At 70.9% G+C, this 100,268-nt stretch carries 93 protein-coding genes, 5 tRNA genes and 1 pseudogene (1 of these 99 only partly in view); 61 read left to right on the forward strand and 38 right to left on the reverse strand.

All coding sequences use genetic code 11. The annotated features are described in order from the left end of the window. Window positions 1-3,835, forward strand: the 3' portion of a protein-coding gene (eccCa, locus tag ASE87_RS09620; RefSeq protein WP_082452536.1) for a type VII secretion protein EccCa. It extends 143 nt beyond the left edge of the window; only the last 3,835 of its 3,978 coding nucleotides appear in the window; its start codon lies off the left edge, out of view; it ends in the stop codon at window positions 3,833-3,835. Next, window positions 3,832-4,413: a hypothetical protein gene (locus tag ASE87_RS09625; RefSeq protein WP_056044171.1), complete on the forward strand. Its 582-nt coding sequence runs from the start codon at window positions 3,832-3,834 to the stop codon at window positions 4,411-4,413. Before eccCa ends, ASE87_RS09625 begins: the two co-directional genes overlap by 4 nt. A 57-nt stretch (window positions 4,414-4,470) precedes the next feature. Here ASE87_RS09625 and ASE87_RS09630 read toward each other — a convergent pair whose 3' ends face one another. After that, entirely contained in the window at window positions 4,471-5,154 is a 684-nt protein-coding gene (locus tag ASE87_RS09630; RefSeq protein ID WP_056228061.1) for an SOS response-associated peptidase, read from the reverse strand. A 94-nt stretch (window positions 5,155-5,248) separates the two neighbouring features. Between ASE87_RS09630 and ASE87_RS09635 the strand changes: the two genes are divergently transcribed. The 3 genes from ASE87_RS09635 to crcB are packed head-to-tail and all read left to right on the forward strand — an operon-like array spanning window position 5,249 to window position 6,592. Further along, window positions 5,249-5,767, forward strand: coding sequence for a universal stress protein (locus ASE87_RS09635; protein WP_056229464.1), 519 nt, complete (start codon window positions 5,249-5,251; stop codon window positions 5,765-5,767). 13 nt (window positions 5,768-5,780) lie between these two features. After that, the gene (locus ASE87_RS09640; RefSeq protein WP_056228064.1) at window positions 5,781-6,218 is read left to right on the forward strand and encodes a CrcB family protein; all 438 of its coding nucleotides are present in this window, start codon (window positions 5,781-5,783) and stop codon (window positions 6,216-6,218) included. Beyond that, a complete protein-coding gene (crcB, locus tag ASE87_RS09645) occupies window positions 6,215-6,592 on the forward strand; it encodes a fluoride efflux transporter CrcB (protein ID WP_056228066.1) in 378 nt (125 codons plus the stop codon). The genes ASE87_RS09640 and crcB overlap by 4 nt, the downstream gene beginning before the upstream one ends. A gap of 125 nt (window positions 6,593-6,717) precedes the next feature. Here crcB and ASE87_RS09650 read toward each other — a convergent pair whose 3' ends face one another. Continuing rightward, complete coding sequence (locus ASE87_RS09650; protein ID WP_043595247.1) at window positions 6,718-7,632, reverse strand: cation diffusion facilitator family transporter; 915 nt, start codon at window positions 7,630-7,632, stop codon at window positions 6,718-6,720. 263 nt (window positions 7,633-7,895) lie between these two features. Here ASE87_RS09650 and ASE87_RS09655 point away from each other — a divergent pair, with 263 nt between their 5' ends. Then, window positions 7,896-8,804, forward strand: a complete 909-nt coding sequence (locus tag ASE87_RS09655; protein WP_056228069.1) for an SDR family oxidoreductase — start codon at window positions 7,896-7,898, stop codon at window positions 8,802-8,804. Between the two features lie 38 nt (window positions 8,805-8,842). Here the strand turns inward: ASE87_RS09655 and ASE87_RS09660 are convergent, their stop codons facing one another. The 4 genes from ASE87_RS09660 to nucS all read right to left on the reverse strand — a co-directional run bounded on the left by ASE87_RS09660 (window position 8,843) and on the right by nucS (window position 11,795). Beyond that, the gene (locus ASE87_RS09660; protein WP_056228072.1) at window positions 8,843-10,144 is read right to left on the reverse strand and encodes a CynX/NimT family MFS transporter; all 1,302 of its coding nucleotides are present in this window, start codon (window positions 10,142-10,144) and stop codon (window positions 8,843-8,845) included. Then, complete coding sequence (locus tag ASE87_RS09665) at window positions 10,141-10,818, reverse strand: HAD hydrolase-like protein (RefSeq protein WP_043595241.1); 678 nt, start codon at window positions 10,816-10,818, stop codon at window positions 10,141-10,143. Before ASE87_RS09665 ends, ASE87_RS09660 begins: the two co-directional genes overlap by 4 nt. A gap of 24 nt (window positions 10,819-10,842) precedes the next feature. Continuing rightward, window positions 10,843-11,019: a hypothetical protein gene (locus ASE87_RS16100; RefSeq protein ID WP_156155552.1), complete on the reverse strand. Its 177-nt coding sequence runs from the start codon at window positions 11,017-11,019 to the stop codon at window positions 10,843-10,845. A gap of 80 nt (window positions 11,020-11,099) precedes the next feature. Beyond that, the gene (nucS, locus tag ASE87_RS09670) at window positions 11,100-11,795 is read right to left on the reverse strand and encodes an endonuclease NucS (protein ID WP_043595239.1); all 696 of its coding nucleotides are present in this window, start codon (window positions 11,793-11,795) and stop codon (window positions 11,100-11,102) included. A 134-nt stretch (window positions 11,796-11,929) separates the two neighbouring features. On the opposite strand from nucS, the gene ASE87_RS09675 reads away from it, so the two are divergent. Both ASE87_RS09675 and ASE87_RS09680 read left to right on the forward strand, forming a co-directional pair. After that, the gene (locus ASE87_RS09675) at window positions 11,930-12,592 is read left to right on the forward strand and encodes a hypothetical protein (RefSeq protein ID WP_056228074.1); all 663 of its coding nucleotides are present in this window, start codon (window positions 11,930-11,932) and stop codon (window positions 12,590-12,592) included. A 64-nt stretch (window positions 12,593-12,656) separates the two neighbouring features. Next, window positions 12,657-13,736 (forward strand): LacI family DNA-binding transcriptional regulator, encoded by a 1,080-nt coding sequence (locus ASE87_RS09680; protein WP_043595236.1) that lies wholly within the window; start codon window positions 12,657-12,659, stop codon window positions 13,734-13,736. A gap of 36 nt (window positions 13,737-13,772) precedes the next feature. Here ASE87_RS09680 and ASE87_RS09685 read toward each other — a convergent pair whose 3' ends face one another. Together ASE87_RS09685 and ASE87_RS09690 are read right to left on the reverse strand one after the other, a co-directional pair. Continuing rightward, window positions 13,773-15,104, reverse strand: a complete 1,332-nt coding sequence (locus ASE87_RS09685; protein ID WP_056229467.1) for an MATE family efflux transporter — start codon at window positions 15,102-15,104, stop codon at window positions 13,773-13,775. Beyond that, entirely contained in the window at window positions 15,101-16,366 is a 1,266-nt protein-coding gene (locus tag ASE87_RS09690) for a uracil-xanthine permease family protein (protein ID WP_056228077.1), read from the reverse strand. Before ASE87_RS09690 ends, ASE87_RS09685 begins: the two co-directional genes overlap by 4 nt. 118 nt (window positions 16,367-16,484) lie before the next feature. Here ASE87_RS09690 and ASE87_RS09695 point away from each other — a divergent pair, with 118 nt between their 5' ends. Both ASE87_RS09695 and ASE87_RS09700 read left to right on the forward strand, forming a co-directional pair. Further along, window positions 16,485-18,449: a M13 family metallopeptidase gene (locus ASE87_RS09695; RefSeq protein WP_056228079.1), complete on the forward strand. Its 1,965-nt coding sequence runs from the start codon at window positions 16,485-16,487 to the stop codon at window positions 18,447-18,449. Continuing rightward, on the forward strand, window positions 18,443-19,360 hold the full coding sequence (locus ASE87_RS09700) for a serine hydrolase (RefSeq protein ID WP_082452537.1): 918 nt from the start codon (window positions 18,443-18,445) through the stop codon (window positions 19,358-19,360). Before ASE87_RS09695 ends, ASE87_RS09700 begins: the two co-directional genes overlap by 7 nt. Before the next feature lie 25 nt (window positions 19,361-19,385). On the opposite strand, the gene ASE87_RS09705 is transcribed toward ASE87_RS09700, so the two are convergent. Together ASE87_RS09705 and ASE87_RS09710 are read right to left on the reverse strand one after the other, a co-directional pair. After that, window positions 19,386-19,793 (reverse strand): NUDIX domain-containing protein, encoded by a 408-nt coding sequence (locus tag ASE87_RS09705; RefSeq protein WP_056228082.1) that lies wholly within the window; start codon window positions 19,791-19,793, stop codon window positions 19,386-19,388. A gap of 47 nt (window positions 19,794-19,840) precedes the next feature. After that, on the reverse strand, window positions 19,841-21,127 hold the full coding sequence (locus ASE87_RS09710; protein WP_056228084.1) for a glutamyl-tRNA reductase: 1,287 nt from the start codon (window positions 21,125-21,127) through the stop codon (window positions 19,841-19,843). A 153-nt stretch (window positions 21,128-21,280) separates the two neighbouring features. Here ASE87_RS09710 and ASE87_RS09715 point away from each other — a divergent pair, with 153 nt between their 5' ends. The 12 genes from ASE87_RS09715 to hemL all read left to right on the forward strand — a co-directional run bounded on the left by ASE87_RS09715 (window position 21,281) and on the right by hemL (window position 32,147). Continuing rightward, window positions 21,281-22,294, forward strand: coding sequence for an NADP-dependent oxidoreductase (locus tag ASE87_RS09715; RefSeq protein ID WP_043595229.1), 1,014 nt, complete (start codon window positions 21,281-21,283; stop codon window positions 22,292-22,294). 121 nt (window positions 22,295-22,415) lie between these two features. Further along, window positions 22,416-23,483 (forward strand): uroporphyrinogen decarboxylase, encoded by a 1,068-nt coding sequence (gene hemE, locus ASE87_RS09720; protein WP_056228088.1) that lies wholly within the window; start codon window positions 22,416-22,418, stop codon window positions 23,481-23,483. Continuing rightward, complete coding sequence (locus ASE87_RS09725; RefSeq protein WP_235472264.1) at window positions 23,480-24,844, forward strand: NAD(P)/FAD-dependent oxidoreductase; 1,365 nt, start codon at window positions 23,480-23,482, stop codon at window positions 24,842-24,844. Before hemE ends, ASE87_RS09725 begins: the two co-directional genes overlap by 4 nt. Before the next feature lie 117 nt (window positions 24,845-24,961). Further along, window positions 24,962-25,210 carry a hypothetical protein gene (locus ASE87_RS09730; RefSeq protein WP_043595360.1) on the forward strand — a complete coding sequence of 83 codons (249 nt, stop codon included), beginning with the start codon at window positions 24,962-24,964 and terminating at the stop codon, window positions 25,208-25,210. After that, entirely contained in the window at window positions 25,207-25,656 is a 450-nt protein-coding gene (locus ASE87_RS09735; RefSeq protein ID WP_056228091.1) for a phage holin family protein, read from the forward strand. Before ASE87_RS09730 ends, ASE87_RS09735 begins: the two co-directional genes overlap by 4 nt. A 47-nt stretch (window positions 25,657-25,703) precedes the next feature. Next, complete coding sequence (locus ASE87_RS09740; protein ID WP_043595223.1) at window positions 25,704-25,931, forward strand: DUF3618 domain-containing protein; 228 nt, start codon at window positions 25,704-25,706, stop codon at window positions 25,929-25,931. A 111-nt stretch (window positions 25,932-26,042) separates the two neighbouring features. Next, on the forward strand, window positions 26,043-26,816 hold the full coding sequence (gene hemQ, locus ASE87_RS09745) for a hydrogen peroxide-dependent heme synthase (protein WP_082059998.1): 774 nt from the start codon (window positions 26,043-26,045) through the stop codon (window positions 26,814-26,816). Further along, window positions 26,813-28,036 carry a ferrochelatase gene (locus tag ASE87_RS09750; protein ID WP_082059997.1) on the forward strand — a complete coding sequence of 408 codons (1,224 nt, stop codon included), beginning with the start codon at window positions 26,813-26,815 and terminating at the stop codon, window positions 28,034-28,036. Before hemQ ends, ASE87_RS09750 begins: the two co-directional genes overlap by 4 nt. 4 nt (window positions 28,037-28,040) lie before the next feature. Further along, complete coding sequence (gene hemC / locus ASE87_RS09755) at window positions 28,041-29,027, forward strand: hydroxymethylbilane synthase (protein ID WP_056228093.1); 987 nt, start codon at window positions 28,041-28,043, stop codon at window positions 29,025-29,027. Beyond that, entirely contained in the window at window positions 29,024-29,815 is a 792-nt protein-coding gene (locus ASE87_RS09760) for a uroporphyrinogen-III synthase (protein WP_056228095.1), read from the forward strand. Before hemC ends, ASE87_RS09760 begins: the two co-directional genes overlap by 4 nt. After that, window positions 29,815-30,804, forward strand: a complete 990-nt coding sequence (gene hemB / locus ASE87_RS09765) for a porphobilinogen synthase (protein ID WP_056228098.1) — start codon at window positions 29,815-29,817, stop codon at window positions 30,802-30,804. Before ASE87_RS09760 ends, hemB begins: the two co-directional genes overlap by 1 nt. Beyond that, on the forward strand, window positions 30,804-32,147 hold the full coding sequence (gene hemL, locus ASE87_RS09770) for a glutamate-1-semialdehyde 2,1-aminomutase (RefSeq protein ID WP_056228101.1): 1,344 nt from the start codon (window positions 30,804-30,806) through the stop codon (window positions 32,145-32,147). The genes hemB and hemL overlap by 1 nt, the downstream gene beginning before the upstream one ends. A 280-nt stretch (window positions 32,148-32,427) precedes the next feature. Here hemL and ASE87_RS09775 read toward each other — a convergent pair whose 3' ends face one another. The 6 genes from ASE87_RS09775 to ASE87_RS09800 all read right to left on the reverse strand — a co-directional run bounded on the left by ASE87_RS09775 (window position 32,428) and on the right by ASE87_RS09800 (window position 38,195). Next, entirely contained in the window at window positions 32,428-33,243 is an 816-nt protein-coding gene (locus ASE87_RS09775; RefSeq protein ID WP_200925466.1) for an ABC transporter ATP-binding protein, read from the reverse strand. Next, window positions 33,240-33,929: a GntR family transcriptional regulator gene (locus ASE87_RS16500; protein ID WP_052505395.1), complete on the reverse strand. Its 690-nt coding sequence runs from the start codon at window positions 33,927-33,929 to the stop codon at window positions 33,240-33,242. The genes ASE87_RS09775 and ASE87_RS16500 overlap by 4 nt, the downstream gene beginning before the upstream one ends. 150 nt (window positions 33,930-34,079) lie before the next feature. Continuing rightward, window positions 34,080-35,060, reverse strand: coding sequence for an MDR family oxidoreductase (locus ASE87_RS09785; protein ID WP_056228104.1), 981 nt, complete (start codon window positions 35,058-35,060; stop codon window positions 34,080-34,082). Between the two features lie 44 nt (window positions 35,061-35,104). Then, window positions 35,105-36,502, reverse strand: a complete 1,398-nt coding sequence (locus ASE87_RS09790; RefSeq protein WP_056228108.1) for an SPFH domain-containing protein — start codon at window positions 36,500-36,502, stop codon at window positions 35,105-35,107. Between the two features lie 11 nt (window positions 36,503-36,513). Then, window positions 36,514-37,023: an NfeD family protein gene (locus tag ASE87_RS09795; protein ID WP_056228112.1), complete on the reverse strand. Its 510-nt coding sequence runs from the start codon at window positions 37,021-37,023 to the stop codon at window positions 36,514-36,516. A gap of 146 nt (window positions 37,024-37,169) precedes the next feature. Continuing rightward, window positions 37,170-38,195, reverse strand: coding sequence for a 6-phosphofructokinase (locus ASE87_RS09800; RefSeq protein WP_043596536.1), 1,026 nt, complete (start codon window positions 38,193-38,195; stop codon window positions 37,170-37,172). Between the two features lie 143 nt (window positions 38,196-38,338). On the opposite strand from ASE87_RS09800, the gene ASE87_RS09805 reads away from it, so the two are divergent. Next, the gene (locus ASE87_RS09805) at window positions 38,339-39,043 is read left to right on the forward strand and encodes a hypothetical protein (RefSeq protein ID WP_157489804.1); all 705 of its coding nucleotides are present in this window, start codon (window positions 38,339-38,341) and stop codon (window positions 39,041-39,043) included. A 132-nt stretch (window positions 39,044-39,175) separates the two neighbouring features. On the opposite strand, the gene ASE87_RS09810 is transcribed toward ASE87_RS09805, so the two are convergent. Together ASE87_RS09810 and ASE87_RS09815 are read right to left on the reverse strand one after the other, a co-directional pair. Then, window positions 39,176-39,661: a pyridoxamine 5'-phosphate oxidase family protein gene (locus ASE87_RS09810; RefSeq protein ID WP_056228118.1), complete on the reverse strand. Its 486-nt coding sequence runs from the start codon at window positions 39,659-39,661 to the stop codon at window positions 39,176-39,178. 59 nt (window positions 39,662-39,720) lie between these two features. Beyond that, window positions 39,721-40,629: a rhodanese-related sulfurtransferase gene (locus ASE87_RS09815; RefSeq protein WP_056228121.1), complete on the reverse strand. Its 909-nt coding sequence runs from the start codon at window positions 40,627-40,629 to the stop codon at window positions 39,721-39,723. Window positions 40,630-40,731: 102 nt separating this feature from the next. Here ASE87_RS09815 and ASE87_RS16115 point away from each other — a divergent pair, with 102 nt between their 5' ends. Further along, complete coding sequence (locus ASE87_RS16115; RefSeq protein WP_056228124.1) at window positions 40,732-42,141, forward strand: GntR family transcriptional regulator; 1,410 nt, start codon at window positions 40,732-40,734, stop codon at window positions 42,139-42,141. On the opposite strand, the gene ASE87_RS09825 is transcribed toward ASE87_RS16115, so the two are convergent. Beyond that, on the reverse strand, window positions 42,135-42,872 hold the full coding sequence (locus ASE87_RS09825; protein WP_235472265.1) for a sugar transferase: 738 nt from the start codon (window positions 42,870-42,872) through the stop codon (window positions 42,135-42,137). The genes ASE87_RS16115 and ASE87_RS09825 overlap by 7 nt on opposite strands. A gap of 115 nt (window positions 42,873-42,987) precedes the next feature. On the opposite strand from ASE87_RS09825, the gene ASE87_RS09830 reads away from it, so the two are divergent. After that, window positions 42,988-43,935 (forward strand): DNA-3-methyladenine glycosylase, encoded by a 948-nt coding sequence (locus ASE87_RS09830; RefSeq protein WP_056228127.1) that lies wholly within the window; start codon window positions 42,988-42,990, stop codon window positions 43,933-43,935. A 57-nt stretch (window positions 43,936-43,992) separates the two neighbouring features. Here ASE87_RS09830 and ASE87_RS09835 read toward each other — a convergent pair whose 3' ends face one another. Continuing rightward, window positions 43,993-44,463 carry a MarR family winged helix-turn-helix transcriptional regulator gene (locus ASE87_RS09835; protein WP_043593230.1) on the reverse strand — a complete coding sequence of 157 codons (471 nt, stop codon included), beginning with the start codon at window positions 44,461-44,463 and terminating at the stop codon, window positions 43,993-43,995. A gap of 41 nt (window positions 44,464-44,504) precedes the next feature. On the opposite strand from ASE87_RS09835, the gene ASE87_RS09840 reads away from it, so the two are divergent. Further along, a complete protein-coding gene (locus ASE87_RS09840; protein ID WP_056228130.1) occupies window positions 44,505-48,155 on the forward strand; it encodes a proline dehydrogenase family protein in 3,651 nt (1,216 codons plus the stop codon). Window positions 48,156-48,204: 49 nt separating this feature from the next. Here ASE87_RS09840 and ASE87_RS09845 read toward each other — a convergent pair whose 3' ends face one another. Beyond that, complete coding sequence (locus tag ASE87_RS09845; protein ID WP_043593232.1) at window positions 48,205-48,642, reverse strand: Lrp/AsnC family transcriptional regulator; 438 nt, start codon at window positions 48,640-48,642, stop codon at window positions 48,205-48,207. Window positions 48,643-48,744: 102 nt separating this feature from the next. Between ASE87_RS09845 and ddaH the strand changes: the two genes are divergently transcribed. Beyond that, window positions 48,745-49,623: a dimethylargininase gene (gene ddaH / locus ASE87_RS09850; RefSeq protein ID WP_369814004.1), complete on the forward strand. Its 879-nt coding sequence runs from the start codon at window positions 48,745-48,747 to the stop codon at window positions 49,621-49,623. Between the two features lie 3 nt (window positions 49,624-49,626). Here ddaH and ASE87_RS09855 read toward each other — a convergent pair whose 3' ends face one another. The 4 genes from ASE87_RS09855 to ASE87_RS09870 form a co-directional block, all read right to left on the reverse strand. After that, window positions 49,627-51,144, reverse strand: a complete 1,518-nt coding sequence (locus ASE87_RS09855) for a glycosyltransferase family 39 protein (RefSeq protein ID WP_056228132.1) — start codon at window positions 51,142-51,144, stop codon at window positions 49,627-49,629. 52 nt (window positions 51,145-51,196) lie between these two features. Further along, a tRNA-Phe gene (locus ASE87_RS09860) sits at window positions 51,197-51,269 on the reverse strand. A 36-nt stretch (window positions 51,270-51,305) separates the two neighbouring features. Next, a tRNA-Asp gene (locus tag ASE87_RS09865) sits at window positions 51,306-51,382 on the reverse strand. 75 nt (window positions 51,383-51,457) lie between these two features. Continuing rightward, window positions 51,458-51,533 (reverse strand) — tRNA-Glu (locus ASE87_RS09870). Window positions 51,534-51,864: 331 nt separating this feature from the next. On the opposite strand from ASE87_RS09870, the gene ASE87_RS09875 reads away from it, so the two are divergent. Continuing rightward, entirely contained in the window at window positions 51,865-53,151 is a 1,287-nt protein-coding gene (locus ASE87_RS09875) for a M23 family metallopeptidase (protein WP_056228134.1), read from the forward strand. Between the two features lie 81 nt (window positions 53,152-53,232). Here the strand turns inward: ASE87_RS09875 and ppa are convergent, their stop codons facing one another. Then, on the reverse strand, window positions 53,233-53,724 hold the full coding sequence (gene ppa / locus ASE87_RS09880; RefSeq protein ID WP_043593233.1) for an inorganic diphosphatase: 492 nt from the start codon (window positions 53,722-53,724) through the stop codon (window positions 53,233-53,235). A 71-nt stretch (window positions 53,725-53,795) separates the two neighbouring features. Here ppa and tilS point away from each other — a divergent pair, with 71 nt between their 5' ends. From tilS to ASE87_RS09955, 15 genes are all read left to right on the forward strand, one after another. Further along, complete coding sequence (gene tilS / locus ASE87_RS09885; RefSeq protein WP_056228138.1) at window positions 53,796-54,788, forward strand: tRNA lysidine(34) synthetase TilS; 993 nt, start codon at window positions 53,796-53,798, stop codon at window positions 54,786-54,788. Window positions 54,789-54,831: 43 nt separating this feature from the next. After that, window positions 54,832-55,383: a hypoxanthine phosphoribosyltransferase gene (gene hpt / locus ASE87_RS09890; RefSeq protein ID WP_043593236.1), complete on the forward strand. Its 552-nt coding sequence runs from the start codon at window positions 54,832-54,834 to the stop codon at window positions 55,381-55,383. 125 nt (window positions 55,384-55,508) lie between these two features. Beyond that, the gene (gene ftsH, locus ASE87_RS09895; RefSeq protein WP_043593237.1) at window positions 55,509-57,500 is read left to right on the forward strand and encodes an ATP-dependent zinc metalloprotease FtsH; all 1,992 of its coding nucleotides are present in this window, start codon (window positions 55,509-55,511) and stop codon (window positions 57,498-57,500) included. An 88-nt stretch (window positions 57,501-57,588) separates the two neighbouring features. Beyond that, a complete protein-coding gene (gene folP, locus ASE87_RS16910) occupies window positions 57,589-59,085 on the forward strand; it encodes a dihydropteroate synthase (RefSeq protein ID WP_369814005.1) in 1,497 nt (498 codons plus the stop codon). After that, window positions 59,082-59,543 (forward strand): dihydroneopterin aldolase, encoded by a 462-nt coding sequence (gene folB, locus ASE87_RS09905; protein ID WP_235472266.1) that lies wholly within the window; start codon window positions 59,082-59,084, stop codon window positions 59,541-59,543. Before folP ends, folB begins: the two co-directional genes overlap by 4 nt. Further along, window positions 59,540-60,166, forward strand: a complete 627-nt coding sequence (gene folK, locus ASE87_RS09910; RefSeq protein WP_082452539.1) for a 2-amino-4-hydroxy-6-hydroxymethyldihydropteridine diphosphokinase — start codon at window positions 59,540-59,542, stop codon at window positions 60,164-60,166. The genes folB and folK overlap by 4 nt, the downstream gene beginning before the upstream one ends. Continuing rightward, window positions 60,163-60,639: a DUF3180 family protein gene (locus ASE87_RS16350; RefSeq protein ID WP_056228141.1), complete on the forward strand. Its 477-nt coding sequence runs from the start codon at window positions 60,163-60,165 to the stop codon at window positions 60,637-60,639. Before folK ends, ASE87_RS16350 begins: the two co-directional genes overlap by 4 nt. Window positions 60,640-60,713: 74 nt before the next feature. Continuing rightward, window positions 60,714-61,193 carry a PH domain-containing protein gene (locus ASE87_RS09920; RefSeq protein ID WP_043595810.1) on the forward strand — a complete coding sequence of 160 codons (480 nt, stop codon included), beginning with the start codon at window positions 60,714-60,716 and terminating at the stop codon, window positions 61,191-61,193. After that, window positions 61,190-63,085, forward strand: a complete 1,896-nt coding sequence (locus ASE87_RS09925; RefSeq protein ID WP_056228144.1) for a PH domain-containing protein — start codon at window positions 61,190-61,192, stop codon at window positions 63,083-63,085. The genes ASE87_RS09920 and ASE87_RS09925 overlap by 4 nt, the downstream gene beginning before the upstream one ends. A gap of 83 nt (window positions 63,086-63,168) precedes the next feature. Further along, window positions 63,169-63,900, forward strand: a complete 732-nt coding sequence (locus ASE87_RS09930; RefSeq protein ID WP_056229490.1) for a Rossmann-like and DUF2520 domain-containing protein — start codon at window positions 63,169-63,171, stop codon at window positions 63,898-63,900. Between the two features lie 49 nt (window positions 63,901-63,949). Then, window positions 63,950-65,470 carry a lysine--tRNA ligase gene (gene lysS, locus ASE87_RS09935; protein ID WP_043596857.1) on the forward strand — a complete coding sequence of 507 codons (1,521 nt, stop codon included), beginning with the start codon at window positions 63,950-63,952 and terminating at the stop codon, window positions 65,468-65,470. Window positions 65,471-65,690: 220 nt separating this feature from the next. After that, a complete protein-coding gene (locus ASE87_RS15805) occupies window positions 65,691-65,954 on the forward strand; it encodes a hypothetical protein (RefSeq protein ID WP_082452541.1) in 264 nt (87 codons plus the stop codon). A 372-nt stretch (window positions 65,955-66,326) separates the two neighbouring features. Continuing rightward, complete coding sequence (locus ASE87_RS09945; RefSeq protein WP_056044073.1) at window positions 66,327-67,349, forward strand: sigma-70 family RNA polymerase sigma factor; 1,023 nt, start codon at window positions 66,327-66,329, stop codon at window positions 67,347-67,349. 407 nt (window positions 67,350-67,756) lie between these two features. After that, a complete protein-coding gene (locus ASE87_RS09950; RefSeq protein ID WP_056228147.1) occupies window positions 67,757-68,746 on the forward strand; it encodes a hypothetical protein in 990 nt (329 codons plus the stop codon). A gap of 312 nt (window positions 68,747-69,058) precedes the next feature. Next, window positions 69,059-69,904 carry a serine protein kinase RIO gene (locus tag ASE87_RS09955; protein ID WP_082452542.1) on the forward strand — a complete coding sequence of 282 codons (846 nt, stop codon included), beginning with the start codon at window positions 69,059-69,061 and terminating at the stop codon, window positions 69,902-69,904. Window positions 69,905-70,291: 387 nt separating this feature from the next. Here ASE87_RS09955 and ASE87_RS09960 read toward each other — a convergent pair whose 3' ends face one another. Further along, entirely contained in the window at window positions 70,292-71,290 is a 999-nt protein-coding gene (locus ASE87_RS09960) for an NAD(+)/NADH kinase (protein ID WP_056228151.1), read from the reverse strand. 195 nt (window positions 71,291-71,485) lie between these two features. Here ASE87_RS09960 and ASE87_RS09965 point away from each other — a divergent pair, with 195 nt between their 5' ends. Beyond that, on the forward strand, window positions 71,486-73,975 hold the full coding sequence (locus ASE87_RS09965; RefSeq protein WP_043594568.1) for an ATP-dependent Clp protease ATP-binding subunit: 2,490 nt from the start codon (window positions 71,486-71,488) through the stop codon (window positions 73,973-73,975). 180 nt (window positions 73,976-74,155) lie between these two features. After that, window positions 74,156-74,743, forward strand: a complete 588-nt coding sequence (locus ASE87_RS09970) for an amino-acid N-acetyltransferase (RefSeq protein ID WP_082452543.1) — start codon at window positions 74,156-74,158, stop codon at window positions 74,741-74,743. A 135-nt stretch (window positions 74,744-74,878) separates the two neighbouring features. On the opposite strand, the gene ASE87_RS09975 is transcribed toward ASE87_RS09970, so the two are convergent. The 4 genes from ASE87_RS09975 to ASE87_RS09990 form a co-directional block, all read right to left on the reverse strand. Then, a complete protein-coding gene (locus ASE87_RS09975; protein ID WP_056228154.1) occupies window positions 74,879-75,376 on the reverse strand; it encodes a hypothetical protein in 498 nt (165 codons plus the stop codon). A 13-nt stretch (window positions 75,377-75,389) separates the two neighbouring features. Continuing rightward, window positions 75,390-76,070, reverse strand: coding sequence for a hypothetical protein (locus tag ASE87_RS09980; RefSeq protein ID WP_056228155.1), 681 nt, complete (start codon window positions 76,068-76,070; stop codon window positions 75,390-75,392). A 616-nt stretch (window positions 76,071-76,686) separates the two neighbouring features. Further along, on the reverse strand, window positions 76,687-78,051 hold the full coding sequence (gene radA, locus ASE87_RS09985; protein WP_055975569.1) for a DNA repair protein RadA: 1,365 nt from the start codon (window positions 78,049-78,051) through the stop codon (window positions 76,687-76,689). 9 nt (window positions 78,052-78,060) lie between these two features. Next, window positions 78,061-78,918 (reverse strand): SGNH/GDSL hydrolase family protein, encoded by an 858-nt coding sequence (locus ASE87_RS09990; protein WP_082452544.1) that lies wholly within the window; start codon window positions 78,916-78,918, stop codon window positions 78,061-78,063. A gap of 137 nt (window positions 78,919-79,055) precedes the next feature. Here ASE87_RS09990 and ASE87_RS09995 point away from each other — a divergent pair. The 3 genes and pseudogenes from ASE87_RS09995 (at window position 79,056) to ASE87_RS10005 (ending at window position 82,353) form a co-directional block, all read left to right on the forward strand. Further along, window positions 79,056-79,146, forward strand: a tRNA-Ser gene (locus ASE87_RS09995). A 506-nt stretch (window positions 79,147-79,652) separates the two neighbouring features. Next, entirely contained in the window at window positions 79,653-80,801 is a 1,149-nt protein-coding gene (locus ASE87_RS16125) for a hypothetical protein (RefSeq protein ID WP_157489807.1), read from the forward strand. Between the two features lie 1,001 nt (window positions 80,802-81,802). Beyond that, a pseudogene (locus ASE87_RS10005) lies at window positions 81,803-82,353 on the forward strand (recombinase family protein). Between the two features lie 56 nt (window positions 82,354-82,409). Here ASE87_RS10005 and ASE87_RS15810 read toward each other — a convergent pair. After that, window positions 82,410-84,893: a helicase C-terminal domain-containing protein gene (locus ASE87_RS15810; protein ID WP_082452545.1), complete on the reverse strand. Its 2,484-nt coding sequence runs from the start codon at window positions 84,891-84,893 to the stop codon at window positions 82,410-82,412. 169 nt (window positions 84,894-85,062) lie between these two features. Between ASE87_RS15810 and ASE87_RS10015 the strand changes: the two genes are divergently transcribed. The 5 genes from ASE87_RS10015 to ASE87_RS16730 all read left to right on the forward strand — a co-directional run bounded on the left by ASE87_RS10015 (window position 85,063) and on the right by ASE87_RS16730 (window position 88,711). Then, window positions 85,063-86,085 (forward strand): ComEC/Rec2 family competence protein, encoded by a 1,023-nt coding sequence (locus tag ASE87_RS10015; RefSeq protein ID WP_056228164.1) that lies wholly within the window; start codon window positions 85,063-85,065, stop codon window positions 86,083-86,085. 5 nt (window positions 86,086-86,090) lie between these two features. Continuing rightward, complete coding sequence (locus ASE87_RS16130; protein WP_157489808.1) at window positions 86,091-86,810, forward strand: hypothetical protein; 720 nt, start codon at window positions 86,091-86,093, stop codon at window positions 86,808-86,810. A 184-nt stretch (window positions 86,811-86,994) separates the two neighbouring features. Next, window positions 86,995-87,083: transfer RNA gene (locus ASE87_RS16135), tRNA-Ile, on the forward strand. A 427-nt stretch (window positions 87,084-87,510) separates the two neighbouring features. Continuing rightward, entirely contained in the window at window positions 87,511-87,744 is a 234-nt protein-coding gene (locus tag ASE87_RS16725) for a DUF1016 N-terminal domain-containing protein (protein WP_235472334.1), read from the forward strand. Window positions 87,745-88,291: 547 nt separating this feature from the next. Then, window positions 88,292-88,711, forward strand: coding sequence for a helix-turn-helix domain-containing protein (locus ASE87_RS16730; RefSeq protein WP_082452546.1), 420 nt, complete (start codon window positions 88,292-88,294; stop codon window positions 88,709-88,711). Here the strand turns inward: ASE87_RS16730 and ASE87_RS10025 are convergent. Then, window positions 88,702-89,802: a DUF3039 domain-containing protein gene (locus ASE87_RS10025; RefSeq protein ID WP_082452547.1), complete on the reverse strand. Its 1,101-nt coding sequence runs from the start codon at window positions 89,800-89,802 to the stop codon at window positions 88,702-88,704. The genes ASE87_RS16730 and ASE87_RS10025 overlap by 10 nt on opposite strands. A gap of 447 nt (window positions 89,803-90,249) precedes the next feature. On the opposite strand from ASE87_RS10025, the gene ASE87_RS10030 reads away from it, so the two are divergent. After that, window positions 90,250-90,519, forward strand: coding sequence for a hypothetical protein (locus ASE87_RS10030; RefSeq protein WP_056228173.1), 270 nt, complete (start codon window positions 90,250-90,252; stop codon window positions 90,517-90,519). A 708-nt stretch (window positions 90,520-91,227) separates the two neighbouring features. After that, window positions 91,228-91,722, forward strand: coding sequence for a hypothetical protein (locus ASE87_RS10035; RefSeq protein ID WP_056228175.1), 495 nt, complete (start codon window positions 91,228-91,230; stop codon window positions 91,720-91,722). A 92-nt stretch (window positions 91,723-91,814) separates the two neighbouring features. On the opposite strand, the gene ASE87_RS10040 is transcribed toward ASE87_RS10035, so the two are convergent. Continuing rightward, entirely contained in the window at window positions 91,815-92,240 is a 426-nt protein-coding gene (locus ASE87_RS10040) for a hypothetical protein (RefSeq protein WP_056228179.1), read from the reverse strand. A 157-nt stretch (window positions 92,241-92,397) separates the two neighbouring features. Here ASE87_RS10040 and ASE87_RS10045 point away from each other — a divergent pair, with 157 nt between their 5' ends. From ASE87_RS10045 to ASE87_RS10065, 5 genes are all read left to right on the forward strand, one after another. Next, window positions 92,398-93,285, forward strand: a complete 888-nt coding sequence (locus tag ASE87_RS10045) for a helix-turn-helix transcriptional regulator (RefSeq protein ID WP_056228181.1) — start codon at window positions 92,398-92,400, stop codon at window positions 93,283-93,285. Window positions 93,286-93,362: 77 nt separating this feature from the next. Continuing rightward, on the forward strand, window positions 93,363-94,574 hold the full coding sequence (locus ASE87_RS10050; RefSeq protein WP_056229495.1) for an MFS transporter: 1,212 nt from the start codon (window positions 93,363-93,365) through the stop codon (window positions 94,572-94,574). Between the two features lie 149 nt (window positions 94,575-94,723). Next, window positions 94,724-95,488, forward strand: a complete 765-nt coding sequence (locus tag ASE87_RS10055; RefSeq protein ID WP_157489809.1) for a hypothetical protein — start codon at window positions 94,724-94,726, stop codon at window positions 95,486-95,488. Window positions 95,489-95,521: 33 nt separating this feature from the next. Then, window positions 95,522-95,743 carry a PLDc N-terminal domain-containing protein gene (locus tag ASE87_RS10060; RefSeq protein ID WP_056228185.1) on the forward strand — a complete coding sequence of 74 codons (222 nt, stop codon included), beginning with the start codon at window positions 95,522-95,524 and terminating at the stop codon, window positions 95,741-95,743. A gap of 116 nt (window positions 95,744-95,859) precedes the next feature. Continuing rightward, complete coding sequence (locus ASE87_RS10065) at window positions 95,860-96,051, forward strand: hypothetical protein (RefSeq protein WP_056228188.1); 192 nt, start codon at window positions 95,860-95,862, stop codon at window positions 96,049-96,051. 111 nt (window positions 96,052-96,162) lie between these two features. Here the strand turns inward: ASE87_RS10065 and ASE87_RS10070 are convergent, their stop codons facing one another. The 4 genes from ASE87_RS10070 to ASE87_RS10085 all read right to left on the reverse strand — a co-directional run bounded on the left by ASE87_RS10070 (window position 96,163) and on the right by ASE87_RS10085 (window position 99,154). Beyond that, entirely contained in the window at window positions 96,163-96,534 is a 372-nt protein-coding gene (locus tag ASE87_RS10070; protein ID WP_056228190.1) for a DUF2255 family protein, read from the reverse strand. A 107-nt stretch (window positions 96,535-96,641) separates the two neighbouring features. Then, window positions 96,642-97,676, reverse strand: coding sequence for an alcohol dehydrogenase catalytic domain-containing protein (locus ASE87_RS10075; protein WP_082452548.1), 1,035 nt, complete (start codon window positions 97,674-97,676; stop codon window positions 96,642-96,644). A gap of 138 nt (window positions 97,677-97,814) precedes the next feature. Beyond that, entirely contained in the window at window positions 97,815-98,153 is a 339-nt protein-coding gene (locus tag ASE87_RS10080) for a hypothetical protein (RefSeq protein WP_056228196.1), read from the reverse strand. Window positions 98,154-98,206: 53 nt separating this feature from the next. Continuing rightward, a complete protein-coding gene (locus ASE87_RS10085) occupies window positions 98,207-99,154 on the reverse strand; it encodes an NADP-dependent oxidoreductase (RefSeq protein WP_056228201.1) in 948 nt (315 codons plus the stop codon). Between the two features lie 164 nt (window positions 99,155-99,318). Between ASE87_RS10085 and ASE87_RS10090 the strand changes: the two genes are divergently transcribed. Continuing rightward, the gene (locus tag ASE87_RS10090) at window positions 99,319-100,164 is read left to right on the forward strand and encodes a helix-turn-helix domain-containing protein (protein ID WP_056229498.1); all 846 of its coding nucleotides are present in this window, start codon (window positions 99,319-99,321) and stop codon (window positions 100,162-100,164) included. Window positions 100,165-100,268 lie beyond the last annotated feature (104 nt).

Raw genomic sequence — 100,268 nt, forward strand, 5'->3', positions numbered from 1 at the left:
CGCCCTCTCGAGCGTCGTGATGATCGTCGTCTACCGCGGCAGCTCGAACCCGCTCTTCCTGCTGGTCGGCGCGGTGCTGCTGATCGTCGCCCTCGTCGGCGGCCTCGCGGTCACCCTCAGCCAGCGGGGCAACGCCGCGCGGCAGCGACGACTGCAGCGCGAGCGCTACCTCGACTTCCTCGAACGACTGCGGTCGCGCATGCGCACCAAGGCCCGGACCGTCCGGGCGACGGCGGCCGTGCTCGACCCCGAACCCGCCGCCCTGCTCGAGTTGGTGCGAGACCCCGCGCGACTCTGGGAGCGCCGTCGCCAGCACGACGACTTCCTCTCGGTGCGGATCGGCGAGGGCGACCTGACCTGGTTCCCGATGTCGGTCCCCGAGGACCCGAACCCCGTGCAGCCGTTCGACCCGATCATGGCCAGCGAGGCCGAGTCCGTGGTCGAGCACCTCTCGACCGTCCGGGGCATGCCCATCACGGTCGACCTCGACCGCGCCGGATCGGTCGCCGTGCTGGGCGACCGCGAGTCCGCGCTGCGGGTCGCCCGCTCGATGATCCTGCAGCTCGCCGCCCTGCACTCGCCCGACGACGTGCACCTGGCCGCGGCGTTCCCCGAGAGCGCGGCCGCCGACTGGCGCGGCTTCGACCTCGTCCCGCACGCCGTGGACGACTCGTTGTACGACGGACCGGTGCCGGCGCGACGGGTCGCGACCAGCGCCTCCTCGTTGCTCTCGGTGATCGGCGGCGAACTGGGCGACCGGGCGCAGGAGGCCGCCACGACGAAGCGCTCGATCGGCACGACGGCGCGCACCGAGGGATCGCGCCTCGTCGTCTTCGTCGACGACTGGGGGCACGTCGCCTCGAGCATCCCGGTGCCCGACGCCGATCTCTCGCTGACCGACCTCGGCGTCACGACCGTCCACCTGCTGAGCGACCGCCTGCACGAGCCGTCGGACGTGACCCTGCGCATCACCGTCGAGGGCGACGAGGCGGTCGTGACCGACGCCCGCGTCGAGGACGACGGCCAGGTCCGCGTGCAGACGGCGACGATCGACGCCACGACCCCGCAGCTGTTCGAGGCCGTCGCCCGCACGCTCACCCCCCTGCGCCTCAGCCTCAGCCGGCAGGACGAGGTCGACTCGGCCCAGGCCGTCGAGATCACCGACCTGCTGGGCATCGACGACGTGACGACGCTGACGCCGGCAACCGCGTGGACGCCGCGCTCGCCGCGGGACTTCCTGCGCGTGCCGATCGGCATCGACGACTTCGGGGCGCCGGTCCTGCTCGACCTCAAGGAGTCCGCGCAGCTCGGCATGGGCCCGCACGGCATCTGCATCGGTGCGACCGGCTCGGGCAAGAGCGAGCTGCTGCGCACGCTCGTCCTCGGCCTGGCCCTGTCGCACTCGCCCGACGACCTCAGCATGGTCCTCGTCGACTACAAAGGAGGCGCGGCGTTCGCTCCGTTCGCGGGGTTGCCCCACGTCGCCGGGCTGATCGACAACCTGGCCGACGACGCGCAGCTCACCGAACGCGCGCGGGTCAGCATCCAGGGCGAGGTCGTCCGACGTCAGGAGCAGTTGCGCGACGCGGGTGGCGCGTCGTCCATCAGCCACTACCGCGAGCTGCGCGTCGGCCGCCCCGAGCTTCCGCCGATGCCGCACCTGTTCGTCGTCATCGACGAGTTCGGCGAGCTGCTCACGGCGGAGCCCGAGTTCGTCGACCTGCTGCTCACCATCGGGCGCATCGGACGGTCGATCGGCGTGCACCTGCTGCTCTCGAGCCAACGCATCGAGGCGGGCAAGTTGCGCGGCCTCGACACCTACCTCTCGTATCGGATCGGCCTGCGGACCTTCTCCGAGGCCGAGAGCTCGATCGTGCTCGACCGGCCGGACGCGTTCCACCTGCCCGCGGTCCCGGGGTTCGGCTTCCTCAAGGTCGACACCTCGGTGTACCGCAGGTTCCGCGCGGGCTACGTGTCGGGCCCCCTGCCGACCGAGGCCGCCCGCTCGCTCGCCGGCGACGACGCACGGCCGACCGCCCTGCTGCTGCCGACCTTCAACGGCATCGCGGGGGGTGACGACGAGGGCGGCGAGGAAGAACTCTCGCGCCCCGACGTCGGTCGTGCCGTCATCGACGAGGCCGTCGACCGCCTGATGGGCGGCGGCACCGACGTCGACCCCGTCTGGCTGCCGCCCCTGCCCGACCGGCTCGCGCTCTCGCGGGTGGTCGGGGCGGACCAGGCCGGCGGCCTGCGGGTGCCGATGGGACTGCTCGACGACCCGGCGCGCCAACGGCAGGACCCGTGGCTGCTCGACCTGGCCCGGGCCGGCGGACACGTGGCCGTGATCGGGGCGCCTCAGACGGGTCGCAGCACGTTCCTGCGCACGCTCGTCGCCTCGCTGGCCCTGACGCACACGCCCCAGGAGGTCGGCATCTACGGCATGGACCTCACGGGTGGTGGACTCGGCCGGATCGAGGGGTTCCCGCACGTCGGCGGTGTGGCGACGCGAGCGAGCAAGGACCGCCTCCTGCGCCTGCTCGAAGAACTGGCGGCCATGCTGACGACCCGGGAACGCGTGTTCCGCGACCACGGCATCGACTCGCTCGCCATGCTGCGGCGACTGCACGCGGCGGGCGAGGTGCCCGAACTGATCTCGGCCGACGTGGTGCTCGTCGTCGACGGCACCGGCCAGCTGCGCGGGGACTTCGTCGAGCTCGAGACGGCGTTCGGCGACCTGCTGCTGCGCGGCGGCAGCTACGGCCTGCACGTCGTGCTCGGCATGACGCGGTGGAACGAACTGCGGATGGCGCAGCAACCACTGGTCGGCACCCGGGTCGAGTTGCACCTGAACGATCCGGCGGACTCGGTGATCGGTCGCAAGCTGGCCCAGACCATCCGGGCCGACCAGGCCGGCCGGGCCCTGACCGACGAGAACCTGTTCGCCCAGGTGGCGTTGCCGGTGCTGGACGACACGGACGACGACGAGGTCGGCGACGCGCTCGAGGCCCTCGCCCGCCGGTCCGCGGCGAGCTGGAACGGCCCCGCGGCCGCGCCGATCCGCTTGCTGCCCACCGAGCTGTCGCCGGACGAGCTGCCCGACGCGTTGGACGAGCCCGAGGCCATCCCGTTCGGCCTCCGGCAGGACACCATGCAGCCGGTCGCCCTCGACCCGGGCGCCGACCAGCACCTGCTCGTCTTCGGCGACTCCAAGGCCGGCAAGTCGACCCTGCTGCGCGGACTCGTCCGCGGCTTCGTCGACCGGGCGACACCGGACGAGCTCGTCGTGGCCCTCATGGACCTCCGTGGCGACCTCGTCGCCGAGGTGCCCGACGACTACCTGGGCGGGCACGCCTCGACGAGCACGGACGCCCGCGCCCTCGCGGTCGCCGTCGCCGACGAGCTCGCCAAGCGCCAGGCCGGCGACCGCGACGCCGGGCCGCGCATCGTGGTGGTGATCGACGACTACGACATCGTCGCCTCGGGGGGCACCGAACCGCTCAAGCCACTGCTGCCGTTCCTGCCGTCGGCGCGCGACCTCCGGCTGCACGTGTTGATCAGCCGGCCGGTCGCCGGCTCGGCACGGGCGCTCTACGACCCGGCGCTGCAGACGCTGCGCGACACGGGCGGGTCGTCGTTCATCATGTCGGGCGAGCGCAGCGAGGGACCGATCGTGCCGCAGGTCTACGCCGAGCAGATGACCGCCGGTCGTGGTCGGCTGGTCCGTCGCGGCCAGGCGCCGCGCATCGTCCAGGTGGCCCGGTTCGAGGCCGACGTGCGAGCCGACGCCGAGCGAGCCGACACCGAGCCGTCCGACGCCGCCGGAGCGGGCTCGTGACGGGCCGGACGGTCGTCGTGGCGGGCGTCGCCGGCGGCGTCGGGACGACGACGGTCACGGCCCTGCTCTTCACCCAGCTCTCGGGGGAGTCGGTGCCCCGGTTGATCGACCACTCGGGCGGGGACCTCGGGACCCGGCTGACCGGGGGCGACGACGCGCCGCGGGTCGACCACGAGCTGACGCTGCACGACCTCGGCGCCCACGCCGACGGCGCCCTCCTCGACCTGCTCGACGACGCGAGCGTCTTCGGGGTCGTCGTGGCCCCGACGACCCCGGTCGGCTTCGCCGACGCCCAACGGGTCCTCGCCCGCATCCGCGAGCGGCACGGGGTCGGCGGCCTGCGTCGGGTGATGCTCGTGGTCGTCGGCGTCTTCGGCGAGCACCGGACCACGCGCTCGAGCGAGGCACTGCAGAACGAGTTCGGCCGTCGCTCGCTCGTCGTCGTCCCGCGCGACCCCGCCCTCGCGGCGGGCGGTCGCGTGCCGCTCAACCGGCTGACCCGGGAGTCCCGACGGGCCCAGGGCGAACTCGTGTCGTACCTGCGCGAACGCCTGGCGAGCCACCGCGACGCGCGCTGAGGCGCCGGTCCGCGCCTCCGGCCGGGACGCGAGCCGCGCCTCCTCGTCCGACGGGCGTCAGCGCAGGGGCTCGATGAGGTGCGGGCCGTTGTTGCGGACGTTGTTCGCGTCGCGGCTCACCTCGTGCTGCACGAGGTCGTGGGCGACCTCGAACGAGTCCCGGTCGAGCAGCGAGAGCAGCTCGTCGGCGTCGAGGCCGTCGCCCAACCAGTCGTCGTACGAGTCGGGGGTGAGGCAGGCCGGCATCCGGTCGTGCACCTCGCCCGGTGCCACGTGGGCGTCGCGCGTGATGATCGTCGTCGAGAGCACCCAGCGGTCGGGGTCGTCCTCGCCCTTCGAGGGGTCGGGCCACGCGGTGACGAGGCCGGCCATGGCGAGCCCGGCGTCGGGCTGGTGCACGTAGTGCGGCTGCTTGCCGGTCTCGGTCACGACCCACTCGTAGTACCCCTGCGCGGGCACGATGCACCGGCTGGTCGCGAACGCCCGGCGGAACATGCCGCTCGTCGCCACGGTCTCGATGCGTGCGTTGATCGGCTGCGGACGCTTCTTCAGGTCGGGGTACCACGACGGCACGAATCCCCAGCGGGCGCCGGGTAGCTGCCTCTCGCCGTGCCGCTCACGGACGACCGGCACGACGGTCGTCGGAGCGACGTTGAAGTCGTCGGGCAGGGGCCCCAGGCCGTCGAGCAGGCTCGGCAGCAGATCGGACGTGGCCCGGGCAACGACGTAGCGACCGCACATGCCGACAGTCTGCTCTTCCGCGGAGGGGTGTGACGGTGGTTCACTGTGGCCGTGGCGCCGCGTGGGACGGCGACACGGTGAGAGGGTGGTGACCATGTCCGACGAGCAGAACCCCGCGCGCGGCTTCGTCGTCGCGGGCGTCGTGCCGAACTCTGGCGAGGCCGTCGTGGCGACCGCGGCCGACCTGGCGGCGCGCTACGGCACCGGTCTGCTCTGCGTCTCGGTCGAGCCCGACCGGCTCGCCTTCGCCGAGGGCATCGACGGCACCGTCCTGTCGTACCCCCTCGACCCCGACGACTACACCGAGACCCTGTCCTTCGACGCCGACCTGGAGGCGCGGCTGCGGCCGGTCGCCTCGGCTCGCGGCGTCGAGCTGCGCACCTCGATCGTCGCCGGCGACCCCGCCCGGTGCCTGTCGCACCTGGCCGAGCAGCTCGACGCCCCGCTGATCGTCGTCGGCAGTCGCGAGGCCGGCCTGCGGGGCAGCGTCCGTGAGTTCTTCGCGGGCTCGGTCGCCCTGCACCTCAGCCACCGTCAGCACCGGCCGGTCGTCGTCGTGCCGCTCGCCCCCGTCCCCCGCAGCCAGACGCTGCCGTGGGAGGACGAACTGTGACGCGAGGCCGCCGGTGACGGGTGCCGCGCGCCCTCGCGCCCCGCACCTCCGTCCGTCCCTGATCGCCCTCGTCGCCCTGGGCGGCGCCCTCGGGACGGCCGCACGGGTCGGGGTGACGCTCGTGGTGCCGTCGTGGGGGGCGTTCGACACGGCGATCTTCGCGATCAACGTGGTCGGGGCGTTCGTGCTCGGCGTCCTGCTCGAGCGGTTGCTGCGCTCCGGGCCCGACGAGGGCGGGCGTCGCCGGCTCCGACTCCTCGTGGGGACGGGCGTCCTCGGCGGGTTCACGACCTACAGCTCGCTCGCGACCGAGACCGCGGCGCTCGCCGGGGCGGGTGGGGGCGACCTCGCCGTCGCCGCGCTCTACGGACTGCTGAGCCTGGTGCTGGGGGTGCTCGCTGCGGCGGCCGGCATCCGGGCCGGGGCACGTCTGGCGGGGCGCGCCTCGTGAGCCCGCTGCTCCTCGTCGCCGTCGCGGCGGCCGGCGGGATCGGTGCCGCCGCGCGCTTCGTCGTCGACGGCCTCGTCAAGGACCGCCTCGGCTCCGCCTACCCGTGGGGCACGACCGTCATCAACGTGTCGGGCTCGTTCGCGCTGGGGCTGGTGACCGGCCTCGCCCTGCAGGCGGTCGTCGCGCCCGAGTGGAAGGCCGTCCTCGGCACCGGCCTGCTCGGTGGGTACACGACGTTCAGCACCGCGAGCGTCGAGACGGTGCGGCTGCTGGCGGCCGGGCGACGTGGGGCCGCGGTCGCGAACGGCCTGGGCATGCTCGTCGCGTGCGTGGGCGTCGCATCGCTCGGGCTGTGGCTCGGCTCGCTCGCCTGACGAGCTCGCCGGCCTGACGGGCCGGAACGCCGAGTGGGCAGGAACTGTCCTTCGGTGGCTGGTGAAGGACCTTTTCTGCCCACTCGACCCGCGCCTCCGGGGGATGGCGACGAGGAAATCCCCGGTCAGGCGTGCGTCTCGCGCTCGTGCCCCGCGTGGTCGGCCGGCTCGAGCTGGAACGTCGCGTGCTCGACCGAGAAGTGGGCGGCGAGGCACCGGTCGAGGGCGTCCAGGGTCTCGTCGACCTTCATGTCGCAGAACACCTCGCGCTCGACGACGACGTGCGCCGAGAAGACGGTCGCCCCGCTGGTGATCTGCCAGGCGTGGACGTCGTGTGCCGAGACGACGCCCGGGGTGTCGCCGATGTGCGTGCGGACCGACTCGAGGTCGATGTCGCCGGGAGCCGAGCCGAACAGGACCCGGATCGCCTCGCGCAGCAGCGACCAGGCCCGTGGCACGATCATCGCCGCGATGATCAGCGACCCGACCGAGTCGGCCTGAGTGAAGCCCGTGGTCAGAACGACGACGGCGGCCACGACGACGGCGGCCGAGCCGAGCAGGTCGCCGAGCACCTCGAGGTAGGCCCCGCGCATGTTGATCGAGTGCGTCGCCCCGCCCCGCAGCACGAGCAGTGCCGCGACGTTCGTCGCTCCGCCGACCAGGCCGACGACCAGCATCGGCAGCCCGAGCACCTCGTGCCCGCCGACCGCCACGAGACGGGAGACGGCGGCGACGGCGACCGAGAGCGACACGGCGAGCAGCACGAGGCCGTTGACGAAGGCGGCGAACACCTCGGCCCGCCGGTAGCCGTAGGTCTGTCGGCCGCTCGCGGGTCGGGCGGCGACGATCGTGGCCACGAGGGCGATGACCAATCCGGCCAGGTCGGAGAGCATGTGCCCCGAGTCGGCCAACAGCGCGAGGGAGCCCGAGAGCCAGGCGCCGACCAGCTGGGCGACGAGCCCGAGGGCGATGATCGCGATCGCGAGGCGGAGCCGTCGTCCGTCGGCGGCGACGTGTCCGTGTCCGTGGTCGTGGCCCATGGGCGCCTCTCGTCGGGATGAGGGTCGGGGGTGGCGGATCGGGGTGGGTATCCGTCCGGCGGATCGGCCCGCCGGATCGGTCCGCCGGCGTTCCGGGCCGGCGTCGAATCTACCGGCGCCCGACGGCGACGGCCACCGATCCGGGCAGTCGATAACGAGTCTCGATCCCTGCAACGACGCCGATCGGGGCGCGGCGGGCGGACGAGGAGGTGCGGGTCGGCCCCGCCTGGGAGCCGCCCCCACCGCGCATGGTTCAGTGAGGCATGACCGACTCGACCGAGACCTCCTCCGCCTCCCTCGGGGAACCCGCCCGCGCCTCCTCGTCCCTCGTCGCCGTGACGGGTGCGACGGGTGCCGTGGGCGGCATCGTGGCCGCGCACCTGTCCGAGCGGGGCGTGCCGCTGCGGCTCGTCGTGCGCGACGCCGCCCGCGCGCCCCGGCTCGACGGGGCCGAGGCCGAGGTCGCCGTCGCGACCTACGGCGACCGGGCGGCCTCCGTCGAGGCGCTTCGCGGGGTCGAGACCCTGTTCATGGTGTCGGCGGCCGAGGCCCCCGACCGCGTCGACCAGCACCGCTCGTTCGTCGACGCCGCCGTCGAGGCGGGCGTGCGGCACGTGGTCTACACGTCGTTCGCCGGTGCGTCGGCCGAGTCGGTGTTCACGCTCGGGCGGGACCACTTCGCGACCGAGCAGCACATCCGCGAGTCGGGGCTGGCCTTCACGTTCCTGCGGGACAACTTCTACCTGGACTTCATCCCGCTGTTCGCGGACGAGCAGGGCGTCATCCGCGGCCCGGCCGGCGACGGGCGCGTGGCGGCGGTGGCCCGGGCCGACGTCGCTGCGGTGGCGGCCGTCGTGCTGCTCGACCACGAGTCGCACACCGGGGCGACCTACGACCTCACCGGGTCCGAGGCGTTCACCCTGACCGAGGCGGCTGCCCGCCTCACCGCCCTCGGCGGGCGGTCGTTCACGTTCGTGGACGAGACGGTCGACGAGGCCTACGAGTCCCGCCGCGTCTTCGAGCCGGAGCCCTTCCAGGCGGACGCCTGGGTCAGCACCTACACGTCGATGGCCTCGGGCGAGGTGGCGCAGGTGACGTCGTCCGTGCGCGACCTGACCGGACGCGACCCGTTGACGCTCGAGGTGCTCTTCGCCGGCGGCGTGCCGCGCTGACCCTGCCCGCCGGGCCCCGGGCCGTCCGTCCGGGCGGCTCAGGGCACGCGTCGCGACGACAGCACGCCGCTGACGCCGAGCACGACGACCGCCGCGGCGACGCCGATCATCGGGATCTGCCAGTTGCCGCTGGCGTCGTGCAGCCCGCCGATCGCGAGCGGGCCGAGCGCCGCGATCGCGTAGCCGCCGCCCTGCACGAGGGCCGACAGGCGCCGCGCCTCGACGTCGGTCGACGCCATGCGAACGATGACGATGAAGATGATCGTGATCCCGCCGCCCTGCGCGGCTCCGCCGAAGATCGACCAGAGCAGCCAGTGCTCGGGAGCGAAGAGCAGGCCCAGCGGCATGGCCGACCAGAACACCGCGATCAGCCCGATGACGACCGCGGGTCGCACCCGCAGGGCGAGGAACGGCACCCCGAGCGCACCCACGACCGCGAGGATCTGGAACACCGACGAACTCGCGCCGGCCGCCTCGCGGGTGAGACCGACCTCGTCGCGCAGCAGCGTCGGCATCCAGGCCGTGAGCCCGTAGTAGCCGAAGGCCTGACCCGAGAACGCCAGCGTCAGGCCCCAGGTGGTCCACCGACGCAGCAGCGGGGTGGCGCTGCGTCGGCGCTCGCGTGCGTCGGCCTCGGCCTCGCCGGGCTCGACGACGTCGATGCCCCCGGTGAAGACGTCGGTCGCCGAGGAGGCGCGGTGCCGGTCGTCGACGTCGGCCTGCGACCCCGGCACCACGGCCACGCTGCCGCCCCGCACCGCCACGCGGGGGCCCACGGCGATCGACCAGACGACGGCGGCCAGGACGGCGAGCAGTCCCCAGGTGACGAGGGCCAGGGGCCAGCCGACGACCGAGGCGATCGGGGCCGTGGCCAACGACGTGATCATCGATCCGACGTTGAGGGCCGAGGTGTAGATGCCCGTGACGAAGCCGGCCCGCTCGGGGCTGAAGTCGCGGCGGATGACGACGGGCAGCACGACGTTGCCGATCGTGATGGCGACGCCGATCACGATCGTGCCGACGTAGAGCCAGACCGTGCCACCGGCCGTGCGCAACAGGGTGCCGAGCAGGACGCCCGCGAGCCCCAGCGTGACGGCCCGCTCGGCGCCGATGCGGCCGATCAAGGCCGAGGCGAACGGGCTGGCCACGGCGAAGCAGAGCACGGGGATGCTGGTGAGCAGTCCGGCCACGACCGCCGTGAGGCCGAGGTCGGCGCTCATCTGGTCGAGCACGGGAGCCGGGGCCACGATCGGCCCACGCATGTTGAGGGCGATCAGCACGATCGCGAGGGTGAGCAGCCAGGCGGCGGGCGACCGCACGACGGCCGCGGCGCGGGTCACGCGGCGCCGCGCAGCAGGGAGACGCCCAGCAGGTCGGCCACCTCGTCGACGTCCGCCGCAACGGCGACCGCGCCGACGTGCTCGTCGGGCTCGCCGTAGCCCCAGCCGACCAGGATCGTGGGCACGCCGTGCACGGCCGCGCCCTCGACGTCGTGGCGGCGGTCGCCGAGCAGGACGGGCCGCGAGAGGTCGGCGCCGCGCGCCCGCAGTCGCTTCAAGGCCTCTTCGACGACGTCGGCCTTGGTGTTGCGCACCTCGTCGTCGGAGGCACCGGTGATGACGTCGAGGTAGCGGTCGAGTCCGTGCGCCCGCAGGATCGCCGTGGCCGGGGTCTCGGGCTTCGAGGTCGCGGTCGACGTGGGGATGCCGGCGGCGTGCACGGCCGCCATGAGGTCGGGCACGCCCGGGAAGACCTCGCCCTCGAGGGCGCCGTGGGCGAGGTAGTGCGCACGGTAGAGCCGCATGGCGTCGACGAGGCGCTCGCCGTCGAGGCCGAGGCGCACCTCGAAGCTCTGCGGCAGGGGCGGGCCGACCCAGGCCATCAGGTCGGCGGCGGAGGGCACCGGCAGGCCGAGTGCGCCGATCGTGTGGGCGAGGCTGGCGGTGATCGCGGGCGCCGAGTCGGCGATGGTGCCGTCGAGGTCGTAGAGGACGGCCGTGTAGGGGAGAGTCATCGCCCCCAGCTTAGGGATCGGGGGTCAGCGCGGGACGGCCCGCAGTGGCCAGGTCGCCACGGCCGGGACCGCGGCCCGGGCCGACGGAGGCGTGACGGTCTCGAACGACCACATCGGGTCGTCGAGGCCCCGGGCCAGGGACTCGAAGAGCGGGGTCGCCTCGCGTTCGGCGGTCAGGGTGTCGAAGATCGGTGAGGTCACGGGTTGCTCCTGCGGTCGATGAAGCTCGTAGCAGGAATATAACCCTGAAATGTGAGTATCACAAGGCTCTTGGCGTGTCGTCAGAAGAGGCGGGAGTGCGAGTCGTCCAGGCCGCGCATCGCGTCGTAGTCGAGCAGCAGCGTGCGGATGCCCCGGTCGTGCGCCAGCGTGCGGGCCTGCGGTTTGATCTCTTGTGCGGCGAAGACGCCCGTCACGGGGGCGAGGTGCGGGTCGCGGTTCATCAGTTCGAGGTATCTGGTGAGCTGCTCGACCCCGTCGATGTCGCCTCGACGCTTGAGTTCGACGGCCACGGCCGCACCCTTCGCGTCGCGGGCCAGGATGTCGACCGGCCCGATGGCGGTCATGTACTCGCGCCGGACGAGGGTGTGGCCCTCGCCGAGCAGGTCGATCTGTTCGGCCAGCAGCTTCTGCAGGTCGGCCTCGACGCCGTCCTTGGTCAGGCCCGGGTCCACGCCCATCTCGTGCGAGGAGTCGTGCAGCACCTCGTGGATCGAGACCACGAGGATGTCGGCCGTCTTCGCCTGGGTGACCTTCCACAGCTCGACGACGCCGGCCTCGCGTTGGTCGTCGTCGGGTTCGACCGTGCGGATCGTGCAGGGCGGGCTCATCCAGTTGAGGGGCTTGTAGCTGCCGCCGTCGGAGTGGACGAGCAGGCTGCCGTCGCTCTTCACCATCAGGAGGCGCGTGGCCAGGGGCAGGTGGGCGGACAGTCGACCGGCGTAGTCGACCGAACAGCGGGCAATGACGAGGCGCACCCGACGATCCTACGGGGCGACGAGAACGGCCTCTGATCGCCATGTTGACAGGCATTCATATGTGAAATACATTCATGACAGATGGTCGGCAGGAGACCACCGAGACGCTTCCAGGAGGAACGATGCCCCACCCGATGCCCGCCACGACCCGGCCGCTGCGGCCGTCGACCCACGACACGGCCGAGCTGCTGCTGGTCGACCTGGCCATGGCGCGCTACGCACCCGGCGACTCCCTCGACGTGGACACCGTCGTGCGGGAGCACCGGGTCACCCGCGGCGAGGTGCACCTCGCCCTCTTCGAGCTGAGGCGCATGAAGGTCGTGGTGCGGGCTCCGTTCAGCGGTGCGCACGTCGTCGTCTGGCACCGGCGGTTCAACGAGGTGCTGCTGCGCGACCTCGTCCGCATGATCTCCGTGGCGTCGACGAAGGCCACCTCGCTCGAGGACGTCCCCGAGCCCGGTGTGCGCCGACCGGCCTGCACCGCTCACGGGCTGGCCCTGCCGGCGGACGTCGCACACTTCCTCGATCTGACCCGGGCGATCGCGCAGGTGCTCTCGCCGTCGGCCCGCCAGCACGTGCTGGACGACCTGTTGCTGCCGCTCGAGATCCTCTGCAGCGCGAGGGCCGTCGCGGTGCACGACATGCGGCCCGCCCTCGGCGAGACCGTCCGCGGTGCGATCGTCGACCTCATGGAGGCCGCCGCGCACTACGGCGACTGGGCACAGCTGCCCGGCCTCGCGTCCGACTACGTCACGGCCCTGGGCGTCGACGAACCGCCCGTGCGACCCGTCGACTGACACCCCGCCGACCGTCACCGGCCACCCGGAGGCCGTCCGGCCCCGTCGGCTAGGCTGCGGCAGCATGAGCCGGGCAGAGGGCGACGTCGCCGCCAGGCCGACCCTCGCGTCGGTCGCGCGTGTCGCCGGGGTGAGCGCGAGCACCGCCTCCTTGGCCTTCAGCGGCACCGGACCCGTGTCGGACGAGACCCGCGCGCGGGTGCTCGCCGCCGCCGACGAACTCGGCTACGCCGGGCCCGACCCGCGGGCGAGGTCGTTGCGTCGCGGGCGCTCCGGCATCGTCGGGGCCGTCCTCGAGTCCACGCTCAGCACGGCCTTCCGCGACCCGATCAACGTCGCGATGCTCGACGGCATCGCCGACGTGACCGGGCCCGCCGACAACTCGCTGCTGCTGCTCACCGAGAGCGCGGGCGAGCGTTCCCGCCTGCTCGACGCCCCGGTCGACGCGGTCGTGTTGTTCGGCTGCAGCACCCGCCTCGACGAGTCCGTGTCGATCATGCGGCGGCGCGGCATCCCCGTCGTCTCGATCGAGGCCCCGCCGACCGAGGGCGTGCTCGACATCGCCGAGGACAACGTCGGCTCGTCCCGCCTGCTGGCGCAGCACCTGCACGACCTCGGCCACCGGCGGGTCGCCGTCGTCGCCCTCGAACTCGGCCCCGGGCGCTCGACCGGCGGGCAGGACGACGAACTGACCGACGAGCGGGTGGCCCGCGGCACCTCGTGGCCGACCCTCGAGCGCCTGCGCGGCACCCGTGAGGTCTTCCCCGGCGTGGGCGGCCTGGCCACGCGCGGCAGCTGGACGAGCGAGGGGCACCGCGCCGGCCTGCGGCTGCTCGACGTGCCCGAGGCCGAGCGGCCGACGGCGATCGTCGCGCAGAGCGACCTGCTCGCGTCGGGCGTCATCGCGGCGGCGGACGACCTGGGCCTCTCGGTGCCGGGCGACCTGAGCGTCGTCGGCTACGACGGCGTGCGGCTCGACGACCCGCGAGCCGCCGACCTCACGACGGTCGTCCAACCCGCGGTCGAGAAGGGCCGCGCGGCCGGTCGCGCGGTGCTCGCGCTGCTGGCCGGCGACCCGGTCGAGGGCACGACCTTCACGAGCGTCTTCCGCCCCGGGTCGACGACAGGGCCGCCCGCACGCTGACTCCGCGCCGGGGGCGTGTGCCGGGCGGCGTGACGCTCAGCGCGCGCCGACCACCATCCACCGGTCGGTGCGGGCCCGCAGCCCGAGCGTGACCGCCCGCGCCCCGATGTACCCGAGGCCGAACGCGAGCCAGAGCGCGACGGCACCCGACGTCGTGGCGCCGACCCGCGCCTCCACCGGGAACAGCACGGCGAGGTAGGCGAGCACGCTGACGACCGACGCGATCGCGAGGTAGCGGGCGTCGCCCGCGCCGAGCAGCACGCCGTCGAGCACGAACACGAAGCCGGCGAGCGGGATGCCGACCGCCATCGCGACGACCACCGACGGCAGCAGCGCCTGCACGCCCGGGTCGGGGCTGAAGACGGGCGCCAGCACCGGCGCGAGCAGGGCCAAGACGGCGCCCAGCACCACGCCGCCACCCACGCCGAGCAACATCAGCCGTCGCGTGATCGCCCGCACCCGCTCACGGTCACCCTGCCCGAGGGCGTGACCGACCATCGCCTGTCCCGCGATCGCGAGGGCGTCGAGGGCGAAGGCCAGCGTGCTGAAGAGGGTGAGCGCGATCTGGATGGTCGCGAGGCCCGTCACCCCGGCGGAGGCGGCGGCCGCGACGGTCGCGAGGAGCGCGGCCCGCAGACCCGCGTTCCGCACGAGCAGCCAGCCGCCCGCCTGTGCGGTGCGGCCGACCCCGGCGAGCCCCGGGCGGAGGTCGGCGCCGACGGCCCGGGCCGCCCGCACCGCGATCACGACGTAGACGGCGGCCATGCCCCACTGGGCGACGACCGTGCCGGCCGCGGAGCCGGCGATGCCCCAGCCGAAGCCGTAGAGGAACAGCGCGTTGAGGCCGGCGTTCGCGGCGAAGCCGACGGTGGCGACGACCAGCGGCGTCCGGGTGTCCTGCAGGCCGCGCAGTAGGCCCGTCGCGGCGATCACGAGCAGCATGCCGGGCAGGCCGAGCAGCGAGACGGAGAGGTACGTCGTGGCGGCCGCGGCGACCTCGTCGGCCACGCCGAAGAGGCCCACGAGCGGCTCGGCGACCACCGCGCCGGCCCCCGCGACGACGATGCCGACGAGCAGGGCGAACCACATGCCGTCGACCCCGGCGCGGATCGCGCCCCGCTGGTCGCCGGCCCCCAGCCGCCGAGCGACCGTCGGGGTGGTCGCGTAGGCGAGGAAGATCAGCAGCCCCAGGGCCGTCTGCAGGATGACGCTCGCCACCCCGAGCCCCGCGAGCGGCACCGAGCCGAGGTGGCCGACGAGGGCGGTGTCGGTGAGCAGGAAGAGCGGCTCGGCCACGAGCGCCCCCAGCGCCGGCACGGCCAGGCGGAGGATCTCGCGGTCGAGGGGCGAGCGGAGGCGCACGCTCAGTCGGTGCCCCGGAGCCGACCCAGCACGCTCATCACGTGGAACACCACGATGGCCGCGACCGTGCCGAGGATGATGCCGCCGAAGCTCGCGCCTCCGAGGGCCAGGGTGAAGTCGGCGATGCCCATGATGAGCGCGACGCCGGCCGTCAGCTGGTTCTTCGGGCGGCTGAAGTCGACCTTGTTCTCGACCCAGATGCGGATGCCGATCACGCCGATCAGGCCGTAGAGCGCGGTCGTCACGCCGCCGAGCACCCCCGGCGGGATGGTGAAGATGACGGCGCCGATCTTGGGCGACAGCCCGAGCAGGATCGCCACGACGCCGGCGACCCAGTACGCGGCCGTCGAGAAGATGCGGGTGGCGCTCATCACGCCGATGTTCTCGCCGTAGGTGGTCGTCGCCGAGCCGCCGCCGAGGCCGGCGAGCACCGTGCTGAGGCCGTCGGCGAAGAGGGCGCGGCCGGTCAGCGGGTCGAGGTTGCGCTTCGTGAGCTGGCCGACGCCCTTGACGTGGCCGACGTTCTCGGCGATCAGGGCGAGCACGACGGGCAGGAAGCCGAGGTAGATCGGCAGCTGCCCGAGGTCGAACGCGGGGGCCGTGAAGGTCGGGAGTCCCACCCACGGCGCGGCCGCGACGGCACTGTAGTCGACGGCGCCCGCGATCACGGCGGCCACGTAGCCGACGACGACCCCGACGAAGATCGACAGACGGCCGAGCAGGCCCTTGAACAGCACGGCGCTCAGCACGACCGCGGCGAGCGTGATGAGGGCGATGCCCGGTGAGAGCGCGAAGTTGTCGCGGGCGGCCGGGGCGAGGTTGAAGCCGATGAGGGCGACGATCGAGCCGCTGACCACCGGGGGCAGCAGGGCGTCGATCCAGCGGGTGCCCGCGAGGTTCACGACCACGCCGATCACCGCGAGCAGGGCGCCGACGACGATGATGCCGCTGAGTGCGAGGGGGATGCCGCCCACGTCGGTGGCGGCCGCGATCGGGGCGAGGAAGGCGAAGGACGAGCCCAGGTAGCTGGGCAGCCGGTTCTTCGTGATGATCAGGAAGAGCAGGGTGCCGATGCCGGAGAAGAACAGCGTCGTGCTCGGCGGGAAACCGGTGATGATCGGCACGAGGAAGGTGGCGCCGAACATGGCGACGACGTGTTGGCCGCCGAGGCCGATGGTGCGCGGCCAGCTGAGCCGTTCCTCCGGGGCCACGATCTCGGTCGGGTCGACCGTCTTGCCGTCACCGTGCAGTGCCCAGGGGAGTGCCATGCCGAGAACTGTACTGGGGGTGCCGTTTCCTCCGTGTTTCCTGAGACGGCCTCGTCAGCTTGGGCCGCAGAGGGTTCGGCCCGGCCCGCCGTCGGGGGCCTCACCTAGGCTGACGAGCATGACCAGCGACGCACTGAGCAGCGGAATCCAGACCGACGAACTCGACCCGGCGGTCCGCCCGCAGGACGACCTCTTCCGGCACGTCAACGGCGCGTGGATCGACCGCACCGAGATCCCCGACGACAAGGCGCGTTACGGCTCCTTCTACCTGCTCGCCGAAGAGGCCGAGAAGGCCGTCCGCGAGATCGTGGTCGAGTCGCAGTCCGCCGAGCCCGGCACCGAGGCCCGCAAGGTCGGTGACCTCTTCACCAGCTTCACCGACGAGGAGCGCATCGAGGCGCTCGGCGCCGCACCCCTCGAACCGCTCCTGGCCGAGGTCGAGACGGTCACCGACGTGACCTCGTTCACGCGCCTCCTGGGCTCGCTCGAGAAGCAGGGCATGCCGAGCTTCGTGCAGCTCTTCGTCGACAACGACCCGGGCGACCCCGAGCGCTACGTCGTCTTCGTCGAACAAGGCGGCCTCGGCCTGCCCGACGAGTCGTACTACCGCGACGAGAAGTTCGAGTCCGTGCGGACCGCCTACCGGGCGTTCGTCGAGCAGATGCTCGGGCTCGCCGGCCTCGACGACGCCTCGTCCCGCGCCGACCGGGTGATCGAGCTCGAGACCGCCCTCGCCTCGCACCACTGGAGCAACGTCGCCACCCGCGACAGCGACAAGACCTACAACCTGCTGCCCTGGGCCGAGTTCGACGCGCTCGCCGACGGGGTCGACCTGACGGCCTGGCGTGACGCCGTCGGCGGCCCGGCCGGCGTCTTCGACGAGCTCGTCGTGCGCGAGCCGTCGTTCGTGACCGGGCTGGCCACGTTGCTGACCGACGACCGCTTCGACGCCTGGCGCGACTGGCTGCGCTGGCAGATCGTCCGCTCGACGGCCGCCTACCTGTCGACGCCGTTCGTCGAGGCGAACTTCGGCTTCTACGGTCGCACCCTCACGGGCACCCCCGTGCAGCGCGCCCGCTGGAAGCGCGGCGTCTCGCTCGTCGAGGGCGCCCTCGGCGAGGCCGTCGGCCGCATCTACGTCGAGCGGCACTTCGCACCCGAGGCCAAGACGGCGATGGACGTCCTCGTCGCCCACCTCGTCGAGGCCTACCGTCAGAGCATCACGGGCCTCGAGTGGATGACCGACGAGACCCGTGCCCGGGCCCTCGACAAACTCGAGAAGTTCACGCCCAAGATCGGTTTCCCCTCGACATGGCGCGACTACTCGGCCCTGTCGATCGACCCCGCCGACCTGGTCGGCAACGTGCGCGCCACCGCCGCCTTCGGGTTCGACCGCGAGCTGGGCAAGATCGGCAAGCCGCTCGACCGCGACGAGTGGTTCATGACGCCGCAGACCATCAACGCGTACTACAACCCGGGCATGAACGAGATCGTCTTCCCCGCGGCGATCCTGCAGTTCCCGTTCTTCGACGAGAACCGCGACGCCGCCGCCAACTACGGGGCCATCGGCGCCGTCATCGGCCACGAGATCGGCCACGGCTTCGACGACCAGGGCTCGAAGTACGACGGCGACGGCAAGCTGACCGACTGGTGGACCCCCGCCGACCGTGAGGCCTTCGAGAAGCTCACCTCGTCGCTCATCGCGCAGTACGACGCGCTGGCCCCGAAGCAGGTGCCCGACCACCACGTCAACGGTGCCCTGACGATCGGTGAGAACATCGGCGACCTCGGCGGGCTCTCGATCGCGTGGAAGGCCTACCTCATCTCGCTCGACGGCGCTGAGCCGCCCGTGATCGACGGGCTGACCGGTGCCGAGCGGTTCTTCCTCAGCTGGGCGCAGGCCTGGCAGATCAAGCTGCGCGACGAAGAGGCGATCCGCCTCGTCTCGATCGACCCGCACTCGCCGAACGAGTTCCGTTGCAACCAGATCGTGCGCAACATCGACGAGTTCTACACGACCTTCGGCGTCACCGAGAGCGACGCCCTGTGGCTGCCGGTCGAGGAGCGCGTCACGATTTGGTAGGTCCGGGGCCCGGGCGCCGCGCCCGCCGCGAGAACGCCGACGGCGCCGACCACGAGCCGCGTCACGGCGGCGGTCGCGCGCTCGAGTCGTTCTCGTCGTCGTTCGCGGCCCTGGGCGACCTGGCGCTCGCGGGTGGTCAGGTCTCGGCCTCGGTCAGCGACCTCGACTCGGGCGTGGACCTGCTGGGCGTCGACGAGCACCTGGCGCTGCCGGTCGGGCAGCTCGGGGCCGTCCTGCTGCTGATCGAGGTGTCGGCCCGCATCGAGGACGGCACGCTGCGCCCGCTCGACGAACTCGACCGACCGGGCGATCCCGGCGACCAGGGGCCCGGCGGTCTCTGGCCCTACCTCCGCCGGACGAGCCTTCCGGTGACCGACGCGGCGACGCTCGTCGGGGCCTTCCGCGACGCGGCCGCGATCGACGCGCTCATCGGGCGGGTCGGCTTGGCCGCGGTGCGGGCACGGGGCGAGTCGCTCGGTCTCACGAAGACCGCCCTCCTCGACGTCACGCGGTCGTCGCGCGGCCCCGACGACGCGCCCGCGCTCGCCGTCGGCTCGGCCCACGAGTTGGCCGGCCTGATGGTGTCCCTGGCCCGAGGCGAGGTCGTCGACCGGGCCGTGTCGAACCGCGTGCTCGGCTGGCTGTCGCTGGGTGCCGACACGTCGCTCGTCGCCGCACCGTTCGGACTCGATCCGCTCGGGCACCGACGTCTCGACCACGACCTCCAGATCGTCCACGCGACGGGTGGCGACCCGGGGGTGCGCTCCGAGCTCGGGGTGCTGCGCGGTCCTCACCGCAGCGTCGCGTACTGCGTGATCGTCACCTTCGACGACCTGACGCTCGCCCACCGTCTCCGCGCGCTCGACGCCCTGCGGGTTGTGGGCACCGACGTGCTCGAGTACGTGCACTGAGCGACCGCGTGCGCCGTGCGTCGGTTCAGTCGACCAGGTCGAGCCGCTTCAGGCGATCGAGCGTCGCGACCCCGGCCGGCGGGCACCGGTCGGCGTCGGCCGAGGTCACCCAGTGCACCGCGCCGACCTCGGCGGCGGGAGCCGGTTCGGGGCTCGTCGCCGCGAGCTCGGCGGCGAAGACCGTCATGGCGACCTGTCGGCCCTCGGGTTCGCCGTGTGCCTGCGTCACGACCGTGAAGAGTTCGGTCACGGTCACCGGGTCGAGTTCGACGCCGACCTCCTCGCGCGATTCTCGCACCAGCGCCTCGGCCGCGGACTCGCCGGCCTCCAGCTTGCCGCCCGGCAGGTAGAGCACGTCACGACCCCGCGCCGTGACCATCAGCATCCGCCGGTCGCGGACGAGGGCGAGCGCGCTGACGACGATGGTGTCCATCAGGCCATCTTCGGGCACGACCGGGGGACGTCGTGTCGCGACGGCGGTCAGCCCGCCGAGGCCTGACGCTCGTCGTCGATCGCGCGCAGCGGCGAGGACGAGGAGGCGCGGCGCCCGTCGGTCACGCCGAACAGCGCCTCGAGACCGTCGCGGAACTCGTCGCCCCGGCCCTCGCGGGCCAGTTCGCGTGCCCGGACGGAGGGGGTGTGCAGCAGGACGCCGGCGAGGTGCCGCAGGGCCGACTCGGTGCGCTCGGACGAGTCGCCGCGCGACCGTGCCCGTTCGATCTCGGCGTCGAGCAGGTCGAAGACGTGCTTGCGCAGCGCGACGACCGACGGGGTGAGCGACTGCTCGGCGGCGACGGCCTGGAACTCGGCGGCCGCCGACGAGACGAGGGCGCGGGCGTCGTCGGCCGCGCTGAGCTGGGGCAACGGGGCGTGCAGGCTGATGGTCTCGAGGTCGAGCAGCTCGACGCCTTCGACGCCCGAGACGAGCGGGTCGACGTTGCGGGGCAGGCCGAGGTCGATCACGAGGCGGCGACCGCCGGGCTGCACGACGTCGCGGGTGACGACCGGCTCGGTGGTCGAGGTGCAGGTGATGAGCACGTCGCTCCAGGCGACGGCGGTGGCGAGGTCGTCGTAGGGCGTCGCGGCGTGCTTGAGGCCGAACCACTCGGCGCGGCCCGAACCCGAGTAGACGGCGAGCTGGTCGGCGCCGCGGTCGCGGAGGGCGGCCACGGTGGTGGCGGCGTACTGGCCGGTGCCCACGATGAGGACGCGCGCTTCGGACCAGTCGGTGACCCGTGAGGACGCCAGTTCGAGGGCGAGGCGCACGAGTGAGCGACCCGCGCCTCCGACGTTCGTCTGGTTCTTGATGCCGCGCGAGGTCTGGGACGCCTTCTGGAAGAGGCGCTCGAGGTCGCGGGAGGTGGTGCCGTCGTGGCGGGCGCGTTCGAGCGAACGCCGCACCTGGCCCGAGATCTCGTCCTCGCCGACGACGACCGACTCGAGGCCCGAGCTGACGGCGAAGAGGTGCTCGACGACCTCGTCGCCCGTGATGACCCGCACGCTGTCGCGCAGGTCGTCGGGCTCGACGCCGCTGGCGGTGCTCATGGTCTCGATCGTGGCCTCGACGGCGAGGGCGCTGCCGGCCGTGAGGGGCTCGTCGACGTCGAGATAGGCCTCGAACCTGTTGCAGGTCGCGAGCACGACCGCTCCGCTGACGAAGTCGCTGCCGTCGACCAGGGTGCCCGCCGCCGAGGGTGCGCCGATGCTCAGCCTCTCGAGGAGGTCGAAGCTGGCGTTCTGGTGGGACGCCGTGAGGCAGATGAGCACTGAGTGATCCTAACTCTGATCGGCGTTTTCGGCTGGGCGTTGACTCGACGTCGAGTGGCCGGGAATGCCACACCACGGTTGCAGCTTGCAACAACGGAGCCCGGGGCCGCATTCCGGCCACCGGCCCGCACCGCATCGAACCAAGGAGACACCATGACCTCGACCACCAGCACCCAGTGGCAGCTCGTCGCCCGCCCGCACGGCGAGCCCACCCCCGACGACGTCGCCCGCGTCGAGGTGACCCTGCCCGAGCTGGGCGACGGCGAGGTCCGCGTGCAGAACGAGTTCCTGTCGGTCGACCCCTACATGCGCGGTCGCATGAACGACGTGAAGTCGTACGTCCCGCCCTTCGCCCTCGGCGAGACCATGACCGGCGGTGCCGTCGGCCGCGTCGTCGAGTCGCGGTCGGACGACCTGCCGGTCGGCACCGTCGTGCTCCACGAGCAGGGCTGGCGGGACGTGGCCCAGGGAGGCGCGTCCACATTCCGTGCCGTGCAGCCCGTCGACGGCGTGCCCCTGTCGGCGTACCTGGGCGTGCTCGGCCTCACGGGCCTCACGGCGTACGTCGGCCTCACCGAGATCGCCGGCATCCGCGAGGGCGACGTCGTCTTCGTCTCGGGCGCCGCCGGGGCCGTCGGCACCATGGTCGGCCAGATCGCGCGCCTCAAGGGAGCCTCGCGCGTGATCGGCAGCGCCGGCTCGGCCGAGAAGGTCGAGCTGCTGACCTCGAAGTACGGCTTCGACGCCGCGTTCAACTACAAGGACGGCGACGTCTCCGAGTTGCTCGCCGAGGCCGCGCCCGACGGCATCGACCTCTACTTCGACAACGTCGGCGGCGACCACCTGTCGGCCGCCCTCGCCTCGTTCCGCACCGGCGGCCGCGCCGCGCTCTGCGGCTCGATCGCGAACTACAACTCGACCGGTGCCCCGGTCGGCATCACGGGGATGACGAACATGGTCACCCGCGGTCTGACGATGAAGGGCTTCACGCTGGGCGACTACCGCCACCTCGCACCCGCGTTCCAGGCCGAGATGGGCCCCTGGCTCTCCGCCGGCGACGTCGTGTACGACGAGACCGTCGTCGAGGGCATCGACAACGCGTTCGACGCCTTCACCGGGCTCATGCGCGGCGACAACGTCGGGAAGATGGTCGTCGCGGTCTCCTGACCCGCGCCTCCTCGTCCGCTCACGCGTTCGAGGCGACCCGGCCGAGACGGTCCCGCCGTGGCGGGGCCGGCGGTGGGTCGCCTCGACGCGACGTCCAGCGGGCGATGGGACAATCGACCACGTGACCCAGACCTCCGCCCTGCCCGAGCAGCACCCGCTGGCCGCCGGCCTCACGACGCGTTCGCCTCTGGTCCGCGCGTTGCGCGGCGACCGGCCCGAGACGCTGCCGGTGTGGTTCATGCGCCAGGCGGGGCGCTCGCTGCCCGAGTACCGCGAGCTGCGCGTCGGCACCAAGATGCTCGACGCCTGCCTCACACCCGACCTGGCGAGCGAGATCACGCTGCAGCCGGTCCGCCGTCACGGTGTCGACGCCGGCATCTTCTTCAGCGACATCGTCGTGCCGATCAAGCTGGCCGGCGTCGCGGTCGACATCGTCCCGGGTCGCGGGCCGGTGCTCGAGACGCCGATCCGCACGGCGGCCGACGTCGCGGCCCTGCGGCCCCTCGATCCGGAGGCGCTGGCCCCGATCGCCGCGGGCGTCGCCCAGACCGTCGCGCAGCTCGGCAGCACGCCGCTGATCGGGTTCGCCGGTGCACCGTTCACCCTCGCCGCCTACCTCGTCGAGGGCGGGCCGTCGAAGGACCACATCCGCGCCCGCGCCCTGATGCACAGCGACCCCGAGACCTGGGACGCCCTGCTCACCTGGGCCGCCGACGTGACCGGCGCCTTCCTGCGGGCGCAGGTCCTGGCGGGTGCGAGCGCCGCCCAGTTGTTCGACTCGTGGGTCGGGTCGCTCTCGCTGGCCGACTACACCGCGCACGTCGCCCGCCACTCGGCCCGGGCGCTGTCGCACGTCGCCGACCTCGACGTTCCGCGCATCCACTTCGGCGTGGGCAGCGGCGAGGTGCTGACCGCCATGCGCGACGTCGGCACCGACGCCGTCGGCGTCGACTGGCGCATCCCGCTCGACGAGGCCTCGCGTCGCCTCGGCGGCTCGACCCCGGTGCAGGGCAACATCGACCCGGCCATGCTGCAGGCGCCGTGGGCCGTGCTCGAGGCGCACGTCCGCGACGTGGTCGAGCGTGGTCGGGCGGCCCCGGCGCACGTCCTCAACCTCGGCCACGGCGTCAGCCCCGACACCGACCCCGACGTGCTCACCCGCATCGTCGAGCTCGCCCACACGCTGTGACCCCGCCCGTCGTCACCCCGGGCGCCGTCGTCGACGTCGCCGTGGTGGGCGGCGGCATGGGCGGCATCGTGCTCGCCCGCGACCTGGCCGCCGCCGGGCTGAGCGTCGTCCTGTTCGAGGCGTCCGACCGTCTCGGCGGCGAGGTCTCGCGACACGTCGTCGCCGGCATCGCGCTCGACGCCGGCGCCGAGAGCTTCGCGACCCGTGGCGGCACGGTCGCCGGCTTCGCCACCGAACTCGGTCTCGGCGACGACATCGTCCTGCCGGACCCCCGCGGCGCCTGGTTGCACGAAGCCGACGGTGAGTCGTTCCCGATCCCGCGCACGGGGTTGCTCGGCATCCCCGGCGATCCGTCCGCCGCCGACGTCCGGGCCGTCGTCGGCGAGGACGGGGTGAGGCGCGCACTCGCCGACGCCGACCTGCCGGCCGAGGTCGGGACCGAAGAAACCACCCTGGGGGGTCTCGTCCGCGCCCGCATGGGTGAGGCGGTCGTCGACCGGCTCGTCAGCCCCATCGTCTCGGGCGTCCACTCGCTCCACCCCGACCTCCTCGCCGTCGACCGCGTCGCCCCCGGGCTGCGCTCGGCCCTGCAGCGCGAGGGCAGCCTCGCCGCCGCCGTGCTCGGGCTGCGGGCCCTGGCCCCGGCCGGTTCGGCGGTGGCGGGCATCCGCGGCGGCCTCGCGCGTCTGGTCGACCCGATCGTCGCCGACCTCGAGCGGCACGGCGTCGACGTCCGTCTCGGCACCCGCGTCCGCTCGATCGACGAGACGAGCGTCGAGACCGCCGGCGGTGAGCACGTCCGGGCGAGACGGGTCGTGCTGGCCGTGGGAGACCACGACGCGGTGGCCCTGACGACCCGCGCCTCCTCGGTGCCGCCCGGAGCGATCACCCTCGCGACCCTCGTCGTCGACCGGCCCGAGCTCGACGCGGCGCCCCGGGGCACGGGCGTGCTCGTCGCCCCCGGCTCGACCGGACTGCGCGCCAAGGCCCTCACCCACGCGACCGTCAAGTGGAGCTGGCTGGCCGAGCTCGCCGGGGGACGCCACGTCCTGCGGCTCAGCTTCGACTCACCCGTCGTCGACCGCGGCACGCCCGACGTCGAGGTGCGCGACGCGGCGCTCGCCGACGCGTCGACCCTGCTCGGCGTCGACCTCGCCGAGCGTCACCTGGTCGGCTTCGGCCGGGCCACCTGGGACGCCCCGCGCCGGGCCGAGGCGGCGGCCGTCACCGAGCCCGTGGTCGAGGTCGTCCAGGCCGGAGGCGCGGTGGCGGGCCGCGGGCTCGCCGCGATCGTCGCCCACTCGCGTCGTCAGGCCGCCACCCTGGGGGCGGCGCTCTCGTCGCGCCCGTCCCGCGACTGAGGCCTCGGGGTCGGACCGCTTCGGTCCGGCGCGGGCGTCGGCCGCCCGCCTCGGGCTACATTGGAGGGACGTGTGCGGCACATGCCGTCGCGCGTACGACCACGAATGGAGTCCCCCGTGCGAGGCAAACTGATCTTCGTCGCCGGAGCCGCTGTCGGATTCGTGCTGGGCGCCCGCGCCGGCCACGACCGGTACGAGCAGATCACCGAGAGGGCGTCCAAGGTCTGGAACAGCCGGGCCGTGCAGCGCCAGGTCGCCAAGGGCCAGGACTTCGCCGGTGCCAAGACGGCCGACGGCGTCGACGCCGTCGTCACGGGCATCACCCGCGGCATCTCCAAGGCCTTCGGCGGCGGCCGCAAGAAATGACCGACTCGACGCGCAGCGACAAGGTGCGGCACAAGACCAGGCCGCGATCGCTCTTCGCCCTGGTGCAGGACGTCCCCACGCTGGTCACCGACCTGGTCAAGGGCGAGCTGGCCCTGCTCAAGTACGAGGTCATCGGCACGCTCAAGGCCTTCGGCATCGGTGCCGGCTTCCTGGTCGGGGCCCTGGTCTTCGTCTTCGCGATGCTCGGCGTCCTGCTGACCGGCATCGTCCTCTTGCTCGCCATCTGGCTTCCCGGCTGGGCCTCGGCCCTCATCGTCGCCGGCGTGCTGTTGCTCGTCGCGGCCCTGCTCGCGTTCCTCGGGTACAAGGCCATCAAGAAGGGGCTCCCCGCGGTTCCCGAGAAGACCATCGCGAGCCTCAAGGTCGACCTCAAGGCCGTCAAGGGCGTGGGGTCGATCCCCGGCGCCCGCCTCGACGAGCGCTGACGCGCCTCCTCGACACCCCCACCCTTCCCGTTCCCGACAGGAGCACCGTGAGCGACAGCAGCGACATCCAGGCCCACATCGACCGCACGCGCGCCGAGCTCGCCGCGACCCTAAACGAGCTCGAGGACAAACTGAACGTGCCCAAGCAGTTGGGCATCGCCGGGCACCGCGCCAAGGCGTCGTTCGACCGCGACAAGACCCCGTGGCTCGCCGCCGCCGGGGCGGGCGCCCTGGCCGTCGCGGGCGTCGTCGTCGCGGTCGTCAAGCGCCGCTGACCGGTCGCCGGGCTCGCCCGACGGCTCGTCCCCGACGAGCACCCGGACCCGTTCGCTCGACCGGGAGCAACCTGGTTGGGCTCCCAGCGTGCCGAGAGGGAGAATGACTGCATGAGTTCCAGCGCCGATGCGGCAGCGCCCGATCTGCCGACGTCCGATTCACCCGCAGCACCCGTCCAGACCGAGTCCGGTGACGAGGCGGCGAGCACCCCGCCGCCCGTCGAACGCCTCGGCTACACGCTCTGGGCGGTCCTGCGTCGCGACCCGCAGAACCCCTACGCCCCCGAGCTCGACGACGTCCCGCAGCTCGACGCCGTCGTCGACGCCCTCGCCGGGCTCGGCGTCACCGTGCGCGGCTTCTACGACGTCAGCGCCCTGCGGGCCGACGCCGACATCATGATCTGGCTGCACGGCGAGGTGCCCGAGGCCGTCCAGTCGGCCTACCGGCAACTGCTGCGCACCGACGTGCTGGGCGGCCTGCTGCCCACCTGGAACGCCATGGGCATGCACCGCGAGGCCGAGTTCTCGCGCAACCACAGCCCGGCCTTCATGCGGGGCAAGGCGCCCGAGACCTGGCTGACCGTGTACCCGTTCGTCCGCAGCTACGAGTGGTACCTGCTGCCCGAGGCCGAGCGCCGCCAGATGCTCGCCGAGCACGGCAAGCAGGGCTCCGAGCACCGCGCGGTCCTGACGAACACGGTCGCCAGCTTCTCGCTCGGCGACTACGAGTGGATCCTCGCCCTCGAGGCTCCCGAGCTCGTCCAACTGGTCGACCTCATGCGCGACCTGCGCTACACCGAGGCCCGCCGCCACGTCCGCGAAGAGATCCCGTTCTTCACGGGCCGACGCATCCCCACCACCGACATCATCGAGGTCTTGTCGTGACCGACACCAGCAACATCACCAACGGGCAGCTCGTCCGCAACGCCACCCCCGCCGCGGCCTCCGGCCCGGAGCACGTCTCCGAGCCGACCGACTACGACGCCATCCTGCTGGCCGGCTTCGGCGGGCCCGAGGGGCAGGACGACGTCATCCCGTTCCTGCGCAACGTCACGCGCGGTCGGGGCATCCCCGAAGAACGGCTCGAAGAGGTCGCGACCCACTACCGCCACTTCGGCGGCGTCAGCCCGATCAACGAGCACAACCGCGAGCTCAAGGCGGCCCTCGAGGCCGAACTCGAGCGACGCGGCATCGATCTGCCCGTCATCTGGGGCAACCGCAACTGGCAGCCCTACATGGCCGACGCCGTGCGTGAGGCCGACGAGCGCGGGTTCCGCAAGCTCATCGCGGTCGCGACCAGCGCCTACTCGTCCTACAGCTCGTGCCGCCAGTACCGCGAGGACTTCGCCATGGCGCTCGACGCCACCGGGCTCGAGGGCACCATGCAGATCGACAAGGTGCGCCAGTTCTTCGACCACCCCGGGTTCGTGCAGCCGTTCATCGACGGCGTGCGCGACGCGCTGGTCGAGGCTCGCGCCGAGAACGAGGGCCTCGACCTGTCGACCGAGGTCCAGGTGCTGTTCGCGACGCACTCGATCCCGTCGACCGACGCGGCCAAGAGCGGCCCCGAGGCGCGCGGCTTCGACGCCGACGGCGCCTACGCCGCCCAGCACAAGGCCGTCGCCGAGGTCGTCATGGCCGCGGCCGAGGCCGCACTCGACCTCGACCTGCCCGAGGGTGGCGGCACGACCGTCCCCTGGCAGCTCGTCTACCAGTCGCGCAGCGGCCCGCCCTCGATGCCGTGGCTCGAGCCCGACATCAACGACGCCATCGACGACCTGGCCGGCGGCCCGACCCGTGCCGTGGTCATCGTGCCTCTCGGGTTCGTCAGCGACCACATGGAGGTCATGTGGGACCTCGACAACGAGGCGATGGAGACCAGCGAGAAGAACGGTTTCTGGGCGACGCGCACCCCGACGCCGGGCATCGACCCGAACTACGTCACCGGGCTGGTCGACCTCGTGCTCGAGCGTCGTGACGGCGTGCCGGCCGAAGACCGCCCCCACGTGACCGATCTCGGGCCGTGGTACGACGTGTGTCGTCCCGGCTGCTGCGAGAACGTGCGACTCGGCTTCAAGCCCGCCCTGTCCGGGCTGGTGCCCTGACCCCGTGGCGACCATCCGCATCGGAACCCGGGGCAGCGCCCTGGCCGTCGCCCAGTCGACCACCGTCGCCGACCGCATCGCCGCCGCGACCGGCCACGACGTCGAGCTCGTCCGCATCAAGACCGAGGGGGACAGGTCGCAGGGCACCGGCGAGTCGCTCGCGTCGCTCGGGGGCACCGGCGTGTTCGCCAGCGCCCTGCGTGAGGCGCTCCTGGCGGACGAGTGCGACGCGCTCGTGCACTCGCTCAAAGACCTGCCCACCGCCACGCACCCCGGTCTCGTCATCGGCGCGACGCCCGGACGCGCGGACGCCCGCGACGCCCTCTGCGCCCGTGACGGACTGACCCTCGAGGGACTGCCCCAGGGGGCTCGCGTCGGCACGGGGTCACCGCGTCGTGCCGCCCAGCTGCTCTCGCGACGCCCCGACCTCGAGGTCGTCGACATCCGCGGCAACGTCGACACGCGGCTCGGTCGCGTCGGCGTCGACCTCGACGCCGTGCTGCTCAGCGCGGCAGGTCTCGGCCGACTGGGCCGCCTCGACGCCGCGACCGAACTGCTGGGGCTCGGCTTCTGGCCCAGCGCGCCCGGCCAGGGGTCGTTGGCCGTCGAGGTCCGCGAAGGCGACGCCGACGAGGCACTCGCCCGCGGTCTGGCCGCCATCGAGGACGAAGAGACCCGTCTCGTGGTGACGGCCGAGCGGGCCGTGTTGGCCGGCCTCGAGGCCGGTTGCGCGGCACCCGTCGGTGCCAGTGCGGTCGTCGACGCCGGGTTGCTGCTGCTCAGCGCGACCGTCTACAGCCCCGACGGCAGCCGACGCCTCAGCTCGTCGCATGCCGTCTCCCTCGACGACGGCCCGCTCGTCGCACGTCTCGCCGACGTCCACGAGGTCGCCGGCCGTGTCGTCGACGAGTTGCTCGACTCCGGTGCGGCCGAGTTCGCCCCGCTGGGTGGCGGACCGGCCGGCGGTGACCCCCTGGGCAGCGCCTCGTGACCGCCGACAAGCCGCTCAAGGGCGTGCGCGTCCTGGTGCCGCGCGGTGGCAAGTGGGGCGACGGGGTCGCGGCCTCGCTCCGGTCGCGCGGTGCCGCGCCGGTGATCGCCCCCCTCATCAACTTCGCCCCGGCCGAGACGCCCGAGCTGCTCGCCGCCGCCCTGGCCCGCCTCGAGTCCGGCGTCTACGAGTGGCTCGTCGTCACGAGCGCCACGACGGTCGACGTCCTGGTCGGCAACGGCATCCGGCCCCCGGCGTCGACCCGCGTCGCCGCGGTCGGCGAGACCACCGCGGCCGCTCTGAGCCTGGCGGGCATCCGCGTCGACTTCGTCCCCGAGGGCGACAACTCGGCCCGCGGACTCGTGAAGGAGTGGCCGGCCGAGGAGGTCACCGGTCGCGTGCTCGTGCCGCAGTCCGACCTGGCCGAGCCGACCCTCGTCGCCGGGCTGTCGGCCCGCGGGTTCGACGCCGAGTTCGTCTCGGCGTACCGCACGGTGGGGGTGCCCGTCTCGGCCGAGGTGCGCGACGGCGTCGCCGACGGCTCGATCGGCGTCCTCCTCGTGACCTCGGGCAGCGTGGCCCGTCAGATCGCCGCCCAGCTGGCGCCCCTGCCCCCGCAGACCCTCGTCGCGTGCATCGGCCCGCGCACCGCCTTCGACGCCCGTGCCGCGGGGCTGCCCGTGCACCTGATCGCCGAGACCCGATCGGCGGCCGCCCTCGTCGAGGCCGTGGTGGACCACGCCCTCGACGGCCCGTCCGCCGGAACGCCCCCCACCGAGAAGGACTGATGTCCGATTTCCCCCGAGTGCGGCCCCGCCGCCTCCGCGCCACCCCCGCCCTGCGCCGCCTGACGGCCGAGACGCGCCTGCACCCCGCCGATCTCGTCCTGCCGATGTTCGTCCGCGAAGGCATCGACGAACCCACCCCGATCTCGTCCATGCCGGGCGTCGTCCACCACAGCCTGTCGAGCCTGCCCCGGGCCGTCGAGCAGGCCGCCGAGGCCGGTGTCGGCGGGGTCATGCTCTTCGGCGTACCCCTCGAGAAGGACGCCGTCGGATCGGGCGCGACCGACCCCGAGGGCATCCTCAACGTGGCCACCCGCGTGGCCGTCGACGCCGCACAGGGCGCGCTGGTCGTGCAGACCGACCTCTGCCTCGACGAGTTCACCGACCACGGCCACTGCGGCGTCCTCGCCGACGACGGCTCGGTCGACAACGATGCCACCCTGGTCCGCTACGACGAGATGGCGGTCGTCCAGGCCGAGGCCGGCTCGCAGCTGATCGGCATGAGCGGCATGATGGACGGCCAGATCGGCTCGGCCCGCGACGCGCTCGACGAGGCCGGCTTCGGCGGCACGGCACTTCTCGCCTACGCGGCCAAGTACGCCTCCGCCTTCTACGGCCCCTTCCGCGAGGCCGTCCAGTCGACCCTGGTCGGTGACCGCCGCACCTACCAGATGGACGCCGCCAACGGGCGCGAGGGCCTCCGCGAGGTCGACCTCGACATCGCCGAGGGTGCCGACGTCGTCATGGTCAAGCCGGCCATGAGCTACCTCGACGTCCTCGCCGAGACCGCCGCGACCAGCACCGTGCCCGTCTGGGCGTACCAGATCAGCGGTGAGTACGCGATGATCCACGCGGCCGCCGCGAACGGCTGGATCGACCTCGACGCCGCGTCGTACGAGAGCGTCCTGTCGATCAAACGGGCGGGGGCGGACGCGATCCTGACGTACTGGGCCACCGAACTGGCCACGCGCCTCCAGAAAGAGCGGTTCTGATGACCGAGCAGAGAAACGACACCTACTTCACCCGGGCCAAGCGGTCCATCCCGGGCGGCGTGAACTCGCCCGTCCGCGCCTACGGCTCCGTCGGCGGGACGCCCCGGTTCCTCGTGGGCGCCCAGGGTGCGTACGTCACCGACGCCGAGGGGCGCGACTACGTCGACCTCGTCGCCTCGTGGGGCCCCGCGATCCTCGGGCACACCCACCCCGAGGTGCTCGAGGCCGTGCAGCAGGCGGCCGCGCGCGGCCTGTCGTTCGGGGCGTCGACCCCGGCCGAGACCGAACTCGCCGAACTGGTCCGCGAACGCGTCGCCGTCGGCGACCAGCGTCCGATCGGCAAGCTGCGCATGGTGTCCACCGGCACCGAGGCGACCATGACGGCCATCCGTCTCGCCCGCGGCTACACCGGTCGCGACCTGCTCGTGAAGTTCGCCGGGCACTACCACGGGCACTCCGACTCGCTGCTGGCCGAGGCCGGCTCGGGCGTCGCCACCCTGTCGATGCCCGGCTCGGCCGGCATCACGGCCGAGACCGCGGCCCAGACGCTCGTCCTGCCCTACAACGACCTCGACGCCGTGCGCGCGGCCTTCGACGAGCACGGCCCGCGCATCGCGGCCGTCATCGTCGAGGCGGCTGCCGCGAACATGGGCGTCCTCGCGCCGCAGCGTGGCTTCAACCGCAGCCTGTCCGAGATCACGAGACGACACGGCTCGCTGCTGATCGTCGACGAGGTGCTCACCGGCTTCCGTGTGGGCCGCGCGGGTTGGTGGGGTCTCGAGGCCGCCCAGGTCGTCCCGGACGGCGCCGGGTGGGAGCCCGACCTCGTCACGTTCGGCAAGGTCATCGGCGGGGGCATGCCCCTGGCGGCCCTGGGTGGACGTGCCGAGGTGATGGACTTCCTCGCCCCGCTCGGGCCGGTGTACCAGGCGGGCACGCTCAGCGGCAACCCGGTGGCCGTCGCCGCGGGCATCGCCACGCTCAGGCTCGCGACGCCCGAGGTCTACGCCCGGCTCGACACCGTTGCCGACCAGCTGTCGGCCGGTGTCTCGGCCGCCCTGTCGGCCGAGGGTGTCGAGCACAGCGTCCAGCGCGCCGGGTCCCTCTTCTCGTTCGCCTTCACGCCGACGGCACCGAACGACTACGACGACGTCCGCGCCCAGCAGACCTGGCGCTACCCGCCGTTCTTCCACGCCATGCTCGACGCCGGGGTCAACCTGCCGCCGTCGGTGTTCGAGGCGTGGTTCGTCACGGCGGCCCACGACGACGACGTGCTGTCGCGCATCCTCGACGCCGTGCCCGCCGCGGCCAAGGCCGCCGCGGCCGCGCAGGCGCCGCACTAGCCCGCCCGAGCGCGCGCCGCGCCTCCGTTCCGGCTCGCCGGGGGCTCGGCCGGCTCTGCGCGCCCGGCTCGCCTGCCCGTCACTCGGGGCCATGCCTGCTCCGCCGCATCCCGCCACGAGGTGCACAACCCGCCACATCATTTCTTGGCGGGTTGTTTACATCGTGGCGGGGTGGCGGGGTGGCGGGGTGGCCGGCTGGCCGACTGGCCGACTGGCCGGGTGGGCCGGCGGCGGGCACTCCGGCAGCGGCTGCGCGGGGCGCCGTGATGCACCGGGCGGGTCAGCGGCGGCGGGCCCGGGCCGACCAGCGACCGTCGGCCCGGTCGATGACGAGCGGGTGGTCGAACGCCCCCGACACGAGGTCGGACGTCAGCACGTCGTCGGCCGGGCCGGTGGCGAAGATCCCGCCGTCGCGCAGCAGCAGGGCGTGCGACGTGCTGCTCGGCAGGTCCTCGAGGTGGTGGGTGACGGTGACCGAGGCCATCCCGGGGTGGATCGTGCGCAGCTCGTCGACGGTGTCGAGCAGGTGTTCCCGCGCCGCGACGTCGAGTCCCGTCGCCGGTTCGTCGAGCAGCAGCAGGGCCGGTTCCGAGACCAGGGCGCGGGCGATCAGGGCCCGACCACGTTCGCCCTGGGACAGGACGCTCCACCGTGCAGGCATGCGGGACGAGAGGCCGACGCTCGCGACGAGGTCGACGACCCGCGCCTCCTGCTCGTCGGTGGGGGACCAGCGGGGCACCGGGTCGCTGCTGCCGGTGAAGCCGCTCAGCACGACCTCGCGCACGGTGTTGTCGCCCACCATGCGGTGGCGGGGGTCGACGTGGCCGATGTGACGGCGGAGCTCGCTCAGCTCGACGCGTCCGAGGCGTCGGCCGAGGACGTCGACCGTGCCGGCGGTCGGATGGCCGAGCGCACCGCACAGCGTCAGCAGCGTGGTCTTGCCGGCTCCGTTGGGGCCGATCAGAGCCCAGTGCTGGCCGGCCTCGACTCGCAACGACACGTCGTGCAGCAGATCACGACCGCCCCGGGTCACCCGTGCGTCGACGACGTCGAGCACGGGCGGCGCCGGGGCGGCCGCGGGGGGAGCTGAGGTCACGCGCGGTAGATGCCCGCCTCGCGCACCTGGTCGAACAGGCCCTGGAGGCGCGCGGGCTGCTCGCGCACGGCGGCGGCCGCCGCCTCGGCGTCGTCCGCCTTGACGGCGTCACGGAACGCGACGGTGAACGCGTGGGCCTGCGGGTAGTCGAAGATGCCGTTGGCCGACGGGCGACGCAGCAGCAGCAGGAGGCGCGGGCCGGTGTTCGACCACAGGCGCGTCAAGGACTCGCTGTCGGCCGCGGCCAGCAGGATCTCGTTGGCCCGTACGAGGCCCGCGATGTCTTCTTCCTTCTTCGCCTTGAAGGCCTTGGCCCGGGTGTCGAGCAGGCCGACGACCTCGGCACGCTGGGCCTTGTCGAGCTTGGGCACGGCCCGCTCGACGAAGAGCGACCAGACGGCGTAACCGACGTCGACGGTGTCGACGAACTCGCCGTACGAGGGGTCGACGATGCGCGTGTAACGGTTGGCCTCGATGTCGACCAGGGCCTGGTCGGCGAGCTTGGCGATGGCCTCGCGGACGGGCGTGCGGGAGACGCCGAGCCAGGCGACGAGCTGGTCGTCGTTCAGGCGTTCGCCGAACTCGAGGGTGCCGTCGATGATCGCGGCGAACATCTTGTCGTAGACGACGTCGCGCAGCAGGCGGCGGGGAGCGGGAGTCTGGTCGTCGTTCTGGGGGATCGGCATCGGGGGCCTCCGTCGTGTGTGCGGATGGGTGGCAACGGTCGTCGGTGCGGGGCACCGCGGTCGGTCGGGTTCGTCGACCCGGCCCTGAACCGGTCGCCGACATGTCGAGCATAAACCCGTGGGCTGAGTACGTATGGGTGATCCGGAGTTCTAGATTCGCGATGCGCCGACCCGCACGACCGTCCGGCCTCGGGTCCGACCCGCCAGGATCGCCTCGCCGGCGTCCACGACGTCGGCCAGGGCGACCTCGTCGGTCATCGAGTCGAGCAGGTCGAGGTCGAGGTCTCGCGCCAGCCGGTCCCAGGCACGCTGCCGCAGGTCGAGCGGCGCGTCCACCGAGTTCACGCCGGCCAGGGTCACGCCCCGCAGGATGAAGGGCAGCACCGTCGTCGGCAGGTCGGCCCCCTGGGCGAGCCCGCACGCCGTCACGGTGCCGCCCCAGCGGGTCTGTGCCAGGACGGTGGCGAGGGTGTGGCTGCCGACCGAGTCGACGCCGCCGGCCCAGCGGGCCCGCTGCATCGGCTTGCCCGCGCCGGACAGCTCGTCTCGGTCGATCAGGGTGGAGGCCCCGAGCGAGCGGAGGTAGTCGCCCTGCTCGGCGACGCGACCCGAGGAGGCGCTGACCGAGTACCCGAGGCGGCTCAGCACCGCGATCGCCACCGACCCGACGCCTCCGGCCGCCCCGGTCACCACGACGTCGCCGTCGTCGGGGCGGACGTCGCGTTCGAGCCGGAGGACGCTGAGCATCGCCGTGAACCCCGCCGTGCCGATGGCGGCGGCACGCCGAGCATCGATGCCGCGGGGGACCAGCACGGCGCTGCCCGGGTCGACCACGACGCGCTCGGCGAAGCCGCCGGGCCTGGTCTCGCCGTGGCCGGCACCGTTGACGAGCACCTCGTCGCCCGGTGCGAAGCGTGGGGAGCCCGAAGAGGCCACGACGCCGACCAGGTCGATGCCGGGCACGAGTGGATCGACCCGGGCGACCCCGGGGTCGCCGCGCAGGGCGAGCCCGTCCTTGTAGTTGACGCCGGACCAGGTGACGTCGACGACGACGTCACCCGGCCCGGCGACCGGTTCGTCGAGCTCTCTCAGCTCGGCGGCCCTGCCCTTCTCGACCACGATCGCACGCATGGGACCGAGGCTACGCGGGCGCGATCAGGCGAGGCCAGGGGAGGTCAGGGGCGGTCGACGGGGCCGGACGCCCCGGCCTTGCCCCCGAGGAAGCCACCCAGCGCGCTGACGAGGTCGAGCCCCGTCGTGGCCTTCACGACGTCCTGCAGCTGCGTCATGTTGTTGGCGACGGACTTGGTCAGCTCGTTGGCGCCGTCGGTGGAGACCACCGTCAGGGCGTCGATGTTGCCCATCGGGGCCGCCATCTCGCGAGCGATCTCGGGCAGACGCGAGATGACCTGCGACGCGAGCGCCGCCTGGCCGAACTTGCCCTGCGCCTCGGCCAGGGCGTCGACCGCCTCGGCCTCGGCGAGACCCTTGGCCTTGATCGCCGCGGCTTCGGCCCGACCGGCGGCCTCGACCGCCGCGGCCTCGTTCTCGGCCGCGTTGCGGGCGGCGTCGGCGAGCTGGGTGCGGCGGAACGCCTCGGCCTCGACGGCGGCGTTGGCCGCGTCGCGCTCGGCCTCGGCGTTCTGCACCGACGCGTAGGCCGCGGCCTCGGCGGGCTGACGGACCTCGATGTTGAGTCGCTCCTGGTTGACCTTGGCCTGCTCGGCGACGGCGATGCTCTCTTGCTCGGCGACCAGTTTGTCTTGCATGGCCCGGGCGAGTTCACCCGCGGCGGCGGCCTCGGCCTGTGCCCGGTCCGTCTCGGCCTTGATCTGGGCCTGGCGCACGTCGAGCTGCAGCTGGCGCTCGGCCGTCTGCTGGGTGTTGCCGATGCGGGCCAGGGCGGCGATGCGCTCGGCCTCTGCCTCGGCGACGTCGGCGTTCTGCTTCGCGACGGCCGCTTCGGCGCGACCACGGTCGGCCAGGTAGGTGCTGCCCGGCGTCTCGATCTCGCGGATGTTCATCGTCTCGATCTGGAGGCCCAGCTCGGCGAGCTCGCCCTTCGTCTCGTTCACGGCGTCGGCCGCCAGGCGCGAGAAGTTCTTGACCAGGTCGTCGACCGGCTGGCCGCCGATGAGTCCGCGGATCGACCCCTCGAGCGACTGCTGCACGATGACGGGGAGCTGCTGCTGCTGCAGCAGGTAGCGCTGGGCGGCGCGGCGCACCCCGTCTTCGGTGCCGGTCACCTTGAAGTTGACCGTCGCCTTGACCGCGGTGCGGATGTAGTTGGCGTCGATCGCCTGCACCTCGACCGGGGTCTGGTACTGCTCGAGCGACAGCTTGAAGCCCTCTTGGAAGATGGGCCAGACGAAGGTGCGGCCACCGATGATGACCTTCTGCGGGCTCGAGATGCCCCCGCCCTCGGATCGTTCGGCGCCACGGCCGACCACGATGAGCGCCTCGTTCGGCGGGACGCGGCGGACGCGGCTGGCGACGAACGACAGCAGGGCGAGCACGATGACGACGGCGACGACGATGGCGACGACGCTGACGTTGGAGGAGATGAAGTCCACGGGGCTTCCTTTCAGTTGGTCTGGGGATCACGCGACGCGGAGGCGTCGTCGGCGTCGAGCGCCTCGACCTGCACGCGCGGGCCGTTCTCGGCCACGACGCGGACGCGGACGCCGCGCTCGATGCGCGCGTCGCTGGTCGCGAGCCGCCGCTCGAGCTCGCGGACGTCGTCGAGCCGCACCTCGCCGCCGGCCGGGCCGGTGGCCTCGGTCGTGACGCCGACGAACCCGACGGGCGACCAGTGGCCCCCGCTCTCGCGGCGCGTCACGCGGCGGACGACGAGCTGGATCAACACGAGGGCCACGAGGGCCATGCCCACGGCGACGGCGTACGTCCACCCCGCCGCGAGGTCGGTCTGCGACGTGACGACCCCGGCGAGCCCGAAGATGGCCAGCGCCGCACCCAGGGCGACGCCCGAGACGAGCCCGTCGCCGACGTCGAAGACGTCGAGCAAGTCGCCCACGACGATGCTGACGAGCAGGAGCAGGAGTCCGATCGCCCCCACCACGATGAACGTGATCATGTGTCGAGCCTGTCAGAGTCCGGCCGGGCGCACATCGCCTGAGCGACGGACCCCGGGATGACGCCGGAGTGGCCGGCCCTGGGGACGAGGCGACGACGGCTCCACGGGACCCCGCCCACGACCTGCCCGATCCCCCCCCGCTCCCGTCAACCGAAGAGGATCGCGGCCTCGTCGTAGCGGTTCTGCGGGACGACCTTGAGGCTGTCGAGCGCCTCCTCGAACGAGACATGGACGATCTCGGTGCCTCGCAGGGCGACCATGCGGCCCCAGCGTCCCTCGACCACCGCGTCGCTCGCCGCCATGCCGAGCCGTGTGGCGAGCACGCGGTCGTACGACGTGGGCGTGCCGCCGCGTTGGATGTGCCCCAGCGTCGTGGCGCGGGTCTCGATGCCCGTGCGCTCCTCGATGACGGGGGCGAGGCGCTCGCCGATGCCGCCGAGGCGCGGTCGGCCGAAGGCGTCCAGGCCGCGCTCGGAGTGCACGTCGCTCTCGTGGTCGGGCACGAACCCCTCGGCGACGACCACCAACGGTGCGCGCCCCCGGTCGTAGGCCGACTGCACCCACTCGACGATCTGGTCCATGCTCGTCGCCTGCTCGGGGATGAGGATCGCGTGGGCACCGGCGGCCATGCCCGAGTGCAGGGCGATCCAGCCCACGTGTCGACCCATGACCTCGGCGACCATGCAGCGGCTGTGCGAGTCGCCGGTGGTGCGCAGGCGGTCCATGGCGTCCGTGGCGATCTGGACCGCGGTGTCGAAGCCGAAGGTGTAGTCGGTCGCCCCGAGGTCGTTGTCGACGGTCTTGGGCACGCCGACGATCTTGAGTCCGGCGTCCGTCAGCCGCTTGGCCGCGGCCAGCGTGCCCTCGCCGCCGATGGCGATCATGGCGTCGATGCCGAAGCGCTCCATGTTCTCGGCGATGCGGTCGACGCCGCCGTCGCCCTCGAACGGGTTCGTGCGACTCGTCCCGAGGATCGTGCCGCCCTGCTTGGCGATGCCCTGGATCTCTTTGCGGGTGAGGGGCATCACGTCGCCGTCGACGACGCCGCGCCAGCCGTCGCGGAAGCCGACGAACTCTTGTCCGTGGATCTGCGTGCCCTTGAGCACGGCACCGCGGATGACCGCGTTGAGACCGGGGCAGTCGCCACCGCTGGTGAGGATTCCGATTCGCATCGAGGGGCTCCATCGCATCGAAGGGCCCGATCGACGGGCCGAGGTCGAGACCCATCATGGACCACGAGGAGGCGCGGCACCTGTCCACGGGGCCGGTCGCCGCCCTGCCCGGTCGCGCAGGCGGCCGTACTACCCTCGCCTGCATGAGCAACGAGCAGCCGGGGCGTCCGCCGTCGCCGTGGGCACGCTTCGCCCGGCCGACGCCGACCGAGCCCGACCGGGGCGAGTTCCCGTTCGGTCCGCCTCGCCCGGTGCACCCCGAGGCGGGCGTGGCCGATCGCGGCTGGCCGCTCGATCCCTCCGGCGCACCGTCGATGCCCGCCACGCGACAGCAGCAGCCGTTCTTCCCGCAGCCCACCTCGACGCAGCCCGTCGGCGGGCCGCCCGTCGGCGGGCAGGCCGCCGCGCCGACGTGGGACTCCGACGGTCGCCAGGTCTGGGCGCCGCCGCCCGGGTCCACGCCCGACACCGTCTCCACGCCCGACGCCCGGCCCGAGAACGCGGGCCTCGGCTCGTACTTCTTCCCGGCCGACGACGACTGGTCGTCAGCGCCGCCCCGTACCGACGACGAGGGTCGTGGTCTCGCGATCGCGTCGATCGTCTTCGGCGTCTTCTTCGCGCCCCTCGGCCTGGTCTTCGGCATCGTGGCCGCTCGACGCGCCCGGGTCGCCGGCCGACCGGCCACCCTCGCCCTGACCGGCATGGTGATCGCCTCGATCGTCATCGTCCTGAGCCTCGCGTACGGCATCGCCGCACTCGACTACTACTCGCAACTCGCGACGGCCTGCGCCCAGCTCGGTCCGGGCGACTACGTGAACGGCGACGGCCAGACCGTCACCTGCGGCTGATCCGGCCGGCCACCGCGCGGCATGCGCCCCGCCCGGCACCGTCCGCGGGCCGACACCGTGCGGGGACCGTCACCGGACGCGGGTCGGCGGAGGCGCGAGCCGTCCCGCACGACCCGCGCCGCGCCTCCTCGGCTAGAGCGAGACGGTGCCGGTGTCGGCGACGTTCTTCGGGTGTCCGCCGGTCACGGCCGCCTTGGCGTACTTGAAGAGGGTGACGGCCTTCGGCTCGTTGCTGACCCAGTACTCGGCCGTGTCGACGTCGACCTCGAGCAGGGCGACGGTCGGGTCCTCGCGGCCCTTGTCGAACCAGGCCTCGGCGCCGGTCGTCCACAGCTCGTCGATGAGCGCGGAGTCCTTCACGATCGACGCCTTGCCCGCGAGCGACAGGTAGCCCTTGCCGGTCTCGACGGCGACGTTCACCTGCGGGTGCGCCTTGACGTCGTCGACCTTGGGAGAGGGGTCGCGAGTGAAGAAGTACACCTTGCCGTCGAAGTCGCGGTCGACGAGCGCGAGGGGGCGGCTCACGAGGTGGCCGTGGCTGCTCTGCGTGGTGAGGATGCCGATGCGGCCCGCGTCGAGGACCTCGCCGATCTTCTTGATGTCGTTGGTCTCAGTCATGCCGGGGACCCTACGCCGGAGCCTCGACCGAGGTCACAGCACCGGGGGTCCGTCGGTCGTCACCGCGCCGGGGCCCCGTCGGCGGCGAGGACCGAGGAGGCGCGGTGCCGGTCGCAGGTCACGTCGCCTCGTGCCCCGCACCCGTCGCAGGCGACGAGTTGCACTCGGCACTGCACGTCGACGCAGTTCTGCATGCGACTGGTCGCGGTGCCGCAGACCTCGCAGCGACCGATCACGGCCGCGCGGTCGCTGAACTCGACCGAGCCGCGACCGTCGAAGACGTAGAGCGAGCCGTCCCAGAGGCCGTCGTCGCCGAAGCGCTCGCCGTACCGCGCGACGCCACCGTCGAGTTGGTAGACCCGTGAGAAGCCGCGGGCCGTCATCAGCGACGAGAGCACCTCGCAGCGCACCCCGCCCGTGCAGTAGGTGACGACGGGCTCGTCCTTCAGATGGTCGTAGCGTCCGCTGTCGAGCTCGGCGACGAAGTCGCCGGTGGTGTCGACGTCGGGCACGACGGCCCCCCGGAACCGCCCGATGCGGGACTCGAACTCGTTGCGTCCGTCGAAGAACGTGACGTGTTCCCGGGCGACCAGCTCGTGCAGTTCGTCGGGCGACAGGCGCTCGCCGGTGCCCACCACGCCGTGCTCGTCGACCTCGAGCTCGTCGGGGGCGCCGAACGTGACGAGCTCGTCGCGCACCTTGACGGACAGCCGCGGGAAGTCGTCCCCCGTGCCCTCGCTCCACTTCACCTCGAGCGGTCGGAAGGGTGCGTACTCGTGGGTGCGGCGCAGCCAGCGTTTCACCTCGGGCAGGTCGCCGCCGAGGGTGCCGTTGATGCCGTGGCGTGACACGATCACCCGCCCGGTGAGCCCGTGGGCCTCCGCCAGTTCGCGCTGCCAGAGCCGTACCGCGTCGGGGTCGGCCAACGGGGTGAACAGGTAGAACAGGACGATCTTGGGTGTGGCCACCGGCTCACTGTAGTTGCACCTCGCCGCCCTGGGTGCTGGCGACACGAGGCATGCATGCCTCATCATGGGATGAGACATGCCACGCGCCACCGAGAGGTCACCATGCCCGTCCCCGCCACCGCACGACCCGTCATCCCGCGCCGGCTGCACAAGGACGCGGTCTTCGACCATCTGCTCGCCGCCGTGTTCGACGGCACGTTGTCACCGGGGGAGCGCCTGCGCGACGTCGACCTCGAACGGTGGCTCGGCGTCTCGCGCACGCCCATCCGGGTCGCCTTGGCGAAGCTCGGCGACCTGCGACTCGTCGAGACCAGCTCCAAGCGGGCGACCCGCGTCGTCGTGCCCTGCGCCGCCGAGGCGGCCGACCTGTTCGCCACGGCCTGCGCGATGGTCGCCGCCGAGGCCGACGGGCTCGTCGCGGCGTCGGACGACCCCGATCGGGCCCGACTCGCGGCCGAGCTGCGGGCGGTGGCGTCGAGCGGCGCGGGTGCCGAAGGGGCCGGGGCTGCCGGCCGTCTCGCCGAGCTGGTCGGGCCGATGGCCGACGCCCTCGACCGGGGGCTCTCCGGCGGGCTGGCGGCCGAACGGCTGCGCCTCGTCGGCCTGCCGTTGCGTCACCACCTGCGGGCGCTGCCGCCCGGGCTGCCGACCGGGCTCGCCCGCGCCCTCGACCTCGCCGCCGCGGCGGTCGAGCGGGGCGACGCCCCGGGTGTCGTCGAGGCCGCGCGCCTCGCCGCGGCGGCCGCCGTGGCCTCGTTCCCGACGTCGGCCCCGGGGGCACGGGGGGTCGTCGGACCCGGTCGTGAGCCGGGCGTCGTGGGGGCGACCGAGGTGACGGCCGCGTCGTTCCGGGCACCGCGCCTCCTGAGCGACGACGTCCACGACGCGCTGCTCAAGGTCGTCCTCGACGGCACCCTGGGCCCGGGCGAGCGTCTCGTCGACGACGAGCTGATCGCCTGGTTGGGGGTGTCGCGCACGCCCATCCGAGCGGCACTCGAGCGGCTCAGCGACGTGGGCGTCGTCGAGCTGGCCGCCAATCGCTACACCCGTGTGGCCCGACCCGACCGGGCCTCGTTCGAGGAGGCGCGGCGCCTGTGTTCGGGACTGCTCGCCTGGTCGGCCCTCCGGGGGGACCCGTCGGCGTCGGCGGTCGGCCCGCTCGATCGGTCCGTGTCCGTGGCCGTGCCCGTGTCCGTGGCCGTGGCCCCGCGGGACGTGGCGCTGCCGGACGGGAGCGAGCCGATCACCCTCGCGGCGTTCTCGTGGTTGATGCGGCAGGCCCGACGGGTCGCCCTCGTGCCGCAAGTCGGCGCCCTCGCCCGCGAGGTCGACCGACTCGAGCCGCGACTCGCGCACGCCGTGGTCGCCAGCCAGGGCCGTCTCCGCCCCGGGGCGTGGCAGGCCTTCGAGCGAGCGTCCGGTGTCGCAGGTGGCCCGGACGGCCGTCGCCGCGCCGAGGCCGTGCGCGGGTTGCTCGCCTCGATCGACATCGAGGCGGTGGAGCCTCAGTAGGCGCCGGTCGGCCGCAGGACGGCCCCGATCGTCCGGACGAGGACGCGGGCGTCGGTCGACGGCGTCCACGCGTGGACGTAGGCGAGGTCGAGTCGCAGGCCGGCGTCCCAGTCGAGATCGGAACGGCCGCCGACCTGCCACGGGCCGGTGAGCCCGGGCAGGACGAGGAGGCGGGCCCTCGCGCGGCCGCAGTACTGGTCGACCTCGCGGGGCAGGGCGGGGCGGGGCCCCACCAGGCTCATCTCGCCCCGCAGCACGTTGACGAGCTGGGGCAGCTCGTCGAGCGAGTGCCGCCGCAGGAGGCGCCCGACGCGGGTCACCCTCGGGTCGGCCCGCAGCTTGAAGAGCGGCCCGTCCGCGTCGTTCGTCCCCGGCATCGGGTGCTCGGTCGTTGCTTCGGCGTGCATCGACCGGAACTTCAGCAGCGTGAAGGGGCGGCCACCGAGACCGCACCGCTCTTGACGGAAGAGCGCGGGGCCGGGGCTGTCGAGCACGATCGCGAGGGCCAGCAGCGCGAAGAGGGGGGCGAGGGACAGCAGGGCCAGGGCCGATCCCACGGCGTCGACGAGTCGCTTCAGGCGACGAGCCGTCGCGCGACGGGCACGAGGGACGGTCGCCACGGCCAGGGGGTCGTGGGCGTCACCCCGGTGGTGCCGCGGGCGGGTGGCGGAGCCGGGCCGCGGTGGTGCCACCACGATCCGGTGGGTGGTGAGTCTCGTGGTGCTCGTCATCGCGCGCGGGTGTCCTCCTCGACCTGGCATGGGGCATGAATGCCTTAAATATTGCACAGACGTTGAACATTCGGAAGACCCCGTCGGTGTCGGCGGCCGGGGTTACGATCGCGGCATGGACAACTCCGTGCCGGCCCCCGCTGCGTCCCGGGTCGACACCGTCTACCACCCCGACGGTCCCCTCGACGTCCGGGCCGTGTTGAGGCCCCTCGGCCGGGGTTCGGGCGATCCCACGTTCCGGGTCGTGGGGGGCAGCGTGTGGCGGGGCGTGCGCACGCCCCTCGGCGAGGCGACCCTGTGCGTCACCCCGACCCGCGCCTCCTCGGCGGTCGGCGCGAGCGCCTGGGGGCCGGGCGCCGAGTGGGCCATCGAGAACGTGCCCGAGCTGCTCGGCCGCGGCGACGACTGGTCGGGCCTCGACGTCTCGGCCAACCCGTTCCTCGCCGACGCCCGCCGACGGCTGCCGGGGTTGCGGCTGACCCGCACCAACCAGGTGCTGCAGATGCTCGTCCCCGCCGTCCTCGAGCAGAAGGTCACGAGCGTCGAGGCCTGGCGCGCCTGGCGCGAACTCGTTCGTCGTCACGGCACGCCGGCGCCCGGTCCGGCGCCCGAGGGGCTCGTCGTCCCGCCGGACGCCCAGGGCTGGCGGCGCATCCCGAGCTGGGAGTGGCACCGGGCCGGTGTCGGTCCCCAGCGGTCGGCGACCGTCATGAGGGTCTGCGCGGTGGCACCCGCACTCGAGCGCACGCTCGCCGTCGGTCGGGGTGGCGACGAGGTCTCGACGCGCCTCCGGTCGATCCCGGGCGTGGGCGTCTGGACCGCCGCCGAGACGACCCAGCGGGCCCACGGCGACCCCGACAGTCCCAGCGTGGGCGACTACCACCTGCCCGCCGTGGTCGGGTGGGCGCTCATCGGTCGTCCCGTCGACGACGACGGCATGCTCGAGCTGCTCGAGCCCTGGCGCGGCCACCGCGAACGCGTCATGCGGCTGATCACGGGCAGCGGGTTCTCGAAGCCGAGGTTCGGCCCGCGCATGACCATCCAGGACCACCGCTCCCACTGACGCGGTCGTCGGCCGAGACGGTCACGCGTCCGCGTCGGGACGCCGAGGAGGCGCGGGTCAGCCCTGCGGGTCGGGCGACGCGTCCGTGCCGATCGCCTCGAGCACGCGGCCCGAGAACGCCTGGACGACCTCGGCGTCCGCCCCGAGCACGTCCGCGAAGTACCTCTTGATGGCGGCCGTGTGGCCTCGGGTCGCGGCGAGCATGGCCCGACGGCCGTCCGGGGTCAGCTCGACCCAGGTGCCGCGCGCGTCGGACGCGCACTCGGTGCGACGCACCAGCCCGCGGCGCTCCATGCGGGTGACCTGGTGGCTGACCCGGCTCTTCTCCCAGCCGATCTGCTCGGCGATGTCGCGCACGCGCGAGCGCCGGTCGCTGCTGCGACCGAGGCCGACGAGGATCTCGTACTCGGGGGCGGAGACGCCCGAGTCGCTCTGGAGGCGGACTTCGAGGGCACGGTCGAGCCGTCGTCTCATGGCGTAGAACGAGTCCCAGACGACCCACTCCTCGTCGGTGAGTTCGTCGGCCATTCGCCCAGTGTAGGGACGGTGGTGCGGCATATCCTCGACCCATGTCCGATGTGCACGCCGACGATGTCACGCAGCAGACCGTCGAGACGGCCCGTCGCTGGTGGGACGCCGCGCGTGCCGTCCCGGTGCAGGGCCCGGCCGCCCGTCTGACCGAGGTGCTGCGCGACCCCCGCGGGCTCGACTTCGCCCGCGACTTCGCCGACCGCGTCGTCCGCCCCGAAGACGACCGGGCGGCCGCGTCCGCGCTCGACTCGCTCAGCCGCCGCACTCCGGCGCTGCTGCCCTGGCACCTGCGGGCGGCGATCTCGTTCGGCGGCGGCTTCGGCCCGCTCGCCCCCAAGCCGATCATGCCGGTCGCACGGCGGGCGCTGCGCCACATGGTCGGGCACCTGCTCGTCGACGCGCCACCCGAGAAGCTCACGCAGGCCCTCGCCGGCCTGCGGAACGACGGCGTGCGGCTCGACCTGACCGCCTGGGGGCCCGTGGTGTCGGGGCCGACCCAGGCCGAGCGGCGCGTCGCCGCGGTCCGGGCCCTGATCGAGCGGCCCGACGTCGAACGCGTCACGACGACCGTCCGCGAGCTCGTCGGACCGACCTCGCCGTGGGCCTTCGACGAGACGAGCGACCTGGCCGAGTCGACGCTCGGGCCCCTGCTCGAGCTCGCGGCCTCGACGGGCACCCTCCTCACCCTCGGCGTCGACCGGCACGCCGACGTCGACCTCACGATCGACGTCTTCACCCGACTGCTCGACCGCCCCGGGCTCGAGTCCGTCACGGCGGGCATCGTCGTCCAGTCGTACGTCCCCGAGGCACTCGACTCGTTGCGGCTGCTCACCGACTGGGCCCGGGACCGTGTCGACCGGGGCGGCGCCCCGATCTCGGTCCGGCTGGTCAAGGGCGGCTCGCGCCGTGACGAGATCGTCGACGCCCGCCTGCACGACTGGCCCGTCGTCACCTTCGAGGCCAAGCACGAGACCGACGCCAGCCACCTCCGGCTGGTCGAGTTCGCCCTGAGGCCCGAGAACGCCGCGGTCGCCCGGGTCGGACTCGCCGGGCACGACGTCTTCGACCTGGCCCACGCCGTCACGGTCGCCCGTCGCCACGGCACCGAGCACCTGCTCGACGTCGAGATGTGGCTGGGGTCCGCGGCCGGTCTCGCCGAGGTCGTCCGCTCCGAGCTCGGTTCGCTCGTCCTCCAGGCGCCGGTGATCGTCTCCGGCGAGTTCGACTCCGCCGTGCGACACCTGGTGGGCCGGCTGGACGCGCTCGCCGACCCCGAGGGATTCCTCTCGAGCACCCTCGACGTCGACCACGAGGCCGCGTTCGCCCGCGAGGCTCGTCGGCACGACCGGGCCGTCGCGGCCGTCTCCGAGCTGCCCTCCGTGCCGCGGCGGCGGCGGGACCGGTCCGGACCGCTCGACGAGGGCCCCGACCACGTCGTCGACTTCGCGGCCGAGGCCGACACCGATCCTTCCCTCGACGGCAACCGCCGGTGGGCCCGGGGCGTGCTCGGGCGTGCTCGTCGGTCGGTCGCCGGCGTCGAGACCGCCGACGCGGCCCCCTCCCTCGGGCTCGCGTCCCCGGACGACGCAGCACTCGACGACGCAGCCCTCGACGATGCAGCCCTCGACCACGCAGCACTCGAGGCCGTCGTGACCCGCGCCTCCGCGGCCGGGGCGGCCTGGGGCGGCCAAGACCCCGAGACCCGTGCCGAACTCCTCGACCTCGCGGGCCGCGAGCTCGCGCTGCGGCGCTCGCGCCTCGTCGAGGTGTGCGTCAGCGAGTCCGGCTCGACCCTGTCCGAGGCCGACCACGAGGTCGGTGCGGCCGTCGACTCGGCCCACCGGCTGGCGATCCTGACCCGCGACCTCGCGACCGTCGACACGGCCGAGCACCGGCCCCCGCGGCTCACGGTCGTCGTGCCCGACCTCGTCACGCCCGTCGCCAGCACGGTCGAGGGAGTGCTCGCGGCGTTCGGTGCCGGCAGCGCGGTCGTCGTCCACCTGCCCCCCAGCCGACGGCGGGCGGTCGCCGTCGTCGCCGAGGCGCTCTGGGCGGTCGGCGTCCCCGACTCGCTCCTCGCCCTGGTCGTCGCCGACGGTCCCGACCACGAACGGGCCCTGCTGACCCACCCCGTGGTCGACCGGGTCGTCGCCCACGTGCCGGTCGAGACGGCCGTCGGCCTCCGCGACGTACGCCCCGACCTCGACCTCGCCGTGCGGACCCGGGGGGTCACCTCGATCGTCGTCACCCCCTCGGCCGACCTCGAACTCGCCGCCGCGGACGTCGTCGCGAGCGTCGTCGACCACGCCGGCCGCGGCCACGGTGCGCTCGACCTCGTGCTCGCCGTCGGTTCCGTCGGTCACGGCGAGACGTTCCGCCGCCTGCTGCGCGAGGCCTTCGAGGCGGTCGTCGTCGGTCCGGCCGACGACGTCGCCACCGTGATGGGGCCGCTCGCCTCCGCCCCGACCGGGTCCGAGCTCGGCGTGCTGACCGTGCTCGGGCCCGGCGAGTCGTGGTTGCTCGAGCCGCGTCCGCTCGACGGGACCGGGGCCCTCTGCTCGCCGGGAGTGCGCGACGGCGTCGACCCTCTGGGGGCCTTCGCCTCGAGCGCTCACGGGGTGCCCGTCGTCGGTCTCGTCGCGGTCGACACGCTCGCCGAGGCGGTCGCGGTGCAGAACGCCGAGAACGGCGGCGACGTGGCGGGCCTGCACTCCCTCGACGTCGACGAGATCGACGACTGGCTGCACACCGTGCGGGCGGGCGACCTCGTCGTCGGCGGTCCGACGACGGGCGCGCGGGTGCGCCGCAGGCCCACCGGCGGGTGGGGCCGACGGGCGATCGGTCGGGGCCTCAAGCCCGGCGGCCCGAACGCCCTGATCGGCCAGGGGGCCTGGCGGCACCGTCCCCACGACCCGCGCCCCTCGCTGCGCCTGCACGACGTCTCCGAGGGAGTCACCCGCCTGGTCGACGCGGCCCGACCGACCCTGTCGTTCGAGCAGTTCGACTCGCTGCGCACGGCCGTCGAGAGCGACCAGCGTGCCTGGCAGTCCGAGTTCGGGCTGGCCCGTGACGTCACCGGCCTCGTGGTCGAGCGCAACGTGCTGCGCTACCGACCGCACCCGGTCACGGTGCGACTCTCCTCCGGCGCCGACCCGGCGGCGCTCGTCCGGCTCGTCGCCGCCGGTGCGAGGGCGGGGGCGACCCTGGCCGTCAGCTCGGCCGTGCCGTTGCCGGCGGGGCTCGTGCACCTGTGGCGCGCCTCCTCGTCCCCGGTGCGCGTGCGCGACGTCGTCGTCGAGAGCGACGAGGCGTTCGTCGCACGGGCCGCCGCGGGGGCCCTGCAGGGCGCCACGGCCGAGGCGGCCGGTCCGGACGTGCTCGACCTGCTGGCCGAGGCCGCCGGGGGCGAGCGGGCCTCCGTCGACGGGGGTCGGGTCGACGACTCGAGGCCGGCCCCGTCACCCGAGGCGGTTGCCGCCTACCGCGGCCTGCGCATCCGGATGATCGGCGGAGACCCCGCCGCGCTCGCCCGGGTGCTCCGGGGCAGTCCCGACGTGACGATCTACTCGGGCGAGGTGACCGAAGAGGGGCGGATCGAACTGCTGGCGTTCGTGCGAGAGCAGTCGGTCTCGCTGACGGCGCATCGGTACGGCCGTCTCGACCCCGCGCTGGCCGACCTGCGGCTCTGACCGCGACGGACCGCCGCGGGGCATTAGTCGGGTCGCCGTCGGGTCGCCGTCAGGCCGAGCGGCGGCTGATGAGCTTCGACAGCACGATCGCGCTGCGCGTGTGGTCGACGTTCGGGGCGTTGCGCACGCGTTCGAGGGCCTCTTCGAGCGACGGGATGTCGCGGCTGCGCATGTGGACGATGGCGTCGGCGCTGCCGGTCACCGTGCCGGCGTCGACGACCTCGGGCACCGTGCCCAGGATGCGTTGCAGTTCTTGGGGCGAGACGGTGCCGCGGCAGAACAGCTCGACGTAGGCCTCGGTGCCGAGCCCGTCCACGGCGGGGTCGACCTGCACGGTGAACCCCTTGATCACCCCGTCGGCGACCAGGCGATCGACGCGGCGCTTGACCGCCGAGGCGCTGAGGCCCACCGAGGCGCCGATGTCGCCGTACCCGGCACGGGCGTTCTGGCGCAGGAGGTCGATGATGCCGTAGTCGAGATTGTCCACGACAGCATCGTACGCGGATAAGATGCACCAAAGCTGACAAATACGCAAGAATGTTGCGTGAGAGCCCGGCCCTGTGCGCGCTCGCGATGTGACACTGATCCGGTGAGCCTGACGATCGAACCCTCCGACCTGCCCGACGCGACCGCCCGACGGGACGCCGCCCGCGTGGCGAGCCACCGCACCATCTTGATGTGCCGACCGGAGCACTTCACCGTCAGCTACAAGATCAACCCGTGGATGGACCCCACGCAGCCGACCGACACCTCGTTGGCGCTGGCCCAGTGGCAGACCCTCCACGACACCTACGTCGGCCTCGGATTCGACGTCGAGCTTATCGACCCCGAAGAGGGCCTGCCCGACATGGTCTACGCGGCCAACGGCGGCTTCGTCCTCGACGGCGTCGCGTACGGTGCACGATTCACCTACCCCGAGCGCCAGGCCGAGGGCCCGGCCTACATGCGCTGGTTCGCCTCGGCCGGCTTCGAGGTGGCCGAGCCCGCCGAGACCAACGAGGGCGAGGGGGACTTCCTGCTGGTCGGCGACGTCATCCTGGCCGGGACCGGCTTCCGCAGCGACTCGAGCTCGCACGACGAGATCGGTCGCGTCTTCGGGCGCGAGGTCGTCAGCCTCACCCTCGTGAACCCGAGCTTCTACCACCTGGACACCGCCATCGCCGTGCTCGACCCCGAGCCGGTGGACGGCCGCCACACCATCGCGTACCTCGAGAGCGCGTTCGACGACGCCTCGCTGGCGATCCTGCGGCAGCGCTTCCCCGACGCGATCCTCGTCAGCGAGGAGGACGCGGCCATCCTCGGGCTCAACTCGTACTCGGACGGCTACAACGTCGTGATCGCCGCCCGGGCCACCGGCTTCGAGCGGCAGCTGCGTGAGCGGGGCTACAACCCGATCGGCGTCGACCTCTCGGAACTGCTGCTCGGCGGCGGCGGCGTCAAGTGCTGCACCCTCGAGCTCCGTCGCTGACCGTCAGGCCGGTGGTCGCGCGAAGAGGTAGACGACGCTGCGTCCGGTGCGGTGCTCCTGCCGGATCTCGTAGCCCTCGTCGCGCAGCTGGCGCAGGTCGGCCTCGCTGAGGACGTCGACCGAGAGACGTGCGATCCACAGGCGGTCGACCGACGTCAGCCGGTCGGCCAGCTCGACGGCGTCGTCCTCGTCGTCGAGACGCAGGGTGACGTCCGAGTACGAGCCCGACGGCAGCCCCGACCGCACGAAGGCGACGTCGTCGAGCTCGGCGAAGCGCTCCGGGTAGGCGTAGATCGCCTGACGGGGTCGCGTCGACACGGTGCCGGTCGCGTCGAGCAGGAACGCGTCGCCCGGACGGGCCTGGCTCTCGATGTAGCTCGAGAGCTGGGAGAGGTCGCTGCCGCCCCCCTTGCCGGTCGGCAGCCGCTGCAGCACGTAGGTCGGGACCGAGGCCGTCACCAGCAGGGCGACGAGGGCGATGCTGATCCAGCGCCGCCGGAAGCCGGTGACGGCGACCGCCAGCAGCAGGCACATGCCCGGCGCCGAGAAGGTCACCAGTCTCGACGTGTACACGGGCGCCAGGACGAGCCCCAGCGCGAGCAGCAGTCCGGCGGGCAGCGCGACCCAGAGCGCGCCGAGCAACACCACGCTGCCCGGCGTCCTCGACCGGTCGCGGAGGCGGGTGCCGAGCAGGATGAGCAGGACCGCCGAGACGACGGCGAACGCCAGGCCCGTCACGAACCACGGTTCGACCAGGACCGTCCACCAGGTGACGTCGGCACCCGTCGACGGGTCGGCCACCCCCAGGAGGCGCGAGCGCTCGGCGAGGACCGTCCCGATGACCGGCGAGGTCACGAACAGGGCCGCCCCGGTCGAGACGGACCAGCCGAGGAGGCGGTGGCGGGCTCCCCGACGTCGGCGCTGTGCCGGCGCCAGCAGCAGGAAGACGCCGTGCACCACGATGATCAGGCCGAGGGGGACGAAGGTCGCGATCGACCCGGCGAGGACGGCGCCGTACCCGATCCACCAGCGTCGACGGTGACGCCGGGAGGCCACCAGCAGCAGCACGGTCACCCAGACGGCCAGCGCGGCCGAGAGCGCGTAGGGACGCGCCTCGGCGGCCTCGAGCGTGAAGCGGGGCAACACCGCGAAGATCGCCGCGGCCAGGAGCGCGGTGCGACGGGTCGTCAGCATGCGCGTCAGGACGAGCACACCGGCGGCCCCGGCCCCGACGAAGACGGCCGACGGGAACCTCGCGGCCACCTCGGCCTCGCCGAAGGCGCCGATCCAGAAGTGCATGACGAGGTAGTAGACCGTGTGCACCGCGTCGCGCTGGTGCACGAACGCCAGCAACTCGCCGAGGGGGAGGCGCGCCACCTGCAGCGTCGTCGCCTCGTCGCTCCAGTACGAGGGCACCCAGCTGAAGGCGGCCCCGAGCAGCAGCGCCGCGAGGCCGGCGACGAGCGGGTCGAGCCAGCGGCTGCGGAGGGAGACGACCGCGGGGTCGTGTCCGATGCTCACGCGGCCGTCCCGCCGTTAAACGAGTCAGGCCCCGCCTGAGCGGGGCCTTCTGTGGCTGGACACGGCATCGATCCGTGGACCTTTCGATTTTCAGTCGAACGCTCTACCAACTGAGCTACCCAGCCGTGAGGGCCTGAAGCCCCCAGGCGATGAACTCGCCTTGGCGACCCTGACCGGACTTGAACCGGCGACCTCCGCCGTGACAGGGCGGCGCGCTAACCAACTGCGCTACAGGGCCAAACTTGCTGCTGTGAGACAGCGTACTCGATGTTCTGTTGTGATTGGTGCAGGTGGTGCCTCGGTGCTGTGTCGCTGGTGACCCCAACGGGATTCGAACCCGTGCTGCCGCCGTGAAAGGGCGGTGTCCTAGGCCACTAAACGATGGGGCCGTGTCCGAGGACGTCATAGCAACCGATCACAGAGCATACGGATGATCGCGGGTAAAAGCAAAACGGGGGCGACGCGGATCGACGCGCGCGCCTCCTCGTCCCCCGTTCTGGTCACGCGACTCGCCCGCCACTCCGTCGCGATTGCCCGGCGATCGTCGGAGCGGAGGCTAGTTTCAAGTCGTTCTTGAGAGTTCGGGCCCGCCCCCGGGTCGGCCCGCCCGTCGCCACCGCCTGCGGTGCTGTACGGGATCGCGCGCCCGGGTTACCGTGTCCCACACGGCGACCACCGGTTCACGGACTCGACGCCGTCACGACGAATCGGACCCACTCGATGACCACCACCCGCCGACCCGGTCGAGCCCGCCTGGCGAGCCTCACGTCGGGTCCCCTCGCGCCGTCGTCGCGACTCGCCCGCGTCGTCGTGTCGATCGCCGCCGCGTCCCTGTTGCTCACCGCGGGCGTCGTCGGACTGCCCGCGTCGTCGGCCCACGCCGCCTCCTACCCCTCGTGGGAGGACGTCCAGAAGGCGCGGGGCGACGAGACCGCGAAGCAGGCCGAGATCACCAACCTCGAGGGCATCCTCACCCAGATGCAGTCGGACCTCGACGCCAAGAACGCCGAGGCCGAGAAGCGGGGCGACGAGCTGCAGAAGGCCCAGTCCGCGTACGACGACGCCCAGTACAAGACCGCGCAGCTGCAGTCGCAGGCCGACGCCGCCGACGAGGTGGCCGCCGCCAGCGAGGAGCGCGCGGGTCAGCTCGCGGCCCAGCTCGGTCGCTCCGGTGGCACGAACGGCGTCAGCGGCAGCCTGATCGCCGACCCGGGTGAGGCCGGGCAGCTGCTCTACAAGCTCGGCGCGATGAGCAAGCTCACCGAGCAGGCCGACGGCATCTACTCGCAGGCCACCCAGGACCGCAACACCGCCCAGGGGCTGAGCGACCAGGCCGCCGTCGCCGAGGCCGCCCTCGCCGTGCTGGCCGACACCGCGCAGAAGGCCCTGGCCGACGCGAACGACGCCGCCCAGGCCGCGAGCGACGCCCTCGCCACGCAGCAGGAGAACCAGGCGCGGCTCCAGGCCCAGCTCGAGACCCTCAAGACCAACGTCGACCACACCGAGGCCGAGTACCAGAAGGGCGTCGAGGAGTCCCGGGCCGCCGCGGCCGCCGCAGCGGCGGCGACCGCCGGCACGGCCCTCGGGGTCGTCTCGCCCCAGGGCTGGACCCGCCCGGCCGGCGGCAACATCTCGAGCGGCTTCGGCATGCGCGTCAACCCGGTGACGCACGCGTACATCCTGCACGCGGGCACCGACCTCGCCGCGGGCTGCAACTCGCCGATCTACGCCGCGACCGCGGGCGTCGTGACCTACGCCGGCTGGTACGGCGGCTACGGCAACTTCGTGTTGATCGACCACGGCAACGGCTTCACGACCGGGTACGGCCACCAGCCGAACGGCGGCATCATGGTCAGCGTCGGGCAGGCCGTCGGCACCGGCCAGCAGATCGGTCACGTCGGCTCGACCGGCAACTCGACCGGTTGCCACCTGCACTTCGAGACCCGCGTCGGCGGCGTCGCGCAGAACCCGCAGCCGTTCATGGCCGACCGCGGCATCCGCCTGTAGGCACCGTCCGCGGACGGCGGCACGACGTAGGGCCCGGCACCAGGTGGTGTCGGGCCCTACGTCATGCCGTGGTGCGGGAGGTCAGTGTCCCTCGTCGGCCAGCTTCGTGATGCCGGCCTCGACGATGGCCTCGGCCTCGGCGGCGTCGCCCCAGCCCTCGGTCTTGACCCACTTGCCGGGCTCGAGGTCCTTGTAGTGCTCGAAGAAGTGCTCGATCTCTTTGCGCAGGTACTCGGGCACGTCGGTGACGTCCTGGATGTGCTCCCAGCGCGGGTCCTTCGCGGGGACGGCGATGACCTTGGCGTCGCTGCCGCCGTCGTCGGTCATGTTGAAGACGCCGACCGGACGCACCTTGACGCCCACGCCCGGGAAGAGCGGGTAGTCGAGCAGCACGAGCACGTCGACGGGGTCGCCGTCGAGGCCGAGCGTGTTCTCGAAGAAGCCGTAGTCGGTCGGGTAGACGAACCCGGTGAACAGGACGCGGTCGAGGTAGACGCGACCGGTCTCGTGGTCGACCTCGTACTTGTTGCGGCTGCCTTTGGGGATCTCGATCACGGCGTCGTACGCGGCCATGGGTGTGCTCCTTGCGATGCGTCGTTGGGGGGTCCGACCCGACGGGTCGGCGGTGTCGCTAACGTTACAAGATGCCCGACAGACCCCGCCTGACCCCCGCGACGGCCGACGTCCGACGTGCCGTGCGCGCCTCCTTGTCCGGTCACGACGAGGGCGACCTCGTGCTCGTCGCGCTGAGCGGCGGGCCGGACTCCCTCGCGCTCGCCGCGGGGCTCGCGTTCGCGGCGCCGCGTGCGGGGCTGCGCGCCGGCGCGGTCGTCGTCGACCACGACCTGCAGGGCGACTCGCGCACCGTCGCCGCACGCGCGGCCGAGCAGGCCCGCGGCCTCGGGCTCGACCCCGTCGTCGTCGTCCGGGTCACGGTCGGCACCGAGGGCGGCCCCGAGGCGGCGGCCCGCACGGCCCGCTACGACGCGCTCGCGTCCGTCGCCGCCGAGCAGGGCGCCCGCACCGTGCTGCTCGGCCACACCCGCGACGACCAGGCCGAGACGGTGCTGCTCGGCCTCACCCGGGGCAGCGGTGCGACGAGCCTGAGCGGCATGGAGGCGCGCTCGGGCCTGTACGCCCGCCCCCTCTTGGCCGTCGGCCGCTCGACCACGGCGGCGGCGTGCACCGACGCCGGCCTCGAGGCCTGGGCCGATCCGCACAACGACGATCCGACCTTCACGCGGGTGCGGCTGCGGCGGACCGTCCTGCCGATGCTCGAGCGCGAGCTGGGCCCGGGCATCACCGAGGCCCTGGCGCGCACGGCGGACGCGCTGCGCGAGGACTCGTCCGCCCTCGACCACTTCGCCGACGAACTGGCCGAAGAACTGGCCGACCACGCCGAGGCGGGCATCTCGCTCGACGTCCGGGGGCTCGCCGCGAACCCGGCGGCCCTGCGCCAGCGACTGATCCGGCTCGCGGTGCAGAGCGAGTTCGGGGTCTCGCTCAGCCGCGTCCAGACCCTCGAGGTCGCCCGGCTGGTGACGGACTGGCACGGGCAGGGGGCGGTGTCGCTGCCGGGCATTACAGTGGAACGCACCGGAGGCGCGCTGCACTTCTCGGCGACCGGCGCCTCCTGAGACCCCCCTCGGCACCCCACGACCCCAGGAGCACGACACCACCATGGAACTCAGCGACATCGAGGCCGACCTGACCAGCGTGCTCTACACCGAAGAGCAGATCCACGCCAAGATCGCCGAGGTCGCCCGGCAGGTCGAGGCCGACTACGTCGGTCGCGAGCCGCTGCTGGTGGGCGTCCTCAAGGGCGCCGTCATGGTCATGGCCGACTTCTCGCGCGAGCTCAAGCTGGCCTCGGCCATGGACTGGATGGCCGTCTCGTCGTACGGCTCGGGCACCAAGTCGTCGGGTGTCGTCCGCATCCTCAAAGACCTCGACAGCGACCTGCACGGCCGCGACGTCATCATCGTCGAGGACATCATCGACTCGGGCCTGACGCTGTCGTGGCTGCTCGAGAACCTGCAGAAGCGCGGGGCGGCGTCGGTCGAGATCTTCGCGCTCTTCCGCAAGCCGGCCGCCGCCAAGGTCGCCGTCGACGTCAAGTACGTCGGCTTCGAGATCCCGAACGACTTCGTCATCGGCTACGGCCTCGACTACGACGAGAAGTACCGCAACCTGCGCGGTGTCGGGGTGCTGGCCCCGCACGTCTACAGCTAGCGGTCCGCTCCCGGGCGGGGCCGATCAAGCCCTCGGCGAACACCCATCCAGGGCATAGCAGCCCCGATGTACCCTTTTGCTCACGTTCTTCCTGCAGAAAGGTGTCGGGCGTCGCCCGTACTGACATGGACTTCAAGAAACTCTTCCGCGGTCCGATCATCTACATCGTGATCGCGGTCATCGGCATCGGCATCGGGTGGAGCCTCATCAGCGGGGCGGGCACGACCCAGATCTCGACCCAGAAGGGCCTCGAGGCGATCCAGACCGACAAGGTCAAGTCGGCGACGATCTTCAGCAACGAGCAGCGCGTCGACCTCGTCCTGAAGGACGGCGACAAGGCCGAGCAGTTCTACTACGCGACGCCGCGTGGCTCCGAGGTCGTCGACGCCGTCACCGACGCGAACCTCGAGAACTTCGACGACACCGTCACGCAGACCAGCTGGTTCATGTCGCTGCTCAGCATCCTGCTGCCGTTCCTCATCATCGGCGTCATCTTCTGGTTCCTGCTCTCGTCCATGCAGGGCGGTGGCAGCAAGGTCATGCAGTTCGGCAAGTCCAAGGCCAAGCTGGCGTCGAAAGAGACGCCGCAGGTCATGTTCACCGACGTCGCCGGGGCCGACGAGGCGATCGAAGAGCTCGAAGAGATCAAAGAGTTCCTGAAAGAGCCGGCCAAGTTCCAGGCCGTCGGCGCCCGCATCCCCAAGGGCGTGCTGCTCTACGGCCCTCCCGGCACCGGCAAGACCCTGCTCGCCCGCGCCGTCGCCGGCGAGGCCGGCGTCCCCTTCTTCTCGATCTCGGGGTCGGACTTCGTCGAGATGTTCGTCGGCGTCGGTGCCAGCCGCGTCCGCGACCTGTTCGAACAGGCCAAGCAGAACAGCCCGGCGATCATCTTCGTCGACGAGATCGACGCCGTCGGTCGTCACCGCGGTGCCGGCATCGGCGGCGGCAACGACGAGCGCGAGCAGACCCTCAACCAGCTGCTGGTCGAGATGGACGGCTTCGACGTCAAGACCAACGTCATCCTGATCGCCGCGACCAACCGTCCCGACGTGCTCGACCCGGCCCTGCTGCGCCCCGGTCGCTTCGACCGCCAGATCGGCGTCGACGCTCCCGGCCTCGACGGCCGCAAGCAGATCCTCGAGGTGCACGGCAAGGGCAAGCCCCTCGCCGCCTCGGTCAACCTCGAGGTCCTGGCCCGCAAGACGCCCGGTTTCACGGGTGCCGACCTGGCCAACGTCCTCAACGAGGCCGCCCTGCTGACGGCACGCTCGAACGCGCAGCTGATCGACAACCGCGCCCTCGACGAGGCCGTCGACCGCGTCATGGCCGGTCCGCAGCGCCGCAGCCGCATCATGAACGACCACGAGAAGCTCATCACCGCGTACCACGAGGGTGGTCACGCCCTCGCCGCCGCGGCGATGCGCCACACCGACCCCGTGACCAAGATCACGATCCTGCCCCGCGGTCGTGCCCTGGGCTACACGATGGTCCTCCCCCTCGAAGACAAGTACTCGGTCACCCGCAACGAGCTGCTCGACCAGCTCACGTACGCCATGGGCGGTCGTGTCGCCGAAGAGCTCGTCTTCCACGACCCGACCACCGGCGCCTCGAACGACATCGAGAAGGCCACGGCGACCGCCCGCAAGATGGTCACCGAGTACGGCATGAGCAACAAGGTCGGTTCGGTCAAGCTCGGCCAGGCGTCGGGCGAGATGATGATGGGCCGCGACGGCAGCTCGCGCGACTACTCCGAGAACATCGCCGAGACGGTCGACGCCGAGGTGCGCGTGCTGCTCGAGCAGGCGCACGACGAGGCGTGGCAGGTCATCAACGACAACCGCGACGTGCTCGACTTCCTCGCCCGCGAGCTGCTCGAGAAAGAGACCCTCGACCACGACGAGCTGGCCGAGATCTTCAAGGACGTCCGCAAGCTCCCCGAGCGTCCCCAGTGGCTCTCGAGCGACAAGCGTCCGGTGTCGGACCGCCCGGCGATCCCCATGCCGACGAAGTCGCCCGTCGACGCCGAAGCCGTCGACGGGGGCGTCGACTCCGAGCCGACGACCAAGCCGGCCCGCACGCGCCCGCCCCGCACGACGCCCGGCATCGCCACGGCCTGACGCACGACCGGCCCGACCGGCTGCGCCGAGGCGCAGCCGGTCGCTAGCCTGAGGGCTCGTCCCGAGCACCGAACGGAGGTACCGCTTCGTGACCGACCCGTCCAGCGGCACCCCCGCCGCGTCCGGTGACGACATCCGTCCGACCACTGCGGCCCGAGAGGGTGGCGACGCCCCGTCGAAGCGTCCTCGTGGTCGTGAGCGGTATCCGGCGGACGTCGTGGTCGACGCGCCACCCGCCTCCGCCCGGGCGGCCGCCGACGGGCTCGCCGCGGGGCCGATCACGCAGGGACGACTCGTCCTGGCGCAGAACGAGACCGCGGCCGTCCGTCCTCCGGCCCAGTTGCCGCCCGTCACGCACACGCCCGCGACGACCCCCGCGACCAGCCTCCCCGCCGAGGTGCCCGTCGCCGCGCAGCCGCCCGCCGTGGCTGCCGCCGTCCGTCCCGCGACCGGTGACCCCGGCCCCGCCCCCGCCGAGACCTCGGCGGCCGTGGCTCCCGCCGGCCGCTCGGGGCGTCGGCTGGTGGCCGGTGGCCGGTTCGAGGGGCCGCTGCACGAGCGGTCGTTCGACGAGGCCGACCCCGTGCTCGAGGCCCGGCCACGACCCGAGCGGCAGCGCAGCGGTTCGCACGCGGCACCGGCGGTGCGTGACCGGGTCGCGACCGGCCCGGGGCCGGACGCCGCGCCTCCTGAGCCGGTCCTCCGACGCTCGCGCGACCGGTCCACCGTCCGACGACCCGGCCCGGCCGTCATGGGCGTGCTCAACGTCACGCCCGACTCGTTCAGCGACGGCGGTCGTCATCTCGACCTCGACGCCGCCCTGGCCCACGCCCGCACCCTCGTCTCGCGGGGGGCCGACATCGTCGACGTCGGCGGGGAGTCGACCCGGCCCGGTGCCGCCCGCGTCGAGCCGGCCGACGAGCTCCGTCGGGTGCTGCCGGTCGTGCGTCAGCTCGCGTCCGAGGGGGTGCGCGTCAGCATCGACACGATGAACGCGTCGACCGCCGCCGCCGCACTCGAGGCCGGCGCCGAGATCGTCAACGACGTGTCGGGCGGTCTCGCCGACGTCGACATGGCCCGGGTCGTCGCCGAGAGCGGCCGCACCTTCGTGGTCATGCACTGGCGCGGTCGACTCGACGGCTCGGGGCACGCACCCTCCGCGGCGTCGCGCGACTACGACGGCGACGTCGTCGGCACCGTCGCCGACGAGCTCGCCGCACGGGTGGACGACCTCGTGACCCGGGGCGTCGACCCGTCGACGATCGTCCTCGATCCCGGCCTGGGGTTCTCGAAGGACGCCACCCAGAACTGGCAGCTGCTGGCCCACCTCGACGTGCTCGGCCGGCTCGGCCTGCCCGTGCTCGTCGCCGCGTCGCGCAAGCGGTTCCTGGCCGACCTCCTGCCCGAGGGCGCGCCGCCCGTCGACCGCGACCCCGCGACCGCCGTGATCAGCGTGCTGGCGGCGCAGGCCGACGTCTGGGGCGTGCGCGTGCACGACGTCGCCGGCACCCGAGCGGCCCTCGACGTGCTGCAGGCCTGGACCGAAGCCGCCGCGGCTCCCCGACGACCGGCGAGGCACGCGTGAGCGGCGGCGCGACCGGACCCGACGGCCTGCCCGGGCGCGAGCACGACTCCGTCGCCACGACCGGTCCGGCCGGCGTGCCGGCCCTCCGTGCCCGCGGCCTCGACGTGCTGCGTCTCGGCGGCGTGCGGGCGACCGGCCACCACGGCGTCTTCGACCACGAGCGCCGCGACGGCCAGGAGTTCGTCGTCGACGTCGTCGTGCACCTCGACACCTCTCCGGCGGCGTCCGGCGACGACCTCGGCGAGACCGTGCACTACGGAGTCCTGGCCGAAGAGATCGTGGCCGCCGTCGAGCGCGACCCGGTCGACCTGATCGAGACCCTCGCCGAGCGCCTCGCCGCCGTCGTACTCGCGCACCGAGCGGCCGTCGCCACCGAGGTCACCGTGCACAAGCCGGGGGCCCCCATCACCGTGCCGTTCGGCGACGTGTCGATCACCATCAGCCGGGAGCGAGCGTGAGCGGGCCGATCACGAGCGGGCCGCGCGTCCGCCGTGCGGTGATCGCCCTCGGCTCGAACCTCGGCGACCGCGACACCCTGCTGCGCGACGCCGTCCGGGCCGTCGACGCGACGCCGGGCATCACGGTGGTCGCCGCGTCCGCCCCCGTGTCGTCGACCGCCGTCACGCTCGACGGCCTCGATCCGAGCAAGCCGACCTACCTCAACGCCGTGCTGCTCGCCGACGTCACGCTCGACGACGACGCCCTGCTCGACGCGCTGCAGGCGATCGAGGCCACGCACGGGCGCACCCGCGACGTGCGGTGGGGCGACCGGACCCTCGACCTCGACGTCGTCGCCCTCGACGACGAGCGCATCGACACCGAGCGCCTCCAGGTGCCGCACCCCCGCGCCGCCGAGCGCGCGTTCGTGCTCGAGCCCTGGCTCCGGCTCGACCCGGAGGCGCGGCTCGCCGGAGCAGGGCGGGTCGCCGACCTCGCGTCCCGCCTCACCGAGCGCACCCGCCCCGTGCCAGGGGCGACCTCGCTGTTCGACCCCGAGCCCGACCCCCCGCTGACCGACGCACCGTCCGACCACGGGTCCGCCCACGACCCGACCACCGACCCCAGCCCAGGAGCCCCGTGAAGCACACCCGCCCCTCCACCCTGGTCGGCCTGATCATCGTGGCCGTGGCCGCCGGCTTCGTCCTCGACTCGGTGCTGGTCGCCATGCGTCAGCCGTCGATCGTGCTGCCCGTCGCCCTCGGCCTCGTGCTGCTCGGCATCGGCGGGGTCGTCGTCTCGATGGCCGTGCCCGTGCACCGCGTCGCGACCGGGTCGAGCAAGGAGCGCGTCGACCCCTACTACGCGACGCGCGTGCTGCTGCTGGCCAAGGCGAGCAGCCTGTCCGGCGCCCTGTTCGGCGGCTTCGCCGGGGGAGTCCTGCTGTTCGTCCTCTCGCGTGGCGTGGGGGTCGCTGTAGGCTCGCTCGTGCCCGCGATCGTCGTCGTCGTCGGCGGTGTGGGGCTGCTCGTGGCCGGCATCGTCGCCGAACGCATGTGCACCGTCCCGCCCGCCGACGACGAGAACGGCCAGGGCCCGGGGACGCAAGCGGTCTGACCGCCCGCGGCCCCGCCGCCGTCGCACCACACCGCTGCCGCACGACACCGCCGCCGACCGGAAGAGACGCCGACATGGACCGACTCGACATCCCCGACGCGCAGTGGACCCGCGTCTCGCCCCGGTACGTCTGGCCCGAGCTGATCGGCTACGTCGTCACCGGGCTGATCGTGGCCGCCGCCACCGTCCCGCTCTGGTTCATCGGCGAGTGGTGGACCTACGCGATCACCGCCGCCGTCGTGCTCGTGACGATCGTCGTCGCCGCCCTGACCCCGCGTCGCGTCCGGGCGATCGGCTACCAACTGCGCGAGGACGACCTGCTGCTGCGCAAGGGCATCCTGTACCTGCGGGTCGTCGCCGTGCCCTACGGCCGCATGCAGCTCATCGACATCAACCGGGGCCCGGTCGTCCGGGCGCTCGGTCTCAGCGACCTGAAGTTCGTCACCGCGGCCGCGGCGTCGGCCGTGACGATCCCGGGCGTCCCCGCCGACGAGGCCGAGCGGCTGCGCGACCGCCTCGTCGAGCTGGCCGAATCGCGTCGGGCCGGCCTGTGAGCGACCCCCGCACCGGTGCGGACGGGGGCGGGGGCCGACCAGCGCCTCCGGACGTCGCCGCCCTCACCGACGGCGAGTGGCACCGCCTGCACCCGGCCACCCCGCTGCTCAAGGGCGGCATCGCGCTGGCCGCGGTGCTCGTCATCCTCTTCAACAACGCGCGCGAGTACGTCGTCGAGCTGTTCGTGCCCGGCGGTCGGCGGGGCGACGAGGGCGACCCGTTCGGGTACGTCGTCGACCAGGGCTGGCTGGGCCTGCTGCTGCTCGCCGTGGTCGTGGTCATCGCCCTGTTCGTCGGCGGGTTCTGGCTGTCGTGGCGCATGCACACCTTCCGGGTCGGCGAGGACGTGGTCGAGGTGCGCAGCGGCATCGTGTTCCGCACGAACCGGCGGGCGCGGCTCGACCGCATCCAGGGCATCAACATCCAGCGTCCGCTGCTGGCCCGCGTCTTCGGCGCCGCCAAGCTCGAGGTCAACCAGGCCGGCCAGGACGCCAACGTCAACCTCGCCTACCTGCGGTCGGCGTCGGCGGACGACCTGCGCCGCGAGATCCTCCGGCGCGCGGGCGGGGCGCAGCAGCCGCACGCGCCGGCCCCGAGTGCGGCCGGTTCGCCGGTCGAGGCGCCAGCCGCCGGCACGGGCGATGTGACCGACGCCGCCGCCGTCGCGGGGACCGCGGGTCCGGGTCACCCCGACGCCCACGCTCCGCACCGCCAGGGCTTCGGCGGCCTCGTCGAGCAGCGCGCGAACGAGTTCCTCGCGCCCGAGCTCGACCCCGACGAAGCGCCGCCGCAGTCCGTCGTGGCCCTCTCGCCCGGCCGCCTGATCGGGTCGACCGTCCTGAGCGGTTACACCCTCTTCCTGTTGGCCGCCGTCGTGGCGATCGTGATCAGCGTGGTGACGACGGGCGAATGGTTCCTGCTCTTCGTGCTGCTGCCGGCCGTGCTCGGGTCGGGCGGGTTCTACGTCAACCGCATCACGAAGTCGCTGCGCTACACGATCGCCGGCACGCGCGACGGGGTCCGCATCGGCTACGGCCTGTTCTCGACCTCGAACGAGACGCTGCCGCCCGGCCGCATCCATTCGGTCAAGGTCAGCCAACCGCTGCTCTGGCGCCCGTTCGGCTGGTGGGACGTCAAGATCAACCGCGCCTCGCGCTCGAGCACCAAGGGTGCCGCCGGGCAAGAGAACACGACGATCCTGCCGGTCGGCGACGAGGACGACGTCCGCCGCGTCCTCGAACTCGTCCTGCCCGAGCTGGTCGGCGTGGCCGCCGTGGGCGTCGCCGCCGAGGAGGCGCGGGCCGGGTCGAGCGCGTCGGCCGACGTCCCCGCGGCGGTCGCCCCCGCGACGGGCATGGCCACGGACGCCTTCTCGAACGACGAGGCCGCGCCTCCTGTCCTCGGTGGCGAGGTGCTCGGGGACGCGACGTCCGTGGCCGGCGAGGCCGCGCCTCCTGCCGTCCGTGACGCGGTCGAGGCGACGACCGAGCACACCCTGTCGCTCGTCGAGGGCGGGTTGAGGTCGAGCGGCACCGACGGCGGGTTCACCGTGTCGCCGCGGCGGGCCGCCGTGCTGCGCTGGTTCTCGTGGCGGCGCAACGGGTTCCGCTCGGCACCGGGCGCGCTGCTGCTGCGCAAGGGCGCGATCTGGCGTCAGCTCGTCATCGTGCCGCTGCCCCGGGTGCAGAGCGTCGGGCTCGTGCAGGGTCCGTTGAGGCGTCGGCTGCGGCTCGCGACCGTGCACCTGCACACCGTCCAGGGGCCGATCGTGGCCGAGATCGGCGCGCTCGACCAGGACGACGCCCTCGGCTTCTTCACGACCGCCGGCCGCGAGGCGGTCGCCGCCGCCCACGCCGACCGCACCCACCGCTGGAGCGAGGAGACCCCGTGACCGACCCCCGCGACCCCCGCGACTCGCGCGACGCCACCCGCCGACCCGCGGGCGGCTCCGACCGCCGCAGCGGCCGCCTCGGTGTGGGCATCGTCGGTGCCGGCCGGGTCGGGCCCGTGCTCGGCGCCGCACTCGCCGCCGCGGGTCACGCGATCGTCGGCATCTCGGCCGTGTCCGAGCGCAGCCGCGACCGGGCCGAGGCGATCCTGCCGGGCGTGCCCGTGCTGACCGTGCCCGAGATCGTCGAGCGCAGCGAACTCGTGCTGCTCGCCGTCCCCGACGACCAGCTCGCGGACCTCGTGCAGGGCCTCGCGGCGACGGGCACCTGGCAGCCCGGCCAGCTCGTCGTGCACACCTCGCCCCGTCACGGGCTCGAGGTGCTGCGGCCCGCCCTCTCGTCGGGGGCGATCCCGCTGGCGATCCACCCGGCCCTCGCCTTCACCGGCACGACCATCGACCTCGTCCGGCTGCGTGACGCCTGGTGCGCCGTGACCGCGCCGACCCCCGTGCAACCGATCGGGCAGGCACTCGTCGTCGAGATGGGTGCCGAGCCCGTCATCGTCGCCGAGGCCGACCGGGCCCGCTACGCCGAGGCCATCGCGACGGCCACCGAGTTCTCGGCCGCGATCGTCGCGCAGCCGGTCGGACTGCTGACCGAACTGGGCCTGCCCGAGCCCGGCCGCCTGCTCGCGCCGCTGATGCGGTCGGCCATGGACGCCGCCCTCGGCGAGGCCGGCGGCGCGGTCGGCCCCGGTACCATCGACATGGCCTCGTTCGACGACGGCCCCACCGCGTTCGGTGACCCGCGCGCCTGACCCGGCCCGCGCCTCCCGCCCCCTCCACCACCCCAGGAGCACCTGACACATGACCGCCGCGCCCGACCCGACCACCACCCCCGACGACGAGGCGGCCACCGCCGCGCGCGAGGCGTCGGAGCAGAAGCAGGTGCGACTCGACAAGCGCGCCCGCCTGCTCGAGGCCGGCGTCGAGGCGTACCCGGTCGGCGTGCCGATCACCGACACGATCGGTGCGGTCCGCGCCCGGTACGCCGAGCTCGAGACCGACAGCCGCTCGGGTGACGTCGTCGGCCTCGCCGGTCGCGTCGTGCACGCCCGCAACACCGGCAAGCTGTGCTTCGCCGCGTTGCAGGCGGGCGACGGCAGCCGCATCCAGGCCATGGTCTCGCTGGCCGAGGTGGGCGAGCAGCGCCTCGCCGACTGGAAAGAGCTGGTCGACCTGGGTGACCACGTCTTCGTCAAGGGCGAGGTCATCTCGTCGCGTCGCGGCGAGCTGTCGATCATGGTCACCGAGTGGTCCATCGCGGCCAAGGCGATCCTGCCGCTGCCGAACCTGCACTCCGAGCTCAGCGAAGAGACGCGCGTGCGCCAGCGCTACCTCGACCTGATCGTGCGCGACCAGGCCCGCGCCACCGTCCGCGCCCGGGCCGCTGCGGTCTCATCGCTGCGCCGCACCTTCGACTCGTACGAGTACCTCGAGGTCGAGACGCCCATGCTGCAGACGATGCACGGCGGCGCCGCGGCGCGGCCGTTCCAGACGCACAGCAACGCGTTCGACACCGAGCTCTACCTGCGCATCGCGCCCGAGCTGTTCCTCAAGCGGGCCGTCGTCGGCGGCATCGACCGCGTCTTCGAGATCAACCGCAACTTCCGCAACGAAGGCGCCGACTCGACGCACTCGCCCGAGTTCGCGATGGTCGAGGCGTACCAGGCCTACGGCGACTACGACCAGATGGCCCGACTCACGCAAGAGCTCGTGCAGAACGCCGCCATGGCCGTGTCCGGTTCGCACCTCGTCACCCTGGCCGACGGCACCGAGTACGACCTCGGCGGCGAGTGGGCCCGCGTGCCGATGTACGAGTCGCTCAGCGAGGCCGCCGGAGTCGAGATCACGCCGTCGACCACCGTCGCCGACCTGCAGGCGCTCGCCGCCACGGTCGACCTCGTCGTGCCGCACGAGACCCACGGCAAGCTCGTCGAAGAGCTCTGGGAGCACTTCGTCAAGCCGTCGCTCGACCGCCCGACCTTCGTGGTCGACTTCCCGGTCGACACGAGCCCGCTCGTCCGCCAGCACCGCTCGAAGCCCGGCGTCGTCGAGAAGTGGGACCTCTACGTCCGCGGCTTCGAGCTCGCCACCGCGTACTCCGAGCTGGTCGACCCCGTCATCCAGCGCGAGCGCTTCGTCGAGCAGGCCGCCCTCTCGGCCCGCGGCGACGCCGAGGCCATGCGCCTCGACGACGACTTCCTCACCGCACTCGAGCACGGCATGCCGCCGAGCGGCGGCATGGGCATGGGCATCGACCGCCTCCTGATGGCGATCACGGGCCTCGGCATCCGCGAGACGATCCTCTTCCCGCTCGTCAAGTAGGCGGCGGGCGGCGAGCCTGCTCGTCCGCCCGTGAACCACGTTCCGTGCGATGAACCCCGTGTCTTCGTGGTTCATCGCGCGGAACGTGGTTCGTGGGGTGCTCGGGTGCTCGAGTGCTCGAGTGCAGGAGGCGCGGAGCCGGTCGGGCACCGCGCCTCCGTCGTCTCGTCGTCGAGAGGTGCACGTGGTTTTCCCCGGGAGGGCGACGTACCCTGGTCGGGTGCCTGAGTCCCTTGCCGGAGCCATCGTCTTCTCCGTGACGCCCACCATCGTCGTGGGCCTCATCTTCTGGTTCATCGTCAGGGCACTGCTGCGCTCCGACCGCACCGAGCGGGCCGTCTACGCCAGGGTCGAGGCCGAAGAGCGCGCCAAGGCCGAGGCCGAGGAGCGCGCCGAGTCGCGCGACCTGGCCGACCTCGCCGACCGCGCCGGCGTCGCTGCTCGGGCCGGCCGGGCCGACCGCAGCGGTCGCAGCGCGGTCTGACCTCGGTCCGTCCCACCACCGGGTGCGTCGCCGACGCGCGCGTCCTCGGGTCACGGCACCGCGCCTCCTGGGCTCGCGGTGCCGTTCGTCGTACCCCGACAGATCAGCGGCCGAGTTTCCGGTGAGCGACCTGGGAATGTGTACCCCCGGCGTGATAGCGGTCGCCTATACCCGATCGGGGCTGCTGTCAAACGTCGTTCGCCTTCGTACCCCGTCGACGTCGAAACTCTGGACGTGCGCTCGGAGTAGTCCCGTCAGGGCCTGCACCAGCTTTTTCCCGCACGCCTCTGCACGCCAGACTCGAAGTACGCCGACGAGCTTCACGAACTAATCGACGCGACACCAGGTCAGTACTCGAGCAGGGAGAGAACGATGACGACCACTTCCGTCACCACGCGCAACACCACCACAGCCACCGACGACACCGAGGTCGAGGTCCTGTCGCAGGTCCGAGGGGCCTCCACCGACCAGGTCGGCGACTACCTCCGCCACATCGGCCGCATGCCGCTGCTCGACGCAGCGGAAGAGACCGAGATCGCCCGCCGCATCGAGGTCGGCCTGTTCGCCGGCGAGAAGCTCAAAGAGCTGCAGGCGGCCGACGCGGTCAAGAAGAACCGCACCAAGGCCCACGCCGAGATGCTCCGCGACCTGCGCTGGCTGCAGCACGACGGCGAGCGTGCCAAGGACCGCATGATCACCGCGAACCTCCGCCTCGTCGTCAGCATCGCCAAGCGCTACACGCAGCGCGGCCTGCCCTTCATGGACGTCATCCAGGAGGGCAACCTCGGGCTGGTCCGTGCCGTCGAGAAGTTCGACTACACGCAGGGCTACAAGTTCTCGACCTACGCCACCTGGTGGATCCGTCAGGCCATCGCCCGCGGCCTCGCCGACAAGGCGCGCGCCATCCGCATCCCGGTGCACACGGTCGAGCGCATCAACCGCATCTCGCGGGCCGAGCGTGACCTGACCGTCGACCTGGGCCGTGCGCCCACCGTCGACGAGGTGGCCGAAGAGGTCGCCATGGACGTCGCCGACCTCATCGAGCTCAAGTCCCGTTCGCACGAGCCGGTGTCGATCCACACCGTCGTCGGCGATGCCGAAGACAGCGAGCTGGGCGACTTCATCGAGGACGAAGAGACCCCGTCGCCCACGCAGGCCACCGAGAGCTCGCTGCTCAACCGCGACATGCACGCCCTCGTGGCGACGCTGCCCGAGGACGAGGCGCGCGTGATCCGCATGCGCTTCGGCCTCGACGACGACCAGCCGATGACCCTCGACGAGATCTCGAAGCGCGTGCACTCGTCGCGCCAAGCCGTCTCGCGCGTCGAGAGCCGTGCCCGCCTCCGCATGTTCGCGAAGGCCGTCAGCCAGGACCTCCAGCTCTACCTGCAGTAGGTCGTCTGCGGTCACGCCGCACGCCGCACCACGCGAGGGCCGTCGCCCCGGGTCATCCCGGGGCGGCGGCCCTTCGCCGTGCCCGGACCCTCGCACCGGCCCGCCTCGCCGGTCGTGCGTGGTCTCCCGCACCGCGCCTCCTCGGCCTCGGACCCTCGAGTGGGCAGAAGATGCTCGTCCGGAGTCGACGAGCAGCATCTTCTGCCCACTCGTCGCCGTTCGGTCGTGCCAGCCGGAGTCCCGTTCTGCCGAGTGGGCAGAAGGTGCCCTTCGGGGGTCGTCGAGCAGCATCTTCTGCCCACTCGGGCGGTGGGGTCGTCTGGTCCCCAGAGCCGATGTACTCACGCCTGTCCCCAGGCGACGACATCAGGAGGCGCGGGCCGCGTCCCGGCGGTCAGTCTCGACGGGTGCCGCGCATCGTCGTCCCCCTTCCGCTTGCCGATCGCCCCTTCGCCGTCGACGAGGCCCGCCGTGCGGGTCTCGGGGTCGGGCGTCTCCGGGGTGCCGACCTCGAGGCTCCCCACCGCGGCGTCCGGCGCCTCGTCGGCCGGGGCTCCGACCCGCACGACCCGCACGACCCGCAGACCGCCCTGCTGGCGAGTGCCCGGGCGTTGCTTCCGGTGATGCTCGACGACTGGCGTTTTTCCCGGGTGACGGCCCTGGGTCTCTGGTGGCTCCCGGTGCCGTGGCGGGTCCGCGACGGCAGAGAACCCCTGCACGTCACCTCGACCGACGGACGGGGTCCACGTCGGCCGGGCGTCGTGACGCACCGGGCACGGTCGTCCCTCGACGTCCAGGGTGTGACGAGTGCGGGCGCGGCATCGACCGGGCCAGCTCGTCTGAGGTTGCTGGCCGACGGTCTGCCGGTCGACGATCCGGTCGTCGCCTGGGTGGAGAGCGGGTCTCTGATGACGGTCGACGACCTCGTCCGTGCCGGCGACGCACTCCTCGGCTCCTGGTCTGAGTTCGACGTGGCGCGAGGGCGCACCGTCGACGAACTCCGACGCGCGGTGGCGTCCGCCCGGGGTCGACGTGGTGTGGGACGTGTACGCGAGGCCCTCGAGCTCGTGCGGCCCGGGGTCGAGTCGCCGAAGGAGACCGAGCTACGCCTCCTCCTGCTGCGGGCTGGGCTTCCCGAACCCGAGATCAACGTGCGCACGTACGACGATCGCGGGCGTTACCTCGGCAGGCCCGACCTCCGGTACGCGTGGTGCAAGCTCGCCGTCGAGTACGAGGGCGACGAACACCGCCGCGATCCGTGGAGGTTCCGCACCGACATCCTCCGCCGTGAGCGCTTTGCCGACGCCGGGTGGTGGACCGTCCGATGCACGGACGACGACCTCCGCGGCCGCCGGGCCGACGAGCTCGTCGCCCGCGTGCGTCGTCGCCTCTCGTGACGCGATCGAGTGGGCAGAAGATGCTGTTCGTCGGGGTCCGAGCAGCATCTTCTGCCCACTCGGCCGATCGTCGCTCGGCCTCTCGGGCCCGGACGACCGTCGACAGGGGAGGCGCGGCGCGGTACCGTGAGCGGACCAGGGCCACGAGATGGCCGGGCCACGCGACACTCCACGAGAGGGGTGATGAGCATGACTGCCGTCAACGCACGCCACGCGTACCCCACTCACCCCGAGACCCTCCGCCCGTAGCGACAGTCGCGCGACGCTCGTCGCGCCCGCCGGGCCGGTCTCACGCCTCCCCTGGAGCACAGCTTGACCTTCTCCGACGACTTCGTCGTACCCACCTTCTCCGCCGTCGATCCCGACGCCGACCAGGGCTGGTCCACCTGGCCGGCCGCCACCCCCACCGAACGCGGGCCCCGGCCGTGGCCCGATTGGGTCGTCACCTCCGCCGCCGCGATCGACACCGAGCTCGGCGTCGTCAAGTCCGGCAAGGAGGCCAACGTCCACCTGATCGACCGAGCCGTGCCGGCGGACGTCGTTCTGGGCGCCGGTGACGGAGCCCGCGCCTCCTTGCTGGCCGCGAAGCGGTACCGCGGGCCCGAGCAGAGCGACTTCCACCGCTCGTCCGAGTACCGCGAGGGCCGTCGCGTGCGCAACACCCGCGACGGCCGGGCGATGGCTCGCGGCTCGGCCCACGGGCGCCGGGTGCAGGCCGGACTCTGGGCCGCGGCCGAGTTCGACGCGCTTTGCCGCATGCACTCCCTCGGCGTCGCCGTGCCGTACCCGGTTCAGATCAGCGGCACCGAGATCCTGATGGAGTTCGTCGGGCACGGGGTCGAAGCCGCGCCACGCCTCGCCCAGGTCAAGGACGACGGCGCCACCCTCTGGCCGCTGTTCGAGCAGGTGCACGAGATCGTGATCGGCTTCGCCCGGGCCGGCTTCGCGCACGGGGACCTCTCGCCGTACAACCTGCTCGTCCACGACGGACGGGTCGTCGCCATCGACGTGCCCCAGCTCGTCGACGTCGCGAGCAACCCGACCGGCGTCGAGCTGCTCGAACGCGACTGCCGCAACGTCTGCGCCTGGTTCGCCCGACGCGGGTTCGTCCGCGACCCCGAGCAGGTCTTCGCCGAGGCGCTTGGCGAGGTGTACTAGGCGGGGCGGGCCGGTCCGGGCCGAGGTTGCGGCCGCGGCCGGGGGCCAGGGCAGGGCGGGCGTGTTCGTATGAGTCGGGCGTCCGCGACCGCCCGCCGAGGCCGAAGCCGCCCGGGTTCGTGAGGGGGCCGGGCCCGGGGCCGGTGGCCGGGGCCGGGCCCGGGGCCAGGGCAGGGCGGGCGTGTTCGTGTGAGTCGGGCGTCCGCGACCGCCCGCCGTGGCCGAAGCCGCCCGGATTCGCGGCGGCCGAGCGGCCGGGCCGCACGACGTCGGCCGGGCCGCACGACGGCGGCAGAGCGCAGGAGGCGCGGCGCGCGACCACCGCGCACCGCGCCTCCTGAAGGCGGGTGCGTCGGTGCCCGGGGCTGATGCCCCCGGGCGGCCGCGTCAGTGCAGGGGGCTGATGCCGGTGACGGCGGTGTCGTCGTCGTGGGCGACACCGGCGAGGCCGCCGGCGCGCTCGGCGCGTTCGCGGAAGCGGGCCCGGACGTCGGTCGGGACGAGCTCGAGCAGCTGGTCTTCTCGCAGCGGCAGGTCGAGCAGGCTGAGCTTGAGGCGGCCCTTGCGGCCGTGCCGGTCGGCGTCGAGCCGGATCACCTGGCCCGCGTCACGCCGCAGCACGAGCTTGATCACGCAGCCCTCGCTGACGTCGGCGACCACGCGGCCGTCGACCTCGAGCGCCGCCGAGTGCGTGCCGTCGCCGATCTCGAACCGCAGCTGTTCGCGCGGGCCGAGGACGACCGAGCGGTCGATGCCCGACATCGGCGCCACCGGGGTGACCACGACGGCCGCGATCGCGGGGGACAGGATCGGCCCGCCCGCGGCGTAGTTGTAGGCGGTCGAGCCGGCCGGCGTCGCCGCGACGATCGCGTCGGCCTTGTAGTAGCCGTAGGGCGTCTCGTCGAGCACGAGGTCGGCCGAGACGACGCCCTCGCCCGGGCGGCGGGCCACCGAGGCGTCGTTGAAGGCCAGGTAGGTGTTCTCGAAGCCGGTCGTCGAGTGCGTGACCTCGAGGGCGTGGTGCGGTTCGAGCGAGAACTGCTTCTGGCCGACGCGGTCGAGCGCCTCGGGCAGCTCGTGCGGCTCGACCTCGACCAGGAAGCCCACGTTGCCGTAGTTGACGCCGAGCACGGGCACGGGACGTTCGGCGACGAGCCGCATGGCGCCCAGCATCGTGCCGTCGCCGCCGAGGGCCACCACGACGGTGACGCGCTCGCGGAAGGTGCGCTCGTCGACCAGCTCGACGCCGTCGCCGACCCGGGCCGCGTCGCTCGTCATGGCGACGAGGTGCGCCTGTGAGCGGGTCGTCCAGCCGCGGATGATCTCGACGCTGTCGAGCACCGACTTCGTGGGGTGCGGAACGAGGCCGACCGTGAACTTGCCCATGGACGCGAGGCTAGCCGCCACCCCTGTCAGCGCGCCCTGTCAGCCCGCCTGCGCACTGCTCTATGCCCCCAGCGAACAGGGGCAGATTAAGCCGCGGGGCCTGGTTACTCTCTCTGTAAACCGGTGCCGAACCCTGCGGGCGCCAGATGCACATTCGGTGGCGACAACCACCCCGCCACCTAGGGAGCAAAGAAGATGTTCGAGAGATTCACCGACCGTGCCCGTCGCGTCGTCGTCCTCGCCCAAGAAGAGGCGAAGATGCTGAACCACAACTACATCGGCACCGAGCACATCCTGCTCGGTCTGATCCACGAGGGCGAAGGCGTCGCCGCCAAGGCCCTCGAGTCGCTGGGCATCTCGCTCGACGCCGTGCGCGAGCAGGTGCAAGACATCATCGGCCAGGGCCAGCAGCAGCCGACCGGCCACATCCCCTTCACGCCTCGTGCGAAGAAGGTCCTCGAGCTGAGCCTGCGCGAGGCGCTGCAGCTCGGCCACAACTACATCGGCACCGAGCACATCCTGCTCGGCCTCATCCGCGAGGGTGAAGGAGTCGCCGCCCAGGTGCTCGTGAAGCTCGGCGCCGACCTCAACCGGGTCCGCCAGCAGGTCATCCAGCTCCTCTCCGGCTACCAGGGGAAAGAGGCGGTGGCCGTGGGCGGCGAACAGACCCAAGGCGCGCAGGGCGGCAGCCAGGTGCTCGACCAGTTCGGTCGCAACCTGACGCAGGCCGCGCGCGACAACAAGCTCGACCCGGTCATCGGGCGCGAGAAAGAGATGGAGCGGGTCATGCAGATCCTCTCCCGTCGCTCGAAGAACAACCCCGTGCTGATCGGTGAGCCCGGCGTCGGCAAGACCGCCGTCGTCGAGGGCCTGGCCCAGGCGATCGTCAAGGGCGAGGTGCCCGAGACGCTGAAGGACAAGCAGCTCTACTCCCTCGACCTCGGCTCGCTCATCGCCGGCAGCCGCTACCGCGGTGACTTCGAGGAGCGCCTGAAGAAGGTCACCAAAGAGATCCGCACGCGCGGCGACATCATCGTCTTCATCGACGAGATCCACACCCTCGTGGGTGCGGGTGCCGCCGAGGGCGCCATCGACGCCGCGTCGATCCTCAAGCCGCTGCTCGCCCGTGGCGAGCTGCAGACGATCGGTGCGACCACGCTCGACGAGTACCGCAAGCACTTCGAGAAGGACGCCGCCCTCGAGCGCCGCTTCCAGCCCGTGCAGGTCAACGAGCCCTCGCTGCCCCACGCGATCAACATCCTCAAGGGGCTGCGCGACAAGTACGAGGCCTTCCACAAGGTCTCCATCACCGACGGCGCGATCGTCGCGGCGGCGAACCTCGCCGACCGTTACGTCAGCGACCGCTTCCTGCCCGACAAGGCCATCGACCTGATCGACGAGGCCGGCGCCCGCCTGCGTCTGTCGATCCTTTCCGCACCGCCCGAGCTGCGCGAGTTCGACGAGCGCATCGCCGGCGTCCGCGGCCAGAAAGAGGGCGCGATCGAGGACCAGGACTTCGAGAAGGCCGCCTCGCTGCGCGACGAAGAGAAGAAGCTGCTCGGTGAGCGCCTCCGTCTCGAGAAGACGTGGCGTTCGGGCGAGGCCGGAGCCGGCGGAACCGTCGACGAGGGCATCATCGCCGAGGTCCTGGCCCAGGCCACGGGCATCCCGGTCTTCAAGCTCACCGAAGAAGAGACCTCGCGTCTCGTCTTCATGGAGAAGGCCCTGCACCAGCGCGTCATCGGACAAGAGCAGGCCATCGCGGCCCTCTCGAAGACCATCCGCCGCACGCGTGCCGGCCTGAAGGACCCCAAGCGTCCCTCCGGTTCGTTCATCTTCGCCGGGCCCACGGGCGTCGGCAAGACCGAGCTGGCCAAGGCGCTCGCCGAGTTCCTGTTCGACGACGAGGGCGCGCTGATCTCGCTCGACATGTCCGAGTACGGCGAGAAGCACACCGTCTCGCGTCTGTTCGGTGCCCCTCCCGGGTTCGTCGGCTTCGAAGAGGGCGGGCAGCTGACCGAGAAGGTCCGCCGCAAGCCGTTCTCCGTGGTGCTGTTCGACGAGATCGAGAAGGCCCACCCCGACATCTTCAACTCGCTGTTGCAGGTGCTCGAAGAGGGTCGTCTCACCGACGGTCAGGGTCGTGTCGTCGACTTCAAGAACACGGTCATCATCATGACGACCAACCTCGGCACGAAAGACATCACGGGTGGCCCCGTGGGCTTCCAGATCGAGGGCGACACGGCGACCTCCTACGAGCGCATGCGTTCGAAGGTCACCGAAGAGCTCAAGAAGCACTTCAAGCCCGAATTCCTGAACCGCGTCGACGAGACGATCGTGTTCCCGCAGCTCAACCAAGAAGAGCTGCTGCAGATCGTCGACCTGTTCATCAAGCGCCTGTCCGACCGTCTGCTCGACCGCGACATGACGGCCGTCCTCTCGCAGTCCGCGAAAGAGCGGCTCATCGAGATCGGGTTCGACCCGTCGCTCGGTGCCCGGCCGCTGCGTCGTGCGATCCAGCACGAGGTCGAAGACCGGCTCTCCGAGCGCATCCTGCAGGGTGAGCTCAATGCGGGCGACCATGTCCAGGTCGACTTCGTGGACGGAGAGTTCACCTTCGCCACCTCGCGTCAGCCGGGTCGCGAAGAGGTCCTCGTGGGCGACGCCCCCGAGATCGAGAGCTAGGCGCGACAGCAACAACAGCACGACGGCAACACCGAAGGAGGCGCGGGTCGCCTTCGACGCCCGGGGCGGTCTTCCACGACGGAGACCGCCCTTCGGCGTACCCGGGGCCGGGTCGCGAACGCGTCGCTAGGCTGGGCGGCGGCCCGCGCCTCCTCGGGTCGTGGTCTTCGAGGGAGTCCCATGTCAGACGCGGCAGACGCGCCCACCGGTGTCGACGGGGTCGGCGGTGCCGACCGGCTCGGCGGGGCCGACCGACACGGCATCACGGTGCGGAACGCGGTCGTCAGCGACGTGCCGCACATCCAGCGGCTGTGCGAGCCGTTCGTGCAGAAGCGCATCCTGCTCGGCAAGGACCTCGTGACGCTGTACGGCGACGTGCAGGAGTTCCAGATCGCGGTCGGGCCCGACGGGGTGCCGATCGGGTGCGGCGCGCTGCACGTCATGTGGGACGACCTGGCCGAGGTGCGCACGCTCGCCCTCGACGCCGCGTGGATCCGCAAGGGGGTCGGCCACCGCCTCCTCGAGTCGCTCGAAGGGGCGGCCCGGAAGCTCGAGATCGGCCGCCTGTTCTGCCTGACGTTCGAGGTCGACTTCTTCGAGAAGCACGGGTACCTCAACGTGGGCGACGAAGGGCTCGTGCCGCCGGACGTCTACGGCGAGCTCGTCCGCTCGACCGACGAGGGTGTGGCGGAGTTCCTCGACCTGGCCCGGGTCAAGCCGAACACGCTGGGCAACTCGCGGATGCTGAAGGCGCTGCCCGCGCTGTAGTCGTTCGCGCGAGCTCGCGTTCGAGTTCGCGTTCGCTGTGGCCGGTCGAGTGGTCGCGAATCGTCCCTCGCCCCGCTGGGGAGGACGATTCGGGACCACTCGACCCGCGCCTCCTGGGCTCGGGGGGCTCGTGCGCTAGCCGAGGGCCTTGAGGAGGTCTTCCGGGTTGGCGGCCATGGTGTGCGGGCCGGCGATGTCGAAGAAGACCTGCTCGATGACGTCGAGGTGGGCCTCGAGGAACGCGCGCAGCGAGAGCGCGTCGTAGAGCATGACCTGGCGGTTGGGGTCGTCGGGGACCATCGCGGCGTAGGTGTCGTCCGACGAGAAGAGCAGCAGGATGCGCTTGTCGGTGTTCTCGCGGCCGAAGACGCGGACCTGGTCGCCTTCGTCGGGGAGGGCTCCGTCGTCGGGGCCGCCGGTGGAAGGGGCGGCGTCGGCGGCGGCGGTGTCGCTCGTTCCGCTCGAGTCGGTCGGCAGCACGAGCTTCGGGACGACGACCACGTCGTGACGCAAGGCGAAGGCGACGGCGGCGGCGTCCTGGGCGGCGAGGGCCAGCTCGAGCGACTCGGAGCGGAAGGTGCCGTTGCGGTCGGCCGGGTCGACGGGCTCGGAGGAGGGGGTGGCTGCGTTCACGGGTGGGTCACTGTCAGTTCAGGATCATCTGGGCGGTGTCGGCGGAGGTGATGTCGCCGACCGAGACGGCGAGGCGGTAGGTCGCGCCGCCGGCGGTGACGGGTTCGCGCGAGGTCGACTCGCAGGTGTCGGCGGACGAGCGCGTGCGGTCCCAGGCGATGGGGGGAGTGCTGAGGGTCTGGCCGGCGGTGAGCGTGACGACCTGGTTGGTGCCGTTGACCTGGCAGTCCTTCGACGACCAGTACTGCTCTTCGCCGCTCGTGACGACGAGCGTCTGCTGCGCCGAGCCGAGGTCGATCGAGCAGTCGGCGCGGCCCGAGTTGGTGATCGACATCGAGATCTGCGGCAGTTCGGTCGCGGCGTAGCTCGTCTTGTCGGTGACCGGCTTCAGTTCGATGTCGCTGGTCGAGCAGGTCGCGGCGTCGGAGGCGCCCTCGGTCGAGGTGTCGGCCGGGTCGGCGGTGGCGTCAGCCGCAGGGGCGGTCTCGGTGGCGGCCGGTTCGCTGGGGGCGGCATCGGCCGGGGGTGCGGAGGTCGTCGCGGCGGCACCCGGTTCTGCCGAGCCGGACCCGGGGCGGACGACGATCAACACGATGATGACCACGACCGCGATCAGACCGAGCGCGAGCACCGCGCGACGACGCCAGTAGACCGAGGGCGGTTGCGGCCCGACCGGGTTCTTGAACGTCGACATGGGCACAGGTTAAGGGCCGGTCAGGGGGTTGGCCGGGACCAGCGCGGCGTGTGGGCTGAGAATCCGCGTGGAGCGGGGTGCAGGTGCCTGGTGAGGCCGCCGACCGGGGTGTACCCCGCTGCGGGCGATGTCGGGTCGGTGCGGGGGTTCGGGGGGTCGGGACGTGGGGCCGAATGGGCAGAAGATGCTCGTCGTCTGCGGGGGAGGAACATCTTTTGCCCACTCGTGCCCTGGCCTCGTGTGGGTCGGGCCGGTGTGTGGGGCCTCGGTTCCGGAGGCGCGGGTCGAGTGGTCGCAGATCGTCCTGCGGGTGCGTCGGAGGGACGGTTCGGGACCACTCGATGGGGCGGTGCTCGTGCGCGCGGGGGGTGTAGGTGCGGGTGCGGCCGTCGAGTGGGCAGAAGGTGCTCGTCAGGTTGGTGCGAGCAGCACCTTCTGCCCACTCGCACCCGGTGTCGGACGTCCGGGACCGTGCGTCTGCCGGCCGGGCCCGGCCCGGTGCCCGGGTCAGGAATCGGGGACGCGTCAGCACACCCGAGTCGGCCTCGGGTCACGAGGCGCGGGTCGGGCCGAGAGACGCGGGTGTCCCGGCTCAGGAGGCGCGGGCCGGGTCGGCTCAGAAGGCCCGGTCGAGCTCGCGGTCGCGTTCGGAGCCCGCGGCGCTGAACGCCCGGCGGAGCGCTTCGCGCAGGTTGCCGGATTCGGCGTCGACGAGCTGGGTGAAGCCGAGGCGTCGTGCTTCGGAGGCGCGTTGTTTGGGGGAGGAGACGGGGCGGATCTCGCCGGCGAGGCTGATCTCGCCGACGGCGGCCATGGTCTGGGGGAAGGGTTTCTCGCGGCTGGCGCTGGCGAGGGCGAGCGCGATGGCGAGGTCGGCGCCGGGTTCGGTGATCTTGATGCCGCCGACGGTGCTGACGTAGACGTCGGCGTCGCCGAGGCGGATGCCGGCGCGGCGTTCGAGCACGGCGAGCAGCATGGCGACGCGGGAGGAGTCGACTCCGTTGACGACGCGGCGGGGTTGGGGTGTCGAGCTGGCGACGATGAGCGCTTGGACCTCGACGGGCAGGGCGCGGCGGCCTTCCATGGCGACGGTGATGCAGGTGCCGCTGACGGGGGTGCCGTTGCGCGACATGAAGAGGCCGCTGGGGTCGGCGACCTCGGCGATGCCGTCGCCGGTCATCTCGAAGCAGCCGACTTCGTCGGTGGGGCCGAAGCGGTTCTTGTGGGCGCGGATGAAGCGGAGCGCGGTCTGCCGGTCGCCCTCGAACTGGCAGACGACGTCGACGAGGTGTTCGAGCAGGCGGGGGCCGGCGATGGTGCCGTCCTTGGTGACGTGGCCGACGAGGAGGACGGGCAGGTTGCGGTCCTTGCTGACGCGGATGAGGGTCGAGGCGACCTCGCGCACCTGGGAGGTGCCGCCGGCGATGCCGTCGATTGTCGAGGACGAGACGGTCTGCACCGAGTCGACGATGACGAGTTGGGGGTCGACCTGGTCGATCTGGCCGAGGATGACCGAGAGGTCCACCTCGGCGGCGAGGAAGAGGTTGTCGTGCATGGCGCCGGTGCGTTGGGCACGGAGGCGAACCTGCGAGGCGCTTTCTTCGGCGGTGACGTAGAGGACGCGCGCGCCGGTGGCGGCGGCGCGGGACGCGACCTCGAGCAACAGCGTGGACTTGCCGACGCCGGGCTCGCCGCTGAGCAGGATGGCGGCGCCGGGGACGATGCCCCCGCCGAGGACGCGGTCGAACTCGGCGATGCCGCTGGGCCAGTAGGCGACGCTGTTGGCCTCGACCTGGGTGATGGGTCGTGCGACGCGGTCCCCTTCGACGCGGACCGAGGCGGTGCCGCGGGCGCTGACGAGGGCCGAGGTGACGTCGACGACGGTGCCCCACTTCTGGCACTCGCCGCAGCGCCCGGCCCACTTGAGCGACGTCCACCCGCACTCGGTGCAGCGGAACGGGGGAGTGGTGGTGCGAGCCATGCCGTCAGCCTAGGAGGCGCCCCCGACATCGGCGGAGGCGTCCGTCGGGGAGGCGGCGGCCGTGTGCGCCGCGACGGCTTCGGCCTCGCGGACCTCGTGGGTGGTGGCGGCTTCGTCTGCGGCGATGCGGGCGAGGCGGGCGGCGATGGCGGGTTCGAAGGCCGAGGCCCAGACGCGGTAGCCGCGGTCGTTGGGGTGGAAGAGGTCTCCGGCCGAGTTGCGGTAGGTGCGGAAGAAGCCCTGGCGGCGGGTGGTCTCGTAGAGCGGGGCGACGGTGAGGCCGAACTCGCCGGCGACGCGGCGGACGATGGCGTTGGCCTCGACGAGCTTCTTCTCGCGGTCGGGAATCCACATGGCGGGCAGGTCGCCGACGATCGCGTGTGAGGGCAGGGCGCCGTAGATGACGCGGAGGTTTTTCTCGAACGACTCGGGGTTGAACTGGATGATGTCGTTGGCGCCGATGGCCACCGTGACGACGTCGGGTTCGTACTTCTCGAACTTGGGCAGCTGGTCCTTGCGGCAGAGCCAGGTGGTCGAGCCGCTGACGCTGAGGTTGACGACGCGCAGCGAGGTGTGGCTCTGGCGGCGCATGTACGCGGAGAGGCGGCCGACGTAGCTGCGGGCCGGGCTCGAGGCTCCGATGCCCTGGGCGGCGGAGTCGCCCATCGCGACGTAGAGCAGCTTGCCCTTGCGGTCGAAGCGGTCGCGCCACCAGGCGGAGTGGACGGGCAGCAAGGCGTTCAGGTCGGCGGCGGCCGCGTTGCGGCGCTGCATGAAGCGGCTGACGCCGGCGCCGGCGGCGGCCATGGTGGCGAGGGTGACGCCGACGCCCGAGAGGAAGGCGGTGACGGTGTGGCGTGAGGGCATGGGCCGAGGCTACGCCGGGCTTCGATGCCCGCGCCGCGCGTCCGTGCACCCTGTGCACAACCCCGAGGAGGCGCGGTGCGGTGGACGAGCAATCCCCCGGTTTCGTCCCTGCCGCCGGATGTACTAAACTCGCTCTCGGTACCGTGTCCGAGCGGCCGAAGGATCATGTCTCGAAAACATGTGTGGGGGTTAACTCCACCGTGGGTTCAAATCCCACCGGTACCGCCACAGAAAGAGCCCTGAGAACCCCTGTACTTACGGGGATTCCGGGGCTCTTTTCTTTGCCGACGGAGAACAGCGGTAACGCAGCGGTAACAGGAACGCGGTGAGACGTTGTGGGCAACCGCAGGTTGCCCACATGGCGACCAGGCGCGTAAGCCTCACGCGCTGTCGCTCCAAACCCCTGATGAGCACGTTGCCAAGCTCGAAACCGGTGACGACCCCTCGACTATGCGGTTCGAGCAAATCATCGACGAGGACTTCGCTGGACCGCCAGCAACAGGCGCGGTGGCCAGCGTGCCATGGAGGGGACGCCGCGCGGCAGCAGCAGAGCGTAGGGGTCGTTCGGCACGGGGGACCTAGCGTTCTGCGACAGTGCAGGAGCAAGATCTTTCGGAACCGCGTGTAGGCCCCTTCGCGATTCGAGTGCTGGAGTTTGGCCGCCAGCGGGTGGCTCGCAGTGACCGTCGTACGTGCTCCCTACATTTACTCCAAGCAGCCATCGAGGGAGCAGCATGACTAGGAAGATCGACTGGCGACACATCGACGAGAAGACCTTCAACGAATTGGTCGAAACATTTCTGGTCCAAGAAGAAACGCGGGAGGGTCGAAGAGCGATGGCGCTGGACGGCCGGGGTGGCGATGGCGGAATTGATGTTGACGTCCGGGTTGAACAGACAAACCAGCTGACTCACATCTATCAGCTCAAGTACTTCCATGGCGGAATGTCAGGCGGGCACATTGCCCGCCGCAGCCAGGTGAAAAAATCGCTATCAGCGGCGCTCAAGAGCGAACCGTCCCAAGGATGGGCATGGACTCTTGTGCTCCCCTTCAAGGTGACCGCACCTGAGCGCAAAGCGGTTCGAGCATTGAGGCCTGGTTCGAAGCCTGAGATTAGATTCATGGGACCGCCCGAGCTCGACCGTCTGTTGGGACTTCACCCCGAGATCGAGCGACGTTTCACCGCGGACTACGCCGTCGAGGTCTTACGAGAAGTGCATCGCGAGTCGGCCGCGCTGACGCGTCCGGACGATCTCGCAGCTGAAGCAACACGGCTGCACGACCGGTTGGACGGCAGGAGCGCCTACTGGGGAATCGCCTTCGGCGTCGATCCCGACGGTTCTGTTCGCGAGACCGTGTTTGCCAAGCGAGACGATGCTCAGGAGCGGGAGCCGCTGTCGGTCAATCTGTCATTGCAATTCGGGCCTGAGAGCGAGGCGCAGAGGAAAGCCTTCTCCGACGCCATGAACTACGGGGTTGTGGAGAAAGTCGAGCTGACAAGCTACGCCCTCGCTGCTGCAGCACGAGTCCGCCGTCGAGCGATAACAACCTCGACGATCCCCTCGATTGCCCAGAGGAGCGCGGCCCCCGCAAGTCCGATTAGCGCGCCAGCCATGAACAGGAACGCCTGCGAGCTGTTCTCACGATCGGCCAAGGTGCCTGAGACGCGATACTCACTCGGTGCGTTGACCCCCCGAATGTCCGCAAACGACCAGGCGAGGACCCCCGCCGCCGGGATCTGCGGAGCGGACGCGGTGACGGTGAGGTCGGACGAAACTTCAGTCATTTCGACTTGGAGCGTCGTGTCGTGCAGGACGGGGCGCATCAGCTCGCCATTGACGTTTTCTTCTATAGTCGATGTCGTCACGCCAGGCAAAGCGTAGACAACTCTTTCACCAGCCGTAGTGGCCAACGCGAGGTCCGATGTGCCGTACAGAGCAACTTGCCAGGTGTCGCTAGAAACCCTCACGAAGTCGCACTCGGTTCGGTACCCGAGTCGGGTATCGAACTCGAGTACGTCCGGCTCTACTGGCGCTGTTGTCGGAGTCTCGCTCGTGTTGACTTGCTCGAGTACAAGACCCTCGCGGATCGCGCCACAGAAGAAGACGCCGACCGACGTCTGACTGGCCTCCGCCTCCGAGGATGGCAACACGCTCACGATCAGTTTGAAGTGCGCCTTCGAGTCCAGCACGCCGCTGAACGACGCATGCACCTGCACGGTCCCGTCCGGATACTGGGGCATCACAACACCGATTCGGCCAGGATCAGGGGCGGTAGGCGAGGCGGGTAGAGCCACCACAACGAGCCCGATGCTCGCGGCCGTGAACAAGCACGCGAGGATACCTCCGACCCATACGAACGCCCAACGTCGACTCGTCGCGACACCGGCGTCAATCTCTTGGTCACGGGCAAACGCATCGACTGACGCGCGTAGGGCCCGCACGTCTGCTCCGACCGCCTCCACGGCGCGCTTTCTCATTCGACGAGACCCGAACACTTGAAGCTTCCCTCCCGGGCCGTGGCACGACCTCGGCTATTGCCGCGCAGGATTCCTGAGCCCACGGTGCGCCATTTGTGATCCCATCATGCCGGTGACATAGGTACGGGCAACACACGAGGGACTGCTACAGGTCCAGTTGACTCTTGCGTGTTCTCGGCGCCCAGATCGCCGTGCCGCCACCTCCGAGTGGTCTAAAGCGACATTTTGAACCAGTTTGGGTTTTTGGACGGTAAGCAGAGTGGCGTCCGATAGGCGGTCGTTCATCGGGACACGTTCTCGAGATGCTCTTGGTCGCCTGAGACCAAGGAGCGTATGGCCTACGGATTCGCGTATGCCTGTCCCGCAAATTGCCCGGTCATGGGGTTTAAACGCTACAGTCGTCGGATGCTCGTCGGATCCGCCCGCGTCTCGACTTCGGGACAGGATCTCGCAGCACAGCGTGACGGTCTTGCAGCACTGGGTGTTGACGATCAACACGTGCATGTTGACCACGGGTTGTCGGGCACGACTCGAGCCCGGCCGGGACTCCGGGAGGCACTGGCAGCCTGCCGCGCAGGCGACGTGCTCGTCATCACCAAGCTCGACCGGTTCGCCCCCTCACTGCGCGACGCCACCGACATCGCGGACGAGCTGACGAAAAAGGGCGTAGCCCTAAACCTCGGGGAGCGGTCTACGACCCCACCGACCCTGTCGGCCGGCTCCTTTTCAACGTCCTCGGAATGGTGGCCGAGTTCGAAGCCGACCTCATCCGAGCCCGCACACGGGAATGCATGGCGATCGCCAAGGCCGCAGGCAAGCTCCACGGCCGCAAATCCAAACTGACTGCCTCGCAGGAGAAGCACCTCGTCCAGCTCCACCGCGCCGGCGCCCACACGACGAGCGAGATTGCGGAGATGTTTGGAGTGGCCCGTTCAACGGTCTATCGCGCTGTGTAGCGCTCGGGTAGCTCGACCCAAAAAGTTTCGGCACGCATGCCTTGACATGAATTTTGTCAGGCTGCCGTACCTCCCGTTGGGGCCGCTAGTCGGGACGCGAGCCCATCTGAGTGGAGCTTGTGGCCCACAAGAAGACGATTCACGACAGCGAGATCCGTCCAACCCGATGCGGCCAGCCCCTCGGCGAAGGACCGGACATCGACTATGAATTCGGCCAGTCCCCGAGCATTTATAACCCTCATTCCCGCAGGCCCTGTGGCCGACCCGTGAAGCTTTTTCTCCTGATGGATCATTACTGGAACGGCCGCAATGTCGGCAGGGTAGCGCTTACCGAACCACTGCAATGCCTCACCGAGCTGCCCGGCATCTCGCTTGCTGATGAAGTCGCTTGTAGCGCCACTCTTAGCTTCGACGACCCAAAAACGACCTGGCTCGATTGCCCAAACGTTATCCGGTCCGTACCCCAACTGTCGTTCGGGCCGCTGGGACCCAAGACCAAGAAACAGACCAAGTTCCAGGATTCCTTCTTCGAACTCTTCAGTTGTCAGAGGATCGAACCGGAGCCGTTCCACAATTGCTTCGACACCTACGCGTAGCGACGCAGCTGTCCCGTACATTGAGGTGATTCGAGAAGCGACCTTCTCTGCCTGTGAACCTTCGAAGGCGACTAGTTTGAAAACGACGCCTGTCAGGGGTCGCAAGACGTAGAGGTTTTTCGTCCGAGCGATGGCCAGAACTTCCTGTGCCCGCACGGGGTCGTACTGCTGGGCGTAAACCGCCGCCTGCTCGAGGAGCTGCCCAGCTTGGCGCTCGTCATCACAGCTGCCGGCCGCAGCGACGAGGCGTTGACACGCTCCAGAAAGATCTCCACCTAAAGCGGATGCGAAAGCTTTTCTAGACTGAGTAGCTGATTCATCTATACGTGCGGCAGTCGGTTCGAGAGCTCGCAGTGCTTGCTTCGCATATGTGACCCACGCGGTTTCTCGCTCGAGCGCCTGCTTGGCCGTGCTCATAATTTTTGAGAGCGGAACATTCTCCATCTCGCGGGCCACGGTCCGGGATCGGGCTAGCTGCGCCCGCGTGGCGGGGCTGAACCGCTCGAGGGTTCGAGGATCGACGGTCAGCTGCGCGAGCCTGCGGCCGATCAGGAATACAACGCAGTGATCTTCGTTGCTTCGGACGGCGCGTCCCATTCCCTGCTCGATCCGCTGAACTTGACGGTCATCGACACCGCTTACATTCCGCTGCATCAGGGCACTCAATCGCTCGTCTCCGCTGAAGGCTTCAGGCAACCCATCGATTACGACTACGCGGCAGGCCTCGTCGGGGAGATCGATACCGTCGTACTTGTTCGCCGTCACCACCAAGCCCAGTCGCGGATTCGCCCTCATCTGAGCGACGACTTCCTTGAGGTTGTCCTTGTCAGCAACCGTGGGATTGAAGGCCGACCAGCGCGCAATAGCGGGTTTGCTAGGGACAATCACCAGGGTGTTGTACTCCTTGGCAAGCTTCGCCACCTCATTTCGCACGTCATCGCTGGTAATTGATGGGTTGATCTCCTCAGGCGCCAAAATCATGCGCTCACCTATGTCGCCGGCAGTCAACGGCTGGATAGGTGAAGCAACGAGATCTGCGTCTGCGTCAAAGTCGGTCACCAAGGAGCTGTCGTTCGCGAGCGTCGCCGTAAGAAAAACGCGATGCTTAGCATCAACGAAGCTGTGCACGCGGTTCACGGCGGGATTTGGCGGGACGAGTGTGACCCCGAGTCTGGTGAAGACAATCCGGCACAAAGGCAAGATTTCGCGGATGCTTTCGAAGCCCGCGTCTTGTGGATTGTCCGGCTTGTAGGCCCGAAGCACAGTGCGAAGTTGATCGATCTTGGTGTGGATCGACCAGAAGGGGACCCGGGCGAAACCACCCCCCGTTTTTTCGCGAATATCTAAGAGAACGTCGGGTGCCTGATCTTTGAGGTCGGCCTCGAACAGTTCCAGGAGGGCGTCGAATGTGGAGTTTCCACGAGCTATCTCGACAGAGAACTGGGCATGCAGCGTCGTCATGACTGCGTGAGCGTCATCAATGACGACGGCTCCAATTGGGACCCGAGGTGCCGTAGGCCGATTGTCAGAAAAGATGGTCCGGCCATTAAAGAGCTTGGCTGCGGTCACCACACCGATAGCTTCACCCGCCAAATACGCGCCGCTCTCGGGGTCCTTCACGACAGGTATCCCGAGATTGCTCGCCTCGGCAATCACCTGATCTACTAGGTACTTGTCTGGAGCGACGAAGAGAGCCGGTGAGACCCCGCCGTTGAGGTAACTCTGAAGCATGACAAGACCATCGATAGTCTTCCCGCCGCCGGTGTTCACCTTGACGACAATGTCGCGTTGTTCGCGTTTTTCATGCCACTTAGTCAAAATTTGGGCTTGAACGTCTCGAAGGTACCCGTAGCCCTTCTTCTTCCCTGGCAGCTGTTCGTACACCTCCCTCGGTGCCGTGGGCAATGCCTCCGTGCTCTCGCGCAACAGCTTCTCGAAATCCATCCCGCCCCCATTCGTCAGTGAATGGTCAGAGGCTAACCGAGTGCCCTGCAGAAAGTGAGTGGTTCTCTTTTGGTCTCCAGGTCAGTGCGGCGGGTCCCCCTACTGTCGGACCAAACCCGTACCCTGTTCAGAAGTAGGACGAGAACAGTTAAAGGGGGGACTGCATCGCATGATTGAGGTTGACTTCATCCCGGTCGGGGAAGAGGCGAACACCGGAGACGCGATCCTGTGTCGGCTGACTGAACCGGGCACGACGCAAGAGCGAGTGATGCTCATCGACGGGGGATTCGCCGACACTGCGACAGCCATCGCTCTGCACGTCCAGCAGTACTACGCCACAACGCGCATCGATCTGATGGTGTGCACGCATCCGGACAACGACCACATCAACGGCCTGTTCGGCATCTTTGACCATCTCACCGTTACGGAGCTCGTCATTCACCGCCCGGCAGAGCACGGTTACACCTCCGATGAGGTCAAGGCCGACCGAGTCGACGAGCTGATCGACCTAGCGCGAAGCCACGGCACCACCGTCACCACCGGCGCGTTCGCGGGCAGCACGTTTTTCTCCGGCGCCGTCCTGGTCGCTGGCCCAACGAAGGACTTCTACACGGACATGCTCGCCGGGGACAATTCCTCCGCATCGATGAAGAGCTTGGTCAGCTCCATCCTCCGCGCGAGCGCGGCCGCGGTGAAGAATGTCCTCATGCCGCGCACGACCGACCCGGGGGAGGGGGAGTTGACGGATGGGGACGGCACGACGTCCCGAAACAACACCAGTATCATTCTTGACGTCCAGGTCGATGGGAGCCGGGCGTTCTTCACCGGCGATGCTGGCGTGCCGGCGTTGACCGCCGCCGCCGATTTCATGGACGCATCAGGTCGAAACTCCGTCGGTTTCCCTGACTTCTTTGATGTGCCACATCACGGCTCCCGGCACAATCTGACTACCAAGGTGATGGACCGGTTGGCTGGTCCGATCGTTGGCGCTACCGAGACTCGGACAGCATTTGTAAGCGTGGGAAAAAAAGCCGAGGACTTCCCTCGTTCAGAAGTCGCCAACGCTTTCACCCGCCGCGGTTACGAGGTTTGCGCGACCCGAGGTCGAACGATTATGTGGGGGCGGGGCGCGCCGACGCGGACGGGCTGGGTAACCATACAGCCGCTGCCGTGGCTGGAGCTTGACGTCTAACGACTGTGGATAAGTCCTACGAACGCACCACGCAACTCGGCCCAGCGATGGCAGTCCTCGCTCCGGTCAGCCTTGTGATCGTCGTCTTCCTGCGGGTCAGTAGCATCGACAGCATCGTTAGGTCTCTCATCGGAATCGCTCTGACCGCCGGCTTACACCTGATCGTCATGCGCACGGTCCGCGACCGTGGCAACAACGTGCAGCGTCGACTCTGGCGAGACTGGGGAGGCCACCCCACCGCGCAACGGCTTCGCTGGCGCGAACATCGCGCCGCCGAGATCCAGCAACTGCATCGACGCGTGGAATCCATGACCGGCGTAAAACTGCCGACAGCAGCAGACGAACGGGACGACCCACTTGAGGCGGACGACGTGTACGAAGACGCCGTCGGACGCATGCGCGAGATGACCCGCGACCACGCTCGATTTCCGCGGGTTTACTCCGAACTGCTGCAATACGGCACCGCACGAAACCTCTACGGTGCGAAGCCGTACGGCCTTGCCGCCGCGTCTGCCGCACTCGTCGCCGCTACTAGTCTTGCCATCGTGACCGCGACCACGACGGTGGCTGTGAGTTGGTGGTCGATTGCGATCGCAGCAATCGGGGCGCTCGTGATGCTTGCTATCTGGCTCTTCCGAATTTCGCCCGACTACGTCCGACCGGCATCCGATCGCTACGCTGACGCGCTCCTAGCAACGGCAAACGAACCAGGTGCACAGTTGTAATGGGTGTTGAGCGGCCGATAACAGCCGACACCGATGTGTTGGTCTTTCGGCCGAATGCCAGAGCCATTCTTGGACCATTGACTCTCGGGCCGTGCGGCGCGCTTTACTGTGGGCCAGGGCTTACCAAGCCGTCAGTGAATGTTGGACTTCCGGGCGGGAAGTTTCCTGACACCCATTCGGTCTCGGAGCCGTGGCTGAGCTGGCCGAAGGCGGGCGCTTGATACGCGTCAGGAGGCTTTATTCCTCTCGGGGGGCTGAATCCCTCTGGCTGTGCCGATGTGTCCGATAGGGGATCGGCAAACGCGTCAGCTGCGTCGATGCTGGTGACGGCGAGGCCGCAAAGAGCTCGCCAACGGCTAGTCGCCATGTCATCGGGAGAGTGGCAGCGCCTGCGGCTCCACCGCTACGCGCCTGCGGTTTGAGGTGGACGTCGGCGCGGTCCTTATCAAGCCGAGTACTGGATGCTCTTGCACGTCGAAAGGGGACCGGCGCCGTGAGCTCATGACGGAGAGCTCCCCGCGATGAGGCTGCCCCGATGGAGCCAGCGAGCTCGCCCGGCCACTCTGAGCGGTCGGGCCACGATCTCTTACCCGGAGCTGCAGCCGGCTCGGGCCGGTCAGGTGCCAGCTCCTCGCGCCTGCTCGAGACTTAAGCTTATCTCCGTGCCACAGCACCTTATCCCTGATGGCTACACCATGTTCTGGCCGACCTCAAGACTCAGGTTCGGGCCGCGCGGAGGCGCGTTCGGCACCAGGTCAACACTGGCCTCACTGAGCTCTACTGGTCCATCGGTGACCTCCTCTCTGAACGTCAAGCGACCAGCGAGTGGGGGAGTGGGGTACTGGCCCGGCTTGCCGATGACCTCCGAGCCGAGTTCCCGGACATGAAAGGGTTTTTCCTGTCAATCCTGAAGTACATGCGCGCCTTCGCTTAGGCGTGGCCGGGGACGCCGGTAACTGGCCAACAAGCTGTTGGTCAATTGCCCTGGGGGCACATCACCGTCCTCCTCGACAAGCTCGACGACAAGGCGGCCCGTGACTAGTACGCCGAACACACGGTTACCCACGGCTGGTCACGGAACGTGCTCCTAAACCAGATTATGAACAAGACCCGGCAGCGTGTGGGGGCGGCGCCGTCGAACTTCGCCGGACAGCTCACTTCGGCCGACTCGGACCTTGCCGGGCAGCTAGCCAAGGACCCGTACGTCTTAAATTTCCTCGGGCTGACCGGCGAGGTTGGGACCCGTTTCCGTCGTCTCGCCGCCGGCTTCTCGCGCACGGGCCGCAGCGTTCGCGCTTTCATTGCCCACGATGCGCGTCGTCCCGCTCCCGCACGCACGTGCGACCGTCTGCCGGATGTACGTCTACACTCTTGTGGCGTTGTGCGATCTCGCGCATCGCGCATGGGATTTCTGCCAGTTTGCCCATTTCGTTTCCTAAAACGGAGAGGCCGAGTTACAGTTATTTCAGTTAGGAGACGACATGACAATCACTGCCATAGACCCGCGCACGGCCATCGCCCCCGCCGAGGTCTCCCAGTTGTCCGAGGCCGTCCAACAGCTTCCCGCAGAATCGCCCCTACGCAAGATCGTGGTGAACCTGCTTGCTGCTGTCGAACGCGGCACGGGCGTGTCCGTCATCGAGAACGAAGACACGCTCAGCCCGAACCAGGTGGCGTCGATGCTGAATGTCAGCCGCCCGCATGTGACGAAACTAATTCGTGAGGGTGTCCTGCCCGCCCACCTCAAAGGGACGCATCACCTTGTGCGTGTTGCCGACGTTGTTGCCTTCGCAGAACGCCGCGATGCCGCGAGCAAGCACGTTGCCGAGGTTGTGGCAAGACCAACTTCTGCCCGTCGAGCCTTGAGCAAGACGGCCCTAAGAGACCTCAGTCAGCTCTGAGCACGCTCACGCAGCTGGTCGAGCAGTTCTTGAGCGAAGGGGTGCATTTCCTCGCAGACAGTGCACACGGGTAGGTTCGCTGACTCAGACGTCGAGGGGACGAAGAAGCGTCCACACAACCCTTGGACGGCCGTGCCGGTCACGAGTCCTTCGATAACGTGGTGTGAGCGGACATGGTGGAGTTCTGTCGGCGGAGATACCATGGGAGGGAAAGATTCCGGGTCAATCTCGGCGTCCGAAAGCAGCTGAGCGAGCTTCGCGTGAGTCACGAAGACGTCTACGCGAAGCTCATCGTGGGTGTACACCGATTCCCAGCAGCTCGTATCCGACTGCAGATATATGATGCCGTGGGAGAGCAACCGCTCGTACATCGAGTAAGGTTTCGGTGACTTCGGCATCGTGATCGTGATCGTGCTCATCGTCTCGTGCGCATGGGCCACCGTCTTCGCGGAATCTTCGTGTTGAGTGCTCACGGTGTACGCGAACGTAGAAGGCGAGCCCGAGGCAGCAGGGCTAGGTGGGGTATCCGTTCTAAACGGCTCTTCTGATTTGAAGGCAGCCCGGAGAGCGTCTCGCAGCCCACTGATGAGCTCACGGGTCAGCGCGTGGTCGCGTAGCCGGTCCTCTTCAGAGTCCCTCACCCACATATCCAGGTCCGTTGGCCGAGCGGTCTTCGCGGCGCCGGCGGTTTCACCCGTCGTCAGTAGCTTGCCTTTGTCGCGCTTCAGTGCCTTCGCGACACTCGCATGGAACTTGTTGTGCGCGTCGACGTGTACGAGCCACGGATCGCCGGCGTCGTCCAGGATGATGGCTCCGCGCCACCCAGCGCCTGACGGGTCGCGCACTTCATAGACCGGGGCGTGATAAGCCGCTGTAGCCTCCACGTGCCGGTCGGGTACGCCGCCGTCCGCGAACCGCTGGTCTGCGTCGTCCAACAAGGCGCCGCGAACAGTTTCGAGCCGCAGTTCCTCGAGGATGGCCTCAGGCAACTCGGAGCTCTTCGCGCGCTGGATGACGTCGCGCGCCCTAAGGACAGCTGGTGCGTCGGGCATGGCCTTGATCACGCGCAGCGTCGGTCGTGTCTTTCTCATTACTCCCCCAGCTTCACACCCTAGATGCTCGCCCCGTCTGGAATCGACTCTGGCAAGCAGAGCGTCGCTGTACCGCTTCGATGCGGTGCGCACGAGGGTCGCAGTACTCTCGCTCGTCCTCGAACGCGCTCTGCTTGACCACGAGCCGCCTGCTGAACACTCAGACGCAAGAGTTATGCGTGACGTGTCGCAAGATCGTCGGCCCACCCCCGGCGGTCCGCGTTGAACTGCGCCATGCCGACCGGGTAATTCTTTTTCAAGTGAATCGTGGCACGGTCAAACTCTTGGAGACAACGCCGGAAACCAGCTTCGAGGTCTCGAGGCTTACGTAAACCGCGTGAGCATTTGAGAGCCTCATTGACTGAGACGCGGGGTGCGTCGTCGAAAAGAGAGTCGCGTGTCAGTGGCGGTATAAAGACTAGACGCTCAACGACTTTGGGGGAACTCATGACCAGCTGTCTTGTTACCTACGACTTGTCTGCGCCGGGACAAAAGTACGACAAATTGATCGAGCACTTGAAAAGCTATGGGACGTACTCGCATTCGCTGCAGAGCGCGTGGCTGATCGTAAGCGATAAGAGCGCGAAGGAGATTCGTGATGCTGCGGGCGCGTTCTTGGACGAAAACGACAAGCTGCTCGTCGTTGAGCTGACTAGCGTTGCTGCATGGCGCGGGCTGCGTAGGGCAACGAGCGACTGGATTCACAAGAACCTTTGACCGACGGTGGGTGGTACGGCTCACACGCAGGGGCCGTGCCGCGGTCCTCGGTTTCACCTCATTCAGTTGAACGACCACGCCAGCAGGCTTTGAGGAACATGTGTACGCGGTGACGCTCGTGAGGAGCGTTCAAGTTAGCGCGTTGAGCTAATCGACATTATGAGTCGAGGTGGACTCTGAGCAGACGTGAGCGTGAGCGGTGAGGGGCTTTGATGTGGTCCACTGCTGCTCCGCCCGCAACAGCGAGGCTGTCAGTGATTTTCCTGCGACCCCGGCTGCGAGCTTGTCGAGGCGGCGGATGTTGGCGGTCAGCTAGCAGTTGACGTTCTCGATGTGGACGCCGTAGATGACACCGGTTAAGAGTGACGCCTGGGGTTGAGATCTACAGCCCGAAGAAGTCGCGAAAGGTGATTCCAACAGTGATGTCCGACTGCGTCCGAGCAGACCTAAACTGCTCCCACCTTTACGCGACCACCCTCGCTGTCCCCTAGCGCACCAGCCCGGCCACCGCGGCCGTCACCCGCGCCGTCATCGAGGCCGGCCTCGCCGTCTGCCGCTCGTGCGCCGGCGGGTGCGCTCAGCACGCCGACATGGACGACCACTGCCGCATCGGCGCTTGCACCGCTCTGCTCGCCCCCCTCTGACAACGAGTCGATGGGCTGACGGGCGTTGAGGCATCGTCAAGAAGTCTGGGAGCATGGCGTCATCATGCAGAAGCTCATCGCCGCACTTGCCCCGCTCGCTCTCGTCTCCGCTCTGGCGCTCGCCGGCTGCAGCAGCCCTGCCCCCTCGGACGCAGGCGAGACAGGGCTAGTGAGTGGCTCATCTGCGACGAGCACCGCCTCCGCCGAGGCCACACCCGAAGCGGCTCCGGTGCCCGACCTCACCGGGTCGTGGAAGCAGACCAACTCGGGGAGCGAGGACGCCTACCAAGCGGCGACCATCACCGGCGACACCATCTCGATCAACTGGGTCAGCGACGGTGGCGACACCGAGTCGATCTACTGGGTGGGCACCTTCACGCCTCCCACCGACGACGCGTCGCCTTACACGTGGTCCTCGGCCCGCGACGCTGCCGCGACCGACTCGGCCATGCTCGCCTCGACCGATGACACGAAGGAGTTCACCGTCGACGGCGGCGAGCTCAGCTACAAGGCCAGCTTGATGGGCACCACGACGACCGTTCGTCTCGAAAAGCAGTAGGCACGCCGACGCAAGCCTCCTGCCGCGAGGCCAGGGGCGGCCGTCAGGGCGAGCCGCGCCGCGACCTCACTTCGCCGGAACGCCTACGAGGGTCAGCTGCAGGTGTAGGTGACGCCGTCGACGACGTGGGTGCCCGGGCCGAGGTCCGCGCAGGTCTCGAGGAGGGTCGAGGCGCCGACGATGGCCGCGACGATGAACGCGACGGTGAGCAGCAGCACCACGATCGAGATGATGATGCCGGCGAGCGAGAGGCCTCGGGGCTGACCGGCTCGGCCGAGGCGGCGGAACGAGATCGTGCTCATGATGAGGCCGGCGATCGCCAGGAAGCCGAAGAACGACAACACGAAGCCGGCGATCTCGAACCCCCGCGACGGACGCTGGACGGCCCCGCCGTCGTGCCCCGCCCCGGGCGCCTGCGGCACGCCGCCGTACTGCTGCCCCCCGTACTGCTGGCCCCCGTCCTGCGGCCCGCCGTACTGCTGCCCCTGCTGCCCGTCGTAGTCGCGTCCGTCGGTCATCTCGGTCCCCCGTCGTCGAGTGGTGCTGGTGCCACGACCCTACCGAGGTGCTGAGCGACCGTCACGACCACAGCCACCCCACGGCATGCCAGGCCCCGCCGAACCTGGCCCCGACAGGGCCTGGTTGCCCGGAACCACCGACCGTAGGGTCGAAGCCATGGACAACCGAGCCGAGGTCCGCGACTTCCTCGCCACCCGCCGCGCACGCCTCTCGCCCGAACAGGCCGGCGTGGTCAGCGCCGGCGGCCAGCGACGCGTCCCCGGGCTCCGCCGCGACGAGGTCGCCCGCCTCGCCGGCGTCAGCGTCGACTACTACACCCGCCTCGAACGCGGCAACCTCGGCGGCGTCTCCGACAGCGTCCTCGACGCCATCGCCCGCGCCCTCGGCCTGGACCAGGCCGAAACCGACCACCTCTACGACCTCGCCCGCGCCTCCGTCCCCTCCCGCCGCAAGCCCCCGGTCACCAGCGAACAGAAGATCGCCCAGTCCCCGGTGCAACACATGCTCGACGCCATGACCGGCGCCGTCGCCATGGTCACCAACACCCGCATGGACCTGGTCGCCGCCAACGCCCTCGGCTTCGCCCTGTACTCCGACATGTACCGCAGCACCCTGCGCCCCGCCAACCACTCGCGCTACATCTTCCTCGACCCCGGCGCCCACGACTTCTACCCCGACTGGGAGCGCGCAGCCGCCGTCAACGTCGCCATCCTGCGACGCGACGCCGGACGCAACCCGCACGACGCCGGCATCGCCGCCCTCGTCGGCGAGCTGTCCATCCGCAGCGACGAGTTCCGCGCCCGCTGGGCCGCCCACGACGTCCGCCGCCACTACACCGGCGCCAAGGAGTTCCGGCACCCGGCCGTCGGCCTGCTCGCGCTGGACTTCCAGGTGATGGAACTCCAGGACACCCCCGGGCACTCGCTCACCGTCTACACGGCCGCCCCGGGCTCCGCGTCCGACGAGGGGCTGCGCCTCCTCGCCTCGTGGGCGGCGACCGAGAACGTCGTCGAACGCGCCCGGTCCGCCGACCCCGTCACCTGACCCGCGCCTCCTTCTTCCTCCCGCACCACCGGGCTCACCCCCAGGAGGCGCATCCCCGCGCCCGAAAGGACCTCACCATGTCGACAGCGCCCGTCCCCACCCACGTGCCCCGCGCCTCCGTCGCCGGAGGGCCCGTCGAACGGCTGCCGGTGTTCTCATTGGTCGTCCTGGCGACGATGGGGTTCATCCTCGTCGCGATGGAGACGATGCCGGCGGGCCTGCTGCCCGTCATCGCGGACGGCCTCGACACGAGCGAGGGCGCCGTGGGACTGCTCATCAGCGCCTACGCACTCGGCACCGTGGTCGCGACCGTGCCGGCCATCACGCTGACCCGGGGGATGCGACGCAAGCCGCTCCTCCTCATCGCGATCACCGGCCTGGTCGTCGCGAACACGGTGACGGCGCTCTCGCCCGTCATCGCCCTCGCCCTCGTGTCGCGGTTCGTGGCCGGCGCGTTCTCGGGTGTGATCTGGGGCATGCTCGCGGCCTACGGACGCCGGATCAGCCCGCCCGACCGTGCCGGACTGTCGCTCGCGATCGTCTCGGCGGGTGCGCCCGTCGGCTTCGCGTTCGGGACGCCGCTGGGCTCGTGGCTCGGGACGGCCTTCGACTGGCGGTGGTCGTTCGGCGGGCTGACCCTGCTCGGGGTCGTCGTCTTCGCGCTCGTGGCGAGCATCGTCCCCGACGCGGCACCGGCACCCGCAGGGGCACGGCTGTCGCTCGGGCGGGTGTTCCGCATCCCGGGGATCGCCGTGATCCTCGCCGTCATCGCCGCGTGGATGCTGGCGCACAACACGATCTACACGTACGTCTCGCCGTACCTGCGGGCCGGTGGGTCGGGGCTCGGCGTCGACGTCACGCTGCTGATCTACGGCATCGCCTCGATCGGCGGGATCGTCGTCACCGGGGCGCTGCTCGACCAGCACCCGCGCGCCCTGCTGCACGGCAGCGTCGCCCTGTTCGTCGTCGCGGGGGTGGTCCTGCTCGTCGGCCACGCCTCAGTGCCGGCGGTGGTCGTCGCCGCGGTGGTGTGGGGCGTCACGTTCGGCGGCGCGTCGGCCCAGCTGCAGGCGGCGCTCACCACCGTCGGCGGTGACAACGCCGACGTCGCGAACGCCTTCCTGCCGGTGGCGTTCAACGTCGCGATCTTCTTCGCCGGGATCGTCGGGGCGGCCTTGCTGACCGTGGCGGACGGACTCGTGCTGCCGGTGCTGATGATCGGGTTCGGGGTCGTGGCGTTCGCGCTGACGGTGTACGGGCGGCGCAACGCGTTCCCCGGGGCGCTCTGACCGGCTCGGCCCTGGGCATCATCGATGCTCACCTCCTCAACGGCAAGGGGAAGAAAGTGCAGCAGATGCAACATCTCGAGGGGGGTTGAAAAAAAAGCAGACCCCTTTGTATGTTTGGGGCTTCAACGCACAGTTCAAGGGGGAATTGCATGAAGAAGCAGATGGTAGGCCTCAGTGTTGCGGCAGCAGTTTGCGTTTTGGGGACCACGTTGATGGGAGCGCCGGCGATCGCCGCCCCGGCGGGTGTGAGCCAGGTCGAACTCGAGAAGACGAAGTCGTCTCTCGCAGCTTCCGACATCGCTCCGGCGCAGCAGGCCGAGTTGTTGCAGAAAGTTACAGACGGCGAGCTGTGGGACGCCGCGTCTGGCAAGGCTGCGGTGTCGTCGACCACGAAGCAGCAGGGCGACTACAAGGTGACGAAGGACGTCTACGCAGACGGTTCCTACACCGAGATGGGCATTGAGCAGGGGCGCCAAGCTAGTCCCGCCGAACTGCAGGCCATGATCGCTCAGGCGAAGCCGTTCTTGGACGGAACCGCCAAGAGCAATGTCGTGCTGCCCCCCAAGACGGGTGGAGTCTCCACTCAAGCCCAGGGCGTCAGCAACTGTGTCTTCGGTAACAATGGAGGCGTTCGCTACGCGCAGAGCTGCCACGTCTACTACCACGGTGTCACGTGGAGTAACAGTTTCAACGCGAATTACCAGATCACCCCGACGTCGTCCAAGTCGCAGCTCATCGCGAATTCCAACAAGGTCGTCACCGTGCTGGCCGTCTCGAATGAGATCGCGTTCTCACGAAACAACGGCCGCGACATCCGTCACCAGTTCAACCTGTCTGCCGGGGGATGGGGCAACACCCCGTTTTGGCTCGACCTGCGGACGACCACCGGTGGGGCATCCGTCGCCCGCGCCTAAAATAGAACGTAAGTTAGGAAGAAGGAGAACTTCATGTTCGGACTCGCACCACTCGACCTTTTCTGGTCCGTAGTCCTCTTGGCTGGCTCGGTTCTCCTCGTCAGTGCCATCGTCTCCATCGTTCGCGACAAGGCGATGTCGGCACAGATGGTGACCATCTGGCTCATCGTGGTCGTCGTGGCCCCCGTTGTCGGGCCACTGGTGTGGTTCGCCCTTCGGGGATCGCTTCACAAGAATGCGGCGAGGACCAGCTAACCCGCAGATGCGACCGGGGAGACCGCCATCCGTGCCCGGATGGCGGTTTCTCCTGTCTGCGGCACGGCATGCGACGCGACGCCCTGCTCTGTTGAACGGGCGCGCGTCGTGCCGACGTGACCACCGCAGGGGGCGCCTTCCTGCCGGTGGCGTTCAACGTGGCGATCTTCTTCGCCGGGATCGTCGGCGCCGCCCTGCTGACCGTGGTGGACGGACTCGTGCTGCCGGTGCTGATGATCGGGTTCGGGGTCGTGGCGTTCGCGCTGACGGTGTACGGGCGGCGCAACGCGTTCCCCGAGGCGCTCTGACCGGCAGTTCCTCGACCCGGTGGCCCGGCGGGCTGCCGGGGTCACGACGACGGCGAAGGGGCTCCGCAGAACGTGCGGAGCCCCTTCGTCGAACCGGTGTCGTAGCGACGCTCAGCGCGGACTGATCTTCACCGTCGCCGCGACGGTCTTCGCGGTGAGCATGGGAGGCAGGTACGGGCTGCCGTGGTACTTCGCCTCGTACGCGGCGTCGACCAGGTCGTCGGCGACACCCGCAGCGGCCTCGAAGGTGACGTCGTGTTCGTCGCCCGCGGCGCGGATGCGTCCTGCGCCCTGCTTCATCGCGGCCCGGTACCACCGGGACGAGGTCCCGTTGTAGGCGCGGACGAAGAGCGCGTCGTCGACGACCACGGACCAGATCCAGGTGGGGGTGCCGTGGGTGACGCCGTCGTCCCGCAGAGGAGAGACGTGCAAGTCGTCGGTACCGCCGATGGCGGCCAGGGTGGCTGGGTCGAAGGTGGGCATCGTGAGACTCCTTCTGAGTTCGAGGGGAGGGGGAGGGGGAGGTGCGGGACCGTTCGTCCGCGGGGAGGAGGAGGCGCCCGCTCGCTCGACAGGCGCCTCCTCGGTCGTCACGGGCGGATGAGCACCTTGAGCGCCTCGCGGGAGTCCATCAGGCGGTAGCCCTCGGCGATCTCCGACAGGGGCAGTTCGCGGTCGAACACGCGGCCCGGGTCGATGGTGCCGTCGAGCACCTGCGGGATGGCGGCCTCGAGGTAGGCGCGCACCGTGGCAGGGCCACCGGTCAGGGTCGCGTTCTTGCCGAACAGCGAGGTGAAGCCGACCGGCGCCTCCTCGTATTGGGGCACGCCGACGCGGCTGATGGTGCCGCCGGGACGGACGATGCCGTAGGCCTGCTCGTAGGCGGGCATGTGACCGACGGCCTCGAGGACGACGTGCGAGCCCTCGCCGCCGGTGATCTCCATGACCTTCGCGACACCCTCGTCACCGCGTTCGGCGACGACGTGGGTGGCGCCGAACTCGCGACCGAGGTCGGTGCGGGCGGTGTGGCGGCCCATCAGGATGATCGTCTCGGCACCGAGCTGCTTCGAGGCGAGGACGGCGGAGAGACCGACGGCGCCGTCGCCGATCACGGTGACCGTCTTGCCCGGGCCGACCTGCCCCTGCACCGCGGCGTGGTAGCCCGTGAGGTAGACGTCGGACAGGGTCAACAGGCTCGGCATGAGTGCCTCGTCCGTGCCGGCAGGGATCTTGACGGCGGTACCGTCGGCCTCGGGGACGATGAGCTTCTCGGCCTGGGTCGCCGAGGGCGCACCGTCGAAGAAGCCGCCGTGCACGCACGAGGTGGTGATGCCGTCACGGCAGAACGGGCAGGTGCCGTCCGACCAGGCGAAGGGCACGATGACGGTGTCACCGACGGAGAGGGTGCGGACGTCGTCACCGATCTCTTCGACGACGCCGATGGCCTCGTGGCCCATGCGGCGGCCCTCGGGGGTGTCGCCGAGGTCGTGGTACGGGTGCAGGTCCGAGCCGCAGACGCAGGCGTAGGTGACACGGATCAGGGCCTCGGTGGGCTTCTGGACGACGGGGTCGGGGACGTCTTCGACGCGGACGTCGCCGGCGCCGTACATGACTGTTGCCTTCATGGTGTTCCTCTCAGGGGTGTCGAGTCGGGGTCGACGGTAGGCGGGGCGCCACGAGGCAGGGAGGCCCGCTCAGGGCCTCCCTGCCTCGGCACCCGTGGTCGGCGGAGGCATCGGAACCGGTGCCGGGGCCGGCCGGGGTCAGCGGACGCGGGTCCAGGTGCCGTGCAGCTGGACGAACTCGCCACCGATGACGGAGCTCGCCATGCAGGCGCCGTTCGTGTAGTCCTCGATGTGGGTGACGTGGTCGCCCGAGTCGGGCTCGGTCCAGCGGACGACGTGCAGACCGTCGCGGACCTTCGTGGTGGTGTACTCCATCGTCTCGTGACGGCCCTCGATGGCACCGCCCGTGACCAGGAACGAGACCTGGGTCTCGGTGTCGAAGGTGATCTCGACGGTGAAGTGGCCGAGGGGCGTGTCGGGGCCGAGGTCGGCGAGCCAGGTCTGTCCGACGCTGGGGAGGGGTGCGGCGATGTCCATGGGATGTCCTTGTCTTGTGGTGGAGCTGGGTTCGGGAGTGGGGATCGGGTGGGTCAGAACTCGAGGATCAGACGGCCGCGGAGGCCGCCCTGCTCGAGCCGGGAGTGGGCGGTCGAGGCGTCGGCCGCGGGGAGCGTGCCGGCGACACGGGTCGCGATCTCACCTCGGTCGGCCAGCTGCGCGAGTGCGCTGATGACGTCGTGGCGACGGTGGGACCGCATCACGTACGACGAGAAGACCTGGACGTCGCGACCGGGTGTGCTGTCGGTGGGGAGGTAGAACGCCGCCTGTCCTCCGTCGCGGACGGCACCGAAGACGGATTCGCCGACGATCGCCGGGTCGGCGAGGGCGTCGGCGCCACGGCCCCCGGTCAGGGCCAGGACTCCGGCGGCGAAGTCCTCGCCGCGGTCGATGACGTGGGTCGCCCCGAAGCCCCGGACGAGTTCCGCTTCCGCCTCGGATGCCGAGGCGATGACGGTGATGCCTCGGCGGACGGCGAGCTCGACGAGGTAGCCGCCCACGGCTCCGGTGGCACCGGTCACGGCGAGGGTCGCTCCGGGGTCGAGAGCGAGGTGCTCGAGCGTGATCTCGGCGGTCAGGGCGTTGGAGAGGAACGACGCACCCTCGACGAACGTGAGGTCGCCGGGCAGCCGGGTGACCGATTCCGCCGGGAGGACGACGTGTTCGCTGTAGCCTCCGTGGCTGGCCTCGGGGACCACGAATCCGATGACCGCGTCACCGAGCTGCAAGCCCTCGTCGGTGGCGAGGTCGTCGCCGAGCTCGTCGACGACGCCGGTGACGTCCGTTCCGGGGACGACCGGTTCGACGACGGCGCCGTCGTTGCCGGCGAAGCCGCCGGAGCGGATGATCGTGTCGACCGGGTTCACGGCCGCGGCGCGGACGCGGATGCGGACCTCTCCGGGCCCTGCGTGGGGCTCGGGGACGTCCACGGGGTGGAGGACGCTCGGTCCTCCGAATGCGGTGAGGCCGATGGCCTTCATGGTGTCCTCCTGTCGCCACCGAAAGGGGATCTTCCGGTGTCGTGAGATCACGTTGCCACTCGCATCCGGCGCTCCACAGGGGAAGGAAAATGACCCCCCAGCTCGTCGCGGGCGGCAGGACCAGCGGTCCCGCCGTCGCGACGGAGGGCTGGCAGGATCGGCGCATGGCAGCGGAACCGAAATGGCGAGAGCTCGGCGACTTCCTCCGTGCCCGGCGAGCGGAATTGCAGCCCCACGACCTCGGTCTGACGGACGACGAGCACCCCCGACGCGTCCCCGGACTGCGCCGCGAGGAGGTCGCCCGGGCCGCCTCCATCAGCACGGATTACTACACGCGTCTCGAGCAGGGACGACTCCCGGCGTCGGCGCCCGTGCTCGACGATCTCGCTCGGGTCCTCCGACTCAGCCCGGATGAGCGGGCTTACCTGGCCGGACTGGCCGGGAAGGTCCTGCCCGACGACGCGCCTCCTGTGTCGGTGGGCGTAGCCCCCTTCGTCCTGAGGATGATCGAGGACCTCGGGGCCACGCCCGTCTTCGTCATGGGCCCCCGGACCGAGGTCGTCGCGTGGAACACCATGGCGGCGTCCCTCATCACCGACTTCTCGGCCGTCCCCGAGGGCGAGCGGTACTTCATCCGGCTGCTGTTCACCGACCCCGCCCTGCGCACCCTGTACACGGACTGGCTCGGGGTGGTCGACCTCGCCCTCGCGCAGCTGCGGATGGACAGTGCGCGTGATCCGGGAGACCCTCGACTCCAGGCGCTGATCGCCGAGCTCGTCGCCCTCGGCACCGAGTTCGAGGGGCTCTGGACGGCGCACGAGGTGGCGACTCGCGGCACGGGCACGAAGGTGTTGCGGCATCCCGTCGTGGGGGAGCTGACACTCGACTGGGGAGCCCTCGATGCCGGAGGCGGCCACACGGCCATCGTCTGGACGGCGGAACCCGGGTCGCCCTCGCAGGAGGGGCTGCGGCGTCTCGCCGACCTCGGAGCCGCCGGACGGGGGTCGTGATCAGCGGTGAGCTTCGCGCGAGCCGGTCGACCCGCACCGCGCCTCCTCGGCGTTCAGACCCCAGGAAGTCGCCGAGACCCCTGCTTGCGAGTGGGGGTCTCGGC

The organism is Frigoribacterium sp. Leaf44 (assembly GCF_001421865.1).
In the GTDB taxonomy this organism is placed as follows: Bacteria; Actinomycetota; Actinomycetes; order Actinomycetales; family Microbacteriaceae; genus Frigoribacterium.

What these genes read in the sequence shown, in the direction of transcription:
- ASE87_RS09630 (WP_056228061.1), bottom strand. Translation starts at nt 5,154, where the DNA reads ATGTGCGGTCGCTACGTCGTTGCCCGGGCCACGTCCGATCTGCTGCCG.
- ASE87_RS09635 (WP_056229464.1), top strand. Translation starts at nt 5,249, where the DNA reads ATGTCCGACGAGCAGAACCCCGCGCGCGGCTTCGTCGTCGCGGGCGTC.
- ASE87_RS09650 (WP_043595247.1), bottom strand. Translation starts at nt 7,632, where the DNA reads ATGGGCCACGACCACGGACACGGACACGTCGCCGCCGACGGACGACGG.
- ASE87_RS09655 (WP_056228069.1), top strand. Translation starts at nt 7,896, where the DNA reads ATGACCGACTCGACCGAGACCTCCTCCGCCTCCCTCGGGGAACCCGCC.
- ASE87_RS09665 (WP_043595241.1), bottom strand. Translation starts at nt 10,818, where the DNA reads ATGACTCTCCCCTACACGGCCGTCCTCTACGACCTCGACGGCACCATC.
- ASE87_RS09675 (WP_056228074.1), top strand. Translation starts at nt 11,930, where the DNA reads ATGCCCGCCACGACCCGGCCGCTGCGGCCGTCGACCCACGACACGGCC.
- ASE87_RS09680 (WP_043595236.1), top strand. Translation starts at nt 12,657, where the DNA reads ATGAGCCGGGCAGAGGGCGACGTCGCCGCCAGGCCGACCCTCGCGTCG.
- ASE87_RS09690 (WP_056228077.1), bottom strand. Translation starts at nt 16,366, where the DNA reads ATGGCACTCCCCTGGGCACTGCACGGTGACGGCAAGACGGTCGACCCG.
- ASE87_RS09695 (WP_056228079.1), top strand. Translation starts at nt 16,485, where the DNA reads ATGACCAGCGACGCACTGAGCAGCGGAATCCAGACCGACGAACTCGAC.
- ASE87_RS09705 (WP_056228082.1), bottom strand. Translation starts at nt 19,793, where the DNA reads ATGGACACCATCGTCGTCAGCGCGCTCGCCCTCGTCCGCGACCGGCGG.
- ASE87_RS09715 (WP_043595229.1), top strand. Translation starts at nt 21,281, where the DNA reads ATGACCTCGACCACCAGCACCCAGTGGCAGCTCGTCGCCCGCCCGCAC.
- ASE87_RS09735 (WP_056228091.1), top strand. Translation starts at nt 25,207, where the DNA reads ATGACCGACTCGACGCGCAGCGACAAGGTGCGGCACAAGACCAGGCCG.
- hemQ (WP_082059998.1), top strand. Translation starts at nt 26,043, where the DNA reads ATGAGTTCCAGCGCCGATGCGGCAGCGCCCGATCTGCCGACGTCCGAT.
- hemB (WP_056228098.1), top strand. Translation starts at nt 29,815, where the DNA reads ATGTCCGATTTCCCCCGAGTGCGGCCCCGCCGCCTCCGCGCCACCCCC.
- hemL (WP_056228101.1), top strand. Translation starts at nt 30,804, where the DNA reads ATGACCGAGCAGAGAAACGACACCTACTTCACCCGGGCCAAGCGGTCC.
- ASE87_RS16500 (WP_052505395.1), bottom strand. Translation starts at nt 33,929, where the DNA reads ATGCCGATCCCCCAGAACGACGACCAGACTCCCGCTCCCCGCCGCCTG.
- ASE87_RS09785 (WP_056228104.1), bottom strand. Translation starts at nt 35,060, where the DNA reads ATGCGTGCGATCGTGGTCGAGAAGGGCAGGGCCGCCGAGCTGAGAGAG.
- ASE87_RS09795 (WP_056228112.1), bottom strand. Translation starts at nt 37,023, where the DNA reads ATGATCACGTTCATCGTGGTGGGGGCGATCGGACTCCTGCTCCTGCTC.
- ASE87_RS09800 (WP_043596536.1), bottom strand. Translation starts at nt 38,195, where the DNA reads ATGCGAATCGGAATCCTCACCAGCGGTGGCGACTGCCCCGGTCTCAAC.
- ASE87_RS09805 (WP_157489804.1), top strand. Translation starts at nt 38,339, where the DNA reads ATGAGCAACGAGCAGCCGGGGCGTCCGCCGTCGCCGTGGGCACGCTTC.
- ASE87_RS09810 (WP_056228118.1), bottom strand. Translation starts at nt 39,661, where the DNA reads ATGACTGAGACCAACGACATCAAGAAGATCGGCGAGGTCCTCGACGCG.
- ASE87_RS16115 (WP_056228124.1), top strand. Translation starts at nt 40,732, where the DNA reads ATGCCCGTCCCCGCCACCGCACGACCCGTCATCCCGCGCCGGCTGCAC.
- ASE87_RS09825 (WP_235472265.1), bottom strand. Translation starts at nt 42,872, where the DNA reads ATGACGAGCACCACGAGACTCACCACCCACCGGATCGTGGTGGCACCA.
- ASE87_RS09830 (WP_056228127.1), top strand. Translation starts at nt 42,988, where the DNA reads ATGGACAACTCCGTGCCGGCCCCCGCTGCGTCCCGGGTCGACACCGTC.
- ASE87_RS09835 (WP_043593230.1), bottom strand. Translation starts at nt 44,463, where the DNA reads ATGGCCGACGAACTCACCGACGAGGAGTGGGTCGTCTGGGACTCGTTC.
- ASE87_RS09840 (WP_056228130.1), top strand. Translation starts at nt 44,505, where the DNA reads ATGTCCGATGTGCACGCCGACGATGTCACGCAGCAGACCGTCGAGACG.
- ASE87_RS09875 (WP_056228134.1), top strand. Translation starts at nt 51,865, where the DNA reads ATGACCACCACCCGCCGACCCGGTCGAGCCCGCCTGGCGAGCCTCACG.
- ppa (WP_043593233.1), bottom strand. Translation starts at nt 53,724, where the DNA reads ATGGCCGCGTACGACGCCGTGATCGAGATCCCCAAAGGCAGCCGCAAC.
- tilS (WP_056228138.1), top strand. Translation starts at nt 53,796, where the DNA reads ATGCCCGACAGACCCCGCCTGACCCCCGCGACGGCCGACGTCCGACGT.
- hpt (WP_043593236.1), top strand. Translation starts at nt 54,832, where the DNA reads ATGGAACTCAGCGACATCGAGGCCGACCTGACCAGCGTGCTCTACACC.
- ftsH (WP_043593237.1), top strand. Translation starts at nt 55,509, where the DNA reads ATGGACTTCAAGAAACTCTTCCGCGGTCCGATCATCTACATCGTGATC.
- ASE87_RS09920 (WP_043595810.1), top strand. Translation starts at nt 60,714, where the DNA reads ATGGACCGACTCGACATCCCCGACGCGCAGTGGACCCGCGTCTCGCCC.
- lysS (WP_043596857.1), top strand. Translation starts at nt 63,950, where the DNA reads ATGACCGCCGCGCCCGACCCGACCACCACCCCCGACGACGAGGCGGCC.
- ASE87_RS09945 (WP_056044073.1), top strand. Translation starts at nt 66,327, where the DNA reads ATGACGACCACTTCCGTCACCACGCGCAACACCACCACAGCCACCGAC.
- ASE87_RS09960 (WP_056228151.1), bottom strand. Translation starts at nt 71,290, where the DNA reads ATGGGCAAGTTCACGGTCGGCCTCGTTCCGCACCCCACGAAGTCGGTG.
- ASE87_RS09965 (WP_043594568.1), top strand. Translation starts at nt 71,486, where the DNA reads ATGTTCGAGAGATTCACCGACCGTGCCCGTCGCGTCGTCGTCCTCGCC.
- ASE87_RS09970 (WP_082452543.1), top strand. Translation starts at nt 74,156, where the DNA reads ATGTCAGACGCGGCAGACGCGCCCACCGGTGTCGACGGGGTCGGCGGT.
- ASE87_RS09980 (WP_056228155.1), bottom strand. Translation starts at nt 76,070, where the DNA reads ATGTCGACGTTCAAGAACCCGGTCGGGCCGCAACCGCCCTCGGTCTAC.
- radA (WP_055975569.1), bottom strand. Translation starts at nt 78,051, where the DNA reads ATGGCTCGCACCACCACTCCCCCGTTCCGCTGCACCGAGTGCGGGTGG.
- ASE87_RS09990 (WP_082452544.1), bottom strand. Translation starts at nt 78,918, where the DNA reads ATGCCCTCACGCCACACCGTCACCGCCTTCCTCTCGGGCGTCGGCGTC.
- ASE87_RS16125 (WP_157489807.1), top strand. Translation starts at nt 79,653, where the DNA reads ATGACTAGGAAGATCGACTGGCGACACATCGACGAGAAGACCTTCAAC.
- ASE87_RS15810 (WP_082452545.1), bottom strand. Translation starts at nt 84,893, where the DNA reads ATGGATTTCGAGAAGCTGTTGCGCGAGAGCACGGAGGCATTGCCCACG.
- ASE87_RS10015 (WP_056228164.1), top strand. Translation starts at nt 85,063, where the DNA reads ATGATTGAGGTTGACTTCATCCCGGTCGGGGAAGAGGCGAACACCGGA.
- ASE87_RS16730 (WP_082452546.1), top strand. Translation starts at nt 88,292, where the DNA reads ATGACAATCACTGCCATAGACCCGCGCACGGCCATCGCCCCCGCCGAG.
- ASE87_RS10025 (WP_082452547.1), bottom strand. Translation starts at nt 89,802, where the DNA reads ATGAGAAAGACACGACCGACGCTGCGCGTGATCAAGGCCATGCCCGAC.
- ASE87_RS10030 (WP_056228173.1), top strand. Translation starts at nt 90,250, where the DNA reads ATGACCAGCTGTCTTGTTACCTACGACTTGTCTGCGCCGGGACAAAAG.
- ASE87_RS10035 (WP_056228175.1), top strand. Translation starts at nt 91,228, where the DNA reads ATGCAGAAGCTCATCGCCGCACTTGCCCCGCTCGCTCTCGTCTCCGCT.
- ASE87_RS10040 (WP_056228179.1), bottom strand. Translation starts at nt 92,240, where the DNA reads ATGACCGACGGACGCGACTACGACGGGCAGCAGGGGCAGCAGTACGGC.
- ASE87_RS10045 (WP_056228181.1), top strand. Translation starts at nt 92,398, where the DNA reads ATGGACAACCGAGCCGAGGTCCGCGACTTCCTCGCCACCCGCCGCGCA.
- ASE87_RS10050 (WP_056229495.1), top strand. Translation starts at nt 93,363, where the DNA reads ATGTCGACAGCGCCCGTCCCCACCCACGTGCCCCGCGCCTCCGTCGCC.
- ASE87_RS10055 (WP_157489809.1), top strand. Translation starts at nt 94,724, where the DNA reads ATGAAGAAGCAGATGGTAGGCCTCAGTGTTGCGGCAGCAGTTTGCGTT.
- ASE87_RS10060 (WP_056228185.1), top strand. Translation starts at nt 95,522, where the DNA reads ATGTTCGGACTCGCACCACTCGACCTTTTCTGGTCCGTAGTCCTCTTG.
- ASE87_RS10070 (WP_056228190.1), bottom strand. Translation starts at nt 96,534, where the DNA reads ATGCCCACCTTCGACCCAGCCACCCTGGCCGCCATCGGCGGTACCGAC.
- ASE87_RS10075 (WP_082452548.1), bottom strand. Translation starts at nt 97,676, where the DNA reads ATGAAGGCAACAGTCATGTACGGCGCCGGCGACGTCCGCGTCGAAGAC.
- ASE87_RS10080 (WP_056228196.1), bottom strand. Translation starts at nt 98,153, where the DNA reads ATGGACATCGCCGCACCCCTCCCCAGCGTCGGACAGACCTGGCTCGCC.
- ASE87_RS10085 (WP_056228201.1), bottom strand. Translation starts at nt 99,154, where the DNA reads ATGAAGGCCATCGGCCTCACCGCATTCGGAGGACCGAGCGTCCTCCAC.
- ASE87_RS10090 (WP_056229498.1), top strand. Translation starts at nt 99,319, where the DNA reads ATGGCAGCGGAACCGAAATGGCGAGAGCTCGGCGACTTCCTCCGTGCC.